This is a genomic window from Occallatibacter savannae (assembly GCF_003131205.1).
Lineage (GTDB): Bacteria > Acidobacteriota > Terriglobia > Terriglobales > Acidobacteriaceae > Telmatobacter > Telmatobacter savannae.
Genome location: NZ_QFFY01000003.1, coordinates 518,177 through 633,519 on the forward strand (window position 1 = coordinate 518,177; position 115,343 = coordinate 633,519).

General features: G+C 59.7%; 86 protein-coding genes and 1 tRNA gene. 47 read left to right on the plus strand and 40 right to left on the minus strand.

Annotated features, from left to right (window positions below):
• Window positions 1-1,308 carry a glucoamylase family protein gene (locus DHV10_RS13970; RefSeq protein ID WP_109487181.1) on the plus strand — a complete coding sequence of 436 codons (1,308 nt, stop codon included), beginning with the start codon at window positions 1-3 and terminating at the stop codon, window positions 1,306-1,308.
• 28 nt (window positions 1,309-1,336) lie between these two features.
• Window positions 1,337-2,437, plus strand: a complete 1,101-nt coding sequence (locus DHV10_RS13975; protein WP_239461651.1) for a LacI family DNA-binding transcriptional regulator — start codon at window positions 1,337-1,339, stop codon at window positions 2,435-2,437.
• 6 nt (window positions 2,438-2,443) lie between these two features.
• Here the strand turns inward: DHV10_RS13975 and DHV10_RS13980 are convergent, their stop codons facing one another.
• The 3 genes from DHV10_RS13980 to DHV10_RS13990 form a co-directional block, all read right to left on the minus strand.
• Window positions 2,444-3,238: an SDR family NAD(P)-dependent oxidoreductase gene (locus tag DHV10_RS13980; RefSeq protein ID WP_109486973.1), complete on the minus strand. Its 795-nt coding sequence runs from the start codon at window positions 3,236-3,238 to the stop codon at window positions 2,444-2,446.
• Window positions 3,239-3,241: 3 nt separating this feature from the next.
• Window positions 3,242-4,285, minus strand: coding sequence for a galactitol-1-phosphate 5-dehydrogenase (locus tag DHV10_RS13985; protein WP_109486974.1), 1,044 nt, complete (start codon window positions 4,283-4,285; stop codon window positions 3,242-3,244).
• A gap of 163 nt (window positions 4,286-4,448) precedes the next feature.
• A complete protein-coding gene (locus DHV10_RS13990; protein ID WP_109486975.1) occupies window positions 4,449-7,874 on the minus strand; it encodes a protease pro-enzyme activation domain-containing protein in 3,426 nt (1,141 codons plus the stop codon).
• Window positions 7,875-8,325: 451 nt separating this feature from the next.
• On the opposite strand from DHV10_RS13990, the gene DHV10_RS13995 reads away from it, so the two are divergent.
• The gene (locus DHV10_RS13995) at window positions 8,326-9,477 is read left to right on the plus strand and encodes an aldose 1-epimerase (protein WP_109486976.1); all 1,152 of its coding nucleotides are present in this window, start codon (window positions 8,326-8,328) and stop codon (window positions 9,475-9,477) included.
• Window positions 9,478-9,573: 96 nt separating this feature from the next.
• Here the strand turns inward: DHV10_RS13995 and DHV10_RS14000 are convergent, their stop codons facing one another.
• The 3 genes from DHV10_RS14000 to DHV10_RS14010 all read right to left on the minus strand — a co-directional run bounded on the left by DHV10_RS14000 (window position 9,574) and on the right by DHV10_RS14010 (window position 13,821).
• Complete coding sequence (locus DHV10_RS14000) at window positions 9,574-10,647, minus strand: class I SAM-dependent methyltransferase (protein WP_109486977.1); 1,074 nt, start codon at window positions 10,645-10,647, stop codon at window positions 9,574-9,576.
• A gap of 163 nt (window positions 10,648-10,810) precedes the next feature.
• Window positions 10,811-13,225, minus strand: coding sequence for a glycoside hydrolase family 2 protein (locus DHV10_RS14005; RefSeq protein ID WP_109486978.1), 2,415 nt, complete (start codon window positions 13,223-13,225; stop codon window positions 10,811-10,813).
• Window positions 13,226-13,395: 170 nt separating this feature from the next.
• A complete protein-coding gene (locus DHV10_RS14010) occupies window positions 13,396-13,821 on the minus strand; it encodes a hypothetical protein (protein ID WP_239461653.1) in 426 nt (141 codons plus the stop codon).
• Window positions 13,822-13,892: 71 nt separating this feature from the next.
• On the opposite strand from DHV10_RS14010, the gene DHV10_RS14015 reads away from it, so the two are divergent.
• Complete coding sequence (locus tag DHV10_RS14015) at window positions 13,893-14,489, plus strand: LbetaH domain-containing protein (protein ID WP_109486979.1); 597 nt, start codon at window positions 13,893-13,895, stop codon at window positions 14,487-14,489.
• A gap of 61 nt (window positions 14,490-14,550) precedes the next feature.
• On the opposite strand, the gene DHV10_RS14020 is transcribed toward DHV10_RS14015, so the two are convergent.
• The 3 genes from DHV10_RS14020 to DHV10_RS14030 are packed head-to-tail and all read right to left on the minus strand — an operon-like array spanning window position 14,551 to window position 17,079.
• On the minus strand, window positions 14,551-15,513 hold the full coding sequence (locus DHV10_RS14020; protein ID WP_109486980.1) for a DUF3106 domain-containing protein: 963 nt from the start codon (window positions 15,511-15,513) through the stop codon (window positions 14,551-14,553).
• A 42-nt stretch (window positions 15,514-15,555) separates the two neighbouring features.
• Window positions 15,556-16,095 (minus strand): anti-sigma factor family protein, encoded by a 540-nt coding sequence (locus tag DHV10_RS14025; RefSeq protein ID WP_162601527.1) that lies wholly within the window; start codon window positions 16,093-16,095, stop codon window positions 15,556-15,558.
• A 57-nt stretch (window positions 16,096-16,152) separates the two neighbouring features.
• The gene (locus tag DHV10_RS14030) at window positions 16,153-17,079 is read right to left on the minus strand and encodes an RNA polymerase sigma factor (RefSeq protein ID WP_239461655.1); all 927 of its coding nucleotides are present in this window, start codon (window positions 17,077-17,079) and stop codon (window positions 16,153-16,155) included.
• Between the two features lie 1,169 nt (window positions 17,080-18,248).
• Between DHV10_RS14030 and DHV10_RS14035 the strand changes: the two genes are divergently transcribed.
• Window positions 18,249-19,013 carry a hypothetical protein gene (locus DHV10_RS14035; RefSeq protein ID WP_109486983.1) on the plus strand — a complete coding sequence of 255 codons (765 nt, stop codon included), beginning with the start codon at window positions 18,249-18,251 and terminating at the stop codon, window positions 19,011-19,013.
• Between the two features lie 147 nt (window positions 19,014-19,160).
• Here the strand turns inward: DHV10_RS14035 and DHV10_RS14040 are convergent, their stop codons facing one another.
• Complete coding sequence (locus DHV10_RS14040; RefSeq protein WP_109486984.1) at window positions 19,161-19,481, minus strand: hypothetical protein; 321 nt, start codon at window positions 19,479-19,481, stop codon at window positions 19,161-19,163.
• Window positions 19,482-19,856: 375 nt separating this feature from the next.
• Here DHV10_RS14040 and DHV10_RS14045 point away from each other — a divergent pair, with 375 nt between their 5' ends.
• The 6 genes from DHV10_RS14045 to DHV10_RS14075 all read left to right on the plus strand — a co-directional run bounded on the left by DHV10_RS14045 (window position 19,857) and on the right by DHV10_RS14075 (window position 23,817).
• A complete protein-coding gene (locus tag DHV10_RS14045; RefSeq protein WP_109486985.1) occupies window positions 19,857-20,069 on the plus strand; it encodes a hypothetical protein in 213 nt (70 codons plus the stop codon).
• Window positions 20,062-20,595 carry a hypothetical protein gene (locus DHV10_RS14050; RefSeq protein ID WP_109486986.1) on the plus strand — a complete coding sequence of 178 codons (534 nt, stop codon included), beginning with the start codon at window positions 20,062-20,064 and terminating at the stop codon, window positions 20,593-20,595. The genes DHV10_RS14045 and DHV10_RS14050 overlap by 8 nt, the downstream gene beginning before the upstream one ends.
• Before the next feature lie 126 nt (window positions 20,596-20,721).
• Window positions 20,722-21,087, plus strand: coding sequence for a hypothetical protein (locus tag DHV10_RS14055; protein WP_109486987.1), 366 nt, complete (start codon window positions 20,722-20,724; stop codon window positions 21,085-21,087).
• A gap of 318 nt (window positions 21,088-21,405) precedes the next feature.
• The gene (locus tag DHV10_RS14060; RefSeq protein ID WP_275425924.1) at window positions 21,406-22,665 is read left to right on the plus strand and encodes a phage major capsid protein; all 1,260 of its coding nucleotides are present in this window, start codon (window positions 21,406-21,408) and stop codon (window positions 22,663-22,665) included.
• A 430-nt stretch (window positions 22,666-23,095) separates the two neighbouring features.
• Window positions 23,096-23,392 carry a hypothetical protein gene (locus DHV10_RS14070; protein ID WP_109486990.1) on the plus strand — a complete coding sequence of 99 codons (297 nt, stop codon included), beginning with the start codon at window positions 23,096-23,098 and terminating at the stop codon, window positions 23,390-23,392.
• The gene (locus DHV10_RS14075; RefSeq protein ID WP_109486991.1) at window positions 23,392-23,817 is read left to right on the plus strand and encodes a hypothetical protein; all 426 of its coding nucleotides are present in this window, start codon (window positions 23,392-23,394) and stop codon (window positions 23,815-23,817) included. The genes DHV10_RS14070 and DHV10_RS14075 overlap by 1 nt, the downstream gene beginning before the upstream one ends.
• A gap of 1,488 nt (window positions 23,818-25,305) precedes the next feature.
• On the opposite strand, the gene DHV10_RS27195 is transcribed toward DHV10_RS14075, so the two are convergent.
• Window positions 25,306-25,461, minus strand: coding sequence for a hypothetical protein (locus DHV10_RS27195; RefSeq protein WP_162601529.1), 156 nt, complete (start codon window positions 25,459-25,461; stop codon window positions 25,306-25,308).
• A gap of 243 nt (window positions 25,462-25,704) precedes the next feature.
• Between DHV10_RS27195 and DHV10_RS28285 the strand changes: the two genes are divergently transcribed.
• The 5 genes from DHV10_RS28285 to DHV10_RS27200 all read left to right on the plus strand — a co-directional run bounded on the left by DHV10_RS28285 (window position 25,705) and on the right by DHV10_RS27200 (window position 28,849).
• A complete protein-coding gene (locus DHV10_RS28285) occupies window positions 25,705-25,905 on the plus strand; it encodes a helix-turn-helix domain-containing protein (RefSeq protein ID WP_109486993.1) in 201 nt (66 codons plus the stop codon).
• Window positions 25,906-25,913: 8 nt separating this feature from the next.
• The gene (locus DHV10_RS14090; RefSeq protein WP_162601530.1) at window positions 25,914-27,056 is read left to right on the plus strand and encodes a tyrosine-type recombinase/integrase; all 1,143 of its coding nucleotides are present in this window, start codon (window positions 25,914-25,916) and stop codon (window positions 27,054-27,056) included.
• 13 nt (window positions 27,057-27,069) lie between these two features.
• Window positions 27,070-27,144: transfer RNA gene (locus DHV10_RS14095), tRNA-Val, on the plus strand.
• Window positions 27,145-27,377: 233 nt separating this feature from the next.
• Complete coding sequence (locus DHV10_RS14100; protein WP_109486995.1) at window positions 27,378-28,475, plus strand: NAD(P)-dependent alcohol dehydrogenase; 1,098 nt, start codon at window positions 27,378-27,380, stop codon at window positions 28,473-28,475.
• A gap of 194 nt (window positions 28,476-28,669) precedes the next feature.
• A complete protein-coding gene (locus DHV10_RS27200) occupies window positions 28,670-28,849 on the plus strand; it encodes a hypothetical protein (RefSeq protein ID WP_162601531.1) in 180 nt (59 codons plus the stop codon).
• A 367-nt stretch (window positions 28,850-29,216) separates the two neighbouring features.
• Here the strand turns inward: DHV10_RS27200 and DHV10_RS14105 are convergent, their stop codons facing one another.
• A complete protein-coding gene (locus tag DHV10_RS14105) occupies window positions 29,217-29,909 on the minus strand; it encodes a hypothetical protein (RefSeq protein ID WP_109486996.1) in 693 nt (230 codons plus the stop codon).
• A 249-nt stretch (window positions 29,910-30,158) separates the two neighbouring features.
• Here DHV10_RS14105 and DHV10_RS14110 point away from each other — a divergent pair, with 249 nt between their 5' ends.
• Window positions 30,159-31,175 carry a Gfo/Idh/MocA family protein gene (locus DHV10_RS14110; protein WP_109486997.1) on the plus strand — a complete coding sequence of 339 codons (1,017 nt, stop codon included), beginning with the start codon at window positions 30,159-30,161 and terminating at the stop codon, window positions 31,173-31,175.
• A gap of 14 nt (window positions 31,176-31,189) precedes the next feature.
• Here the strand turns inward: DHV10_RS14110 and DHV10_RS14115 are convergent, their stop codons facing one another.
• Both DHV10_RS14115 and DHV10_RS14120 read right to left on the minus strand, forming a co-directional pair.
• On the minus strand, window positions 31,190-34,288 hold the full coding sequence (locus DHV10_RS14115) for a VWA domain-containing protein (RefSeq protein WP_109486998.1): 3,099 nt from the start codon (window positions 34,286-34,288) through the stop codon (window positions 31,190-31,192).
• Window positions 34,289-34,614: 326 nt separating this feature from the next.
• Window positions 34,615-34,917 (minus strand): integration host factor subunit beta, encoded by a 303-nt coding sequence (locus tag DHV10_RS14120; protein WP_109486999.1) that lies wholly within the window; start codon window positions 34,915-34,917, stop codon window positions 34,615-34,617.
• Between the two features lie 215 nt (window positions 34,918-35,132).
• Here DHV10_RS14120 and DHV10_RS14125 point away from each other — a divergent pair, with 215 nt between their 5' ends.
• Window positions 35,133-35,900 (plus strand): dolichyl-phosphate beta-glucosyltransferase, encoded by a 768-nt coding sequence (locus tag DHV10_RS14125; protein ID WP_109487000.1) that lies wholly within the window; start codon window positions 35,133-35,135, stop codon window positions 35,898-35,900.
• Window positions 35,901-35,997: 97 nt separating this feature from the next.
• On the opposite strand, the gene DHV10_RS14130 is transcribed toward DHV10_RS14125, so the two are convergent.
• The gene (locus DHV10_RS14130) at window positions 35,998-37,008 is read right to left on the minus strand and encodes a YsnF/AvaK domain-containing protein (protein ID WP_162601532.1); all 1,011 of its coding nucleotides are present in this window, start codon (window positions 37,006-37,008) and stop codon (window positions 35,998-36,000) included.
• 483 nt (window positions 37,009-37,491) lie between these two features.
• Between DHV10_RS14130 and DHV10_RS14135 the strand changes: the two genes are divergently transcribed.
• Entirely contained in the window at window positions 37,492-38,292 is an 801-nt protein-coding gene (locus DHV10_RS14135) for a hypothetical protein (protein ID WP_162601533.1), read from the plus strand.
• Between the two features lie 50 nt (window positions 38,293-38,342).
• Here DHV10_RS14135 and DHV10_RS14140 read toward each other — a convergent pair whose 3' ends face one another.
• On the minus strand, window positions 38,343-40,808 hold the full coding sequence (locus tag DHV10_RS14140) for a serine/threonine-protein kinase (protein ID WP_109487003.1): 2,466 nt from the start codon (window positions 40,806-40,808) through the stop codon (window positions 38,343-38,345).
• 242 nt (window positions 40,809-41,050) lie between these two features.
• Between DHV10_RS14140 and DHV10_RS14145 the strand changes: the two genes are divergently transcribed.
• Window positions 41,051-42,955: a pyrroloquinoline quinone-dependent dehydrogenase gene (locus tag DHV10_RS14145; protein ID WP_109487004.1), complete on the plus strand. Its 1,905-nt coding sequence runs from the start codon at window positions 41,051-41,053 to the stop codon at window positions 42,953-42,955.
• 4 nt (window positions 42,956-42,959) lie between these two features.
• Here DHV10_RS14145 and DHV10_RS14150 read toward each other — a convergent pair whose 3' ends face one another.
• Together DHV10_RS14150 and DHV10_RS14155 are read right to left on the minus strand one after the other, a co-directional pair.
• Window positions 42,960-43,220, minus strand: a complete 261-nt coding sequence (locus DHV10_RS14150) for a hypothetical protein (protein WP_109487005.1) — start codon at window positions 43,218-43,220, stop codon at window positions 42,960-42,962.
• A gap of 23 nt (window positions 43,221-43,243) precedes the next feature.
• Complete coding sequence (locus DHV10_RS14155; protein ID WP_204101417.1) at window positions 43,244-45,073, minus strand: sodium:solute symporter family protein; 1,830 nt, start codon at window positions 45,071-45,073, stop codon at window positions 43,244-43,246.
• Between the two features lie 369 nt (window positions 45,074-45,442).
• Between DHV10_RS14155 and DHV10_RS14160 the strand changes: the two genes are divergently transcribed.
• The 5 genes from DHV10_RS14160 (at window position 45,443) to mscL (ending at window position 48,933) form a co-directional block, all read left to right on the plus strand.
• A complete protein-coding gene (locus tag DHV10_RS14160; RefSeq protein ID WP_109487006.1) occupies window positions 45,443-46,225 on the plus strand; it encodes a hypothetical protein in 783 nt (260 codons plus the stop codon).
• A gap of 57 nt (window positions 46,226-46,282) precedes the next feature.
• The gene (locus DHV10_RS14165; RefSeq protein ID WP_109487007.1) at window positions 46,283-46,945 is read left to right on the plus strand and encodes a DUF3267 domain-containing protein; all 663 of its coding nucleotides are present in this window, start codon (window positions 46,283-46,285) and stop codon (window positions 46,943-46,945) included.
• Window positions 46,946-47,017: 72 nt separating this feature from the next.
• Window positions 47,018-48,067, plus strand: a complete 1,050-nt coding sequence (mtnA, locus tag DHV10_RS14170) for an S-methyl-5-thioribose-1-phosphate isomerase (RefSeq protein WP_109487008.1) — start codon at window positions 47,018-47,020, stop codon at window positions 48,065-48,067.
• Between the two features lie 6 nt (window positions 48,068-48,073).
• Window positions 48,074-48,388 carry a permease gene (locus tag DHV10_RS14175; RefSeq protein WP_109487009.1) on the plus strand — a complete coding sequence of 105 codons (315 nt, stop codon included), beginning with the start codon at window positions 48,074-48,076 and terminating at the stop codon, window positions 48,386-48,388.
• A 143-nt stretch (window positions 48,389-48,531) separates the two neighbouring features.
• The gene (mscL, locus tag DHV10_RS14180; RefSeq protein ID WP_109487010.1) at window positions 48,532-48,933 is read left to right on the plus strand and encodes a large conductance mechanosensitive channel protein MscL; all 402 of its coding nucleotides are present in this window, start codon (window positions 48,532-48,534) and stop codon (window positions 48,931-48,933) included.
• 365 nt (window positions 48,934-49,298) lie between these two features.
• On the opposite strand, the gene DHV10_RS14185 is transcribed toward mscL, so the two are convergent.
• The 3 genes from DHV10_RS14185 to DHV10_RS14195 form a co-directional block, all read right to left on the minus strand.
• Window positions 49,299-50,642, minus strand: a complete 1,344-nt coding sequence (locus DHV10_RS14185; protein ID WP_109487011.1) for an MFS transporter — start codon at window positions 50,640-50,642, stop codon at window positions 49,299-49,301.
• 756 nt (window positions 50,643-51,398) lie between these two features.
• Window positions 51,399-52,028 carry an NAD(P)-dependent oxidoreductase gene (locus DHV10_RS14190; RefSeq protein WP_109487012.1) on the minus strand — a complete coding sequence of 210 codons (630 nt, stop codon included), beginning with the start codon at window positions 52,026-52,028 and terminating at the stop codon, window positions 51,399-51,401.
• A 410-nt stretch (window positions 52,029-52,438) separates the two neighbouring features.
• Window positions 52,439-56,029 (minus strand): TonB-dependent receptor, encoded by a 3,591-nt coding sequence (locus tag DHV10_RS14195; protein WP_109487013.1) that lies wholly within the window; start codon window positions 56,027-56,029, stop codon window positions 52,439-52,441.
• 341 nt (window positions 56,030-56,370) lie between these two features.
• Here DHV10_RS14195 and DHV10_RS14200 point away from each other — a divergent pair, with 341 nt between their 5' ends.
• The 11 genes from DHV10_RS14200 (at window position 56,371) to DHV10_RS14245 (ending at window position 65,248) form a co-directional block, all read left to right on the plus strand.
• A complete protein-coding gene (locus tag DHV10_RS14200; RefSeq protein WP_109487014.1) occupies window positions 56,371-58,593 on the plus strand; it encodes a M28 family metallopeptidase in 2,223 nt (740 codons plus the stop codon).
• 136 nt (window positions 58,594-58,729) lie between these two features.
• Window positions 58,730-59,272, plus strand: coding sequence for a cytochrome c maturation protein CcmE (locus tag DHV10_RS14205; protein ID WP_109487185.1), 543 nt, complete (start codon window positions 58,730-58,732; stop codon window positions 59,270-59,272).
• A gap of 99 nt (window positions 59,273-59,371) precedes the next feature.
• On the plus strand, window positions 59,372-59,959 hold the full coding sequence (locus DHV10_RS14210) for an ABC transporter ATP-binding protein (protein ID WP_239461661.1): 588 nt from the start codon (window positions 59,372-59,374) through the stop codon (window positions 59,957-59,959).
• Window positions 59,956-60,471, plus strand: coding sequence for a Cys-tRNA(Pro) deacylase (gene ybaK / locus DHV10_RS14215; RefSeq protein WP_109487016.1), 516 nt, complete (start codon window positions 59,956-59,958; stop codon window positions 60,469-60,471). Before DHV10_RS14210 ends, ybaK begins: the two co-directional genes overlap by 4 nt.
• A complete protein-coding gene (locus DHV10_RS14220; protein ID WP_109487017.1) occupies window positions 60,468-61,136 on the plus strand; it encodes a heme exporter protein CcmB in 669 nt (222 codons plus the stop codon). Before ybaK ends, DHV10_RS14220 begins: the two co-directional genes overlap by 4 nt.
• A gap of 37 nt (window positions 61,137-61,173) precedes the next feature.
• Entirely contained in the window at window positions 61,174-61,455 is a 282-nt protein-coding gene (locus tag DHV10_RS14225; protein WP_109487018.1) for a type II toxin-antitoxin system RelE/ParE family toxin, read from the plus strand.
• An 8-nt stretch (window positions 61,456-61,463) separates the two neighbouring features.
• Window positions 61,464-61,763 (plus strand): HigA family addiction module antitoxin, encoded by a 300-nt coding sequence (locus tag DHV10_RS14230; protein WP_109487019.1) that lies wholly within the window; start codon window positions 61,464-61,466, stop codon window positions 61,761-61,763.
• A 98-nt stretch (window positions 61,764-61,861) separates the two neighbouring features.
• A complete protein-coding gene (ccsA, locus tag DHV10_RS14235) occupies window positions 61,862-62,572 on the plus strand; it encodes a cytochrome c biogenesis protein CcsA (RefSeq protein ID WP_109487020.1) in 711 nt (236 codons plus the stop codon).
• A gap of 22 nt (window positions 62,573-62,594) precedes the next feature.
• On the plus strand, window positions 62,595-62,744 hold the full coding sequence (locus DHV10_RS27205) for a hypothetical protein (RefSeq protein ID WP_162601535.1): 150 nt from the start codon (window positions 62,595-62,597) through the stop codon (window positions 62,742-62,744).
• A gap of 136 nt (window positions 62,745-62,880) precedes the next feature.
• On the plus strand, window positions 62,881-63,933 hold the full coding sequence (gene aroF, locus DHV10_RS14240) for a 3-deoxy-7-phosphoheptulonate synthase (protein ID WP_109487021.1): 1,053 nt from the start codon (window positions 62,881-62,883) through the stop codon (window positions 63,931-63,933).
• A gap of 88 nt (window positions 63,934-64,021) precedes the next feature.
• On the plus strand, window positions 64,022-65,248 hold the full coding sequence (locus DHV10_RS14245) for a YncE family protein (RefSeq protein WP_239461664.1): 1,227 nt from the start codon (window positions 64,022-64,024) through the stop codon (window positions 65,246-65,248).
• A gap of 83 nt (window positions 65,249-65,331) precedes the next feature.
• Here the strand turns inward: DHV10_RS14245 and DHV10_RS14250 are convergent, their stop codons facing one another.
• The 3 genes from DHV10_RS14250 to DHV10_RS14260 all read right to left on the minus strand — a co-directional run bounded on the left by DHV10_RS14250 (window position 65,332) and on the right by DHV10_RS14260 (window position 69,877).
• Window positions 65,332-66,960, minus strand: a complete 1,629-nt coding sequence (locus DHV10_RS14250) for a tetratricopeptide repeat protein (RefSeq protein ID WP_109487022.1) — start codon at window positions 66,958-66,960, stop codon at window positions 65,332-65,334.
• Between the two features lie 83 nt (window positions 66,961-67,043).
• Window positions 67,044-68,891, minus strand: coding sequence for a vWA domain-containing protein (locus DHV10_RS14255; RefSeq protein WP_109487023.1), 1,848 nt, complete (start codon window positions 68,889-68,891; stop codon window positions 67,044-67,046).
• 56 nt (window positions 68,892-68,947) lie between these two features.
• The gene (locus DHV10_RS14260; RefSeq protein WP_162601536.1) at window positions 68,948-69,877 is read right to left on the minus strand and encodes a YihY/virulence factor BrkB family protein; all 930 of its coding nucleotides are present in this window, start codon (window positions 69,875-69,877) and stop codon (window positions 68,948-68,950) included.
• Between the two features lie 496 nt (window positions 69,878-70,373).
• Here DHV10_RS14260 and DHV10_RS14265 point away from each other — a divergent pair, with 496 nt between their 5' ends.
• From DHV10_RS14265 to DHV10_RS14280, 3 genes are all read left to right on the plus strand, one after another.
• Entirely contained in the window at window positions 70,374-70,583 is a 210-nt protein-coding gene (locus DHV10_RS14265) for a cold-shock protein (RefSeq protein WP_109487025.1), read from the plus strand.
• Window positions 70,584-70,889: 306 nt separating this feature from the next.
• Window positions 70,890-71,300 carry a VOC family protein gene (locus DHV10_RS14275; RefSeq protein WP_109487027.1) on the plus strand — a complete coding sequence of 137 codons (411 nt, stop codon included), beginning with the start codon at window positions 70,890-70,892 and terminating at the stop codon, window positions 71,298-71,300.
• Window positions 71,301-71,835: 535 nt separating this feature from the next.
• Window positions 71,836-73,761 (plus strand): energy transducer TonB family protein, encoded by a 1,926-nt coding sequence (locus tag DHV10_RS14280; protein ID WP_162601537.1) that lies wholly within the window; start codon window positions 71,836-71,838, stop codon window positions 73,759-73,761.
• Between the two features lie 241 nt (window positions 73,762-74,002).
• Here DHV10_RS14280 and DHV10_RS14285 read toward each other — a convergent pair whose 3' ends face one another.
• A complete protein-coding gene (locus DHV10_RS14285; RefSeq protein ID WP_109487029.1) occupies window positions 74,003-74,533 on the minus strand; it encodes a YciE/YciF ferroxidase family protein in 531 nt (176 codons plus the stop codon).
• 226 nt (window positions 74,534-74,759) lie between these two features.
• On the opposite strand from DHV10_RS14285, the gene DHV10_RS14290 reads away from it, so the two are divergent.
• From DHV10_RS14290 to DHV10_RS14305, 4 genes are all read left to right on the plus strand, one after another.
• Window positions 74,760-76,055 (plus strand): cation:proton antiporter, encoded by a 1,296-nt coding sequence (locus DHV10_RS14290; RefSeq protein ID WP_109487030.1) that lies wholly within the window; start codon window positions 74,760-74,762, stop codon window positions 76,053-76,055.
• Between the two features lie 127 nt (window positions 76,056-76,182).
• Window positions 76,183-76,410, plus strand: a complete 228-nt coding sequence (gene rpmE / locus DHV10_RS14295) for a 50S ribosomal protein L31 (protein WP_109487031.1) — start codon at window positions 76,183-76,185, stop codon at window positions 76,408-76,410.
• Between the two features lie 197 nt (window positions 76,411-76,607).
• Window positions 76,608-77,924, plus strand: coding sequence for a tRNA dihydrouridine synthase DusB (gene dusB / locus DHV10_RS14300; RefSeq protein WP_420818749.1), 1,317 nt, complete (start codon window positions 76,608-76,610; stop codon window positions 77,922-77,924).
• A 286-nt stretch (window positions 77,925-78,210) separates the two neighbouring features.
• Window positions 78,211-81,132: a ligand-binding sensor domain-containing diguanylate cyclase gene (locus DHV10_RS14305; RefSeq protein ID WP_162601538.1), complete on the plus strand. Its 2,922-nt coding sequence runs from the start codon at window positions 78,211-78,213 to the stop codon at window positions 81,130-81,132.
• A 6-nt stretch (window positions 81,133-81,138) separates the two neighbouring features.
• Here the strand turns inward: DHV10_RS14305 and DHV10_RS14310 are convergent, their stop codons facing one another.
• From DHV10_RS14310 to DHV10_RS14360, 11 genes are all read right to left on the minus strand, one after another.
• A complete protein-coding gene (locus DHV10_RS14310) occupies window positions 81,139-82,476 on the minus strand; it encodes a sensor histidine kinase (RefSeq protein WP_109487034.1) in 1,338 nt (445 codons plus the stop codon).
• A complete protein-coding gene (locus DHV10_RS14315; RefSeq protein ID WP_109487035.1) occupies window positions 82,466-83,839 on the minus strand; it encodes a sigma-54-dependent transcriptional regulator in 1,374 nt (457 codons plus the stop codon). The genes DHV10_RS14310 and DHV10_RS14315 overlap by 11 nt, the downstream gene beginning before the upstream one ends.
• The gene (locus DHV10_RS14320; RefSeq protein WP_239461667.1) at window positions 83,840-85,906 is read right to left on the minus strand and encodes a TolC family protein; all 2,067 of its coding nucleotides are present in this window, start codon (window positions 85,904-85,906) and stop codon (window positions 83,840-83,842) included. It abuts the gene before it with no gap.
• On the minus strand, window positions 85,903-86,607 hold the full coding sequence (locus DHV10_RS14325) for an ABC transporter ATP-binding protein (protein WP_109487036.1): 705 nt from the start codon (window positions 86,605-86,607) through the stop codon (window positions 85,903-85,905). The genes DHV10_RS14320 and DHV10_RS14325 overlap by 4 nt, the downstream gene beginning before the upstream one ends.
• A gap of 35 nt (window positions 86,608-86,642) precedes the next feature.
• Complete coding sequence (locus DHV10_RS14330) at window positions 86,643-89,165, minus strand: ABC transporter permease (RefSeq protein WP_109487037.1); 2,523 nt, start codon at window positions 89,163-89,165, stop codon at window positions 86,643-86,645.
• An 11-nt stretch (window positions 89,166-89,176) separates the two neighbouring features.
• The gene (locus DHV10_RS14335) at window positions 89,177-91,738 is read right to left on the minus strand and encodes an ABC transporter permease (protein WP_239461670.1); all 2,562 of its coding nucleotides are present in this window, start codon (window positions 91,736-91,738) and stop codon (window positions 89,177-89,179) included.
• 48 nt (window positions 91,739-91,786) lie between these two features.
• Entirely contained in the window at window positions 91,787-94,237 is a 2,451-nt protein-coding gene (locus tag DHV10_RS14340) for an ABC transporter permease (protein WP_109487038.1), read from the minus strand.
• 1 nt (window position 94,238) lies between these two features.
• Complete coding sequence (locus tag DHV10_RS14345) at window positions 94,239-94,958, minus strand: ABC transporter ATP-binding protein (protein WP_109487039.1); 720 nt, start codon at window positions 94,956-94,958, stop codon at window positions 94,239-94,241.
• 98 nt (window positions 94,959-95,056) lie between these two features.
• Window positions 95,057-96,304, minus strand: coding sequence for an efflux RND transporter periplasmic adaptor subunit (locus tag DHV10_RS14350; RefSeq protein WP_338042608.1), 1,248 nt, complete (start codon window positions 96,302-96,304; stop codon window positions 95,057-95,059).
• A gap of 217 nt (window positions 96,305-96,521) precedes the next feature.
• A complete protein-coding gene (locus tag DHV10_RS14355; RefSeq protein WP_109487041.1) occupies window positions 96,522-97,967 on the minus strand; it encodes a hypothetical protein in 1,446 nt (481 codons plus the stop codon).
• 204 nt (window positions 97,968-98,171) lie between these two features.
• Window positions 98,172-99,359, minus strand: a complete 1,188-nt coding sequence (locus tag DHV10_RS14360; RefSeq protein WP_109487042.1) for a thiolase family protein — start codon at window positions 99,357-99,359, stop codon at window positions 98,172-98,174.
• A 236-nt stretch (window positions 99,360-99,595) separates the two neighbouring features.
• On the opposite strand from DHV10_RS14360, the gene DHV10_RS14365 reads away from it, so the two are divergent.
• The gene (locus DHV10_RS14365; protein ID WP_162601539.1) at window positions 99,596-101,098 is read left to right on the plus strand and encodes a hypothetical protein; all 1,503 of its coding nucleotides are present in this window, start codon (window positions 99,596-99,598) and stop codon (window positions 101,096-101,098) included.
• A gap of 27 nt (window positions 101,099-101,125) precedes the next feature.
• Here DHV10_RS14365 and DHV10_RS14370 read toward each other — a convergent pair whose 3' ends face one another.
• The gene (locus tag DHV10_RS14370; RefSeq protein ID WP_109487044.1) at window positions 101,126-104,242 is read right to left on the minus strand and encodes a putative bifunctional diguanylate cyclase/phosphodiesterase; all 3,117 of its coding nucleotides are present in this window, start codon (window positions 104,240-104,242) and stop codon (window positions 101,126-101,128) included.
• A 585-nt stretch (window positions 104,243-104,827) separates the two neighbouring features.
• Between DHV10_RS14370 and DHV10_RS14375 the strand changes: the two genes are divergently transcribed.
• From DHV10_RS14375 to modB, 3 genes are all read left to right on the plus strand, one after another.
• On the plus strand, window positions 104,828-108,316 hold the full coding sequence (locus DHV10_RS14375) for a carboxypeptidase-like regulatory domain-containing protein (protein WP_109487045.1): 3,489 nt from the start codon (window positions 104,828-104,830) through the stop codon (window positions 108,314-108,316).
• A 211-nt stretch (window positions 108,317-108,527) separates the two neighbouring features.
• Window positions 108,528-109,199: a molybdate ABC transporter substrate-binding protein gene (gene modA, locus DHV10_RS14380; protein ID WP_204101418.1), complete on the plus strand. Its 672-nt coding sequence runs from the start codon at window positions 108,528-108,530 to the stop codon at window positions 109,197-109,199.
• 2 nt (window positions 109,200-109,201) lie between these two features.
• On the plus strand, window positions 109,202-111,016 hold the full coding sequence (gene modB / locus DHV10_RS14385) for a molybdate ABC transporter permease subunit (protein ID WP_204101419.1): 1,815 nt from the start codon (window positions 109,202-109,204) through the stop codon (window positions 111,014-111,016).
• 57 nt (window positions 111,017-111,073) lie between these two features.
• On the opposite strand, the gene DHV10_RS14390 is transcribed toward modB, so the two are convergent.
• The 3 genes from DHV10_RS14390 to DHV10_RS14400 form a co-directional block, all read right to left on the minus strand.
• Window positions 111,074-112,651 (minus strand): acido-empty-quinoprotein group A, encoded by a 1,578-nt coding sequence (locus DHV10_RS14390; RefSeq protein ID WP_109487047.1) that lies wholly within the window; start codon window positions 112,649-112,651, stop codon window positions 111,074-111,076.
• 28 nt (window positions 112,652-112,679) lie between these two features.
• Complete coding sequence (locus DHV10_RS14395) at window positions 112,680-113,762, minus strand: c-type cytochrome (protein WP_239461673.1); 1,083 nt, start codon at window positions 113,760-113,762, stop codon at window positions 112,680-112,682.
• Between the two features lie 68 nt (window positions 113,763-113,830).
• The gene (locus tag DHV10_RS14400; RefSeq protein ID WP_239461675.1) at window positions 113,831-115,240 is read right to left on the minus strand and encodes a multicopper oxidase family protein; all 1,410 of its coding nucleotides are present in this window, start codon (window positions 115,238-115,240) and stop codon (window positions 113,831-113,833) included.
• Between the last annotated feature and the right edge of the window lie 103 nt (window positions 115,241-115,343).

Below are 115,343 nucleotides of genomic sequence, written 5' to 3' on the forward strand. Positions count from 1 at the left end.
ATGAATTCCCTTTCCGACCTCTCCCCTCTCTCCCGCCGCAACCTCCTCAAATTCCTCGCCGCCGCCGGCGCATGCACCCTCCTCCCATGCTCCTCCAGTGCATCCCCCACCAAAACGTGGCGCCCCAAACCCGGTGACGAAGCCTTCCTCGACGACCTCGAACGCCAAGCCTGCCTCTTCTTCTGGGAGCAAGCCAGCGACAAAACCGGCCAGGTACTCGATCGCGCCCGCAACGACCTCAACGGCGCTCGCGATCCCCGTCGCATGGCCAGCATCGCCGCTACCGGCTTCGGCCTCACCGCCCTCTGCATCGCCGACAAACGCAAGTTCCTCCCCCACGATCAGATCGTCGATCGCGTCCGCACCACGCTCGACTGGCACCTCAACAAATTCCCCGAGGTCCACGGCTTCTACTATCACTTCACCGACATTGAAACCGGCGAGCGCGTCAAAGGCGTCGAGCTCTCCTCCATCGACACGTCGCTGCTCCTCTGCGGCGTGCTCATGGCCCGCGCATACTTTGACGACCCCAAAATCAAATCCCTCGCGAAACAAATCTACGAGCGCGTCGACTGGCCCTGGATGCTCAATGGCGGCAAGACATTCTCCATGGGCTGGCATCCGGATAAGGGCTTCCTCGATGCGCGATGGGAGCACTACTGCGAGTTGATGATGATCTACTTGCTCGCCATCGGATCTCCCACCCATCCCGTCAGCCCCGACACGTGGAAAGCCTGGACCCGCCCGGTCATTCACTACAAGGGCTTCTCCTACATCAGCGGCAACGACCCGCTCTTCACGCATCAGTATTCGCAGGCCTGGTTCGACTTCCGCAACAAACGGGACCAGTGGACGAATTATTTCGACAACTCCGTGACCGCCACCAAGGCTCACAAAGCGTTCTGCCTCTCCTATCCCAAGTGGTATAACGAGGACTACTGGGGCATCTCAGCATCGGATTACCAGGGCGGCTATACGGCGTGGGGAGGTCCACCACCGATAGGTCCACTGGACGGCACAGTTGTGCCATGCGCGCCAGCCGGATCGCTCGCCTTTGTTCCCGTTGATTGCATCTCAGTGCTTCGCGCCATGCGCGACAAATGGGGCAAGCAGGCATGGGGCCGGTATGGCTTTGTCGATGCGTTCCATCCAGCGGCAAACTGGTATGACCCAGACGTACTCGGGATCGATCAGGGCATCTCAGTGCTGATGGCAGAAAATCTTCGAACGGGTTTCGTCTGGGACGTCTTCATGCGGAACCCGGAGATGGCAACCGCAATGCAGCGCGCAGGATTTCACGCAGAGTAATCGATGTAGCCAATAGGAGCAGAGATCATTGGCAAAGGCGCCCATCAAGCCGATCACACTCAAAGAGCTCGCCGCCATGCTCGAGCTCTCGCAATCCACCGTCTCCCGCATCATCAACGGCGAAGCCACTGCGCATCGCATTGCTGAAGAGACGCAGCGCCGTGTTCTGCATGCTGCCGCGCTCAACGGCTACGTCGCAAACACCATGGCGCGCGGCCTGCGGCAGAAGCGCACGTACACCATTGGCGTCATCGTCCCCGAGATCAGCGAGGGCTACTCAACCACCGTTCTCAGCGGCATTGAAGACGAACTGCTGAAAGACGGCTTCTTCTACTTCGTCGTCAGTCATCGCCATCGTCCCGACCTGCTCGAAGGCTACCCGCGCATGATGCTCGCCCGCTCCGTCGAGGGGATCATCGCCGTCGACTCGCCCATGAGCGAAGACATGCCCGTACCTGTTGTCTCCATCTCCGGGCACGATCGCCGCGAGGGCGTCATCAACATCGAACTGGACCACGATCAGGCTGCGCAACTTGCGCTCTCACACCTCAAATCGCTTGGCCATCATCAGATCGCGTTCATCAAAGGCCAGGAGTTCAGCTCTGACACCAAGCTGCGCTGGCAGGCCATTGTAAGAGCCGCTCGTGAACTCGAGCTGCGGATCGACGATCGCCTTGTAGTCCAGTTGCAAAGCCCCGAGCCCGGATCGCTTCCCGGCCAAGAAGCTACGCGGCAGCTTTTCTATGCCAAGCACCCGTTCACCGCGATTTTCGCGTTCAACGACGTCAGCGCTATTGGCGCCATTTCCGCCATTCGCGAAGAGGGCCTGCGCATTCCTAAAGACATATCGGTGCTCGGATTCGACGACATCCACGCAGCAGCTACGCATCATCCGCCGCTCACCACCATCCATCAACCCTTGCGCAGCATGGGACAGGTGGCTGCAGCCACGCTACTTTCACTTATTCGCGACGATATCCCGCATCCGCGGCCCGAGGCCATCACGGTCTACCCCAAGCTCGTAATTCGCAAATCAACCGGTCACGTGGGCCAGCATTCAGACGTCGCACCGCGATCAGCAGAAGCTCCCGCCTCGCACGAAAACGCCGGAGCAGAAGCGCTCGGCTGATTGGCTCTATTTCCTGGCCACCGTCGCGCGTGTCGCGCCCGTCGAGATCCCGCCATCCACAAGCAGCGTCTGCCCTGTGATGTAGCGGCTCGCCTCCGAAGCGAGGAAAACGACCGCCCCATCCAGGTCGTTTGGCATACCCGGACGCTTCACCGGAATGCGGTCCGTCAAATACGCAACCCACTCCGGATCTTCGTAGAGCACTTTGTTCTGCTCCGTCTTGAACCATCCCGGCGCCAGGCAATTCACCGTCACGCCATGCTGGCCCCAGTCATCGGCGAGGCTCATCGTTAGCTGCCGAATGCCCCCGCGACTCGCGCAATATGGTCCCAGTCCCGCGAAACCGAATACGCTCGTGACCGAGCCGATATTGACGATCCGGCCATATCCGTGCTCGATCATCCCGCGGGCCACGGCCTGCGCCACGAAGAAACTGCCGCGCAGATTCGTATCAAGCACGAGGTTCCAGTCATCCCACGTCACGTCCAGCGCAGGCTTGCGAACATTGCAGCCCGCGTTATTCACCAGGACGTGAATCTGCCCGAACGCCTCCCGCGCATCGGCTGCCATCTTCTGGATGCTGTCGTAATCGCGCACATCCAGTTCAAGGGACACACTGCGGCGTCCCAGCGCGCGAACCTCATCTTCCATCTCGCGCAACGTCTCGCGATGCCGGCTTGTCAGCACCAGGTCGGCGCCTGCCCTGGCAAGGGCGCGCGCGAAGTACTGTCCCAGTCCGCGGCTGGTGCCGGTGACGACTGCCACCTGGCCTGATAGGTCAAACAGCGGCTCGCTGCTCATTCTTTAGGCCTCTTCTCCGGGCGCGAGCACCACCTTCATCAGGTTCGGCTCCTGCGCGTGCAGCCGTTCGAACCACCGCGGCCCGTCCTCCAGCGGCGCCACCGCCGTAATCAGGGGCCGCACATGAATGCGTCCTGTTGAGATGAGTTGAATAGCTTCTGGATACTCTCCCGAAGAAGCCGCGGTGCCCTGCAGCCGGATCTGTCGCGACACTACCTTTTGCAACGGCAGGCGAACTTCGGGCTCGATGTTGCCGATCAGCGTCACAGTGCCGCCCTTGCGAACGCTGTCAATCGACTCCTGCACCGTCTTCGCGCGCCCCACGGCATCGAACACCGAATCTGCGCCGACTCCGTTCGTTCGCTCCAGAATCGCCTGCGCGATCGCGCCGCCTGTACCGCGCAGCGCCTCGTCTGCTCCCAGCAGCTCGCCCAGTGTCAAGCGCGTCTCGTCGATGTCCGCAATCATCACCCGCCCCACGCCGCTGGCCTTGAGTGCCTGCATCGTCAGCAGTCCGATCATGCCTGCACCAACCACCAGCGCGGTATCGCCCTTCTTCACTCCGCTCACCTTCACCGCATGCAGCGCGACTGATGTCGCCTCCAGCATCGCGGCCTCCGGATACGACATCTTCGCCGGGAGCCGATACAGGATGCGCTCGGGAATGACGATGTACTCGGCGAAGGCTCCATTCCTCCGGTAGTCTCCGCACGAGACGCCAATCACCTCCCGGTTGTCGCACAGATTGACTTCGCCGCGCCGGCAGTAGGTGCACTTCCCGCAATACACCGTCGAGTCAAATGTCACACGATCGCCCGGCCGGTACTCCTTAACGCACGGGCCAACGGCCTCGACAACGCCGGAAGCCTCGTGCCCCATCACCAGCGGCGGAATGCGACGCCCTGATGACCCGTCATATCCGTGCACATCGCTCCCGCAGATACCGCACGCCGCCACGCGCACCAGGACCTCCTGTTCACCAGGGTTCGGCTTCGGCATGTCGGCGATGGAAAGCTTTCCGTACTCTTCCAGCAAAAGTGATTTCATGGATGATGGCCCGTTCGTAGAGATCAGCCGCTGATGACCGGCTTCCCTCAAGATTCTAGCGCGAGAGGCTGAGTGCCAAGTCCACCGCCGAACGCGTCGCAACAGAGCCAGACACACGAAAGCCCTCCGTTCGGGAGGGCTTTTCGCGCCGAATCTGAATGCGTCAGTTCACGGTAACCGTGAACGTAGTGGTTGCGGTTGTAGCGGCAGCGTCATTGCCTTTGCCTGTCACTGTGAACGTATAGGTACCCGATGTTGTCGGAGCCTTTGCGACAGTGATGCTTGCGCTGCCTGTGGCTGAGTTGAAGTTGGTGTCCCCGCTGTAGGTGACGCCAAGCGTGTCTGTTCCGACGGCAAGTTTTCCTGCGGCGATTGTGATGCTCGCCTTCCCGGTCGCATCCAGAGCAATCGCGCCCGAGTTGTAGCTGCCGCTCGACAGTGTCACACTGCCCGTCGGCGTCCCCGAGGTCCCAGCAACCGCGATTGCCACAACCACCGTGTCTGTCTCCTTGATCGTCTTACTCGCGGGTGTGACCGTCACGGTCGGCGTAGTCTTTGTGACACCTCCACCTCCGCCACCACCGCTGCTGCCGCCACCGCCTCCGCATCCGATGGCGAAGAAGCTTGCTGCCAGAACCACCAACATCATGCTGAAGATGTTGCGGTAGCGTTTCGACCATCCGGGAAGAAGGAAGAGCAGAAGCGAAGCCAGTGCGGCTCCGCCTGCTGCCTTGAACCAGCCAGTCTGATTCGAGGCCAGTTTCACCGCCGCCGCTGGAGGTGCGGTCGTGCTCACCGTGACCTGACCCTGGCCCGATGTGGTGCCAGAGCTCAGCGTCACTGTCGATTGACCGGTTGTGGGTGCGCATGTCGGCACCTCTATAGCTCCAGCAGGAGACGACGTCAGGGCACAGCTTAGCGTCACCGTTCCTGCATAGCCGTTGGTGCTGCTCACCGTGATGTTCGAAGTTGCCGTGCCACCCGCCGAGATCGAAGCCGGCGCTGAGGCGGACAATGTGAAATTCACCAGAGTCACTACTACCGTTGTCGTTCCGGTACTGGCCGCGTAGGTGGAGTCGCCGCTGTAGTTTGCCGTTACGGTATCCGTGCCGGCGACCAGCGCACCTGCCGGAACATTGAACGTCGCCGAGCCGTTGCTCAGCGCTTGTCCCGATCCGATATAGTTGCCGCTTGTCAGCGTCACCGTTCCCGTAGGCGTGCCACTGCCGCCTGCAACCGTCACCGTGACGGTAGTTCCCTGGATACTCGTGATGGCCGACGGCGATGCAGAAACCGTGACGGTTGACGCCCCTGTTCCGATCGCCGCCGCGAAGTGGTTCACCACATTCGCCACGTTCATCGATCCAAGGCCGCTGGCCAGATCGTAACCACCTGATGCATCAAACCCGGCGAGGACTCCGATCGTGTTGCCGGGCGTTGCCACAGTGCAGTCCGGCTTACCGGCCTGGCACGGCATGTTGATCGTACCGGTATCGATGTCGTTAAAGTAGCATGCGCCCGAGTTCGTCACGCTCTCCGTTTTGCAGTTTCCATAGTTCTCAGTCGCTGCCAGGGAGTACAGTTCGGAATTTGGATTGCCCTGCGGCGATCCGGCCTTCTGGTTGATGAGGGCCATGATGCCCGCCATCGCCGGAGAGGCCGCGGAAGTTCCGCCGATTTCACCCGCTGTAGGCTCGTTTGTGGTTGAAGATGTGACACAACCCGAACCGCCTGCGCTCGTGACCCAATCTGACACGCAAATCAGATACGCGCTGCTGAGGAAGCCGTTGCCCGCAAAGAATGACACGTCCGGAAGATCGCGTTTCCCGTCGGAAGGAATCCCGCTCACTCCGGTTTGCCAACTCGGTTTCGAGTAGCCACCCGTGCAGCTTGAGGTCTGGGCGCCATCGTTCGTGGTGCAATTGCTCTTGCCCCCGCCGCCGCCTACCGTATTCACCAGGTCGAGAACACCCTGTTCATTCGTGGTGGAAGCGATCACGTGATTCGCGATCTTATTGCAGATCGTACTCGCCGAATCGTTCGTGCCCTTCGCCTGGTTGATATATGCGACTTCCAAAGGATTGGTGCAGGTGTCATTCCACGGAACCTCAGGGATGTAACCCTTCGCGGTCGCGCCGTGCGAGTCGCTGGTGGAGTTCCAGTATGTGGAAGCCGTAGTCCAGTTCAGGTCCGTTCCGCCCACGGCAGTGTTGTGCACCGTCGAAGCGATGCCATTCACGGAGAGACCAAATTGAGCTCCATAGGGCCCTTGAGCAGCTTGCCCCTGGTCGCATGCGGGCGCACCCGAGTCGCCTGTCGCCACAAATACCGATATGCCCGAGCTCTCCGCAAGTTGCCACAGATTGTTGTACAGCGTGTTCCCGCTTGTGCCCATCCCGAGTTCGCACAGACCATAGCTCACATTGATGATGCGAGCCTTCAGGGTCGGGAGGTTATTGATGATGTAGTTTGCAGACTCATAGATGGCGTCATTGGTGTTGGTCTGATTTGTGACCACCAGGTCAACGGTCGCCTTTGGGGCAGTCGCACCAGCCCATTCCACGTCCAGGGCATTTTCGATCTGATCGTCCAGGGTGCAGTTCCCGGTCGTGCCGGTGCAGAAGCCCGGATTGACTGTGCCGTTCTGAATCAGGTTGAACGATCCGCCGGTCAGTCCGAACGCACTGCGGAAGCTGCTCACGTCCGAAGCACGAACATTGCTTCGCCCAGCGATTGCAATAGTCTGTCCGGTTCCGTCGGTCCCGGCCGTCCACAACGGGGTCAGGTTGTAGATCGTGGCGAAGTCATAGGGAGTCAAGTCTTCTACCTGGCAACCGCTGCCGCAGTTCAGCACAATATCGCTGCCCGGACCATTTAACGCGGCATCCGCCTTCGGAACTGCCGCGCGTGCAGCAGCAGGCTCAGCGGTCCGCTGCCACTTTCCGGCTTGCTGATTGAGAACCGCCTTGCCTCCGGTCCGATGCAGCGGGCGAGGCACGAAGTTATGCAGAGCCTTCGGTCCAAGCACCACAGGCTCCAGCGCCATCGGGATCTGCGGATCCGTCATGTTCGAGAAGTGCGGCTCGCCCTTCACCGTGAGGTTGTGCAGCTCGGTGTGGAACGCAGTCTCCACCTGACCCGCTGTGCCGCTGAACCGGACCGTCATCCGGTCCTTCGAAACGCCATCCACCGACAACCCATGACCCGATAGCCAAGCGCTCACCGTCGCGATGTCTGCGAGCGCCGGCCCGAATTTCTCGCCTACCTGCTCCGGCGTTAACCACCGGTGGAAGTTCGGCGAAGTGGGATCGTACTGGCTCTCCACAAGAGCATCGAACGCCGCCTGCATCTCGGGGCTGCGGCGCAGCACCAAGATCAGATCGGTCATCGGCATATTCCCACTGACCCTGCCCAGATCGTTCTGCGCATTCGCCGCCGGAGGCGTATTCCCTCTCAGCATCGTCAACTGGTTGTCGTCCACCTTATCGCGGATGAGCGCTTTCGAAACGGGACCTTGTGCAACCGCTGAGGTGGCAGCGAGTGACGTCAGGGCAAGTAGGCCAAGGAAGAGCTTATGGACGGGACGCATCTACCTTACCGGGAACCTTTCTCGGGGAAGGTCCCCGAAGAGGCGAATCGTTAACGTTGAGTGGAGCAGCAGCTTGCGACCGCTCTTTTTCGGAGTGATTTCGCTCGAATTGTACCCTTTACCGTACTTCCCGCAATATCACCAATTAGGATCATCGGCCGTTACCTTCGTCGGATGAAAACCGATGAGCGGCCGGAAAAGCTGATGCGGTGTTCTGAGTTTGACCAGAGTTCCTGAACGGATAGACGTTTGCGAAGAACTCACGTTGTCATTGCTTTGTCATTTCCTCGGAAGAAGCCTTTGAAGCACCGGCCTGCGATGGCGCTTCTCACGCCGACCGCACGTTGTAGAATCAGTTGGCTTCCGGAATACGCTTTCCCGAGCGCGTCAAAGCACCGCCCGCTGCGTAACTTCCGGGAAATCCGAACGCCGTTTACAGGGATGGACCGCCATGAAGCTTTCTTTTCGCAACTGCCTTCTCACCGCCGTCCTGCCGGTCGTTATGGCAAGCTGTGGAGTGATGAATACTGAGGCTCAAAACGTGACTGAAATCGGTGGACAGAAGATCGTCACCGTTACCCGCGCCGCCACAAGCAAAACCAAGCCCGAATTTACCAGCGTTACCGTCCTGCCCGGCCGCGGAATGGAAGTCTTCCAGATCACCGCCAACTTCCCTGGCAAGGGCAACGTCGACGTCCTTGCATCGCCCAGCCTGGCCGAAGCAAAGAAGATGCTCGACGAGCAGGACACGCCCAACGGCGACCTCGGCTATCGCCTCGGCTCGGCGTTCCTGTTTCCCTACCCCAATCGCATTCGCGGCAAGCTTTCGGCTGACGGCAAAACCCTCACCACTGAGTGGCAGGGCAAGACCATCACCCTCCCCGCCAACAACATGGGGAAGGAAGCTACCGCCGAGCGCCACGCCATGCACGGCCTCATCCTGAAATCCAGAACCGACGACGTCAAAGAGAAGACCATTCCGGGTGGCAAAGAAATTTCAGGGACCATTCACGGGGGCGACTTCAACGGCCATTGGCTTTCCAAGTCTGACCTTGTCATCACCATCACCCTCACCGCTGACGCGGTTGATGCGACGGTGGTTGCGAAGAACGTCGGCAAGGAAGCCGAACCTGTCTCCATCGGCTGGCATCCTTACTTCAACTTCCCCTCCGGCGATCGCACCCAGGTTCGTCTGCAGATTCCGGCTGACATGGTCGCTAAAGTCGACAATTACGACAACGTCTTCCCTACCGGCCAACTCGTGCCTGTTTCAGGTCAATTCGATCTGCGCAAAGGCCAGCCTCTCTACAAAAACTTTTATGACGACAACTGGAGCAAGCTGAATTGGGAAGACGGCGCGGTCACCGTCAACATCCTCGACGAAGCTGCGAAATATGGCGTTCGCATCCAGGGGCTCTCGCCTGAAATCAAGACCATCCAGGCCTACGCGCCGCCTGCCAAGAACTTCGTCGCGGTCGAGCACCAGTTCAACTTCGCCGACCCGTTCGGCAAAGAATGGAACGGCATGGACACCGGCATGATCACCCTCAAGCCAGGCGACAGCACCAAGTGGCACGTTCGGCTGAAGCTCTTCGTCCCGTAAACATCTTGGCATCACAGACAAAGGCCCGGCTCTCTGTGGATCCGGGCCTTTCGCCTTCTGCGGCACCTCGCCTGCGCGAGTAAAAAGCTTGTTGTTCTACGGCCTCGCCTCATACACCAGATTGAACGGCGTCTGCGCAGCCCTCCGGAACTGCTTGAACCCCGCCGTCGTTACGACATCCTTGATCCGTTCTTCTCCCGCCTGCGCCCCTAGGGCCGCGCCCACCTCCTGCGCCAGCGACGCCGGCGTACACAGCATCGTCGAAGCGGAATAGAAAATCCGTCCCACCGGGTTGTGGTTCTGCTCCGGCATATCGCCTGCAAACGGCTCCACGATCATCCACGTTCCATCCGGCACCAGCGTCGACAGGACATGTTTCGCCGCTCCCACCGGATCACCCATGTCGTGCAGACAATCGAAGAACGTCACCAGGTCGTATCCGCCATTCGCCGGATAGCTCTTCGCGCTCGCCACTTCAAAGCTGATCTGGTCCAGCAATCCATCGCGCCCCGCAACATGTCGCGCATATTCGATCGACCCGCTGTGATAGTCGAACCCGCTGATCCGCGACTTCGGGAACGCTTTCGCCATCAGCATGGTTGAAGAGCCGTGCCCGCACCCCACATCGGCAACCGAGGCACCCTTTGCCAGCTTGTCCGTTACACCGTCCAGCGCCGGCAGCCACGCGCTCAACAAATTCTGCTCATAATTCGGCCGGAAGAACCGCTCCGTCCCGAAGAACAGATTCGCATCATGCTCGTGCCAGCCCACGCCATCGCCCGTGCGAAACGCCTGCGTGATCTTCGGCTCATCCTTGAAGCACGCCGAAACAATATGGAACGCACCTGGCAGATCGATGGCCGTCAGCGCCATCGCCTGCTCTGGCGGTAGCTCATACGTCTTCGCCGTCGCGTCGTACGTGATGTATCCGCTCGCCGCGTTCGCATTGAGCCACTCACGGACGTAGCGTTCCGTTGTTTTCGTCTTCGCGGCAAGTTCTGTCGGCGTCATGGGCCCCGCGCCGGCCATCGCCTTGAATAGTCCGAGCTTATCTCCAATGACGATCAGCGCCGCATGAAGCGCCGCGCCCAGATCGGTTACAGCCTTCCCCATGAAGGCATCCAGTTTTGCAGGATCGAAAGCAGGAGCAGCAGCAGTCGCAACCGCCATAGTGACCTCCGAGATCATCAAGGTCCCAGGGAAGGAAGCGATCCTACTCCGCAAAAATCAGCAGTGTCAAAGAGAATTTCTGTATCTGCTCCCACTGTTTGATTCAAGGTGACTTCCAATGAACACTCATGAATCGCAGTTGGCGCCCACGTTACCGTACGCTTCAGACCTTCTCTTCCGGCGCCGCTGTTAGTCGCAATGAAACCGTCTGCTCCCCGAGCCGAGCGTGTTTCGCGGTCAGCCGAACGATACCGGGCTGCTCACCTGCCCGTACCCAGACAGCCAGCACCCCGCCCACCAGCGAGAGAGGGTTGTCGCCGATCAACTTGGCCGGACCATTCAACGTGAAAGCGATCGGATCGTCCGCGTAGGTGCGAACGGCGCCATACTGATCCGTCACGCGAACCACGACGCGTGTCGTGTCGGCGCCGTCGGCCACCAGGGTGTCGTCATCAGCGGCAACAACGAGTCTGCGGTTGTCTCCGCGCCCAGACATCTTCTTCTCAATGGCGACCTTGCCATTAATGTAGCCCTCGATGCGCAAGTCGCCCCAGCCAAATGGAAGTTTCTTTCCGTTCAGTTTGAAAAGCTCCAGCTCAAACGGAGCGTATTTCAAATGCTCGAAATCCTTGCGATTGGGATCGAGTTCCGCAAGCAGTACCCAATCAGCCTTTTCGTCGGTGTCGGGCCGCCCGTAAATCTTCAGGTGTTCGCAGTTCGAACAGAAAACAGCCTTGGTGAACCCCACTGACTCATCGCTGCGCGCCCAGTGAAATGCTGGTTCGAGCACAACCTCTTCGGCGGGATCGCACTGCGACTTGTAGAAGCCCGCTGCAGGCTTTGGCTCCCGGAAGATATCTGTTACGCCGTGGTAGCAGATGCGATCGCCCGCGCCAAAGTTCGAGTGCGTGTTGTAATCAAACGCGCACCAGCCGATGCCGCCCGCGTACTGCGGGTTAGAGGCTAGCTGATTGTGAATCCTGGCATGCCGGAGGGTGTGCTCGCGCTGGCGCTCGTCATCATCTGTTGTCTTGGTCGGGAACGTATGACCCACAAACTCCGTGTTCAGGTAGCGCGGATGATTCGGCGCCTTCAGCGGGAAACCGAAGTCGTTCATTGTGAACACGTCTTCGAGGAACTCCGACTCCTGGAAGTACCGTATACCGCCCGTCTGCCGGGTCTGGTCCAGCGCATGTGCAAACGCGTTTGTGCGCTGGTAGAAATTGTGGTTATCGCGCGATTCATTGATCCGCACGCCCCATAAAACAATGGACGGATGGTTCCAGTCGCGCCTGATCATGCGGCCCACATTATCGATTGCAAGCTTCTGCCAGTTCTCGTCTCCGATATGTTGCCAGCCCGGAATCTCTTCCAGAACGAGCAGTCCGATCTGATCGCACCGATCGAGAAAATGCCGCGACTGCGGGTAGTGCGAGGTGCGCACGATATTGCAGTGCAGTTCCTTGCGCAGGATGTCCGCATCTCGCCTCTGCGCCCGGGCGGGCATGGCCTGTCCGGCAAACGGAAAAGTCTGGTGACGATCGAGACCACGTAGCTTGATGACCTTTCCGTTCAATGAGAAGCCATGATCGGTGAAGGTCGCCTCGCGGAAGCCAATCTGGCGCGAATCCTCGTCGATCACCTTGCCGCCGCTGAACAATTTCACAGAGATGCGATAGAGCTTCGGCTTGTCAAGATCCCATAGCTGAATGCCCTTGAGACCTGTAATGGAAATCGTATGGCGCGAAGGATCGTTGACCGTTTCTGTGCTCGAATACGCTGGTGCATCGTTGTAGGGATCGAGTGCGGCGTCCGCATCGGCGCCGGCCTTTGGCGTGCGCTCGATCGTCCCGATGCCTTTACCGATCACCGTCTCACCATCAAGCAGTTCCGCCTGCAGAGACAGCTTGCCCGATCCGGCCCCTTCGCCTGCCAGGAAGCAATGCACATCCAACGAAGGAGCGTCGAGCACGTTCTTCGGCTGCGCAAAGATGTTGTCGATATACGTATGCGGCACGATCCGCAAACTGACCTCGCGATAAATCCCGCCGAAGGTCAGATAGTCGATCTCGTAACCGAATGGCGGAATGTCCGCACGCTCCGTCGAGTCCACCTGCACAACCAACACATTGTCGCCATCTTTGCGCAGGTGTTTCGTAAGTTCGAACGAGAATGGCGTAAACCCGCCGCGATACTCCCCAAGACGCTCACCGTTGATCCACACGGTCGAGGCCGTCATTGCCCCCTCGAAGTCGACGAAGACCCGCTTGCCTTCTGCCTCCTTGGGAAACTTGAAGCGGCGGCGATACGTGGAGACAAACTCGTACTCGCGATCGTCGAAGTTGTGCCAGGGCAGTTCGATGTTCGTGTGCGGAATAACAACACGATCGAACTTCCCGTCATCGAACTGGGGCGACTCGGCTCCCTCCACTTTGGCCGGAGAGTAGCGCCAGTTTCGATTGATCGAAAGAAGAGCGCGGCCGGCGGTCTCCCTCTCCTGACCAATGACGTCAACCGTCGGCATCATCGCGGAAGCAGTTGCCGTGCCCACTACTTTGAGAAAATCGCGTCGCTTCATCCTGTCCTCGTGCCGAGCCAATCGAGTTCAGATCAGCAATCTAGAATTCTGCGTCAGGCAGAAATTGCTGCGATCCCCGATGAGATCCTGATTGGCTAGGAACATCTGAAATGGAGACAAAGTGCAGAGCGGAATTGTAAACGATTCCAAGTAGCTCAAAGAAGGCCTCATCAACAGATCTGCCGCGTGCGCAGCCACCCTCCCAGCCACGACTGCGGCAGCGCCACCAAGATCAGCGCCACCGGATACCAGTGCGGTCCATATGCCGGCCCCGCATTCCACGTTGCAATCGCCCCCGCCAGGCTCGCAACAAACCCGAACGCCCCGCCAACCATCGCATGCGCAATGGGCCGGTACGGCGCCAGATAAGCCGTCAAGTAACTCGCCGCAATCCCATAAACCACCCGGTACGCCGTCACCCACGCCAGCACTCGATCCGGCACGCGTTCGCCCAGCGGAGGCAGCACGCCCGCCTTGCGCAGCAGAATATCCGTGATCAGCGTGACAGCGATTCCTACAGCCATACCCGCGAGCACAGCCAGGATGCTGCGGCCCAGCTGCCGCTGCGAAACTACTTGAGATGAGACTGGACTCACGACCTTCAGACCTCCAGCACGCGGATTCCCGCCATCATACGACAACTGATCCGCTGATAAACTCACCTCAGATGCCCCGCGAGATCCATTACAACGCGGCGGAGCACATATCCGCCGCCACCGCTGAAGATCCCTACCTCCGCCCCGCCTTCTCGCTAGGCAATCGCGTAGCGCGTCTGACCTGGAATGTCTGCTGGGCCATTCTCTATCGACTTTCTCCACGTCCCTTCCACCCGTGGCGATCGATGCTCCTCCGCCTGTTCGGCGCAAAGATGGGACCGAACTGCCACTTTTATCCAGGCTCGCGAGTCTGGGCTCCCTGGAACCTCATCTGCGAAGACCAGGTCACCGCCGGTGATGGCACAGAAATCTACAATCCTGCCCCCATCCGCCTGGGATCCCACGCCATCCTCTCGCAGAACTCGTACCTCTGCGGAGCTACGCACGACTTCGACGATCCGGCGTTTCCCCTCCTCGCATACGCGATGGAGGTCGGTCCCTACGCATGGGTCTGCGCCCGCGCCTGTGTAGCACCCGGCGTTAGAGTCGGCGAAGGCGCCGTACTCGGACTTGCCTCCGTTGCTACCCGCGACCTCGAACCCTGGACCGTCTACGCAGGCGCCCCTGCCGTAAAAGTAAAAGAGCGGCAACGCTTCCACCAAAAGTAAAAACCCGCCGATCTCCTCGGCGGGTCATTAGTCCTACGTCCCTAGTCCCTATGTCTCTGCCTCACTGCGGCGCATACGGCTCCACCCGCAGCATGTCCGAAAGAATGCCACGTTCCTGCGGGCTGAACTGTCCCTGATAACGACTGGAGTTCAGCACAATGCCTCGCTGGTCCGGCGGCACCGCCTTCAAATCGCGAAACGCATTTCGCATCATCGACTGTCGATCCTGCGGCAGGGCGCGCCACTCACGCGACGACTGCGCTACGCGCGCCCGCTCCTCCGGCGATAGGCGCTCCAAGTTCTCCGCGCGCGCCAGGCGCCGTTCGCGCTGCGCATCGGGCAGCCGATTCACCTGGTTCAGCTGGTTAATCACCCTCTGCTGCTCGCCCTGGGGCAATCTGCGAAAGCTCGGATCGCTGCGCAGCATCTGCTGCTGTTGCGGCACCGGAGTCGTGCGGTGATTGTTCAGCCAAGATCCCAAATGTCCCGGAGGTGCGTAAAGCTGTTCTGCCGTCCCTGGAATGCGCTGCCGTCCGGCACTGGGAACGTTGTACTGCGGAGTCGCCTGAGGCCCGCGCTCTCCCGTCTGCGCCGGGGCGCCTCCTGCAGGAGCATACGGATTCTGCGGCGGACGCTGAAATTGCGGCCGCACTTCCGATGGAGGCCGGTACTGCGGCTGCGCTCCCCGGTTCGGATTCTGGTTCTGATATTGGCTCGGATATGGCTGCTGGTAGTTCTGCGTACGCGGCGCATACTGCGGTGCCGGGCGCCCCTGATAGGGAGACTGATACGGCGATCCCTGCCGTCCCTGGTACTGCGGAGCTGAGCGCGGCGACTCCGGCCGAGTCTGCTGGCCGAAGCGCGACGGCGGCGCCGAGTAGCGCGGCGAGGTTGCCGGCCGCGACTGCTCCCGCTTTTGGGCGATCAGCAGAGACGAAGGCAGGCACAGCACAACCGCTGCCATCGCGGCTACCACCGCACGGCGCGTCGCACCCACTCCGCCCTTGTACTGAGCCCCATTCATCTTCGGCCCCCGCCTCGGTCCTCTTGCCTTTCCTCGCTTCAATTATTGCGCCGTCGGATCGTCCGAGTTTGGATCGTTCGTGATCGCATCATCCGGATTATCCGAGATCGCCTCCAACTGATCCAGCACCTGCTTGTTGCTGTCGAGTGTCTGCAGATCGCGCACCACCGCTGCTTCCGCGCTCGTCTGCTGCACCGGCTGCTCCACATTTGTCACGCCCAGATAAGCCCCGCCACCAATCAACAGCATCACTGTAAGCGCCGTCGCGGCCAGCGGCCCCGCATGCATCTGCGGACCGTACACAAATCTATCGCGCATGCGCGCGAACCAGCCGAGCCGCGGAGCCTCGCGTTCCTCGCGCATCCGCGCATTCAACCGCGTCATGAAGTAAGGGCTCGGCTCCGGAGCGGTCCACGTATCCATCAGGCCCATCGTCGCGCGCAGTTCTTCCAGTTCCTTCCGGCACGACGCACACTCCGCAACATGAGTCTTAACCTTGGCATCCGCAGCCAACTCGTCGAGCAGCATATCGGTCAGCTTCGTCTCATCCATCGCCGCGCATTTGTTCAGCGTTTTCATCATCTCAACCACCCCAAATTCCTCGCCGGTCCTGTCCCGACTTGCCCCACAACCAAGTGCCTAAACGAAATTCTTCAGCTTCTCTCGCAGAGTCTGGTACGCCCTGAATAAGAGCGACTTCGTCGCGCTCTCACTCAGTTTCAACACATCGCCAATCTGCCTGTAGTCCATCCCCTGGTACTTGTGCATCAGCACTGCCATCCGCTGCCTTTCCGGCAACTCCATCACGTGCGCCCGGATCGCAGCCATACGCTCATCGCGCAGCATCGTCTGTTCAATCGTCGGCGTGGCATCCGCCACATCCGGCGTCGTACCCGACTCCTCGTCCGGGGCGTCCAGATATACATTCTGCGCCGAGCGCTCGTGTTTTGTATCCCTCGCGTGATTTACCGCAAGATTCGTCGCGATCCGATACAGCCAAGTGGTAAACTTCGCCTCTGCCCGGTAGCTCTCGCGCGAGCGATATACCCGCAGGAAAACCTCCTGCGCCAACTCCTCGGCAACCGCCTGATTGTGCACCATCCGGAAGAGAAAGCTGATCATCGCACGGTGATACTTGCCGACGAGGTAATTGAACCCCGCTTCATCGCCCGCCGCCACGCGCAGCATCACTGCCGCATCGCTGCTCTCGTCCTCGGCATAGTTCACCCGAGGCACGTCCGGGGTTTGCCCCTTTGCCGGATTCAGCCCCGGCCCCAGTCCCGACTTGTCCAGTACCAGGGTTGCCATATCCTCTTCGACCCCATCATCGGCCGAATGTTGCGCAAACCCTTCATTTTCCGCATCCGAATCGGGATCCTGATCCGTCTCCGCCTCGGGTTCGGCTCCTCCGCCGTACCCTGCTGCGGAGCTCCTGGCCGCGCCTGCCCCGGAGCCCTTCACACCGCGAGACTTAGGGTCGTCCGCCCGCCGCGCGATCGCCAACCCCGCCACACCGACGCCGCCATCTCCCCAGCCCCCAAGAGCCAAGGCCGTGTAACAGGGCACAACTGTCGTCGTGCCAAAAAGCCGCCCGAAAGAGGAACGTGCCTTAGCCCCGTAAAGGACATTCAAGGTGGCGATCAGCCGCCCAAACAGACCTTTCTCCATCTCCCCGGGAGCGGACTCACAAATCTTTCGGATTGACCGTACTCGCCAGCGCATCAGTCACTTGGAGCGTTTCCGCCTCCGCCGCTCCCCACGCACACCTCGGGTTTTGCGGCCCAGCGTCGCTGGTGTTACTCTACCCCATGGGAGGCCCCTCTGGCCTCTCCCACAGGGCGCTTAACTCAGCGGTAGAGTGTCACCTTCACACTCTGCACCAACCACGGAACTAAACGGGTTATCCGGTGATGATGGGAGCGGAAACGCGCATTTGGAGCAGGCGGGTACTGGCTCCGTTCCCAGATTCGTTCCCACAATTGAGTCCGCGCATCAAATCTCCGGTGGAGGATGCCTGAGGGCAAGCATCCCGCCATTCTGTTCCCCGTGCCCGGAGGTCACGCGTCCAGCATGAAGCCAGATATGACCTTTCCGCTACTTACCCTTGCGAGTAGGACGGATTGGCCAAGCCTTCAGACCGTAGTCTTCCGCATACAGCCGGACACCATTTCTGGTGATCCATTTGCGGAAAATACAGCCGGAAGGCCGTTTGTTCGCCATAGTAGTGGGTATCTCCACTTAAGCCAGGCCGTCAACTCCTAGCCGGACCCTCCCGAACAGGAGCTAGCGACCTTTTAGAGTCCGCCCGAAGGCGGGTCTCGGGTCCGTTGCAGCGGACCTTCGACAAAGGCAATGATAAGGCGAACAAAGTTTAAGAGATGTGGAAAGTGTGGAACTATTGGTGCATTTTGGGTAGTTCGAGTGGTTACGTATGGGGTGTTGACACCCGGCGGCGGTCAGGATTTAAATTGGGGTCACCATAGTAGAGGATGTCTTTGCTGAGCGCTCCCCAACCCGGACGCTATTCAGTCTAAGAAGGCTAACCGCTCATCAAAGCCCTTCGGAGAGTCACAGGCTTGCAGGCTTGTGGCTCTCTTCGTTTATGGGAAGGAGGCTGATTGATACTCAAGTTGTTGTCCTCATCGGCCGTTCTTGCGTGCGCTTCTCTTGCATGCGTCTGCCCGTCACACTGTCAATCAGCTCAGCCAACGACGACAGCCCTTTTCAGAACTTTCATGATTCACACGGCAACAGAGAGTGGCACCACCTTCTCGGTTGATATCGATAGTCGTGAATACTGGATCACCGCAAAACACCTATTCACTGGTATCAAGTCTGGCCCGCAAGGAGAATTTAAGCAGAAACAAGTTGTCGCGGCAGTTCTCGCCCAGACAGTGGGATCTGAAGGACAGGATCAACAGTGGGTCACACGTACGTTCTCTGTGCTGGACCCCGGTAAAGATATTGATATTTTGGTTCTCGCCGCTCCAGAGCCGTTACTCCCCGCTGAGCGTTCATTAGATCCGAATACTAAGGGCATCGGCCTAGGTGCGGATTGCGAGTTCTTAGGGTTTCCTTACGGAGAAGGCTGGAAAGCGCATATGGATACAGGAGCTACCATTTGGCTGCCATATGCAAAGCACTGTACAACTTCAGCCATCATCAACGCCGCCGGGGACATTAAGTTCTGGGTATTGGACGGGATCAACAACGAAGGCTTCTCGGGCGGGCCGGTTTTGTTTGGCACTGGCACCGAACAGAAAGTCTTTGCGGTCATATCTGGATTCCATCAGGAGCTGTTGGATGTGCTCCCAAAGCCCGATTCGGGATCGATGCAGCAACCTCCTCCGCCTCCAGCACTCGAAGGTGAGAAGCCGAAGGCGCTGGTGGTAAAAACCAATAGCGGGTTTATCGTCGCATTCGATATAGCTGCGGCTGTCGAAGCTATACAGAAAAATCCAATAGGCCCCAAACGCGAAGCAAAGAAAATTGAGAAATGAGAACCGCTCAACGCACGGCTAGGCGGGATATAACACGCTTATGGCAAACCAACCAGCGGGTGTTTGAGAAGGAGCGGGGCGTCCATCGTCCCGGGACAGCGTGAGCATCCCGGCAATCTCCTGAACGGTGTAGACCGGCGGCCCCGTCTATTGCTCCGCTATGCCAACAACGTTGAGTGATTCCGTGCTCTCCCGGCCCTTCTTGTCCGTCACGCGGAGCTTGACTTGCTTGTCCGTGGCCTTCAAGACTTCGTAGTCCTGGCCAACCTGAAAGTTATATGTGCCCCAAGTGGCGAGTTGCTCAAGCGTGTATTGCTTGCCATCTAGGGTGCCAGTGATGAAGTTCTGATTGAAGGACGTCTTGTATGTCTTCTCCGCTTCAGTGGCCCGCCGCACGCCCGTGATGTGCATCGTTTCAACGTGAGCAACCGCTACCATAAGAAGCGCGAATAGTACGGTCTTCACCATAGCCGCCCCCTCCGTGCTGCCAGATTGTACTCCCGGGAATCCCGCACCGGGAACTGGAGAAGTACGCCCATTGAGGGCTTTGGAGGCCGCCGCTTTGCCTCCCACTCACGCTCTTCCGCCTCCAACTGTGCTTCTGTGACGCGTCTGTATGACATTCAACCGCTCCTTTCGGGCTGCTTGCTGAAGTCCACTGTGCAGGAAACGGCAGTTTCTAACCATCCCTAAAAGGTGTCAAGTCATTTAGCAACATAGAGTTGCGCCACTCAAGGCCGCCATTTAAGGCCGCCGCACCGCCTCAGAAAATATTCTTGTTTAAGACGTTAGTCTCTATCCCGAGATTGTGCTAATCTCGGGATAACGTTAGGACGGTGACTGATGGAGATCAAGCAAATCGCCAACAAGCTGCAAATGTCAGAAGCGGCGGTGGAGATGATATTGAGCCGGGCGCGGAGGAAGATCGTAGCGGCGGGAGAGGCTAAGAACTTCGTGGCGCTAGTCCTTGCAACACAGTTGAAGAGCGGGGAGCAGTCCCGCGTACGCTGTGGAAGTATTGAATGCCGCCCGGAGAAATGGATCTACTATGCTTGAGCAAATGACGAAGCCTGAGAATCTGATGGCGGCAACCTGGACCCAAGCTGCGCTAGTGCGGCGGGCGTTCAATGCCGGACCGAAGCGCAAATCAGACCGCAAGTTTGACGATTTGGAAGAGGCTGTCCTAGCGGCATATTCGTCATTCCTGGATCTTCGCAAAGAGATGCTAGGCGCGGGTCTTTCTAGCAAAGACGTTCGGGCCGCTTTGGTGCTGATGACCGCCATCTACGACGGGCCGCCAATCAATGCCGGGGCGCTATCACTGCTGACGGTTCCAGACACGATCAAAGAGCTTCCCGAACTTCTCCGCACTGTGGAGCGACGGGCTAAGAACGGGGATATGGCTCCGCTCGGTGTTGCGTTTTGGCAGCGGGACCGCGACCCGGCGGCAAAAGCTGAGAAGGCCGTATGGGTTCAGTCGTGGTTGGTAGGAGACCGGGCAACAAGGGCCGTTGTTGGAGCGCGGGAAGCCTTCCGGGACTCAGACGGTAGAGAGACGGACGGCCAATTCGAAGAGAAATAGCAGGACCAAGGTGTTACGAATGGGCGCATTTTCGGCTATCGTGACAATCGACACGCACGAATTCAGTAGGGCGTCCCGCAAGGGGCGCTTTTCTTTGCGCCAAAATTCGCAGCACTGGAGAAGAAGATGAACTATCGTGAGAAGTCCACTCAGTTGGCCCTGGACTCAAGCGTTGCAGTCTACGTCCTTGCTAACGCGGATTGCACAGACGTGGAGCTTCTCCAGTTGAAGCCCCGCACCATGAGCGCACACGAAGCGGAAGCGTTACGGGACCGCTGGCACGGGCGCGGTCTTGATTCCGTTGGCGTGATGGGGCTGGTGGGCACGTCGCCACGTTGCGCACTGAAGGAGCCGCTCGGGCCGGAGCGTGAATCCCTTCTGATGTCCGCCTTCCTGGAATACCTCCACGGCCTTTTCTGCGATTCCTACGCGGAAGAGAAGCAAGACTCACTTCATCGCTGGCATTCATTGCCAGATATGCGTACGCACTAGAAAGCGACACCGCAAAAAGTTTAGGCCGCCCGCGTAAAAAGGCGCGGGCCATCCGTGACGGCTACCGGAGTACCCGGACGTGAGGCACGGTTGTGCACCAATGGCGCAAGCATTGGCCGGGCGGTGCGATTGGGGAGAGCTGTGCCTTCAACCCATCCAGGCATAAGCAATCTGGATGGCCGCAAGAGCCGCACCAATCAGAGGGTGCGCGTGACTTCGGATGCAGGACCGGGTACGCCCGGAATTTCATCCAAAGGATTTTTCAACATGAGTCAGCTACGTGAAAACATGCAGGAATTCAAAGCAATTCGCGGTGAGATGGCGGCCCTGAGAGCTAGGGCAGCGTCCGAGAATCGCGACATGCGCCCAGATGAAAACGCGGCATACAACGCGAAGGCGGGCAGAGCCGTTCTCCTTGAGGAGATCATTGCTGAAGCGGAGGGCAAGCAGCGTGCACCCGGGACGTTGTTCCACGCGGTCAATGGTGACTTTAGCAAGGTGCTCCTTGGCGGCAACGCTGGAGGCGCGGTACCAAGCCGCAATCAGAAGCAGATGTCACATGAGTACGCGGAGTCTTTCCTCGCTTTCATTCGCTCGGGCGGCAAGCACGCGGCCAGCGCATTGGGTGAGGGCTTCGACCCGCTCTTCGGCGGCTTCGCATTGCCCGCACTTCCGGGCGTGTCAGCCGCGTCCTATGAAGGAAGCAACAGCGGCGGAGGCTACGCAGTCTCCGTGCCTACGGATCAGAACATCGTCACGTTGGGTGTGCCGGACATTGGCGTCAGAAGCATTGCCCGCGTCATTCCCACTCAGAACGATGTGAAGATCCCGAGGGGCACGGCATTCCCAACGGCCGCAATCAAGGGTGAGGGTGACGGCACTGGCGTCAACATCTTCACAAGCAGCTCTTCAACGCTGGATCAATTCACGCTCTCAGCCTTCATGATGGGCGTTGCAAATCCCGTCTCTTGGGAGCTGATGCAGGACGTCCAGACCTTCCAGGAATTCGCCATCACGGATCTAATCCGCTCCGTGAACATTCTGGAGGAAGGCTACTTCGTCACGGGCAGCGGAAGCGGCCAGCCTCAGGGCTTGGTTGGCAACGTTGGCACCGGCACCGGAGCGGCAACCGCTGTTGAAAGCACCGGAGCTTACTTGCTCCAGTCCACTTTTGACGTGGTTGGCGCGTTGAAGTCCGTCTACCATCCCACGGCCGGATGGTTGATGAACCGCAAGACCGGGGCGGCCATCAGGAAGGCACAGACTCAGGCCAATCTCTTCGCGCCGATTTGGACGCGTGAGAACGGCCGGGACTTGCTCCACGGATACCCCGTGACGTTCTCCCAGAACGTGCCGGACCTGCCCACCGCGACAACCGCCGGTGTGACGCCAATTCTCTTTGGCTCATTCTCGGACGGCTACGTCGTGGGCGACAGAGGAGGAAGCGGAGTTTTTGTCAAAATCCTGGATCAGCCGAAGGCGCTGGAGGGCTTGACCGTTCTGCTTTGCTACCGCAGGGTAGACGGCCGCGTCCGCCGCTCGGAAGCCATCCAGGCCGTCTCTATCAGTCACTCGTAACAGCATCGGGCGCGTTGACTTCAACCCAGGCCCGATGGGCCTACACACTCACGCGCCACCCTCCAAAGGGGCCTCATTTCGGGTGTGCAGGGAAGGCGGGACCGGCCTCTAGTGCGCCGGTTCAGAAAGTCGCTAGAGCAAGAGGGGCCGTCCGTGCGGGGAGCGTGGGCGGCCATCTCTGAAAAGTTTGTCGGACCCTAGTAAGCGTTCATGAACAGCCGGAATTCATCGGCATGGTTCTCTGAACAGAAGGAGCCAAGGATGTGGACGCGGACGGCTTGCTCCTTCGGGAATTCCGTGCCGCACTCACGGCAAATGCGCGTGGGGCCGAACCAAAAAGGCGCAAACCAAGTGAGCAGCGTCTTCAAGCTGTTCGGTGCGGGAGGCATGAGCTGATATTACCCGCAATATCGACAAGACTGGAGGAAAAATGGAGACGGATGCGCAGACAACATTTGAGGAATACACGAAGGACTTCTCAGAGGCCGATTGGGACTACGCCGAAGCACTCGCATACTTGGCACACGCGCTCTGCCGGGGCTTAAGCGAGGACGACGAATTTGAATTCGTGCGGGCCGGGCTGGACAGGAAGCGGGCGCATCCCATCCCGGACCCTCCTGCTTTTGAGATACTCAACGCCGGACTTATTGCGATAGGCAAGCCGCCAATCACACGCACAACTAAGCGAAGGAAGGCCCGGGGTAAGCTTTCCGGCACGGGTGCGTGATGGCCGATACCTGGACGCTCACGCTTGATGAGCCGGATAGGTACGGACGTGAGCAAGTCCGCACCGTCAACTTGACGATTGACATTCGGGACTTCAAGGACAAGGCAGGATTTGCTTGGTTGGTGTTAGCCGCCAATCCACACTTGAGCGTCCGCGATATTCAAGCGGTGTTGGCTGGCGTTGGTGAGCAGCATGAGCGTCCCGCCGGATGGATCAGCCGCCGGAGATGGCTGTTTCACGGCACTGGCAAGCCCGGGAGGAAGAGCAACGCGGACGGCCTGGATGAGAAGGCCCGGAGGATTATGGATGAGAATCCGAATCTATCAAACCGGCAAATGGTACACGTCCTGCGGGAACATGGCATCCGCCGGAGCAGAGAATCCGTCAGAAAGAACAGAGTGAGTGGCAACAAATGTTCCATGTAAGAGAGAGCTGGTAAATCAGCGTCTCGCTGTCGCTCAACACTGCTTTCCCATCTCTCATAGATAAAAGAGACGGAACGTTAGGGGTATAAAGGGTGCCGCACGGTTGGTTGCGCAGCTATGAGATTGCCTTGACTATCATTGCCGCTGTTGGGTGGGGTCTGATTATTTCGAAGCCGTCCAAGAAACTATGGAGAAGGGTTCGGGATTGGTTTCGGTGACAACAAATGTTCCATGTAAGAGGGAGCTGGTAAATCCAGCGCTCGCTCACGCTCGATCTGTCTTTCCCATCTCAATGGATTGTGAAGACGGAGCATTAATCAAATGCCGCCGAAGTAGTCTCAAAAGCCCATCGGTTTTGCGGATTGCTCGTTGCGAACGACGGATGGCAGAAACCGTTTGGATCAATTGGCAAGCCGTGTGAGCCACTAAGGCGTTTGCCCGTTCCTTGGATCTCTGCGCTAGGAAGCAGGGGCTTTCGTAGGGAGGATTTGCGGAGTCCTGTTCGTCGTACCTCATGACATCAACAGATTTTCACGAGGGCGTTTTTTTTTAAGCTGGGAAAATCCCTAGATGGACCGTGGAGGAGAAGAGCGCAAAGAGCCAAATCCCGCAACGGCTCGGTCACACTGGGCTATGAGTTCTTCGCTCTTGATGATTCTGTCTTGCGTTGAATTGATCCGCTCCCGCTCCACACCTCGGTTTGCGGCAAAATCGGCAAGTCGCTCACGCGAGGAACGAACGAGAGCTGCCGATTTGAGAAGAGCGCGTTCGCTGAAATCAATCACGAAAGGATTGTAAGTCAAATCTCATAGTGTCGCCCGATGCCGCCCGCCGGAGGGGCGGACTAAGCACAAAAAGCCCCCGCACCTGGCTTTCTGCGTCAGGTACGAGGGTAGGAGTATCAAACGCAGGCGCTTGGACGGCGCCCCACATTGTGATTGCCGGAATTATTGCGCGGGCACCTTGATTCGGGCAAGTGCGGCCGATAGCTGCCCGGCGGCACGCCCGCTAGGTGGGTTGCTGTGGCGGTCTCCGGAGGCTGCGAAGTTGAAAAAGAAAAATCCCGGCGAGCTTTGGGATGGGCAAGCCGGGTGAAGAAGGTGTTTAACCTTGATGCGTTCAACTAAAGGTCGCATGGAAACGGGCACGGCGGTGTGATCTGGCACCCAACGCGGCGGGCCAGCACGCCTAAACGCGGATGCAACGGGGCTAGTGCGGGAGCATCTTGGTCGCTTCTGCGAGGAACTCAAGTCTCCAGCCAGCCTCCGGACAGCACGTATGTCTTTGCTCTGGAATGTGAAGGTCCTCCTCATATGAGGCTGAGGCGATAGTGGCAAAGCACCGAAGGCAAATGGATTCAACCATATCGTTTTCACTACTGATGCGGTGTGTGAAAGCAGTTGGGTCCATAGCAGTCTCTTTCTGGGGGGAGATGGAAAGGATAGTAGCACCGGAAGTGTGAGGCCGTAACTAGGTCTTTGCCTAGCGCTATCGGCTCCAGTACGTGCGGGGCCGGAAGGTGTAGGCGGCGGCCATAACGGTGCCCCAAGCGAGCGTCATCAGCCAATTCACCGGCCGTCCGAAGGCTACGTGGGCTTGCATCTGCACCAGAAGCATCGTCCCGGTCCAGATTAGAAGCTGCAAGACCAAGAGCTTCGGTTTGGAGCGGAACAGGCAGTCAGGCGCGCGCATACACATTACTTGAACCACCTTACCGGCAAAAGGTTGCGGAGGCGTTAACGATGGGCAGGGGTGGGGGTAAATGTTGAAAGCAAAGCCTTTGGAGAGCGCCGCAACAGTTTTTTGTACATAGATGAACAATTCTCAAAAATATGATTTTTTGTATATTTAGGCCATTTCCGAGCGTTCGGGAACGAAGGGAGCCGCATGGCATTTGAACCGCTGTTGAGTGACGTTGAGGCCGCCTTGTTCCTGGGCGGCTTGCACCCAAAGACCGTGCAACGGATGGCCCGCCGTGGCCAGCTCCCCGCCTATCGTATCGGCCGATACTGGCGCTTTCGCGCAAGTGAACTGGATGAGTGGCTCCGTGTACAATCGCGGTGCCAGTCAGACCCGCCTGCTCAATGAAAGGAACCATGATGAGCAGACGGTATCAAGACGGCTGTCTGTACCGTGAGAAGCGAAAGGCGGGGCCGGACGTTTGGGTGTTCCGTTATCGTGACGGGCAGCACAACCGCAAACAGCAGTTAGGCACTGTGGACCACTTGCCAACCAAGTCCGAAGCGCTAAGGGCTTGCCAGCAACTCCGCAGCAACATCAACCGGGAAGTCAGATCCACGCGCACGTTTGGGGAGTTGGCGGACCACTACACCGCGCATGAGCTGCCAAAAAAGACCCCGTATTACGGTGAAGTCTGCGAGTGGTATCTCAAAGCATGGATTCGGCCCAAGTGGGAAGGACTTTCCCTTTCCGATGTGAAAGCCGTAGCGGTTGAGTCATGGCTTGGCTCAATCAATCTGGCACCAGGAACCAAGGCGAAGATGCGGAACCTCATGCACGCAATCTATCAACACGCGATGCGTTGGGAGTTTGCGAACAGCAACCCCATCTCCCTAGTCCGTCAGTCCGCCAAGAGGACGCGTGTCCCCGAAGTGCTGACGGTGAGTGAGATTGAGGCTTTGCTGGCACAGCTCGGGGAGCCGTGGCGTACGGCGGTGTACGTTGCGCTCACAACCGGCCTCCGCGTATCTGAATTGCTCGCCTTGAAATGGGAGGACGTAGACTTCGGGGCGGCGGAGATTCGGCTGTCACGCGGAGTCGTACGTCAGCACATCGGGAACATGAAGACGGAAGCCAGCCGGAGGCCCTTGCCGCTAGATGAAGGGCTTGCCGAAGTGCTCATCCGTTGGCGTGGATGCTGCCCGTACAACCAGGACGGAGACTACATCTTCGCAAGTCCAGACAGGAAAGGAACACAGCCGTACTGGCCAACCGCTGGAATGGAGGATCACATCCGGCCCGCCGCACAACGGGCGGGAATCCAGAAGCGGGTAGGCTGGCACATGCTCCGGCATACGTTCGGCACGCTCATCAAGAGCCAAGGCGCGGACGTGGCCACTACACAGGCGCTATTGCGTCACGCAAACGTCAGTATCACGATGGACCGTTACGTCCAGGCGGTGACACCGGCCAAGCGGGAAGCCCAATCGCGCATTGTGAAAGTGCTTCCGTTCCCCAAGTGTTCCCACGCGGCTGACGGACGTGGCTGCAACTGCTAGAATGTAAACAATTGGGCGCTTAACTCAGCGGTAGAGTGTCACCTTCACACGGTGGAAGTCGTAGGTTCGAATCCTACAGCGCCCACCAAACTTCGTCCAAGAAGACGAAGTTTGTCGTCTCGAAGCCTGCCGAAGCCGGACCGCACATCCTCCAGTTCAGTCATCAACCTCATAGTGTCACTCCGAATCCGGCTGCCCCAAACCTAGCTTTCGAGGCGCGAGACCGTCCCATTCTCCCGTCCAACCAAATCCCACGATCCTCCCCGCATCCAAGCCGAAGCTCGCACACCGCGGGACTTCCCCCAAGGAATAAACGGATTCATGATCAAAGCCGTCGGCTATGCAGCCAACCACTCTTTCAGCAGTCTCAAACCCCACCCCTTTGAACGCGAAGATCCCAAGCCCAACGAAGTCGAAATCGAAGTCCGCTTCTGCGGCGTCTGCCATTCCGACATTCACCAGGTAAAAAACGAGTGGGGCAACACCGTCTATCCCTGCATGCCTGGGCACGAGATCGTCGGTCGCGTCAGGTCCATCGGGTCGGACGTCACCCGACACAAGGTCGGCGACATCGTCGGCGTCGGCTGCATGATCGACAGCTGCCACCAGTGCGAGCCCTGCACCTCCGGCGAAGAGAACTACTGCGAAGGCCCCAACAGCTGGCTCGCCACCTACAACGGGCCCATGATCCCTGCCAAAAAATCTCCCGATGGCCGGAACCACTACGGCCGCGACAACACATTCGGCGGCTACTCCAATGTCGTAGTCGTTCCTGAAGACTTCGTCCTCAAGATCCCTTCTTCGCTCCCTGAGGAGAAAGCCGCGCCTATTCTCTGCGCCGGCGTGACCACCTTTTCCCCGCTCCGCCACTGGGGAGTGAAGGCCGGAAGCAAAGTCGGCATCCTCGGTTTCGGCGGCCTCGGCGATATGGCCGCCAAGCTAGCCAAGGCCATGGGCGCCGAAGTCGTCCTCTTCACCACCACCGAAGAAAAAGTGCAGGAAGCCGCGCGCCTCGACGTTCAAGCCGTCTTCGCCTACGACGAGAGAGGGCTCGAGCAGCACAAATCGAGCTTCGACTTCATCCTCAGCACCATCCCTGAGAAGAGTGACCTCAGCCCCTTCATCCCCCTGCTTAAGCGCAACGCCCCCATGATCATTGTCGGTGCGCTTGAAAAGCTCGAACCCTTCAACAATATGGAACTCGCCTCCCGACGCAACACCGTCGGCGGATCGCTCATCGGCAGCATCCGCGAAACGCAGGAGGTCCTCGACTTCTGCGCCGAGCACAACATCACGCCCGACATCGAACTCATTCCGATACAGGACATCAACGATGCCTACAAAAAAGTCGAAGACGGCGAAGTCCGCTTCCGCTACGTCATCGACATGAAATCCCTCGACAGTGAGTTCATCAAATAGCTCTGCGCGTGGACTCGCCAGCCATTCGGGTGTCCCATGTCCACCCGCAGACGGGGATGTGGGATACGCACCCCCGCTCATTTAGCAGCCCCACGGCTGAGCGAGTGGGTCGCTGCAAACGAGCGGACCCTGAGCCCGAACCCTAAGAAGCTAAACTACTCCTGACTTCCAATCTCCTGCGGAGACCACAAACCTTGAAGAGCATAAAACTGTTTATGCCCAACGGCGAGGAAAAGGACTACCCCATCGTCCTCACACATAACACCGAAAACGGGCTGCTGGCCTTCCGGTACGAACAGGTCCCCGGCGACCGAACCACCATCAAGAAGGTCATCACCAACCTTCCTTTCCTGATGGACGACGACACCGTGTAGGGATCACGGGGCCAGCCTCTCCACTACGAGTGCCCTATTTCCGTCGCTCGACCTTGCAGTCTATTTCTCGCAAATGTGCATACTGAAATTGGGGACTGACTCGCCGGGATGGGTCTTGAACCCCCCTGATGCAAGATCGTGAGAACTCGATTCGCCGGGGCGGCAGACAGAAACTGGCGATTGACTCTTTGGTTGCGCGACCTTACATGCTAAGAAGCGTGGATTTACTTGGCACGTCACTTTGCCGTAAATCTACTCAAAGAATCAGCCCACGAGGGGGTGAATCACCGGTCTCGCACCGCGAGACTAGGCACCACCGCCATTCCGCCGCAAACGCCTGATTTACAGATTCAAACCCGGACTGCGCTCATCGCACATGCGGGACATCGTCGTTCAGGGAGAACACCTCTTTGGGATCGGGCTCGTAAGGAAAAACGTGGATCATCCAGGTGAACATGGTGGGCATGAACGTGCCATGCTCCGCGTCGCATGCCGCCTTGGTATGGATTGAGCCGAACATGCCGAACTTCGGATGAGCTCCGTGATATTCCGCCGTCTTGTCGGCGGGAGCGCCGCAGAAATTGATGTGCTTGTGCCAGTGCGCAATGCTCAGCGGAATGCGCTCGTTCAGTTCATTTTCGGTCGCGTTCGGCGCGGCCGTGAACATCACGCCTTCGAGCTTGAACCTCTCCGTAGGAGTGTCGATGTAAAGGAGCGATGTGGGCTTAGTCGGGTCGAACCTGGTGTCAGCTTCGCGTGCGTAAGCCTCATTGTTGAAGTGGTACTGCGGCTGCTTCACCTTGGGATTCGCCTGCACATAACCATCCGCGATTGCCTTACGGTAGTCCTTGTACTTCTCGATCGTTGCCTTCACCGCCTCGACGACGGCTTTTGCCTTCCCCTCGTCACCCGGCTGCTTCGCCCGCAGGGGCGTGACATACATATGGCAGGCCATCGCCTCCATGCTTGGCCCCATAGCGCTCATCGGCACGCCGTTCATGTCGGCCATGCAGCTCATGTCCATCTCGTGCTTCTTGTCGCTCTCCACTGCGGAGCCCATCGGCGCTTTCGCGATAGCGGTAAGAGCAAGAGAAGCGACTGCGATTGGAATTAGTGGAAGGAGGGAGAAAGATGTCCGCACAGGGAAGCTCATGAAGAACTCGATTCTAATCGGGTGATAATCTGTGCCTCACAAGCATGTTGCTCTTCGGGCCAACCGCACATCAAAACGGAACTCGCAGCCCTCGAGCCGGAACGGCTGAAAGCCGACGGCTGCTAGCTCAAGGCTCTACGGGCTAGAATTCTCAGCATGTCTGAGAAGCTTCGCTGGGGAGTTCTAAGCACCGCCAACATTGGCCTTAAGAAAGTGCTGCCCGCCATGCAGCAAGGCCGTTTCACTACAGTCACGGCGATCGCCTCGCGCGATCTGAAGAAGGCGAAAGAGGCTGCGACCGCGCTCAACATCCCCAAGGCTTACGGCTCATACGAAGAACTCCTCGCCGATCCCGAAGTCGACGCAATCTACAATCCGCTGCCCAATCAGTTCCACGTTCCCTGGACCGCGAAGGCAGCGGAAGCCGGCAAACACGTACTCTGCGAAAAGCCGATCAGCCTTACCGTCGCCGAAGCCAAAACGCTGCTCGAAGTCCGCAAACGGACGGGCGTAAAAATCGGCGAAGCCTTCATGATTCGCAGCTTTACGCAATGGCTTCACGTTCAGGAACTCTTGCGCTCCGGACGCATCGGCCAGCTCCGCTCCGTCGCCGGATTCTTCAGCTACTACAACGACGATCCAAAGAACATTCGCAACCAGGTCGAGTGCGGCGGCGGCGCCCTGCTCGACATTGGCTGCTACTGCATCCAGGCAGCGCGCTACGGCTTTGGCCGGGAACCGAAACGCGTCATCGGCCTTGTCGACCGCGACCCAGCCTTCAAAACCGATCGCCTCACTTCGGCCCTGCTCGACTTCGGCAGCGGCCAGGCGATCTTCACCTGCAGTACGCAGCTCGTGCCCTACCAGCGCGTGCAGTTCTTCGGCACCAAAGGCCGGGTTGAAATCGAGATTCCATTCAACGCGCCCAAAGACCGCCCGACGCGCATCTTTGTCGACGAGACCGGTGAACTCTTTGGCAGTGGCATCAAGACCGAAGTCTTCCCTACTGCCGATCAGTACACAATGCAGGGAGATGCTTTCGCACGCGCAGTCCTTGACGACACCGAAGTGCCTGTCCCACTGGAAGAAGCAATCGCGAATATGGCCGTGATTGAAGCCATCTTCCGCTCGGCAGAGACGAACAGGTGGGAGAAGCCTGACCCGCAAGCCTGAAATCCTGCACCGCTTCAACGGTGCTTGGCGAATGCCGAAGCGGGCACCGTCAACGTTCCAATGCGGCCCGTGTTCTCGTCAACGACAACCACGCGAAGGGCGCCGGTACCCGGCAGAGATTTGACGGGCTGATCGAGACTAATTCCTTCCTTGAGGACGCGCTCATAGGTGGCAGGCTGAAGACGAAGACCAAGGGTCTTGCCCTCCAGCTTTGCGTGGAACATGGCGTCGTCACGCTGCACAAGGAAGATGTCGAGCTTGTCCATCCAGAATCCCGCCTGCTGTGAGAGAGAAAGATCGGTGGCTGCAATGTTGAGGTTGAGCGATGCGGTATTACCGTCGCTCAAGGGTGTTGCGGTGAGGGCGATCTCGCTCTGGTCCGCGGGACGCCAGATCGCGTTCTGGAAGCGCTCTTTAAGCGTTGCCGGTTCCTTCTCGTACAGGTAGCCGGTGCGATAGCGCAGTGTCACATCTCGCCGGCTGACGGGCTTGACAGTGAGGTGATGGTAAGCTCCATCGGCGGGTGTGTCAGGAGTGAAGCCAAGCGTGTAAGCTGCTCGGCCATCATTCACGATCGAGTCAAGCTCTGCCGCGATGTCGCTCGCCCGCCGAAGAGCGCGCCCTCCGGTTGCCTCGGCCAGTTCGCGGAATGTGCCCTGGATTGGATGTGCGTCCTGCTGCATCTGCGCTGTCAGGCGACCGGGATTGATGTCTCTTTGTGCCTGCTTCATTGCCTGCAAATCTTCCCGATTGGCTGTGCTTCCCGGCGTCAACGTGGACGAAGAAGGTGAAATCTCCTGCGCTGCCGTCGCGGTAGGGTTCACCTGCACGTTGGCGTGCTGAAGATCGGCTCCGACTACGCCTCCCGTCAGCTGTGAGCTATCGAGCGGGTAGATGCTCACCTGGGCTTCGTTGAGTGCCTCGCGGGCGTGCAGTGAGAGCGGTTCGAGATACTTGTCTCCTTTCTCGTCCTGAGGCGCCTTTTCGCTGAAGTCGGCAAGCACATTGTCGCTGGCGACCCAGATCAGGTTTTTGTGCCCTCTGAACGCGGCAACGTGGCGCGCAACCCAGATGAGGTATTGCAACGCGTTCTGCTCCGGTGTGTCGCCCAGAGCCCGTCTTTGCATGTCTGGGGCGGACGTGACGTCATCGGAGCCTGTCGGTGTTTTGCCGTTGACTGCCAGCATGTCGTGGCTATCGCGCACGTATTCCATGCTCTGGCGATTCCGCATCTCCTCATTCGCAGCCTGCGCGAGATCCTGCGCGCTGGGCATCCAGTTGCGAAGGGTGAGGGCAAGCTGGTCGTGATCCGTCGTTGGTTCGCGAAGCACCTCGAAGCCATACTTCCTCAGCACGTACAAGGCTACGGGCTCATCGGCTGGCACCGTCTTGAGAAAGCGGAGCATTTCGTTGCGGGCATGCGTTAGGTCGGCAAAAGCCACATGGCTCGCGTCGATCAGGAACATCGTGGTGTTGGTGCTGACGTGCCCAGGTGCTGTCGATGTCTCAATCGCTCGATTCGTGAACGCCGGCTCTGCAACTCCAGCCGTAGCCCGATTCGGAACGGGTTGAGAATCAGCCTGCGGCGGACCCTGCGATAAAGAGCTCACACTCTGTTTGCGGCCGTTGTCGTAGATCTCGAAATCGGACGGCTTCAGGTCAGTGATTGGACGGCCCTTCTTATCGAAAGCCACCATCGTCACCTCGACGAGCCGGGTCGTTGTGCGCAGCCGATAGCCTGTGCCGTTCGCGCCGGGACCGGAGTTGGAAGGAATGTCTGGAAGAGACGTGGCTTCAGCGGTCGCGATCTCGGGCGTCGCCGGCGCTTCGAGTTTTGACGCGGGTGCAGCAGGTATGGCAGCTGCAGCAGCACGCTCCGGAGCCGCTTCGGGGACGGGTGCGGGTAGAGGGCCCGGAGATGGGGAGGGTTCGGCAGCTGCGGGCGGGACCGGCTTCCCGACTGCGCTCGCCACAGAAGGAGTATTCGCATTCGCCTGTTGTACGAGGTCCGCCTCTTCAGGCGTAAGCACGCGCATGTCCGACCGGAACATGTGGTAGTTGGTGAATGCAACTTCGTTGAGCGATGTCTTGAGTGGCTGGAGTTGATTTGCCAGCGCGTACTTGTAGACGGGGTCGACCTGCACGATCTCAGCTGTCGTCGTGGATAGACTGCGAGTGGGGCAGGTATAAGTTTTCCCGCCGATCTCGACCGGACCGTAGTCGACAAGGATCGCGGCTTTGGCCACCGGATCTGACCCTTTGAGCTCTGCTTCGAGAATCAGACGCACAATGGTGCCGGTAGTGGGATCAACCGTCATGGAACCGTGGTAGGGAACTATTCGCTGAAACGGGCGGACGTTGGCTGCAATACTCGCCGCCTGGCTGGCAACGCAACAGTAGTTAATCTCGTAGTGCGACTTGTCTTGAGGCACGTGATATTCAAAGACCGCAACCGGCCCTGCAGACCCTCGCTCCCAATGACTCCACGCGAGCTGACTTCTGGCGGCGTCCACAAGAACAGTGCCGAGAATGGGCCCGAAAACTCCCCATGTGGTGAGCCCTTCCTTCATGGTCTTCGGCTTGTCGCCGCGATCGATCACCTCGCGGCCGTTCTGATAGAAGACGGATGCTTCAGAACGTAAGACGAAGTGCAGAGGCTGATAAGGCCCGCGATGAAGCAGGGGCGTGTCTTCAAAATGATCGGTGCTGCGGGTTGCAAAGAAGTTCGGCAACTGCGGAATCGTCTTTTCGACGTACGTAGCGACGAGGCCCATGATGCGGCGTTGTTCGGGAATCGCGGGCGCCGGCTCAGAGGGAAGCTCAGAGGCGACAGGGCGGAGAAATTGCGATCGATCAGCAATCGCGCGAAGTGCCTGCCGGGACTTTTCTCCAGGCAGGACCTGCGTGAGAGCTGGAAGACTCTGCGCGCTCAGGCGCTCAGTGAGTTGCAGATCGGAGAGGCGCTGGAAACCCTCGGAATCGGGACTGTTTCTGAGTCCCGCAACAGTCTGCTCAAGTTGCTCAACTGAAATGCGTTTTTCCGCGATGGCCGTGGATACCAGACCGGCGATCAGGAGGGCGATCGAGAGGGTGAGTCGAAAGCAACTTGTCATCAGCAACTCCGGCTTACTTCGCGGTCTTTGTGCGAGTCGTGGGTTGCGGCTCTAATGGTGCTCACCGTCCATTTGACGGATCAAGGACGCACATAGTTCCTTCTGCGACAGATTACGCTCGGCTATCGATGATCGCCGTCACAGCAGGATGGATGTAAGGGGACAAACCGTATCGGGGAGTTAGTCCAGCGCGTGCACCCAAACAGAAGTTTGGGCGTGCGCAATCGTGACAGGCAAGAAAGTGGAGGGACGGCAGTGCTGGCCGTTTGAAATGCCGCTGCTGCTCGCGCGAGGAAGGCCGGAGCGCAGCGGCGCTCTCGACTAGATTAGCCCTGAGCTTCCTGACCGGCTTCACCGGGGTTGACCAGATCGCGAAGCTCTTTAGAAGGCTTGAAGTACGGAACGCGCTTGGCCGGGACCTCAACCCGTTCACCGGTTTTCGGATTTCTGCCAATGCGGGGATTGCGCTGGCGGATGCGGAAAGAACCGAAACCTCGGATTTCAATTTTGTCGCCGCTTTGCAGGGCGGAGATCACCGAATCGAAAACCGTCTCCACGATTACTTCGCCGTCGCGCCGTGTGAGGTCTCCCAGCCGGGTGACCTTTTCCACCAGATCTGCCTTCGTCATGTCCTCTGGCCTCCGCACAACAGGATAAACGCATTTGGTACATGAGGTTAAGAAAAAACCTGGATCAATGCCGAATCGGCCCGGGGAGATAACCGGGCGGATACTCGGTGAAGGGTGCAAGTACACTTTGGCCCCGTCCCGGGGAAAGTGAGGCATTATATGATGACTGAGTCTTCACTTGACTTAAGGTCATCAAGCTGGAAGTGGATAGTCCCGTGCAGTTTCCCAAGTACAGCATCATCATCCCGGCATACAACGAGAGCGCGCGCATTCCCGCGACGCTGGAGGCGGTCGTTGCCTGCATACGGGACAAGGGCTGGCCAGCCGAAGTCGTCGTCGTGAACGACGGTTCGACAGACTCTACAGCACAGTTGGTAAAGGACTTCGCGCTCCGCGCACCGGAGGTTCGGTTGCTTGAGAATCCCGGAAACCGAGGCAAGGGTTTCAGCGTTCGGGCTGGGATCCTCCAAGCGCAGGGGGAGATCGTGATGTTTACCGACTCGGACCTGTCAGCGCCTATCGAGGAGGCGGAGCTCCTTTTCTCGGCAATCGCCAATGGAGCAGACATCGCTATCGGTTCGCGTTGGCTGGAGAGCGGACGGCAAACGCACCGGCAACCGCTGTACAGGCAGTTTTTTGGGCGCTGCTTCAACATGGTCTGCCGAATGGTGATGAACCTTCCTTTTGCCGACACCCAATGCGGGTTCAAGGCGTTTACGCGGGGTGCGGCACAGACGGTATTTCAACTGCAAACGATCGAGCGCTGGGGATTCGATCCCGAGATCCTGTTCATTGCGCTCAAGCGCGGCTTCCGCATCGTCGAGGTGCCGGTGAGCTGGGCGCACGACGAACGCACACGCATGAGCTACCTCAAAGACGGCCTGCAAATGCTCAAAGAGTTGGCAATCGTTCGTTGGAACGCGCTGACCGGGCGATATAGCAAGCGCATTGAGGCGATTCTACGGACAGGGGAAAGCAGATAACCAGACTGAGCTTAGAAGAGTTGGAGAGCTTGCGAGGTCTTTGCCCTCGCGAGCTCTCCAACTGAATCCACAATCACTCTAGGCAGCCCGGCAGGTTTTACGCTGAGCGCTTGCGCTGAGTTGAATCGTCCACCACGAGTTCCTCGTGCCGGACTTCCCCTGTGAGATCGCGAACTTCTTCGACCGGCTTCTTCGAAACGTTTACCTCTTCCCGCACGACTGTGGATTTATCGAGCGTGGCACGTTCTTCGCTCAGGGGAACGCGGATCTCTTCTTCGCCCAGTGTACCGGTTGCTGGGCGCCCGTCGGTTACAGGTCGACGCTCGACGACGAGTTCTTCGCGCTGAACTGGAACCTGTATGTTCTGGTTTTCCGTCACTACCTCTTTACGGATCCGAACCTCTCCGCGGTTTACGCGGTCCTTGTGGACGCGGAGTACTTCACCGAGGAGTTGGACGTTGCTGGCTCTATCCCTCACGTCTGTGTTCCGGTTCGTATCGATCGAATCTGTGCTTGCCGTTGCAGAACGCCGATCGGAACGATCGCGACCGTCGTACTGGTAAGCACCGGCTTCTGATGAATAGTCGTAGCTGCCCGCATTTTCGCCAAAATCAGCGTTGTACTTGTTCAGGATGGATTCGGCCTCGGCTTTGCGATCGCCCGCCTGAACTGTAACTACAGCGCCATGCGTGCCGCGACTGAAACGGTGTGAGAAGTAGCGCGCCCGCTCCGTCGGGATGTTCATCGCAGTGAAAGAGCCGTGCAGGTCCGAGGTGTCGTCGTAACCCTCGTCGTACCGCTCCGCAGGTGGTACGACCTCTTGCTGAGCCGGATCGCGCTGAAGGCGTTCGTCTGCATACGGCTCTGCCTCCTCACCGCTAAACCATGACTTGATCTTGTCCCAAGTTGAAGGACCGTTTTCCGTTGTCTCGTGGACGGTTGAATTGCCAACCGTACTATCGCTCCCAGTGTAGGAACCCCTATGTGCAATTCCCAGATGCGCTGAGGTGAAGCCGGCGTCCTGGAGTGCATCCACTGCTTTACGCGCGTCGCTTGAGTCATCGAAATATGCGGCGATCGTATCTGTATAGACCTGTGTCTGAGCCATAAACATCTCCGTGGTTGAATACGTAAGAACGTAGAGATCTCTTGGGCGTCTTTCCACATAACGCCCTGCAGCTGATTGCGAATTTCGCGGGTTTTGCGTCGTTCTGCAGTCTTAGGATGCAGACCCATTGAGATGGTTTTCCGCGCCACGGAATCGAAGTATGAAAGACCAGGTTGCTCGAAGGTGCTTCAACTTTGCCGTCTAGTTGCTGCTCTCTGGATGTGGACTGAAGCGTATGTCAAGGCAACTCACGCCGAGGTGTGATCTAGTTCACAGATTGCTTGCGGGCGAGGGCGAATGCTTACAGTGATGCCTGATTCGCGCCGAAAATTCCTGCAAACAGGCGCCGCGGTAGCGGCGGGTCTGATTGGAACGCAGCTGGTTCGCTCAGAAGCATCCCGTCAGCAAAGTGAGACCAACAATCCTGGTGCTCAGGCCAGTTCACTCCAGCAAGGACCTGCCGCACCCGTGCAGGTACCCCGAATGAAGTTCGGAAGCGTGGAGATCAGTCGCCTCGTGCTAGGCGTGAATCCGATGTACGGATTCGCTCATTTCAACGAGAACTACTCGCGAACAATGGCCGAGTGGTACACGCAGGAACGTGTCTGCGAAGTGCTCCATCATGCCAATAGCTTCGGGATAAACGCGTTCAACTACGTGACATGGAAGCGATCGCGTGAGGATCTGACGCGCTTCATAGGCGAGGGCGGGCAAATGCATCTGATTGCGCAAGTCACCGCGAGAGACGATGTCGCCGAGCTGATTCGAGATCTGAAGCCTTTAGCAGTGCACCGCCAGGGCGAGGTGGTGGATGTCGCCTTCCGCGAAGGCAAGATGAATGCAGTGCGGGAGTGGTGCAAGCGCGTACGCGACCTGGGAGTGATGGTCGGAGTGGGAACGCACAAGCCGGAGGTCATTGCGCTGGTCGAAGAACAGGGCTGGGACGTGGATTTCTACGCAGGGTGTGTCTACAACCGAACCCGAACAGTGGACGAATGGAAGAAAGTCCTCGGCGGTGAAGACTTGGAGATGCCGCGAGAGATCTACCTACGGAGCGATCCCGCGCGGATGTACGCGGTCATGCGACAGACCAGCAAACCTTGTTTCGCGTTCAAAATTCTTGCGGCTGGGCGATTGGAGAATCGGGGAGTGGAGTACGCTTTCCGGACAGCTTTCCAGAGCATCAAATCGAGCGATGGGGTGTTCGTGGGGATGTTTCCGCGTTTCAAAGACGAAGTAAAAGAGAACGCAGAAATCGTACAACGCATTCTCAAGCAGGGTTAATGTGTTCGATTCCCCTTCGAGACCAGGGCTTTAGAGCTGCTTTTGCAGGACTATTCTGCATCGCGAGGTAACTGCTCGAGGAGGCGCTTCCAGGTTTTCTGGTTGCGGCGAAAGCCTTTCTTGAGGTCTTCAAGGATGCGATCGAAGTCGGAATTGGTGCGGAGGTTGTTCCACCCAGGATTCTTCGAGAACCAGGGATAGTTCTCGTTCCCGAGATAGATGGCGCGGCGTAGCCAATGGAGGGCTTCGCTCGAATCGCCTTCTACGGCGAAGTACGTCGCAAGACGGTAGGCCATCTCACTGTCAGCCTCGGCGGCGGCGAGAGTTTCGTCTTTCAGCAGCGCAGCCGCGCGATCGCGTTCCCCGGTCTGTACGTAGCACATCGCGAGTGTAGGGACAGCGATGCGAAGCGATGCATCATCCCGGATCACGCCCTCAAGGATGTTGATGGCTTCAGGCAGATTACCGACTCGCATTTGCTGGTAGCCAGATGAGGTGCGTAGCAACGGGTGACGCGGCTCTAGCGCAAGGCCCTTCTCAAGTTCGTCCCCTGCGAGTTCGAGGAGATTCTGATAGTGGTAGACGCGTGCGCGGTGGTTATAGAGAATCGCAGCGTTCGCCGGGTTAAGTTTCAGAGCCCGATTGAACTGCACCAGAGCTTCGTCGTACATGCCGTCGCCGCGGAGGGCGATGCCGGCAACCATGTGAACATTCCAGTCGTTTGCGGCCGTCGAGAGCAGATTGGCAATGCCATGGCGGGCAGACTCCTTCTCGCCGCGCGACAGCAGCATGTAAATGCGATAGAGGTTGGCTTCAGGGGCGGCGGGATCGAGACGGAGTGCCTCGTCGAAGGAACGACGGGCATGCATGACGTGAATCTGGCCGCCGAAGCCGTGGCGAACATACTGGAGTTCAGCGATACCGAGGCCGGTCCAGCCTGAGGGAAACTCCGGATCCTTCTGCGTAACGCTTGTGAATAGGGAGTGAGCCCGGTCGAGGTCGGCTTTGGAGCCGGTGCGGACCATGAACGAGCTGAGTAGCGCTCGCGCCTGGAGGTACTGTTCGCTGACCGGGCCCGGAAGAGAGCCGTCGCGGGCTGGTGTGCGCGGCGCATCCGATTGTTCGGCCGCTCCCAGGCCGTGAAGCGCAGCAAAGACCTCGTTGGAGATCTCGCTCTGTACAGCGATGAGATCAAGTGAAGCGACGCTGATGGATCCGCCCGAGCGAACACTTTGAGAACTGACATCAAGTAGCTGCCAGTTGAGATCGAAGCCGGATTCGGAGCGAAGGAAATTGCCCGCAAGAACATACGAGACGAGGAGGCGCTGACCGATCGAGAGAGGATCCATTTGTGCGATCGGGAGCGACATGAGCGTGCTCGAGGGACGAACGACCAGCGCGGGAATCCGCGCGAGGCGCGCAGCGATGGCGTCGGCCAATGCATAGCCATAAAGCGGAGCGACATCTTTGGGTCCGAGATTGGCGAACGGAAGAACAACGATGGAATTTTGTGTTGCGCGATCACCGTTCGACTCACGAAAGCGCTCGGCGAGCATCGATAGGAATCCGGTCGCGCGCTTCTCTGCTTCCGCTTCGGTAGTAGGGAGGTTCGCAGCAGCGTCGCCGGGGATAATACCCGTCTCGATCTGCAGCGCCTTCATGATGGTCTTGAGCGCTTCGCGTACCTCCGCGGCGGAAGCGTAGCGGCTCGCGGGATTCTTTTCAAGGCAGGTTGCGATGACGCTCTTCAGTTCGGTGGAGATCTCGGGGACGATTTCGGTCAGGTCCACCGGATCGGAGAATTGAATGGACCGGATTGCGGCGAAATCTTCCGCGTCGGGCCGTGAAAAGGGATGTCGACCGCTGACGAGTTCATAGAGAATGACGCCGAGCGCCCAGATATCGGATTGCACGCTGGACTGTCCGGTGACGAACTGCTCAGGAGCCATGTATCGGATCGTCCCTCCGCGAGCGGTATAGGTGGCGGCAACCGATGCGTCTTTGGCCATGGCGGGCTTAGACGGATCGAAGCTGGCGTCTTCAGGGCGAAGGCGTCTGGCGAGGCCGAAGTCGAGAATCTTGACCAGGCCTCCGTCCGTCAGCATGACGTTCTGCGGCTTGAGGTCACGATGAAAGATGCCAAGCCCGTGAGCGGCCTGCAGTCCGTCTGCAATCTGGATTCCAACCGAGAGAACGAGTTGCGGAGTCGCAGGACCGCGGGCGATGAGTTGGTCGAGCGACTGCCCTGGGACGTATTGCATGACGATGTAGCCCTCGTCGTCTGCCTCGCCCACCTCATAGATGGCGCAAACATTCGGGTGCTCGATCGCGGAGGCCAGACGAGCTTCCCGAAGCACAGTCGTGCGTAGTTGCTGCGCTGAGAGGAGACCTGTGCGAAGGATCTTAAGAACCACCGGGCGCTGAAGCAGGGTGTCGTTAGCGAGGTAGACAACACCGCTGCCGCCCGCGCCGAGTCGGCGGATGATCTCGTAATGCTCGATGTTCTTGCGCTTCATCGTTAATACAAGTGTAGAAGCGCGGGCATAAGGAGCACGTTATGAGAAGTAGGCTGCAAACGAATGAAGCGAGACGGCACTGTTGAGATTAGGTTTAGCGAGTCGCGACCGTGGCTGGTTTGCTCTAGAGTGATCGATCTCGGGACAGCCATTCACAAACTTGAAACGTTCTTTGCCTTGTTTATGGCTAACTGTCACGTTGCGATGGGCTGCAGCAGGATCTGGAGTGTATGGTGGCGTAGATGAAAAAACCGGCTTCCCAAGTACTTCTCTGCCCTTTCTTTCTTGCCTTCTGCTTCACACTCGCTTGCGGCTCTGCTCAGTCACAGCGCGAGTCAGAGTGGCCCGCATACGGAAACGATGCCGGAGGCATGCGCTATTCTCCGGACGCGCATATCACAGCAGGCAATGTCAGCGCACTCAAGGTCGCGTGGACCTATCGCACCGGTGCGAATGACACGCGAACGGAGCTCAAGCGCAAAGCAGCATTCGAGGCGACGCCGGTTCTGGTGGACGGTAAGTTGTTTCTCAGTACTCCATACGATCACGTAATCGCACTTGATCCGGGGAGCGGGACAAAGCTCTGGGAGTACGACCCGGGCGTAAACCTAGATCGAAACTATTCCGAGGTGACGTCGCGCGGGGTCTCTGCATGGCATGACGGAAGCAAGAAGGCCGGCGAGCAATGCAGGCTCCGCATTTTTATTGGAACGATCGATGCACGGCTGATTGCGCTGGATGGCGAGACCGGTAAGGTGTGCGTGGACTTCGGCGCCAGTGGAATCGTTGACCTGAATAAAGATGCGGCCACGCAGATCGAGTGGACGGGAGGCTACCAGGTGACGTCGCCGCCGGCGATCGCTGGCGGACTGGTGATCGTAGGATCTTCGATCGCGGATAACTGGCGCGTGGATACAGGACGCGGCATTGTGCGTGCCTTCGATGCGCATACAGGCAAGCTGAAGTGGACGTGGAATCCGATACCGTGGGCCGAGAAGACGACGCCAAGAACGGGCGCAGGTAACGCGTGGTCCTTGATGTCTGTGGACACGAAGCACGATCTGGTGCTGATTCCAACGGGAAGCGCGGCCCCAGACTACTTTGGCGGGATTCGCAAAGGCGATGGTAAGTGGGCGAACTCCGTGGTTGCGCTGCGCGCATCGACAGGCAAGTTCATCTGGGGATTTCAGGTGGTGCACCACGACCTGTGGGACTACGATGTGGCGGCGCAACCGACGCTTATCGACTGGAAAGATGGCACTCCTGCAGTCGTGATCAACACGAAGATGGGGCACGTATTCGTGCTGAACCGGCTGACGGGAAAGCCGCTGCTGCCGGTTGAAGAACGGAAGGTTCCGCAATCGGACATTGAGGGCGAGGAGAGTTCGCCGACACAGCCGTTCTCGACGATTTCGCTGGTGCCGGAGAAGTTCACTGCAGCAAACGCGTGGGGACCGAAGCCGGAGGACGTGAAATGGTGCCAGGACAAACTCGGGGGCTTGCGGAATGAAGGCGTGTTTACGCCGCCGAGTCTGAAAGGCACGGTGCAGACGCCGAGCAATGTTGGAGGCGTGAACTGGGGCGGCGCGGCTTACGATCCGCAACACCACTTGATGATCGCGAATACAAACCGACTGGTGGCGTGGATGAAGCTGATTCCGCGTGCATACTATGATGCCGAGAAACAGAAGGATCAGGACAACCGCATTCATGGCGAGTTCGGCGATCAAGCTCCTTCGCCTTATGGAATGTACCGCTCGTTTCTCTTCTCGCCGAGCGGCGCGCCCTGCAACCGGCCGCCGTGGGGAACGACGGAGGCTGTGGATCTATTTACCGGCAAGATCGCGTGGGATGTTCCGCTCGGAACACTGGTGCCCGGGAAACAAACGGGATCGATCAACCTGGGAGGGCCGATCGTGACAGCAGGCGGACTGGTTTTTACTTCGGGGACGATTGATCCGCACCTCCACGCATTCGACTCGCAAACCGGAAAAGAACTGTGGAGCTACGATCTGCCTGCTGCGGCCAATGCCACCCCAATGACCTATACCTGGAAGGGTAAGCAGTACCTGGTGATCTGCGCAGGAGGACACGGCAAGCTGGACTCCAAGCAGGGCGATTACGTACTGGCATTTGCCTTGCCTTAAATTCTCAGTGGCCGTGGCCGCGGCGGCGTTCAGTGCCGTCGCTCTCTGGCGGCGGCTCCTCTTCTAGCTTGTGCTGACGGCGCTCGCCCAGGAAAAACATGATCAACCCAAAGATGAGAAGGACGATTCCCCACCACAAGTTGGCATTGATGCCGAGGCTCTTTGCGTAGATCGCATCGCCGTTCGTTTTGAGACCCCATGCGACCAGGATCGCGCCGGTAATCGAGAACATCAGCCCCATGGGAGTGCGGAGGTCGAGTTGCATCGTGAGTCCTTTCTCTCAGGGTCTTATGCGAAGAAGATGTTCAGTGCGACGGCGCCAAGGAGAACAGCAATGCCGAGAGCCTCGGGGCGCTTCCACCAGGTGAGGTGCGATGTCTCAGGCTTCGGGGTGAGGGAGCGAACGAGGCCGACGAGCTCGGACTCAGGCTTTGGTTTGGTGAACAAGCTGATGATGATGGTGATGATGAAGTTCGAGGAGAAGGCCCAGATGGCGCCGTAGAAGTTCTGTGCCATGTCGCTCGGGTAGCGGTGAAGAACGGCAAGCCAGCCTCCATGGATCCCGGGTACCGCTTCCATGGGAAGCGTGAGGCCATGATGAAGCATTGCCGCAACCGTTCCGGTGATGAGTCCTGTGAAGGCGGCATGGCCCGTGGTGCGCTTCCAGAACATGCCCAGCAGGAACGTGGCGAAGAGCGGCGCGTTCACGAAGCTGAAGACAAGCTGCAACGTGTCCATGATGTTGTTGAAGCTGATGGCGGCGTAGGCGGTGCAGATGGAGAGTAGAATGCCGCCGACCGTTGCCCATCTGCCGACTGCGAGGTAATGGCGATCGGGCGCGCCCTTGTGGATGTAGGACTGATAGAGGTCGTAGGTGAAGACGGTGTTGAATGCAGTGACGTTGCCGGCCATGCCGCTCATAAAGCTGGCGAGGAGCGCGGTGAGTCCGAGACCGAGAATGCCGGTCGGGAAGTAGTGGAGAAGCATGTTCGGTGTGGCCATGTCGTAGTCGAGCAGCGGCTTTCCGCTCGCGTCGAGCATGGCTTTACCGGTGACTGGGTTGATCTTGGCAGGGACGATTCCACGGCCCTCAGCGGCGATCTCGGGCACGACGTTGGTCTCGTGAATGATGGCGCCGTTCTGCTGCGTGACGGTGGTGGTGGTGCGTGGAGTGGGGAGCGCGATGGCAATCAGGCCAGGCAGAATTACCAGGAACGGGAAGATCATCTTAGGCACGGCGGCGATCAGGGGAACGCGGCGGGCCGAGTCCATGTTGTGGGAGGCCATTGCGGTCTGGATGACGAGGAAGTCGGTGCACCAGTAGCCGGAGCCGAGGACGAAGCCGAGACCCATGCCGATGCCGATGATCTCGATGCCCATGGGGTTGGTGCTGGGATGGAGGACGCCTCTCCACTCATGCATCATGCGGGGATCGACGGCGGAGACTGCGGCGCTGAGGCCATGCCAGCCTCCCAGGTTTTTGAGTCCGAGAAGGACAAGGGGCAGGAAGCCGGCGATGATGAGGAAGAACTGGAGAACTTCGTTGTAGATCGCGCTGGTGAGGCCGCCGAGGAAGATGTAGAGCAGAACGATGATGGCGGAGAGAATGATGGAGAAGGTGAAGATGCCTTCGGGCGCCCAGCCGAGCGCGCGGAAGAGGCCGTCGAAGACGTGAAGCGCCTGGATGAGGCGGGCCATCGCATACATCGAGATGCCGGAGCTGAACACGGTCATCACGGCAAATGAACAGGCGTTGAGGGCGCGCGTCTTTTCGTCGAAGCGGAGACGGAGGAACTCGGGGACCGAACGCGCTTTGGAGCCGTAGTAGAAGGGCATCATGAAGATGCCGACGAACACCATGGCGGGAATCGCACCGATGCCGTAGAAGTGGCAGGTTTCCAGGCCGTACTTAGCGCCGGAAGCGCCCATGCCGATGACTTCCTGCGCGCCGAGGTTGGCGCTGATGAAGGCAAGTCCGCAGATCCACGCGGGAAGGGCACGGCCGGCCTGGAAGAAGTCTTTGCTGGTTTTCATGTAGCGCTTGAGGGCAAAGCCGATGCCCAGCACGAACACGAAGTACAGCAGCATGATCAGCCAATCGACGAAGGTGAGTTGCAAGACAGCTCCTTACTTTGACGACACACCACGCGTGAGTCGCGAATGCGTTGGAATGCAGCGGCTGACGGATGGGGCTCCGGTGGTACGCAGACCAATGTACGCAGGCAGAGTGGCTGCAGTCCAGCCCAAAATGCAAACGTTTTCAGAGTCGGGCCGCCGGCGTGCGCCGCCTCGAGCGGGGAGACTCTTGGAAGGCTTTGCGATTGGGCTATAACGGATCGTTCAGAGTTTTGAATTCGTAAATGATTGACGGAAATTCACCAAGAGCAAGCTGGTCATTTGGCCTGCCATGTGTGGAAAATGTGCTGTGCCTCGATCAGGCCTTGGAAATCGGATCGACGCAACTGATAACGGCAGGAGTCGCTCGATATGACGCTGCAGCTTCTCGATCAAACCCGCAGATGGCTTAATCTCCTTCTGGCCGTTGCTCAGATTGCGGTGACTGTATTCTGCTTTTCGTTCGGCACGTCTTTCGACGATGCCGCGGGCTCGCCTTCAGCCGATCCGCCAATTGTTCCCGCCGGCTACGCGTTCATCATCTGGTCGGTCATCTACGCCGGATGCCTTGCGTACGGGATCTACCAGTTTTCAGGATCGCGCCTGGATGATCCACTGCTTCGCCGCATTGGATTCTTTACCGCTTCGGGCTTCCTAGGATGCTGCATTTGGCTTTTGTGCGTGCGTTTCGGACAGCTGCAATGGACCGTGCCCTGCATTCTCTGGATGGCAATCTCGCTGTTTGGAGCGTTCGCTGCTCTCTGGCGCGTGGAGAGTCCTTCGTGGCTGCTGCGGCTCTGTGTGATCTCGCCGCTGAGTATCTACTCCGGCTGGCTGAGCGTGGCGATCTTCGCAAACACGGCTTCCGTTGCGAAGTCGTTCGGCTGGCGGCCTGCGGTGCTGGGCGAGAGCGCGGGATCCGTCGCACTTCTGGTTGCTGCGGCGGCGTTAGCCACCTTCCTACTCTGGCAATCACATTGGAACCTATGGTACGGAGGAACGATCCTGTGGGCACTCGTCGGCATCGGAGTGCGGAATCAATTCGATTTGCGTAACGCTCAGGTGGCAACAACGGCATGGTTACTGCTGGCCTCATTCGGGCTGTTTGCGCTTTCCAATCCCCTACTGACAACGTTGCGAACTCTTCGCCGATGATGAAGCTGCGCATCATGCATTCCATCCAGTTTTGCCTGAGTTGAGACAGTACTGGCAATGAAATCCGGATTGCAAGTGAAAGACAGGACTGTCGCGGGCGCCAAACCGGGCACCGCCGCATTGCACGATCCGGCACGCTTCGAGGTGATCGCGGATGTTGCCCATGGCGATGTGATTTCGTTCGTGCAGCCCTTCATTTTTCAGCTTTCAAGAATCCCTGTTCTCTACTGGCTGCTGAACACTGCTTTGCTTGGCTTCCTCGTCTGGGAGTGGCGAAGGACCAGTGTGCCTGTGCTGGAGGCGTTCTCGACGGTATGTCTTGGCATGGTGCTCGGTTTCGTGGTCTTGCTGCCGATCCATGAGCACATACACGGACTCGCTTACCGATTGTGCGGAGCCAATGTGGTTCGAGTGAAATACAACCTGAGGCGAATAACTGCCCTGTGCGAGGCGCCTGGAGCGGTAGTCAGCGGAGGGCATTTTGTCTTCGTGTGTCTGGCTCCGCTCTTTGTACTCAACCCGCTGCTGGCTCTTCCCTTGTTGTTCCTCGTCAAGTGGAAGGCAATTGCCCTTGTTGGCGGAGCATTGCTGCTGCACACAGGTGCATGCAGCGGAGACATCGGGCTGGTGAACTTCGTTTGGCAGCACCGCGGTCAGCGCCTGTTCACCTACGACGATGGAGAACTTCAGAGGGCCTTCTTCTTCAAAGAACGTCCCTGAATTGTTGAGCCTGCACTGATTTCTGAAGGTGGTAAAAGACGCGGACCTTGGTCGCATTTACACTAGAAGAGCATGATTCCTACGCTTGCCTGGACCCCTGAAGGCGTCCGTTTCATCGATCAGACGAAGCTTCCTCTCGAGGAGAGCTATGTGCTCGCCACCGATTTTGAACAGGTGGCGGATGTGATTGTGACCATGGTAGTGCGCGGCGCTCCGGCGATCGGAGTAAGTGCCGCTTACGGCGTGGCGCTCGGTGCAATTCGCAGTTCGGCAAAGACCGTTGATGAGTTTGCGCCGGAGTTTGAGAAGATCTGCGCTCGCCTGGCGGGAACGCGACCGACTGCGGTGAACCTGTTCTGGGCGATCGACCGGATGAAGAAAGTATTCGCCGGGTTGCGGGCCAGCGGCGCGACGATGAAGCAGGTACAGGAGAAACTCCTGGCTGAGGCACACGCGATGTATGACGAAGACATCGCGGCGTGCAAGGCGATGGGTGCACACGGCGGAGCGCTGCTGCCCGATGAGGGGGGAGTGCTGACGCACTGCAATGCCGGCGCTCTGGCCACTTGCGGCTACGGAACTGCACTGGGCGTGATTCGCTCCGCAGTGGAGATGGGCAAGAAGATCAGTGTGTACGCGGATGAGACACGGCCTTTTCTCCAAGGCGCGCGGCTTACGGCGTGGGAGTTGATGGAAGACGGCATTCCGACGACAGTGATCTGCGACAACATGGCTGCAAGCCTGATGCGCGCGGGCAAAATCAAGGCCGTTGTTGTAGGTGCGGATCGCATCGCTGCCAATGGCGATTTCGCAAACAAAATTGGGACGTACAACGTAGCGATCCTGGCGAAGGAGCATGGGATTCCGTTCTACTGTGCTGCGCCGTGGTCGACAATCGACATGGAGACTCCGACGGGCGATGCGATTCCGATTGAGGAGCGCTCGGCGAAGGAAGTGACTCACCACGGTGGCAAGCAGTTGACGCCGCATAACGTGGGGATCTGCAATCCGGCGTTTGATGTCACTCCGGCGAAGTACACGACGGCGATCATCACCGAGCGCGGCGTGTTGCGAGCTCCCTTCACCGAGTCGCTGAAAGAGATGGAACTCGTTGCAGGGTAGGTCAAGTTGTCTACAGTTGTAGAGGTCGTGATTCCTCATTCCCCGATTTTCCGGTTGCGCGAGAAGTCGCTTGTGCGCGGAATTGCGCTTTCGCTGGCGGCGTTTATCGCGAGCCTGCTGCTGGCGGGGTTTCCGCATATCGAGAATCTGCACGGGTCCTCGTGGCAGGTGCTGGCACTGCTTGCAGGCGCTTGGGGAATGGCGGAGACGGGACGCTGTATGAGAAAGAAGTGGAGCATGTATTCGGCCGGCGTGCTGATCCTGCTCTACTCGGACCTCGTGATCCTGATGCTGATCGTGTTCCTCGTCGCTTACCGGTGAGATGAAATTCTCGTCATTGCGAGAATTCCCTGTTCCAAATTCCTTTTGTTTGTGTAGGATGGGCCAAAGCGCCGCCCAGGCTGATTGCTCGCATTCGTCTCCTGACGGGCAATGGCGGAAGTGCAACAGCAACAGGAGGAAACATGCTTAAGGGATTTCGCGATTTCGTTCTTCGTGGGAACGTGATTGATCTGGCTATAGCGGTCATCATTGGCGCGGCTTTTACCGCGGTGATCAATTCGCTGGTTGGCGATGTTCTGAACCCGCTGATCGCAGCGGTGGTGGGCAAGCCCGATTTCAGCGCCATTGTTGTACACGTTGGAACAGGCGTGATCAAGATTGGAAACTTCTTCAATGCTGTGATCTCTTTTCTGATCGTGGCGTTTGTTGTGTATTTCTTCCTGGTGGTGCCGACGTCGAAGCTGATGGCACGGTTCAAGCCGCCGGTGGTGGAGCCGCCCTCGACGAAGAAGTGCCCGCAGTGCAAGAGCGATATTCCGATCGACGCGACGCGGTGCGCGCATTGCACGCAGCCTGTGGTGTAAGACCAGTGATCAGTCATCAGTGATCAGTTTCCTCGCGGGCTGAAGCCCGCGAGGACCTTCATAAAGATTCTCGTCCGGCACGACTGAACAGGTTGCTGAAAAATGCGCCAATCTTGCCAGGACTCATCGAAACCGTCCCGCAGCGGCTAAAGCCGCGCTCTCTTTGCACCTTTATCGGCACAGATGGATCTGTGCCCTTTCAAAACCCAGCCGTCTCGGACTTTTGCAGCAAGCTGTGAAGTCGTGCCCTGACGCTTCTTGCTTCGGTACTGTTCGTAGCTAAACGCGCTCGTGAGCGCATCATGGCGTCGGGTTGTTACTTACTACTTAACTACTTACGATTCACTCTCTTCCTGTTCTCTCGTTCAGTCGAAGTTGCGGAGCGGTTCGGAGAAGGCGTAGAAGGCGACGAAAGAGAGCAGCGAGACTCCGGCCATTGCGGCCAAAGCGTGGCCGGTTGGAATGTGGCGAGAGAGTTCGCCGGCGAGGAGGCTGCCGATGGGCGGCAGGCCCAGGAAGCTGGTGGCGTAGATACTCATGATGCGGCCGCGCATCTCGTCCGATGACAAGTGCTGGATCGAGACGTTGAAGCAGGAGATCATGAGGATTCCGGAGAAGCCTTCACAGAAGGCCAATCCAGCAGACAGAGCGAAGCTGTGCGAATAGCTGAAGCCGATGATTGCAGCGAAGAACGCTACGCCAAAGGCGGTGAGGATTCGTCCGCGATGGCGAATGTTGCCGGTGATTGCAACGGTGAGAGCGCCGAGAACAGAGCCGAATCCTGAGCAGGCCATCAGCCAGCCCAGGCCCGCTTCGCTCAGCCCGAGCTGCACCTTGGCGAAGTAAGGGATGAACGTGATGAACGGAAAGCCAAAGAAGCTGGCGAAGGCCGTCATCCAGATGAGGACATACATTTCGCGATGGCTGCGCAGGTAGGCGAAGCCGCTGCGCAGGCTTTCGATGAGGCTCTGATGGCGGTTGAGGTTTTCTTCCGGGTACTCGATGCGGAGGAGAGCCCAGATGACGGCGAGAAAGCTGAGTCCGTTGAGAAAGAAGTTGCCGGCCATGCCGAAGATGGCCATGGCGTACCCACCCAGGGTAGGGCCCAGGATGCGCGAAGTGTTGAACTGCGCGGAGTTGAGGGCGATGGCGTTGGTGAGGTCTTCACGCTTGACGAGCTTGGGTACGAGCGCCTGGTAGCTGGGCGCGTTCATGGCCATGGCGACGCCACCGCCGAAGGCGAGGAGCGCGACTCCCCAAACAGCGATGTGGTGGAAGAAGGTGAAGCCCGCGAGGATGAAGGCGAGCAGCATCATCGCGGTCTGCGTGACGAGGAGCAGGCGGCGCTTGTTGACGCGGTCGGCGATGACTCCGCCGTAGAGCGTGACGACGAGGAACGGGATCTGTCCGGCGAAGCCGACGACGCCGAGCCAGAAGGCGGAGTTGGTGAGCGTGAGGACAAGCCAGCCCTGAGCGACGTTCTGCATCCAGGTGCCGACGTTGGAGGTGAAGTTTCCGGCCCAGAAGAGACGGAAGTTTGGGTTGCGCAGGGAGCGAATGACCTGCGGCAGGTCGGCCGGCTCCGGTTCAGGAGGAGCCTGCGCGAGGCTTGAGGCTTCGTCGCATGCGGCGGCGAGGTTCTCCTCGTTGAGTTTGGGACGGGTAGGCAGGGGGAGTGCTCCGATGGCTAGTGTAGCTGGTATGGTCAGCTTTCAGCTCTCAGCTGTCAGCGATCTGGCCGGTGCGCACCACATGGGCCCCCCGCCCCCCTCCCCTACTGTTTGTGAACAAGTCTCCTCGTTTCATCAGCTTACGGCACGGAGGGGTTGCCTAACTATGTCATTCCATTGCACTTACTCACAAGCTGATTGATAACAAAGAAGTTAGAAGGCAGGGGACAAGGCAACGGACAGGTAAGCGTGGGCGTCCCATTCGCTGATCTTTGGCTTTGAGTGCTGAACGTCTTCTCTGCAGTCATAGCTCTAGTATGACGAAATCGTCGAATCAGACTGCAAACGGACGAGGAGTCTTTTTCTGTTTAGAATGAGGGGCTTAGGCGAGCGTTGGCTTGGGGGCCTCTTGACGACTGTGTGAGGTGCACCCCTCAAGTGAGACAGCCGGTTTCTCCGCGGCTGAAGCCGCTGTGTGTCTTCCGAGCAGCATTCGGCAGCATGAAGGCTGCCGCTCCCTCCGGTTTGCGTGAGCATATCGGGTTTGCTCGGAGTGTGGTTGAGTCGAAGGGCCTGGAAGAAGCACAGGGGCTGAAGCCCGGGCTTTCATATTGCAGCGCTGATGGCACGGCTGAAAGCCGTGCCCTGACGCTTCCTGCTAGACGAGCGTTTAGAGACGGTGTGTTTTCTGGAAATCGGGATCTGTCGTTTCCCACCTTTGCTGCGCAAGGATGGGGCACCGGCCTTTCTCGAAACCATGCTGGACGGAGGTTTCTCAGAAAGCTTTGAAGCCGTTCAATAGGTGAGCAATACGGTGCGGCGGGATAGGTCGCTTTTGTTCAGCAGGCCGACGGTGAAGGCGGCGGTGTCGGCGCGGGAGATTTTGGCGGCAGTAACTCCGTTGAGGTCAGAGAGGACGCGATAGGAGCCGGAGCCTCGCGGTGCTCCGTTGGTGAGCTTGGCGGGACGCACGATGGTCCAGTCGAGACCGCTGTCTCGTACGACCTGCTCCTGGCGGGTTTTGTCCTTATAGACATCGTTGAGCAGGAACGGCTGGATGAGGTTGTCGTAGAGGAAGCCGCCATGTCCCTGGCTGTCGCCAGCACCGATTCCGGTGATGCAGATGAAGCGATCCACATTCGCGTCGCGCATGGCACGGGCGAGATTCCGTGTTCCCTCAGAGAGGATGGTCATGCGCTTGAAGGTGATCTTCGATCCGAGAGAGGAGATGACTGCGTCCTGCCCGGCGACGGCTTGTGCGAGGGTTTCCGGCTGGAGTACGTCGCCCCGGACGGTGCGCACACCTTGCGAAAACTGGGCCTGCGAGGAGCGGATCATGGCGGTGACGGCGTGGCCGGCCTTTTGCGCTTCTTTCACGATTGCGAGGCCGAGGGGGCCTGTGGCTCCGACGACGAGTACGTTCATGGATTGATCCTCTTCGAGGAGTTGGTGAGTCGATCATATCCGGCGCGGGTGAAGGCGTGGCGATCAAGAGTCAGCCGCAGAGGCTGAAGCACGGTGGATATCATCGCAGCTGTTCGGCACGACTGAAGTGCCCTGATACAAATTCAGCGCAGTTGGGTGTTTCTGCAGGCACCGAATTCATGCTTTGCAAGATGCGAAAAGCAGATCCTTCGCTTACCACCCCCACGCTGAAGAATACGCGTGGGGCCCCGTGCGCTCAGGATGACAGTACGTTCATGGGTCGATCCTCTTGGAGGAGTTACTTTGTTCGGCACGACTGAAGTGGTGCCCTGATACAAGAACCGGGGATATCGGCAAAAAAGATCGGCGTGGAGTGCGAGTCCACGCCGATGGAGGATAAGGGAGGTTGGCTAGAACTCGAGGCGTGCGGAGATCTGGCCGGTGCGGGCGCCGCCGAAGTCGCCGCCGATGGTTCCGTTGACGATGCCGAAGCTCGATGAGCTGAGGTTGACGTTGGGATCGCCGAGGTTGGTGTGGTTGAGGACGTTGGTGAACGTGCCTTCCGCTTTCAGGTGCACGCGCTCGGTGATGGTGAAGGTCTTGTTCAGGCCGGTGGAGAGGTTGAAGAGACCGGGGCCCTCGACCGCGCCGACGGGAGCATTGCCGAACCGGCCGATGGGAAGCGGATGGTTTCCAATTGCATTGCCGTCCGAGTCGAAGCCGGCTCCGGTCTGGCAGGCGTGGCCTACGGTCCAGGTATTGTCGCCGGGGCAGGTGAATGCGCCGGCGTTGACCCACTTCAGGCGGTTCTTGCCCTGGGGATTGAGGCTGGCTCCGCTGACGCGGTCAGCATGCTGGTTGCGGTGGCTTGGATCCCATCCTGCCGCGGTGGAGGTGAGGCCCGAGCCGGTGCCGGAGGGATCGCCCTGTCCGCTGGGGAAGTAGGGCGTGACGTAAGCGCCGGTCTGCGTGGTGAGGATGGCGGAGAGACGCCAGCCGCCGATGATGGAGTCTTCAAGCCGATTCATGGAGCCACCGAGCATCCTGCCCCGGCCAACCGGCAGATCGAAGAGGCCGGTTGTATTCCAGCGGAGGCGGCGCGTTCCGTAGACGCGACCATAGTCGGCATGTCGGTCGAGGATGGAGGTGGCACGCTGACCACCGCCTTCGCCACCGAAGCCGCTGTTGGCAGGGCCCTGGTTGTCGGCGTTGGCGTCTCCGTATGTGAAGGTGGAGTGGAATTCGACGCCATTGACCATGCGACGCATGCCCTCAAGCTGGAACGACTCGTACGTGGAGTTGGCGCCGGTTGCGCGCGTGTTAATACGTCCCCAGTTGGGGAAGAGACGCGCGGAGAAGGGCTGGTTGTAGGCGGAGACGGTGGATGAGAACGGAAGCGTGTTTTCGTCCGGAGCCCACACAAGCTGACGCGTGGCGGAACCGATGTAGGATGCGCGCATGCCGTAGCCCGAGCCGAAGTCGTGATCGAGCGAGAGCGACCACTGCTGCGTGTAGGGATCCTTCCAGTTCACGCTGTTGGCTGTGCCGAAGTAGTCCTGCCCGTAGTTGGTGGTGCCGCCGGAGTCGCCGGAGCCGCCGTAGATCTGCGGCCACTGGAAGCCGATGGCGTGCGTGGCTGGGTTGTAGCTGTTGGTGTAGGCAGTGGTCTGCGCCTGCACGGTGCCGGTGAGCGAGTAGAAGCTGGAGCCGAGCATCGTGATCTGGTAGATGCCGAAGCCTCCGCGGACGGCCCACTTATCGTTCGCAGTGGGACGCCATGCGAAGCCGACCCGCGGCATGAAGCGAAGATGCGGAACCTTCTTGAGGCCGCTGGGGAAGCCTGCATCGGAGTTGCCGAGCACAGGCATGCAGGGCGCGCCATTGACGGTAGCGGAGTTGGTCTTGTTGACGCCGTCTGCGTCGCAGGCATTGGCGCTGGCGAGAAAGCTCTGCGCGAGAAGAGCCTGCTTGCCCTGCGGGTAGATCACACGGCCAGACTTGGCGACGGTGGGATCGAAGTTGCCGATGTCGCCATAGCGATCGTAGTAGCCAGGATGGAGTTCGTAACGGAGTCCGTAGGAAAGCGTGAGCCGCGGGCTGACGTGCCATTCATCCTGACCGAAGAAGTGGTAGTGGCCGGAGACGCCGTCGTTGTCCTGCCGGACGACGTCGTAGAAGCTAGCGTTGGGCAAGCCGAGGAGGAAGTCGGCGAAGTCAACGCCGGTGAACATGCCGGTGCTGGCGTTGGTGTTGAAGTAGTAGGTGCCGTAGTTGTCGGAGCCGTTGAAACCGAGCGGGGTGATGGCTTCGAGCGTCTGGATATCGAGACCGAACTTGAATGTGTGGCTTCCCTTGTTCCAGATCACCGTGTCGGTGTACTGGTCAGTGAGCGACTTGTTGAGACCGGTGAGGCGATCGGCGCTGAGGCCCTGGATGTTGTTGAAGTTCATCTCAGGGATGCCGTTGTAGAAGAGGTTCTGCAAGCCCTGCCAGCCCTGCTTTTGGGTCCATGCCTTTCCGTCGAAGCTGTCGGTCGAGCCTGATGTGAAGTGCGTGAAGCCGAAGCTAAATTCGTTGATCAGATTCGGGCGGATGCTCCAGTTGGCGTCGATCTTGAAGGAGCGGTTCTTGTTGGTGTTCTGCTGTGACGGAACAAGCAGGATTTCGGGGCTGTTGATGGGGAAGTTCTTCCATGTGAATTTGCCCCAGACGAGGAACTTCTGATTGCTGCCGAAGTACTGATCGCCGCGGACGTCGAACTGGTCGGAGTGACCGCTGGCGTCGACGTTGGCCTGGTAGTTGGGCTCGCCGTCATCGACGAACGCGGATGTGTTTCCGGTGTTCGGATCGGGATAGAACTGCTTGAGCGTGCTCTGCGCGATGGTGCTGATGCCGGAGGTGATTTTGTTGCCGGCGTACGGGAGGCCGGTGAAGGGATTCATCAGCGTTTTGAATCCAGCGGAGCTATAGCTTGAGAAGTCTCCGGTCTTCATCGCGGCAGTGGGAACCACTTCGAAGATGGTGGCCTGCGCGGGGTGACGCCAGCCTTCGTACGCGCCGAAGAAGAAGCTGCGGTTGTGGCCGTTGTAGACGCCCGGAATGAAGACGGGGCCGCCCGCGGAGGTTCCAAAAGTCTTGCCGGTTACGCTGGCTTTCTTCTTCGTTGTGGGATAGGTGTACGGAATGGCATCGAAGGCGGAGTCCTGGTAGTAGAAGAAGCCGGATCCGTGCAGCGTGTTGCCGCCGCCCTTGGTGGTTACGACGATCTGCGCGGGGTTGCCGAATTCGGCGTTGGCAAGAGCGCCGTCGGCGCGGACTTCGGAGATGGACTCAGTCGAAGGGAATGCGTCGAAGAGGAAGTTGCCGCCGGTGGCATCTTTGCTGGTGACGCCGTCGACGGTGACGTCGAGTTCGAAGGGGAGCGCGCCCTGAAGCGAGAAGCCGTGAGAATCGGATGAGTCGGCCTGCACGCCGGGCAGTGTGCCGAAGATAGCAGCGGGGCTGGTGCCGGAGAAGCTGGCGCGGGTGTTGACGGGGAGGCTGTTGACGTCGGCCGCGGTAAAGCTGTCGCTGATGGTGGGGGTCTCGGTCTGGATGGTGCTGACCTCGTCGCCTTCGACTTTGATTTCGCTTTGCACGGTGCTTAGCCCGAGGGCGGCGTCAACGCGGAGTTCCTGGCGAACGGCGAGGGCGGCCCCGGTGAGGGTCCACTTTGCGAAGCCGGGGGCCGAGACAGAAACGGTGTAGTGACCTGCTTTGACGTCGAGGAAGCGGTAGTCGCCGAGTGCGTTGGTATCGGTGGTTCTGACGGTGCCCTCTTCAACGCTTGTGAGTGTGACGGATGCCTTCGGCACGACAGCGCCGGAGAGGTCTTTCACGCTGCCGATGATGGAGCCCTGGGTAGCTTGCGCATTTCCTGGCGAGGGTACGGTAAGAGAAAGCAAGAAGAACAATCCGATGAGCACGCGGGCGCGCACTGACACGGCGTGGTGCAACTTCATCACTACCTCCATAGATCTGGTGGTCATTTTTGTTCTGGTGCGAGTAAGGGTGAAGACACGATTGGCAGAGGCTTGCCGACAGGTCCGGTGACCTGCGCGGAGACACGCTTGCTGAGCTGGCCGAGAGCCGTAGTTGGGTTCAGAGTAGGGAGTTCACGTTACGAATCTGAGTAGATCTGGTGAATGCAGCTTTAAAAGCGAAGGTTTGAGGAAGAGGTTTGGAGTGAAGTAAAACAGACAGCGCGATGCGTTGACCGGGCGGAATCCGGTCGCGGCAGGGCGCTCGCAAAGTACACTGTTGCTCTGTGTTTTCCTGCTACCCAAGCACAAAGGATGAATGGATGATTCTGCGCGTCGCTGTCGCGGTTGTGGCGGTCTGTTGTGTTGTGATTCCGAATGCTGTGGAGGCGCAGAGTGTGAACCCCGCCCAAGCAGAGCTTGAACGGGGCGCCCAGCTTGGACGGGGCACCCAGCTTGAACGGGGAACCCAGATTGCACGGGACACCCAGACGGCGGGGGCGAAGAGTTCCGTGTTCGGGTATCGGGATTTCAGCCAAGAGGCGGGGATCGAGCAGAAGTTTCTGGCGGTGCCGAGCGCGAAGCTGGCGGGTGAGGAGTTGAAGACGCTGACGGCGGAGCCGCATATGGCGGCGACTCCCGAGGACAAGAAGACGGCGGATTATGTTGCGCAGAAGTTCAAGGCGGCGGGGCTGGAAACTGAGATTGTGCCGTATAAGGTTCTGCTGAACCAGCCGAAGGTCGTAAAGGTGGAGGCGTTCGATGCCGCCGGCAAGCAGTTGATGTCGGGCCCAACCAGGGAGCGTGTGCAGGGCGATCCGTTCGATGACAATCCGCGGGTGGTGATGCCGTTCAACGGGTCGTCGGGTTCGGGCGATGTGACGGGCGAGGTTGTGTACGCGAACTACGGGCGGCTGGAGGACTTTGACGAGCTCGAGAAACAGCACATCGACCTGCACGGGAAGATTGTCATCGTGCGCTATGGCGCGAACTTCCGCGGGGTGAAGGTGTATATCGCGGAGAAGCGCGGGGCTGCGGGAGTGCTGATCTACAGCGATCCGCAGGATGATGGGTTCTTCAAGGGCGACCCTTATCCGATGGGGCCCTGGAGGCCGGAGAGCGGTGTGCAGCGCGGGTCGGTGCAGTACTTGTTCAAGTATCCGGGCGATCCGGAGACGCCGGGGGTGGCGTCGACGGCGGATCTGCCGGATTCGGCGCGGGTGAATCCCGAGGGGAACCAGCCGCACATCATCTCGATTCCGCTGAGCTATGAGGATGCGGCTCCGATATTGAAGGCCATGAAGGGGCCGAGCGTGCCGCAGGGCTGGCAAGGGTCACTTCCCTTCCGTTATCACCTGGGGCCGGGTGGGGTGAAGGTGCACCTTGCGTCGCAGCAGGACTACCAGCGGCGGACGATCTGGGATGTGGTGGGCAAGATCAAGGGCACCGAGGATCCGGATAACTGGGTGGTGGTTGGGAACCATCGCGACGCGTGGGTGTATGGCGCGGTGGATCCGAATAGCGGGACGGCGGCGTTGCTGGAGGCGGTGCATGGGGTTGGGGCGCTGATTCACGAGGGATGGAAGCCAAAGAGAACGATCATCTTCGGAAGCTGGGACGCCGAAGAAGAGGGCCTGATCGGGTCGACGGAGTGGGTGGAGCAGCACGCGGATCAGTTGAAGAATGCGGTGGCGTATTTCAATACAGACGTGGCGGTGAGCGGGCCGGATTTTGGCGCGTCGGCGGTGCCGTCGCTGAAGAACTTCATGCGCGAGGTAACGAAGGCGGTTCCGAGCCCGATGGGCGATACCGTCTACCAGGAGTGGCGCGCGAACCGGCATGGGTCGAATGAGCACCGGGCGAGCAATGCTCCGCCGCAGCCCGGGGATGAGGTGCACGTGAGCGACCTGGGGTCGGGGTCGGACTTTACGCCGTTTCTGCAGCATGTAGGAGTGCCTTCGACGGATGTGGGGTCGGGCGGGCCGTACGGGGTGTACCATTCTGTGTTTGATAACTATGCGTGGTTCACGCTAAATGCCGATCCTCACTTTGTGTATCTGCAGCAGATGGCGCGGGTGCTGGGGGTTGAGACGCTGCGGATGGCAGATACGGACGTGCTGCCGTATGACTACGAGGCTTATGCGCATGAGGTGAAGGCGTATATCGAGTCGGCGAAACGGAAGGCGGAGGACGCTAAGTTGACCGGGTTGGATTTTGGCCCCGCGCTGGCGGCGGATGCGAAGTTTGTGGCGGCGGCGGAGCATGGGCACAAGCTGCAGGCGAACGCGACGGGAGATGTGGCTCGGTTGAATTCGACTCTAAGGGCGACGGAGACGGCGCTGGTGTCTCAGGCGGGACTGCCGAACCGGCCCTGGTATAAGCACACGATCTACGCTCCGGGGGAATATACGGGCTATGCGGCGGTTGTTATCCCGGGGGTGAACGAGGCGATCGAGGCGAAGGACGCCAGGACGGCTGCGGCACAGCTGGGAGTGCTGACGGAATGTCTGAACCGGGCCGCGCAAACGCTTGAATCTGCTCACTGAGAGAGCGGGCTGAGCGTCTTACAAAGTGGGGCGAAAAGCGGGCGTCAAAATGTGATTCAGATCACGGATGTTGGGCCTCAGGGGCTCAGGACCATTGATTTGTCTCATGGGCGCTCGTATCGTTAAGGCTAGCGATATGAAGAAGTCTTCCAATTCGGTGCGGATCGGGCTGGCGGTGACGGTCATTTTGGGGACGATCGGCTGGCTCGCGTTTACGTCGTACGGCGCGAACAAGAGCTACTACGTGACGGTGCCGGAGCTCGTGAAGATGGGCGACAAGGCATACACGAGCAATTTGCGCGTGGAAGGCTTTGTGGAACCGGGGTCGATTCAGACCGAGGGGCCGCATGTCACGTTCGTTCTGAACGAGTTTGAAAGCCACAACGCGAGTGCGCCGAAGGGGCGGAAGCTGACGGTGGTTTACAAGGGACAGGAGCCGCCGCCGGACACCTTCAAAGATGATGCGCAGGCGCTGGCGATGGGGACGATCGGGCGGGATGGAGTCTTCCACGCAACGGCGCTGCAGGCAAAGTGCGCCAGCAAGTATGCGCCGGCTCAGCCGGGTGGCAAGCCAGGAATGACGCCGGAGAAGCAGGCGAAGCCGGCTGCAGGGAATTCGCAGGCGAGCGTTGCGCCGGCCGAGGCTGCCGGCAAGGAGACGGCTGGGGCAGCCAATTAACGAATGACCGCGCAAGGTACGGAGGCCGACCGTTCTACCATTTGCGCCCGGGTCGAAAATGTTTCCAAGCTATTTGGGTCGTTTGCTGCGCTGAGGCAGGTGTCTGTCGATCTGGAGCGCGGGAAGTGCTACGTCCTGATCGGGGAAAACGGCGCGGGCAAGTCGACGCTGCTGCGGGTTCTGGCTGGGTTATTGCGGCCGACGAGCGGCAAGGTGACGGTGTTCGGCGAGGGCGAGCCGCACGATGTGCGGGACCGTATCGGGTACATGAGCCATGCGCCGATGCTGTATGACGAGTTCACCGGGCAGGAGAATCTCCGATATTTTGCGAGTCTCTATCCGGGGCAGAAGTGCCTGGAGCCTGCGGAGGCGCTGCGGCAGGTTGGGCTTGATCCGAATTTGAGCCGGCCGTTGGGGCAGTATTCGCAGGGGATGCGGCAGAGGACTTCCCTGGCCCGCGTGCTGATGCCGGTGCCGGAACTGCTGCTGCTGGATGAGCCATTCTCGAACATGGACATCGAGTCGACGCGGCAGATGGTGGAGCTGCTGGCAGGGTTTCGGCACTCGAGCCGGACGATTGTAATTACGACGCATCAGCGGGAACATGCGGCTCCGATCGCTGACTGGGTGCTGCGTCTGAAGGGCGGGCGCGTGGCGGAATGCGTGCCGGGGAGCCCAACGCTATGAAGACGAATGGCGCGCGGTTTCTGGAGTCGCTGGGGATTGCGTTCGAGCTGCGGGAGTATGAGGTCGATCCCGAGGACTTGTCGGCAATCTCGGTGGCGAAGAAGGTAGGGATGCCGCCGGAGCAGGTGTTCAAGACTCTGCTGACCACCGGCGGGCCGGGAACGTTTGTGTTTGCGGTGATCCCGGGGGATGCGGAGCTCGATTTCAAGAAACTGGCGCGGACGGCGGGATTGCGCAAGGCGGAGATGGTTCCGCTGAAAGAAGTGCAGCCGCTGACGGGGTACGTTCGCGGGGGCGTGACGGTATTTGGCGCGAAGAAGGCTTACCCGGTGTACGTGGATGAGACGGTGATTTTGTTCGACCAGATCAGCGTATCGGCGGGGACGCGCGGGACGCAGCTGATTCTGAAGCCGGAGGATTATCTCAAGGCTGCAGAGGCGCTCGATGTTCCGGTGGGGACGGCGGATCTGACGAAGGACGGCGCGCGGTTGACGGAGGGAGAGCAGGGATGAACTCCGTTTTCTGGACGCATCTGGTCAAGGATCTGCGCATCGAGTGGCGATCGCTGGATGCGATTGTCTCGATGCTGTTCTTTGCGGGGCTGGTGGTGGTGCTGTTTTCCCTGGCGTTTGATCCGCGGGGCGCGGTTTCGCAGGGAATTGCTGGCGGGGTGCTATGCGTAGCGACGATGTTTGCTTCGGTGTCGGCGCTGAACCAGGCGTGGGCGCGGGAGATTCGGCACCAGGTAATGGATGCGCAGCGGATGACGCCGAGCTCTGGGGCGCAGCTTTACTTCGCGAAGGTGCTGGTGAACTTCATCTTCGTGACGGTTGTGCAGGTGGCGCTGGCTCCGTTCTTTTTCGTCATGTACAACCTGCACATCGCGGGGCAGGCGTGGGTGCTGGCGCTGATTCTGCCGCTGGGGACGTGGGCGCTGGTGTGCAACGGCGTGTTCTTTGCGGCGCTGTCAATCCGGAGCAGGAATCGGGAACTGCTGCTGTCGCTGATTCTGTTTCCGATTTTCATCCCGGCGCTGCTGGGGATGGTGCAGGCGACGACGGCGGTGCTGACGGGCGACAACGATCCGTGGCTGTGGATCAAGATGCTGACGGGGTACGACATTATTTTCACGACGGTGAGTTTGTTGCTGTTTGATGTGGTGTTCCATGCGGAGTGATAACGGTTGACGTTAATAACGTTTATCGTTAATAATAATGATCAAGAGCTTCAGCGATCGAGATACACAGGAATTGTGGGAGACAGGCAAAAGTCGTCGGATTCCGGCAACTATTCGGATTACGGCACTCAAGAAGCTCGCGATTCTGAACTGGGCAACGGATCTGAACGATTTGGCCGTTCCAGCAGGCAATCGGCTCGAAGCACTGCAGGCTGATCGTAAGGGGCAGCACAGTATCCGGATCAATGATCGCTATCGGTTGTGCTTTGTCTGGCGGAACGGTGATGCGTTCGACGTTGAGATCGTCGATTACCACTAGGAGGCGAGATGGATAAGATCCCCTATGCATTCTCGATACATCCCGGAGAAATTCTTCAGACCGAGTTCATGGAGCCGCTGGGGCTTACGGCTTACCGGCTGGCTAAGGATCTGCATATATCGATTCCGCGGGTGAATGATCTCGTACGCGGGAAGCGTGGGATAACCGCCGATACGGCACTTCGTCTGAGCAGATATTTCGGCAATTCCGCTCAGTTCTGGATTGGGCTGCAGAGCGGACACGATCTCTGGGTCGCCTCCAAGTCCAAGGCGTGGAACAAAGTAAAACCGCGTGAGAAAGCGGCGTGATCTATGATGCTTCGATTTGCGGAAGTCCGGTCCATCCTAAGATGGAGACTCACGATTTGTCGGGAGCGTAGACTGAAGAGACCCGCACAGGAATTGCTATGAAGAAGGCTGCATTTACACTCTTCCCCGTCATCACGATTCTGCTGATGATCTGGGGGTTCTACCAGGCGATCTATGTGGCGCCGGATGATGCGCTGCAGGGATATGTGTTTCGGATCATCTACTACCACGTGCCTTCGGCATCGGTGGCGTTCTGCTTTTTTGCGGTGAGTCTGCTGGGGTCGATCGGGTACCTGGCGTTTCGGCGGAGCAATCCTGACAGGGCGCAAATTGCGGACGCGTGGGCCCTGGCGGGGGCTGAGGTGGGCGTCATCTTCTGCACGGTGGTGCTGACGACCGGGCCGCTCTGGGGCCGGCGTGCATGGGGTATCTGGTGGACGTGGGATGCCCGGCTGACGACGACGCTGGTGCTGTGGCTGATCTATATGAGCTATTTGCTGCTGCGGCGATTCGCGGCGGGGCCGCAGATGCAGACGCTGGCGGCGGTGCTGGGGATCTTCGGTGCCCTTGACGTGCCCATCGTGTACATGTCGAACCGGTGGTGGCGGACGCAGCATCCCGCGCCGGTGTTTGGAGGAGATGAAGGCTCGGGCATGAAGGATCCCACGATGGTGCATGCGCTCTTGTGGAACATGCTGGCGTGGTTCTGCTGGGGAGTGCTGGTGCTGCTGCTGAGGTACCGAGTCGAGCGGAAGCATCAGGAGTATGCAGCGCTCGAGGCGGAAGAGGCACTGGCAAGCGCGGACTGAGCGCGTTCAACTAGGAGAGGTTATGGACCAGAGGGATATTCTCGATCATCAGTTTGTGACCGCGGCGTATATCGTGACGTGGACGATTCAGCTTGCGTATCTGGCGTGGCTGGGGTGGAAGTGGCGGAGCGAGAAGAGGAATGCGGAGCGGAGATCGCGGGAAACGAGATAGACGACGGTAATGCCGCCGGCGTTTTCGTTTCCCACCCTAAATCGGTCTGAACGACCGATTTAGAATGGGGCACCCAGTTGGTGAGCCAAATCGGACAGTTCTATTGTTGCCGTAAACTTTAGATGAGGATCCAGCGATGCTAGTCGTGATGAAGGCGCAGGCCACGGAAGAACAGATCAAGGCTGTCTGCGACCATATTGAGTTTCTGGGATACAGGCCACATCCAATGCCGGGTGCGCAACGGACGGCGATCGGAATCACAGGGAATCAGGGCGAGGCGAACCGCGGCAATCTGGAAGAGATGGCCGGCGTGGCCGAGGTCATCAAGGTTTCAAAGCCATATAAGCTGGCCAGCCGCGACGTGAAGGAAGAGGACACGGTCATTCGCTTCGCGGGAACGGATGCGACGATTGGCGGCGGGAGTCTGGCGGTGGTTGCCGGTCCGTGTTCGATTGAGAGCCGCGAGCAGGCGTTTGCGATTGCGGAGCAGGTGGCGGCGGCGGGTGCGCAGTTCTTCCGTGGCGGCGCCTACAAGCCGCGAACTTCGCCGTATGCATTCCAGGGGCTGGGTGTTGATGCACTGAAGATCATGGCGGAGATTCGCGACCGCTTCGGGCTGCGGATCATCACAGAGGCGATCGACAACGAGACGCTGGATCTGGTTGCGGAGTGGGCCGATGTGGTGCAGATCGGCGCGCGCAACATGCAGAATTTCTCGCTGCTGAAACATGCCGGGCGGCTGCGGATGCCGGTGCTGCTGAAGCGCGGGATGAGCGCGACTCTGGATGAGTTTCTGATGGCGGCTGAATACATCATGAGCGAGGGCAACTACGAGGTGATCCTGTGCGAGCGCGGCGTGAGGACGTTTGCCGATCACACGCGCAATACGCTCGACCTGAGTATTGTGCCGGCGGTTCAGAAGCTGAGTCACTTGCCGATTCTTGTCGATCCAAGTCACGGAACCGGCAAGCGCGACAAGGTGCTGCCGATGGCGCGCGGCGCCGTTGCGGTGGGCGCGGATGGAGTTCTGGTTGAGGTGCATCACCAGCCGGAGAAGGCACTCTCGGACGGGCCGCAGTCGATTTATCCGGAGCAGTTTGCGCAAATGGTGAATGAGATCGAACAGATTGCGCCGATTGTGAACAAGAAGCTGCAGCGCGGGATCCGGGTGGAGACCGCGGCGAAATAGGATGACGCTTGGTCGCGAAGCAGGTGCAGAGTTGGTTTCCCGGTCCCCAAAAGCGAGGGACCGGGGGCACCCGGCATCTTTGTATCCCATGTCTCAGAATCGAGACCTGGGGCACCCGATCTCCTTCCCAGGTCCGAACACACGGACCTGGGGCACCCGCATTGTTGCGATGGGCTGCGCATTGATAGCGCTGGGCGGGTGCAGGGCGCACGACTTTCCGCAATATGACGCGAACTATCGCGAGTATGCCTATGTGACGAACTCGGGCAGCGGCACCGTGTCGGTGTACGACGTGGTGAATGTGCGCGTGGATCGCGAGATTCAGGTGGGACAGAATCCGACTGCGGTGGCGGCGAATCCGGCGCGCAATGAAGTGTACGTGGTGAATACGGGAACGCCGAACGGGCAGGGCTCTGTTGCCGTGATCAATGCGGAGAACAACTCTGTTGCGGGGACGATCGCGGTGCACAAGATGCCGGTGGCGATTGCGCTCGATCCGGATGGGAACACCGCGTACGTGGTGAATTCGGGATCGAACACGGTTTCAGTGCTCGACTTGAAAGCGCATCGCGAGGTAGGGCAGATCGGCGTGGGCGAGGATCCAGCAGATGCGCGCGTCTCGCCGGATGGCAAGACTCTGGTGGTAGCGAACCGCGGGGGTAATTCAGCGACGATTGTGGATACAGGAACGCGCAAGGTGCGCGCTGTGTTTGCGGGCTGCCCCGGCGCATCGGACGTGGTGATTCTTCCGGATTCGTCGAAGGCATTTGCGGCATGCGGCGGCGGGCACCAGGTGATGGCGATGCAGTTGGCGCACGAGGCGAGGAGCGATGGACGGCCGGCCACGACGGATCGGCTGGAGTCGCTGCTGGATGTGGGACGCGCGCCGATTCATCTTGCGCTGAAGCCGGATGGCGGCGAGTTGTTTGTATCGAACTCGCTATCGAATTCGATTTCGGAAGTGGTGACCAGCACGGACGATGTGGGCGGCGCGTACCTGATGGGCGCGGGGCCGGTGCGCGGGTTGGTGTCGGCTGACAATTCCCTGCTCTACGTTGTGAACTCGCGGTCGCAGGAAGTGACGGTGTTCGACATAGGGGACGGCAGGCGTTTAGGTGGTCCCGGAATTCATGTGGGCGACGGACCGTCTGCGCTGGCGTTCTCGACTGCGGGGCATCTGTTGTTCGTGGTGGATGCGCGGTCGGGTGATGTGGCGGTGGTGAGGACGCAGAGCAAGAATCCGGCGATGTTTACGATGTTGCCTGCGGGACGCGGACCGAATGCGATTGCGGTGAAGTCGTTTAAGGTTTCGTAGATCTCAGAAGCTAAGTTCCCCGGTCCCCAAAAGCAAGGGACCGGGGGCACCCAGCGAGATAAAGCCACCAATCCCTTTCGGACTCACAGGTCTTCTACACGCAATGTGACGTCGGCGCCTCGCCAGGCGGTGTCGAATTGCTGCTTGATCCAGGAGGCTTCGTAGGCGCGGTTCTGGTGCGTGAGCGACTCGGCCAGGCCAAAAAGTGAGCGGGGATTGCGGGGGTTGCGTTCGAGGTCATCGCGGAAGACTTGCTCTGCGGCTTTGGGGTCGCCGGATTTCAGGAGCATACCGCCGAGGGATTCGCGGACGGGGTAGTACCAATCGGCGGGCTCGTTATAGAGAAGCTGATCCTGATTGGCGACGGCATCCCGGAGAAGTGCGATCGCTGCGGGTTTGTCTCCCTTTGCGGACGCGATGCGGGCGGCGAGGATGTCACCTGCGAGGTGAAAGATCTGCGCGGTGTGGTTCTGCACCGGCGGCATAAAGATGTCGTCTTTCGGTGTTGCGGCTTCAATCGCGGCAAGCTGCTTGCGAGCAGATTCGGCTTCGGCGAGTCTGCCGCGCGCGGCGAGGGCGAGGCCGCGGCTGTAGAGCCAATAGGCTTTCAGCGCGTTTGTTTGTGAGGCTGGTTCGGTCATCGCGAGAAGTTCGTCCCACCGGGCGCAGCGGGCGGCGATTGCATATTGCATACCGATGAAGGGCTCGACCATGCCGGCCATGCTTTTGTCGCTGGCCATGGGGCGGAGGTTGTCGGCGAGGCGGTCGGCTTGCGATTTCGCTTCGGCGCAGCGGCCCTGCATGCTGGCGGAGACAGCGCCGAAGTGCAGATTATGCGAGTAGTACATCATCATGTACATGCCCTGCGAGCCTGAGGCAGCGGCATAGGCTTCGTCGGCTTTGGCGGCTGCGACGTTCTGCGCGCGTGCGCCGTCGAAGTTGCCGGTGCGCTCGTAGATGTGCGCAGGCATGTGGACGAGGTGGCCGGCGGCGGGAGCGAGCGTTGGGATGCGCTCGGCGTAAGGCAGGGCGCGCTCGGGATTCGGAGAGGCCTCGACAGCGTGGATGTAGAGGTGCATCGCGCCGATGTGGTTGGGATCGCGGCGGAGAACGCTTTCGAGCGTGGAGACGATCTGGCTGGTTCCCTCGGCGGGAGTGCCGTCGGCATTCCAGAGTTGCCAGGGGCGCAGGTTCATCAGGCTGTCGGCGTAGAGGGTGGCGGCATCAAGGTCGTCGGGATAGCGATGCGTGAGGCCGGCCATCGCTTTTGAGTAGTTGATGTCGAGCTGGTGGTAGTCCGGCTTGGGGTCGGCGGAGAAGCGTTCGCACATCGCATTGATGTAATCGCGCTCGATCGGCGTTGCGCTGGAAGCTAGAGCGCGAGCTTTTTTGCAGGCCTCGACGGCGAGTTTTTCATGCTCGGGGTCGACGGGCAGGTTGTAGTTGGGGCCGACCGCGAGGGCGACTCCCCACCAGGCCATGGAGAATTTGGGATCGAGTTCGGCGGCGCGATGAAAAGAGCGGGCTGCCTCTTCGTGGTTGAAGGCGTAGACGAGGCGGAGGCCCTGGTCGAAGAACTTCTGCGCTTCGGCATTCTCGGTGGAGACGGGATGATGCAGGTTGCTGAGGCCGTCCATCAGGTAGGCGGGCTTTTGCTGGGCTGCGGCGATGGATGCAAGACACAGGGCTACAGCGAGGACGAGGTTCTTCACTGGGACCTCCGCGGAAGATGGGGGAATCGGGTCACAGGATACTACTGCATGAATGCGGGTGGGAACGTCCTCGATGGAGCTGGTCAGGGAGTTATGGTCAGTTCGCTGCGGATGGCGATGGTGTGCCTGGACCCGTCGTCTGCTTTCGCTTCCAAGGCAACTTCGATGGGATGAACGCCGGGCTGCAGGTTGAGTTGCTGAAGATTGAGAGGCGCGGTGATGACAAGGCCGCGGATATTCGCGCTGGCGATTGGAACGGGTACGCGCGGTTCGTCGCCGACAGATATGTAGGCTTTCCACTGCTTCAGAACTGTGTTGCGGAGCTTGGGGTCGATTGTGTAGAGCCGGAGCACGAGTGTAGGGGTCTGCGCAGGGGAGAAGCTGGCGGATGCGGATGGCGCGAGAAGACAGCCGTTCAGCAAAACGGGATCGAGGAGGTTGGTCCTTCCCTGCACTTCTTCGGCGGCGAGGCAGCGGTCAGCAAGGATGATCTCGCTCAGGCGGAAGTTCGCGATGGCTGATGGGTAGACCGCGAACGAGAACTCGCGTGTTCCGACCCCGCCTGTGACGGCGTCGAGGGCGACAACTCGCAGCGAGTAACGACCGGGATAGAGTGGGGTTTCGCGCTGCCAGTGGATGGTGTGCGCTTCGGAAGCGTTCTGCTTCCACGGTTGTTCGTTGAGCCACGCGCCGACGAGCTGGCCTCTGCTTTCGCTCACGAGTTGGGCGTAGATCTGGAGCTTGCGATCGGAGGGTGGTGCGCCGGCCGCTGGAGGCCACGAGAAATCGGCGGCCATGAGCGCGGTGTGAACGCCTCCGGAGTCGGGGAAAAGCCAGGCGTGGGCGGCTGCATCGAGGCGCGGCGCGGACATGTTTTCGAGAGCAGCGAGCATGGTTGACTGCATCTTCTGCTGGTTCTCGGAGATGGGCGCGAGATAGTAGCGGGGACCGCGGAGGCGCACGTTTCGGCGCGGAACAGAAACGGAGATGGGGTGCCAGGCGCCGTCGGTGTCCTGCAGATTGGGGACGAAGGTGATCTGGTAGTATCCGGCCGCATCAGCGGCGACGTCGGAGAGGGCTTCCTGAATGTCGGAGGCCGCGAGACCGCCGGTTTCGTTTGCGCCGGAGAGGAAATCGCCGCGAGTCTGGAAGGCTTGGACCATGTCGATCACCATGGCATCTGCGACCTGTTGACCGGAGATCGAAGATCTTTCCGCGATGTCGTCAGCGGCTCCGCCAAAGGGTATGGTGACGTGGGGTCCGGACGCTTCGACGGTATACATGGCCGCCTGCGCGCGGATAGCGTCGGAGGTGAAATCGGAGGGCCCGTAGCGCACGAGTCGGGGGTCCGGGTCCTCTCGGACGTTTAGCTCGAAATCATTGGCGAATACGATTGCGTGTCTGCCGATGCGGACAGCGAGTTGCTGCACGGCCCGGCTTGCCTCTGTGGGCCACGATTCGCCGAAGAACTGGGGAGGACTCACTTCGTGTGCGAGCTGCTGAAGACGAGCTCGCAGAACAGCGGGATCGTGCGCGAAGGGTGTGTAGTGGCCAGTGTCGTCGATGAGGGCGAGCGTCCAGCTGGGTGGGATCGGCGAGTCGAGATATTTGAGCAGACCTTTGATCGCCGCGTTGCGGCCGGGCGCGGATGCGGGAGCGATAACCAGCAGGACGGAGGTTTGCGAAGATCCGTTGTTGGAACTCTGGTTCAAGCTTCGGACATTGAGAACGCGATCGCGGATACCGCCTTCAGTGAGAGTGAAGTCGTCTGAGCCGAGACCTGCGAGCGGGTGGCCTTCTTTGTCGCGAACGAGCACCTGAACGGTTGCGGTCCAGCGGGGGTCTGAGCTTTGAGGAACGGGGACCTGTGAATGCAGGTGATTCGGGAGGAGGAGCAGGCAGACAAACAACGTGCTGGAGCGAGGACCCATAGGAGAGACGCCCGATCGTCCGCAGCATACACCGGTGAGCGGCGGAGATGTTGTGATCAGTCTCTTGCCGGCTTTTCCAGTCTTGGAACGGCGCTGAACTGGGCTCCGGCGAAGAGAATGAGGCCGGAGATGTAGGCCCAGAACAAAAGTCCGACGGAGACGAAGAAGGGGCCGTATAGGGCTTTCAGATCCATGTGCGGAAGGATGGCGACGTAGGCTTCTTTGGCGGCGAGCCAGATGATGCCGGTGACGATGGACGTTCGGATGACCTGGCGGGCGGGGATGCGGCGATTGGGCAGGAGCCAGTAGATCGAGAAGAAGAAGAGGATCGAGGCCATGCCGGTGGTGATGGCGAGCCAGACGTAGCTGATGCCTTCGAAGACCATGTTGTCGGTGTGGTGGAAGAAGACGAAGCCGAGCAGCTGGCGCTGCCATGTGCTGAGGAAGACGCTGCCCATAGCGAGGAAGACCATGAGGATGGCGAGCCCGAAGGCGACTGTCTGGTTGAGCAGGTAGTTGCGGCTCTTCGTGACACCCCAAGCCTGATTGAGGGCAACTTCGAGGGGCAGGAAGATGCCGGTGCAGGAGATGAGGATCATGACGACCGAGAGAGCCTGCACGCCGTGGCGCGAGGCGAGGGCGGCGGCATTCTCAAGGCGGTAGGTGAGGAAGCCCTGGGAGGCCGTGGTGGGCAGGAACTGCTCGACTAGTTTGGTGACGACGTTGGACATCTCCTGTGAGTGGAAGACGGAGAGCGCCATGGTGTAGAGCAGGACGATGAGCGGGATGAAGGAGATGATGGCGTTGGCGGCGACGCTGAAGGCGTAGGTGTGGACCTCGGCGTCGAGCAGGTATTCGATGATGGGCGCGCAGCGCTTGCGCCAGCGGAACCACTTGGAGGTCTGAGCGGGCTGGGTCTGATCGAAACCGCGGGCAGCGGGAACAGGTTCAGCGACGGCGGCTCCGGATTGTGAGGCGGTTTCCAACAGTGCTCTCCAAGACAAAAGGGTACGAAATGAAAGCTCTTGCGGCTTGTGCGCTCTCTCACGGAGCTTGTCTGCTCTTGCGAAATCGATTTCGCAAATCGGAGCCGGCATCGCGACGGCTCTACTTCCCGGTTTGGGGGATGGAATCTGCAGGTATTTTTTCATAAGCTGCGGGGACCGGGTTGTTACCGAAGAGAGTGGGGAAATTTTTCTTGCTTTTGAGGTACATACCTGCCATAACTTGAGCACGGCGCGCGGGAGACACGCCGTTTTTCAGGAAGGCCATTGCAGTGGATGTTCTGGTGTTTGGAAAGCACAACCCCAATCCAGCGATGAAATGAGCTGCCAAGCGCTTTCAAGGAAGCGTGCCGGCGGCTCTTGGCGTTTATGGACTGGGATTACCTGGCGAGAAGCGAATCCTGCGACAGAAGTAGACAGGAGCGCCAACGCGAGGTTTCCCCAATTGTGCTAACCGCAAAAAAGAAGGAGAAGGTGAATGAAGGAGCAGGGCGTAGTGAAGTGGTTCAACGGGGCAAAGGGATACGGATTCATTCAACGCTCGAGCGGTGAAGACGTGTTCGTGCATTTCTCAGCCATCCAGGAAAGCGGCTACAAGACGCTGAATGAAGGCGACTCGGTCGAATTTGAGTGCCAGCAGGGACCCAAAGGACTGAGCGCAGCCAACGTCAGCCGCGTAGTGGGTTAGTTTTGCTTTTCGGGGCCGGGGACGTAGGTCACGTTGTTGTTTTTGCTGAATTGCCTTAGGTGCTGTAACTTCCCGGGGTCAACTCGAACAATTTGAAGAATGCCGACGGCGGATCGGGTGCAGCCGTGCGCGCTGGGGCTTGCTTTCTTATCGGATCAGAATGCCGATGAGCCGACTGCCTCATGCCTGCAGAGTGCTGTGCCGGTCCGCTTCCGCGTTTCAGGCGCAATCGCGGCTGCGTTCGTCACGAAACGATTCTCCGCGTTGGGTTTCGTGATTCAATGCCGTTGAGGTCACCGATTCGCAGTGCTGAATTCGATCACACCTTTCTTCATTGTTGACGATCTCGAAGCGACGATCCGGTTCTACGAAATCCAACTCGGTTTCGAAGTTCGTTACAAGGGCGGCGGCGATGGTGAGGTCGGCGACTACTGGGCGTTCGTCGGGCGCGATCACGTGATGATCATGCTGAAGGCGATTGCGCCGGATGTGCATCCCCTACCCAATGCCTCACGGCATGCGTGGGCGAGGTGGGATGCTTACGTGAATGTCGATGATCCTGATGCGCTGTATGCGGAGTTGGCGGACAGGGGCGTGAGAATTCATCAGGATGTTGGTGACACTGCGGACGGCCTGCGGGCGTTCGAGGTGATGGACAACAACGGGTACGTGATCTGCTTCGGTCGGCCTCTCAGGAACAGGTCGGGTTGTGCTTGAAGGCCAGATGCTGTTCGGTCTGAACAGGGGGTACCCTACCCTATACATCTTGTGGCCAAGTTCCCTTGTTTCTTCGGTTTAGGCCAGGCAGAGCGTTGCAAGCGTGTCATACCATTGGAATTACTCACAAGGTGTTTCATCACAAAGGGTTTAACTGCCGAAAGCAGCACGAATCGCGACAAGGTCCGCGAAATGCGGAGCCTTGCGCGCGGCGACGGATGGCTTTTCAAGTGTGTATCTCCAGTATGACAAAAAGCGCGAAATAGACTGCAAAGCGCGCGGAGCTTTTTGAGTTGCGAGGCGCTGTGGGCTGGATTCCCACTCATTGCGCCGAATCTGCGCGATGAATGGGGCACAGCTGCTGGGGATGAATGGGGAGTGGCTGAGATGACGTTCGTCAGGGTTCAAGACACCTGCCGCAGTGATGTGTCTTGCAAGCTGGGCTAAACTGGCGCTTCCGATCAGAGAGATATGGCTCCGCGAATCGCGTGTCCGTTGTCGGCGTGTTCGTGCTGAGGTCGATGAGGAGAGCACGGTGACGAGGTCGAGTCGCGCTGGAATGCCGGTGGTCCGCGATGTGTGCCTGAGGCGGAAAGACCTGCTCGTTGCGGTCGCAGCGGTTTGCGCGGTGCTGATTGTCCTTGCTCCGCGTGTCCAGGCCCAAGCCAGCGCAGAGGAAGTGGCTGCCAAGTGCAAGCTCGACGCGTCAGAACCGAAGGGCTTGCCGTTTGGCGCTGATGGGCGGATGAAACTGCTCAGCACCGGCCCTCTGAAGGCGGGAGAACCGAACGAGATTTCGATCGCTCTCACCGGCCCTCCGGTGAACTGCATCTTTATCGACGCCGTGGAGCTTGCTGAGCTTCATCACCGCGCGAACGGGACTTCGTACGTAGTGGTCACGCCGACAGAGATGGGGAAAGTTCCTCTGGTGCTGATGGCGTTCTTCTCTGACGGAGGGTTTGGGACTCTTCAAACTGAGATGGAAGTTGTTCCTTCCGACCGCACTCCAACTGCATTGATCCTGCAAGGGAGCGGTGAGCCGGGCAGCGATACAGCTCTCGTCCGACTGAGCCTCAAAGACAGCCGGTGGAATCAGGATCCCGCCTACTGGGAACATGTTTATGCAGCTGCCTTCTATCCGGACTCGAAGAAGCCCGTTGAGATTGCGCCTGAGTTTCTGAAATTTGCTTTCAAGCAGTCACGGGAAAAGCCGGTTCTGGAAATTGCGAAGGACGGCGGATTCAAGCCGCTGCGAACGGGCGATGCCCTGCTGAGCGTGACGTTTGGCAACACGACACGGGAGACCTGCATTCAGGTGCGGGATGACGTGTTTTGGGGCGACAACACGCGGTGCGATCAGCTTCGTTCTCCGCGGGCTGAGGCACCGCTGGACACGGTGTGGACGGTGAACCCGGATGGGCTGGGAAGTTCGATCAGCCATTCGGACTTTTTTGTCTCGCGCATTGCAGTGAAGCCGCCGGACCATCCGGTGGCTTTGGCGCAGCCTGTGAGGATTCCGCTGACGATAACGGGAGGCACGATTCGCCGGATCACGTATGAGCAGAAACGTGCGGGGAGCAACGCTACGCTTTCGTTCGATCCGCTCATACCGGGTCCGAAGAGACCGGTCATGAATTCAGACACGGAAGATGGGCGCTTTCTGGATGGGCCTGATGGGACCAAAATCTTTGAGCTGATCCCGGTGGAGCTGGGTGATGAAACAGTTCGCATCACGGCGCGGTTCGAGGATGGTGGATTCGATGAGAGATTCTTTCATCTGCGAACTGAACCAACGGACCAGAACCTTGATCGTATTGACATCGATTATCGGATTTATCCTCTCGGTCATCCGCACATCGATGTCGGTCTCAAGTACAAGCATCTGCAGAATCCGATCATGCTGCACACGCTCGATCGCGTGAAGTTCGCAGTGACGCCGACGGATGTTGTTCGTTGCGACTCGGACGGGACAGCACACGAGTTGAAAAACGGTACGGCGATGGTATCGGCGCGACTCGGCAGCGTCCAGAGCACTCGAAGCATTCGCGTTGATTTGGCTGAGTCGAATCCGAAGCCGCTGGATCGGGTGACGGGAGAGGCTGCACTTGCTGACGATGGGGACGGATCGCCTCAGATCGGGATCATCGGAATCTCCGACACACATGGGGTGGACTTCAGAACTTACCTCGGCCGGTCGAAGAGGGTCCTGAAGGCGAAGTGGATGGAGCTCTTTGGAAGAACGTTCAGCGGTTCGCAGCAGCCGCCGGGGGATGTTGCGATTCGCTTCAAGCTTCTGCCGAACGGATACATCGTGAACGGCAGTATGATCCTCGATCGGTCTTCCGGGCACACATCCCTGGATCGCGCGGCGTGGGTGACGATCTCGAATACGCGTTTCGGTCCGTTGCCGGGCGGATTTCAGGGGACTGTGCAATTGCGTGTGGAGTTCAGAACCTACTAAGTTCCTGCCGGCTTTGGTTGGTCGTTTCCACCTCGATCCAACTGACGGCGGATTGAGAATGGGGCACCCGCTATTTCTGAATTTGAAAACAAGAACGCCCACTCCTGTTGGGGTGGGCGTTCGGATCTCGTTCGTGTGTGTGACTATTCGCATGATTCCCACTCATCGCGCGCAATAAGCCTGCGCGATGAATGGGGCTCAGCTTGTCGATCAATGGGGCACTGCCTGTGCCTTAGATCTTCTAAGCGGCGGCAGTGGTTTTGGATTCGCGCTGGGCTTTGGGGTTGGCGCGGTGCGAGATTTCGGTCAGCAGGCGGTCGGCGTGCTTTTCTTCGTCGAGGGTCTGCTGCAGGATCTGCGCGTGTTCGGCGAGACCCAGGGTCTCCGCCCAGTCACGGGCGCTGCCGTAGGAAGCGATCTCGTAGTGCTCGACCTTTTGCGCGGTGGCGATGAGACCGGCATCGCGGACTGAACCGGGATCTGTTTCTTTGGTGATGTTTTCGCCGGAGCCGACGATCGCGGTCAGGATTGGATCTTTCTTGTCATCCGCGTCTCCCTTCACGTCGGTCAGCAGGCGCTGAATGCGCTGAACGTGAACGCGTGTTTCCTGAAGGTGCGACTGGAACGCCTGCTTGAGTTGAGGCTCCTCGGCGTGATCAATCATCTTGGGAAGTCCATCGACGATCTGGTTCTCGGTCGAGAGTAGATAGCGGAGTTGTGCAGTGTAGAGTTCGCGAAGACTCTGAAAGTCGTTGGGTGTAATCAGTCCCATAGATTTACCTCTAATCAATTTGCGTGCGCTCGTTCCCTGCACTTGGAGGTAAGGACCTAAGTACACGTTGTCCCCGCGGGATGGGTTGTAGTGGAAATCGAGAGTGGATGAAGAAGGTCTGGATGGGGGGCGGGGGTCGCGAGTGGCGGGAAATTTGCGCAACTCGAAGGATGGAGGGCAGTAAGAACTCAGGCCGCTGCATCTCACTTATTCAGGTGCCTTCTCCGTGTCCAACAATTCTTTGACCTCGGTTCTCTTTGTCCTTTTATTGCTCGTGGGCCTGGCGCAGCTGCTTGGCGCTCTCTTCGTGAAGATGCGGCAGCCCAAGGTGATCGGCGAGATCCTGGCCGGAGTGGTGCTGGGGCCGGCTCTGCTGGGTCGCTTCCCTGCTCTGGCCGGACTGACGCAGGGCGCGCTGCACAAGAGCGACGTGCTGGAGTTCATCTACTGGCTGGGTCTGCTGCTGCTGATGTTTCTGAGCGGAGCCGAGACGCAGCAGCTGTTCACGCGCGAAGAACGGCGCGAGGTGGGCTGGCTGACGGTGGTGGGAACGGGGCTGCCCTTTGCGCTGGGACTGGTGCTGGCGCCCATGCTGATCCGGCCGTCGCTGGAGGGTCCGAACGGGAACCGGCTGTCGATGATCATCATTCTCGCTGTGGGCGTGGCGGTGACGTCGGTGCCTGTGGTGTCGAAGATCTTCACCGATTTGAAGATTCTGCATACGCGGTTTGCACGGCTGGTGTTGGGCGTGGCGGTGCTGGAAGACATCGTGTTGTGGCTGGCCCTGGCCATCGCCACGGCGGCGGCAGGCAAGCAGGCGCTCGATCCGCGGAAGATGACGATGCATCTGGGACTGACGCTGGCGTTCTTCGCGCTGGGATTGACGATTGTGCCGCGGATCGTGAAGCGGATCAACAAGGCCGAATTCAACGTGATGGCGAAGACGAGCCCGGTGGGATACGCCATTGCGGTGCTGCTGGCCTACTGCGCGGTGGCGGGAGCGCTGGACGTGAGCCTGGTGTTCGCGGCGTTTCTGGCGGGGTTTGCCGTGGTGCACAAGAAGCGGAGGCTCTTCGCGGACGCGCTGGACTCGATCGGCAAGGTGGCGTTCGCGGTATTCGTGCCGGTGTACTTCGCGATTGTGGGTTTGAAGCTGGACCTGGCTCGCGGGGTGTCGTGGGGCATGATTGCGGCGTTCGTTCTGGGCACGTGCGCGGTGAAGATTGCGTCGGTTTCGCTGGCGGGGCGGATTGCGGGATTTCGCGGGCTGGACCTGCTGAATCTGGCGATTACGACGAACGCGCGGGGCGGGCCGGGGATTGTGCTGGCCAGCGTGGCGTTCGACGCGGGGATCATCAGTTCGCAGTTCTATACTACCCTGGTGATCGCGGCGGTGGTGACGTCGCAGATAGCCGGGGCGTGGCTGGACTTTGTGCTACGCAAGGGCTGGCCGCTGTTGACGCCGGTTGAGGGCGGGCTGAAGGTTGGGCGGACAGGAGATAGCCCGTCCATCGCAGCGTAGGGCGCCCGTGTAGGTCGACTTGAGGCGGGCTCGGGGCGGGTTGGATATGGCGGGTTGAACCGTTTGCGCCCTCCTGCGAATCTCAATACAATAGGTAAGGAAGATTGCAGGAAAGGTCTGTCTCTCGATGGCTAAGGAAAAGATTCACCCCAACTACAACGCGGTGCGCGTGCTTTGTGCCTGCGGAAACAACTTTGAGACCCGGTCGACCCACAAAGGCGACATCCACGTAGAAATCTGCTCGAACTGCCACCCGTTCTTCACCGGCAAGCAGCGCCTGGTGGACACGGCAGGACGCGTGGAGCGGTTCCGCCGGAAGTACGCGAAGGCGGAAAAGGCAGCTCCGGCGAAGTAAAGCAGGAGGAGTTGCTGACATATCAGGCCTCCGCCAAGCGCGGAGGCCTTGTTCGTTTAGAGCAGTCATCAGTGGTCAGTTTTCAGTTGTCAGTCGGTGCCTTCCAACAGAGGCGTTCCGCGAACAGCTGTTGCTGAGAACTGATGACTGAGAACTGAGAGCTGGAAACTGGTTCTATGGCGGGCAAGGGATTCACGGTGAAGAAGAACTGGGACAATCCCATTGAGCATGCGATGCCCGAGGGGGTTCGTGTGCCTGCCGAGATGCGGATAGGGCCGGTGGTGGTGGCGCCAGCCACGGTGCTGGCGCCGATGGCGGGCGTGACGGATACCGTGTTTCGGCGGTTTATCCGGCATGCCAGCGTTTTTACCAGTGGTCAGGGGTCAGTGGTCAGTGATCAGAGATCAGAGATCAGTGATCCAAGATCAGAGGTCAGTGATCAGGGGTCAGAGATCAGAGATCAGAGAACAAAGATCAGAGATCAAGGGTCGGATGCCAGGGACCAGGGTGAGGATGTTGCGGCGGTTGAGGCTGAGGTGACGAACTCGCAGTCGGGGTGCGGGCTGCTAATGACGGAGTTTACGTCGGCGGACGGTCTGTCGCGGATGCGGGAGTCGAAGCGGCGGCGGTACCTGACGTTCTATGACGATGAGCACCCGATCGGGGCGCAGCTGTTCGGGTCAAACGCGGAGACGCTGGCGGAGGCTGCGCGGATCGTGGAGGACACGGGGTTCGACACGGTTGACCTGAATCTGGGGTGCCCGGCGAAGCGCGTGGTGGGCTGCAATGGCGGTTCGGGGCTGCTGCGGGATTTGCCGAAGATCGGCGAGATCTTCAGGGCGGTGCGCAAGGCGGTGACGATTCCCTTCACCGTGAAGTTCAGGCTGGGGTGGAATGACGCCCAGATTGTGTGCGTGGAGCTGGCACGGATGGCGGAGGAAGAGGGGCTCTGCGCCGTTGCGCTGCATGCACGGACGCGCGAGCAGGGGTATAGCGGGCAGGCGCGCTGGGAGTGGATTGCGGCGGTGAAGCAGGCGGTGCGGATTCCGGTGATTGGGAACGGAGACATCCGTACGCCGGAGGATGCCGCCGCGATGGTGGCGCAGACGGGGTGCGATGCGGTGATGATTGGGCGGGCGGCCGCGGCTAATCCGTGGATCTTCAGGCAGATCGCGCAGTATACGGCGTCGGGAAGCTACGATAGACCGACCTTTGCGGACCGTCACCACATGATTCGGGCATACTTTGAGATGCTGCTGGCCGAGGCCGAGGCATCGAAAGAGCTGCCGCGCGATGGGCGCATGGGCGAGACCGCGGGGAAGATGAAGCAGTTCGCGACCTGGTTTACGCACGGGGTGCCTGGCGGGGCCAAGCTGCGCAAGGCCATCTACACGGCGAAGACGGGTGCCGAGGTTCTGGATCAGGTGAATGCCTTTTTCGCCGATCCGCCTGCCGGTGCGGAGGCAGAAATCGCTCCGGTTGCGTTCCCGGATTCAGAGCTGGTGTGCGACTAGGCGCGTGACATCACGGGTGAAATCAAATAGATAGAATCGGCTCTCGATTCGACATCTCCTGAACCGCAGGTAACGTACCCCAAATTACCTCCGCACCTTTGTCTGACAACAACTTAGACCAAAGTGGCATGTCCTGCGACGAAACACGTGGCTATAGTTGGGTTACTGAAGATCACGAGGTCCGGCGCATGGAATGGGGTCGGGGATTCCGGCGGTGGGTGGGGTTTTAGGAGTCCGGAATAAGGGACCGATCCTCGTGCAGTCGTCCTTCGAGAGAGATGGCGCGTTGCAGAATCGAAGACCCAATTCGGTCAGGTTTTTTGCGGCAGCAGCACTGGCGGTGGCGATGCTGGGCTCTGTGTGCGCGCGAGTTTCGGCACAGCGATACAGCTTCCGCCAGTACACGCAGGGGCTGGGCAATCTCAATATCACGGCGATTCAGCAGGACCGCACCGGGTATCTGTGGGTGGGTACGCAGAACGGGCTTTATCGCTACGATGGCAGCCAGTTTCAGCGATTCGGCGCAAGCCAGGGTATGCCGGATCGCATCATCGACAATCTTTACGTAAGCCAGGATGGGACGCTATGGGTGGGAACGACCGCGGGCGTCTATTTCGAGCGCAAGGACGGACAGTTTGCGCAGGTGAAGCTGCCGGTCCCGCTGAATGAATTCACTCATCCGACGGGCACGACATTTGCTTCGGGCAAGAACGACGAGGTGGTGACGGTTTCGACCAGCCACGGAGTCGTGCTGAGGAAGCGCGGGCCGGATGATTGGACCGCGGAACCATTGAATCTGCAGGGTGCGTTTATCTGGAGCGTGCTGTACGGGCCGGATGGATCGCTCTGGTATGGATGCGACAAGGAACTGTGCAGACTGAAGGACGGGCATACGACGCTAATGCGCACGGTGCTCGGACTGCCGGAAGAGCAGTGGCTGACGATGATGGTTGCGCGGGACGGAAACATCTGGATGCGCAGCAATCAGCATATCCTGGAGCTGTCTCCAGATGGAAGCCGCGCGGATATGCGCGACCTGCCGGGGAAGCCGGTGGCCGAATCTTATCCGCTGCTGGCAGAGGATTCGCAGGGGAGAATCCTCACTTCGCAGCTCTCGTCGATTGCGCTGTGGGAGAAGGATCACTGGCGGTTCGTTACCGAGCGGAACGGGATCTCGTCTTTCGAGGTGCAGGGGCTGTTTGTCGACCGCGAAGGCTCGATCTGGATGGGTGTGGTGGGCCATGGGCTGGAGCGCTGGGTGGGCGAGGACAGCTGGGAGGCGTATACCGAGGCTGACGGGCTGCAGGACAACCTGATATGGTCGTCGATTCGCGACAACCAGGGGCGCTTGTGGATCGGCACGGAGACGGGACTGAGCTTTATTCCTGCCGGATCGAACACGGCGAAGGCCTGGCATTTGCCGGGCACGCAGATTTCACGCGCCGGTTCGCTGGAGCTTGGGCCTGACGGAGCTATCTGGCTGGGAAGCATGGCGGGAAGCCTGACGCGCATCGATGCGAAGAATTTGAGCGGAAGAATGATGAAGATGCCGGCGGTTTATGGACTGCTGGCGGACGGCCCAAACCGGATGTGGATTGCGACGGTGACAGGTCTGTACGCGATTGATCCTTCCGATGCGAATGCAAGACCAGAGCCGGTTGTGTCGTCGGCTTTCCCAAAAGGCTCGATGCGGTTCACGAGCATGAGCAAGGATTTGAAGGGACAGCTCTGGGCCACTTCGGATCACGGTATCTTCAAGCTCGACACCACGGGCTGGCACGCAATTGATGCGGGCGGGTTCGGAACCAGGCCGGACATTATCGCTGCTGACTGGAAGGGCAACCTATGGGTTGCTGGTCCTTCGCAGGATCTAATGAAGCTGCGCGTTGATGGGACGAAGGTGGTGTCTGCCGAACACATCGGGCATCCGCCGCTGATGTCAGAAGGAATTGTGGCGCTCCGGGTGGATCGCCGCGGACGGCTGTGGGTGGGCGAGGACGCTGGTGTGACCGTCTACGACGGCCAGATGTGGCGCAGTTTCACGCAGGACGATGGCCTGATCTGGAACGACACGGACAGCTTTGCCATCTACGAAGATCGCGACGGGAGCATGTGGATCGGGACATCAGCGGGTCTGAGCCACCTGATCAAGCCGGAAAATGCGCTGGCCGGATCGCCGCCTCCGCCGGCCATTTCGCAGGTATCGTTCGGATTGACGGAAGTGACGGACGGCGGCTCCGTGAAGTGGAGTTCGAACGCGCCGCTGACTGTCTCAATGGCGCTGCTTTCGTTCAAGGACACGCAGGACATCGGGATTCGCTACCGGCTCGTGGGAGAGCAGGATTCGGCGTGGGAGAACACGCGCGAACTGACGGTGCACTTCCGGCATTTGCTCCCCGGGAACTATCGTTTTGAGGTGGAAGCGGTGAATGCGGCCGGCAGCTCAGTTTCTCCGCGGGCTTCGTTCTCGTTCAGAATCGCTCCGCTGTGGTGGCAGAATGTCTATCTGCAGCGCGGGCTGGGTGTACTGTGCCTAGTGCTGGCTGTGTGGGCGTGGCGACGCCGTGTGGGTCAGCTGATGCGCCAGAAGCGGCAGCTGGAAGAAGCAGTTCGGGATCGCACGAAGGACCTGGAGAAAGAGAAGACGGAGCTGGTCCGCACGCGCGAACAGATGCGGCACTTCGCGGAGCATGATGGGCTGACCGGACTGTGGAATCACCGCATTATCGTGGAGCGCCTACGCGGAGAGGTCGACCGGTCGATGCGCGACGGCAGCCCCCTGGCGGTGATCCTGGCCGATCTCGATTACTTCAAGCAGATCAACGATGCCATGGGCCACGTGTATGGCGACATGACGCTGCGCGAAACGGCGGCGCTCTTCCAGAAGGTTGTGCGCAGCTATGACTGGGTGGGGCGATACGGCGGCGAGGAGTTTCTGCTGATTCTGCCGGGGTCGAGCATCGATGCGGCGCGCGATCGGGCTGAGCAGCTGCGCAAGATTCTGGAGAACGCCGTGATCGGCGAGGGCGACAGGAAGTTTTCTGTCACGGCGAGCTTCGGCGTGGCCGCGGGGTTCCCGACGAACTACGAAGAGATGATTCAGATCGCGGATGCCGCCCTGTATCGCGCAAAGAACAGCGGACGCAACCGTGTTGTGGCGACAGAGATCAAGCCGAACGTGATCTCGATTTCGCAAGCTGCCGGATAGCGTCGATTACGGCAGAGGTAGATGAATGATGGCCCGGGCACCGGGCGCATCTTCGCGATTGACAAGCCGAATTTCACCCCCGTGGGCACGCGCGATCTGCTGCGCGAGAGCCAGGCCCACGCCGCTTCCTTTTGGCTTGGTGGTGTAGAACGGCACGAACAGGTTTTCGGCGTTCGCGATTCCCATTCCGCTATCTTCGATTCCGACTACAAGATCCGACTCCGCGATGCGCCAGCCGACTCGCACGGGCTTTGCTCCGTTGGCAAGCGAAGCGTCAACGGCGTTAGTGAGCAGGTTGATGAACATCTGCTCGAGCTGATCGGGGTCGGCGTTAAGGATGACCGCAGGCCCCGCATCGACCTGAACGGGCACACGCTGCTCGAGGAGTGCGACGCGTTCGAGAAGAGGGCCGGCTTGAATCTGCTTCAGATGCGGAGGCGGAAGCTGCGCGAGAAGGCGATAGGACTGAACAAAACGATGCAGCGCATCGGCGCGACTTTCGACGACGCCCAGACCGCGGCGGAAATCCCGAACGACATTCTCATCTGTGGAGATGCCTTCAGCGCGGGCAAGCAGGCTGCCAGCGATGGACTTGATGGGAGCGAGCGAGTTAGAGAGCTCGTGGCCGAGAACGCGAATGAGGCGCTTCCACGCGATCTGCTCTTCTTCCTGCAGCGGCTGGCTGACGTCGGCAAGCAGGAGGAGTGTGTGCGGAGCACCCTCCTGCCGGAAGAGAGCCTTGCGCAGCAGCCAGCGTGAGGGCTTGGCACCGAAGGAGTGGATGGACTGGTCGGCGGATGCGAGAAGCGTATCGAGACCGAGTTCGCGCGCGCTGTGACCGAAGCAGCGCGACAGCGGACGACCAAGCAGCTGCGCGCCGGCGTTATTGACGAGTTGAAGGGAGTTGTCGCGGTCAAACGCAAACAGCGGTGCGTGCATGACCTCGAGGATGCGCGCGAGAAGCGCGGTGGCCTCGAGCGAGCGGACGCGCTGCTTCTGGAGGAGGTCGGCGAGCGCGTTGATCTCGCCGGCGAGTTCGCCGAAGGCATCGGGCGTGCCGGCTCCGCGCGCGCGGAAGGAGTAGTCACCTTCGCGCAGGGAGGAGACCACGTTGGAGAGGGTTTGCAGCGGCCGCATCAGGCCTTCGACGAGCGATGCGGCGATCAGCAGGAGGTAGACGAGAAGGCAGAAGAGGAGAAGCAGGGTAGGCGCGGTGGTGACGTGCTGCTGCCAGAGCAGGATTCCCGCGAATAGGAACGTGGGCAGCGAGAGCAGAAAGCAAAAGAGCCACGCCCGGCGAATGGCCGAGGGGTTGCGTTTCCGCGCGCGCTTGTCATAGGCCATACTTTTCGATACGACGATACAGCGCGGCACGGCTCAAGCCAAGAGCTTCAGCAGCCTGCGAGATGTTGCCATCGCATCGGCGGAGGACTTTCCGTATGAGCAAAGCCTCTACCTCATCGATACTCATGTTCTCGAAATTAGGCGAGGAGGATTTCGCAGTGGCGATGGCCAGGTTGGCTGGCTCGATCTCTTCACCGCGGCAGAGGAGAACCGCTCGCTCCACGGTGTGTTCGAGCTCGCGAACATTGCCGGGCCAGGGGTACTGCATCATCTGCTGCATCGCCGCGGGCGAGAAGCCAGTGACCTGCTTGCGATAGCGCGAGCGATTGCGATTGAGAAAGTGCATCGCAAGGAGCGGGATGTCTTCGCGGCGCTCGCGGAGGGCGGGCAGATGAATTTCGACCGTGTTGATGCGGAAGAGCAGATCTTCGCGGAAGTTTCCCGCTTTGGATTCTTCGGGGAGGTTGGCGTTCGTTGCAGAGAGGACACGGACATCGACGCGGCGCGTTTGCGAAGAGCCGACGCGCTCGAGCTCGCCAGTCTCAAGGACGCGGAGGAGCTTGGCCTGCTGGCGCAGCGGGACGTTGGCGATTTCGTCGAGGAATAGCGTGCCGCCGTTGGCGAGTTCGAAGCGGCCGACGCGATCGGCGCGGGCATCGGTGAATGCGCCTTTGACGTGGCCGAAGATTTCGCTCTCGAATGTGCCTTCCGGGAGACCGCCGGCGTTGACGGCGACGAGCGGCATGCGCGCGCGCGGCGATGCCGCGTGGAGGAGCTTGGAGACGATCTCTTTACCGGTGCCGTGTTCGCCGGTGATGAGCACGTTGGCGTCGGATGGACCGACCTGGCTGATGAGTTCGAGCACCGGCTGCATGGATGGAGCTCCGGCGACGAAGTCTGGCATGCCTTCGGCGCGTAGGAGGCGGTTTTCAAGCTCGAGCTGGCGAGCGCGCCGCAGAGCCTGATGGAGCTCGGCGTGTACGCGGATGAGAGAGATGAGGCGCTCGTTTTCCCAGGGCTTCTGGATGAAGTCGCGAGCGCCGCGCTTGATGCTTTCGACGGCGAGGTCGATGTTGCCCCACGCCGTCATGACGATTACGGGCAGGCGAGGGTCGATTTCCTGAAGGCGCGCGAGCAGGTCGAGGCCTTCCTGCCCTGAGGTGGTGTCGCGCGTGTAGTTGAGATCGATAAGCAGGACGTCGTAGTCGCTCTGGCCGAGGGCTTCGAGGAGCAGCTGAGGAGAGCGTACGCACTCGACGTGAATGCCCTGCGGCGAGAGCAGAAGCTCCACGGCCTCGAGAATGTGTGGTTGATCGTCGGCGACTAGGACCCGAATTCGTTCTTTCTTCCGAGGCTCTGGCATTTAGTGATTGTCCGCCTCCACTACGCCGGACTTTGCATCTGCGATTGAGATTCCGTAGGACTCGAGCACGGAGCCTGTGGCCTGCTTGAGCTGAATGCGAGCCTTTTCGTAGGCGGTCTGCGCAGTAACAAGCGCGGACTCGGCGACGGACAGGTCGTGTTCAGAAGAGAGCGTCTGCTGATTTGAGCCTGCTCCGAGCTTCTGCTCCTTCTGCATGATATCGAGTGTGCGCTGGGCGAGGTCGCGCGCCTGCTTTGCTGCGGCGACGCGGCTGGCGCCCTGCTCGACTGCGTATCGGGCGTTGCGCACTTCGATGACGATGTTCTTTTTCAATTCTTCAGCGTACACCTGTGACTGGCGGTACTCGAGTTCGGTACGGTACTGGTCGGCCTTGGCCTGGCGGTTGCGAAGAGGCATCTGAAGCTGGAAGCCGACCTGGTACTCGGGAGACGAGGCATTGAGCGCGTTCTGAATGGTGCCGCCGTAGCCGCCGGGAGCAGAGGTGGATCCGCCGAACGCCGCGTTGGGAACGCCGCCGAATCCAGTACCGGAGTAGAAGCCGTAGACGTTCAGCTGCGGGAGCAGCGCGTTGCGTGCGGTTTTGCGGCTGAGTTCGCGGTTGCTGAGGTCAAGGGCCGATTCCTGAAGCTCGGTGCGGTTTTTCAGCGCATCTGTAATGCTCTGCTGAACGGGAACCGTTTCGGGTTGAATCTGCGCGGCGAGATGGTCGGTGGGAACAACAGGCATTTCCTGAAGGACGGGATCATCGAAGGATCGCGTGATCGCGTTCTTCATGTAGAGTTCCTGGAGCTCAAGATTGGTGCGGGCGACGGTGAGGTCCTGCTGGCGTGTTGCTAGTTCGCTCTCTGCCTTGAGGACGTCCATCTCGGGTATGGCCTGGAGTTCGAGCTGCTTGCGCGAGGTGTCGAGCGTTTCGGTTGCGAATGCGACGGAGCGCTCCCCGACCTGCTCGGTGTCGTAGGCGTTGACGAGATCCCAATAGATGTTGCAGATCTGCGAGACGGTGGCGATGATCTGCGCACGGAACGCGATGTTGCCGATTTTCTCGTTCGTCTTGGCGATCTTGAGGAAGCGGAGGTTCGGGCCGGTGCCGAAGCCGGCAAGCAATTGCTGGCTGAGGATGATTTGCAGGTTCGAGTAGAGCTGCGGATTCAGCGTGTTGTTGGGGCTGTTCGAAGTCTGGCGGTTGTTGTTGAAGTCAGTCTCGAAGTAGGTGCCGGTGGGAAAGAATTGCTGATAGCTGATGTTGGCGAGATTTTCGTTTTGTTTGTACGACGAGACTCCGTAAAGAGTCCGGTTTGTCAGTTGCTGCGAGTTGTGGTCGTTGTAGATCTTTCCCTGAATGAAGGGATCGAAGCTGGAGACCGCAGTACCAACGCCGAGGGCGGATTGCACAATACCGCCGGTCCCAGCGCCTGCGCCGCCCGTTCCGGTGCTGGTGCCGCCGGCGCCGCTGCCCGCGCCTGTACCGCTGGTGGCGCCGCCAGGAGTTCCGGAGACGACGCCTGTGTTGACGCCGCGCGCAAAGCCGCCGGCCTTGGTGCGGAGGATGTCCATCTGGGCGATGGGGAGGTTATAGCGCGCGATGACGAGGTCGAGGTTGTTTTCGAGCGCGAGGTCGATGGCGTCGCGCAGAGAAAGGTAGAGCTTGCCGTCGCGGGTGAGGGAGCCAAGGCGCGGTGAGTTGGCGAGGCTGGGAGGCGCGACGATTTTGCCGCGGTAGGCGTCGAAGGGGTTGTACGACGTGCGCAGCATGGCGTCGAAAGGAACCTGCGCGCCGGTCTGCAAGGTTCCTGCGGCTTGGGCCGGCGTGGCTTGCTGCTGCGGAGTCGTGTCAGGCTGCGAGGGCGTGCTCGGGCTTTGCTCCGGCTGTGGGGCGGGAGTTGTCTGTTGCTGCGCGGCAGGCGCTTGTGGTGCTGGAGCTGCGGGCTCCTGAGCGACGGCCATATTGAAGTTGAGCAGCACGACGGCTGCGCCCGCGACGAGGCGAGTGCGCATGGGGGTGGCCGGGATTTCGGTTGATGCTTTCACCTGGGTGTCCTTCACTGTGCAGCAACCTCCGTGGGCAGCGGCTGCGGAGCTTCGTCGCGCGTTACCCAGCCGTCGCGGAGCTCGATGACGCGCTTGGAGTAGCGGGCGTTTTCTTCTGAGTGCGTGACCTGCACGATGGTGGTGCCGGCCTTGTTGAGCTCGACGAAGAGGTCCATGATTTCGCGGGCCTGGGTTGAGTGCAGATTGCCGGTGGGCTCGTCTGCAAGAAGCAGCGAGGGCGCGTGAACGACGGCGCGCGCGATGCCAACGAGCTGCTGCTGGCCGCCGGAGAGCTGGTTCGGGAAGAGGTCTTTCTTGGCGACGATCTGAAAGCGATCGAGGATGTCCGCGACCATGCCGCCGCGATCCTTCGACGGAAGGTTCTTGTAGGAGAGTGGGAGGTCGATGTTCTCTGCCACGGTGAGATCGTCGAGCAGGTGATAGCTCTGGAAGACCATGCCGATGCGCTGGCGCGCGAGGTCGGCGCGCTGTTTGCGATTGAGCGAGTGCACGGGCGTGGAGGCGAACCAGTACTCGCCGACCCAACTGTCGTCGAGCAGAGCGAGGACGTTGAGGAGGGAGGACTTCCCTGCTCCGGACGGGCCCATGATGGTGACGAACTCGCCCTCGCGAATGGTGAGATTGATGCGGCGCAGCACCCAGGTTTCGGTGTGGCCGGTCTTGTAGCTGCGTTCTACATTCTTCAGATCAATCATGCTGTTATTACTCCGATCTCAAAAGGCAACGACTTCTATTCGGTTCTCAAGGCCTGCATGGGTTCAACGGCTGCGGCGCGGCGCGCGGGCATAGCGGCCGCAATGGAGAGCATCAGGATGGTCAAGAAAACTGCCGCCACCAGCGTGAGCGGATCGAAGGTGGTGACGCCGAACAACTGCGACTGGAAGAGGCGCGCCAGCGCGACGACGGCAGGAAGCGCGATAACAGAAGCAATGCCGGCAATCAGGGCCATCTCGCGGACGACGAGCATCACGATGACCGAACGCGGCGAGCCGAGGGCAAGGCGAACGCCGATCTCGCGCGTGCGCTGTTCGGTGGAGTAGGCGAGCACACCGTAGAGGCCGACAGCAGCAAGAATCAGAGCGAGAGAGGCGAATCCGATGGCGAGAAATGCGAGCGCACGCTCGTCGGATGTGCTGTTGTCGATCTGAGCTTCCATGGTGCGCAGGTTGTCGACGACGAGCGTGGAGTCGAGCTGGCGCATGGTCTGGCGAATGGCCGGCTGGATGGTTTCTGGAGCCCGGGCAGTGCGCAGATAGATCATGAGACCGGTGGGATGCTTCTGCTGCAGATAAGGCATATAGACCGCGGGGCCCAGCTTGGTGCGGAGGTCGGTGTGCTTGGTATCGCCCACGACACCGACGACCGTGATGTCGTACTTGATGTCGTTGCCCGATCCCTCTGCGATCTGGCGGCCGATGGCGTTCTGCGGAGTGCCGAAGAAGCGCTTCACGAACGCCATGTTGACGACGGCGACTTTGGGCTGGCCTTTGGTGTCAGCGGGCGTGAATTCGCGACCGGCTAGAAGAGGTTGTCCGATGGTGGCGAAGTAAGCCGGCGTGATGCGCGGCTCTTCGAAGTTCATCTTCTCGTCTTCAGCAGCCTTGTAGCCCTGGATGGAGTAGTTGGAGGTTTCGGAGTCGCCGACGAGCTCGGGGTCGTTGTTGCCGGCCACTGAGGTGACGCCGGGAATCTGGCTCAGGGCCGCGATGGAGGTCTTTACGATCTCGACGGAGCGATCTTCTCCATAACCGGAGTCGCTGGGGCTGAGCTGGAATTCGACAAGATGGTCGGTGCGGAAGCCGACTTGTTCGTGACGGAGGTTGTTGAGGGTTCGCACGAAAAGTCCGGCGCCGCCGAGGAGCAGGACGCTGAGCGCGATTTGCGCGCCGACGGCGAGCTTGCGGAAACGCTGCGAGTCTTTGGAGAGCGTTCCGCTGTTCTGGCGGAGCGAGTTCGTCAGATCGGGCTTGAGGAAATGGAATACCGGGGCAATGCTGAAGAAGAGTGTGGCGACGACTGAGATGCCCAGCGTGAAGAGGAGGACGCGGGTGTCGACAGAAGCGGAGTAGGGTTCGGCGCCGGGATCGGAGTTCGTGATGATGCGGACGAGGACGCGCGCGACGACCGGAGCGAGGAAGAGACCTGCGACGGAGCCGAGCAGACCGAGGAGGCCGCCCTCGATCATGAGCTGCGAGATGATGCGGCCGCGGCGCGCGCCCAGAGCGTAGCGCATGGACATCTCGCGCGCACGGTTGGCGGCGCGCAGCAGCAGGAGCGTCGCGACATTCACTGCGCAGAGCAGGACGAGCATGCCGGCCATGCCCATGAGGATGGCGAGGGGTTTCTGCAGGTTGAGGCGGTCGGGATTGAAGCCGCGCGAGTCGTCGATAACCTTGAGGCGCGACGTGTCGAGGAAGTTATGTTTGAAGCGCTCGGAGTGGTTCTTGTAAAGCGTGAGTTCGTAGGCACGCAAAGAGTGCCAGAGCGGCTGGAGGCTTGCCTCGGCAGCAGGCATCGTGACTCCGGGCTTGAGGCGAGCGACGAGCGTGAGAAATGCGGACTGGTGATTGTTGAGGTCGTCGAGCGGCGTACGCCAGGGTATGGCAACGGAGACCATGCTGACTGGGATGAAGAGGTTGGGCTTGTAACCGCCGATCGCGGAGTCGAAGTTGGCCGGCGCGACTCCGAGGATGGTGAGGGTCTGCCCGTTGACGAGGATGGTTTGCCCGACGATATCGCGGGCTGAGCCGAGGTGAGTACGCCAGAAGTTGTAGCTGACGACGGTGACGGGGTTCGCGTTCTTCTGCGTGTCGTCCTGCGAGGTGAAGAGGCGGCCAAGTGCGGGCTGAAGGCCGAGCACCTGGAAGTAGTTGCCGCTTACGATTTCAGCCTCGTCGTTTTCAGCCTGATTGTGCCAGGAGATGCCGACCTGTGCTTTATCTGCCGCGAGTACGCCATCGAAGACCTGGTTGTGATCGCGCAGCTCTTTGTATGCAGGATAAGAGAAGTAGTTGTCGGAGTCTCCGCCGAAGCTGCTCATGGAACCGGAGAAGCCGCCGGTCCACTGGAAGCGGACCAGGCTCTCAGGCTGGCGCACGGGGAGCATGCGGAGGAGCACCTGGTCGAACATGGTGAACACGGCCGCATTGGCGCCGATGCCCAGCGCGAGAGTGAGGATCACGGTGAGCGTAAAGCCAGGCGACTTGCGCAGCTGGCGCAGTGCGTAGCGAAGATCCTGGGACAACGAATTCATCTCGACCTCTCCTACTCGATTCGCAATGCGCGCATCGGTTCAATGGTGGCAGCCCGGCGAGCGGGAACGAGCACAGCAACCGCAGCACACAGGGCAAGGACCAGCGATGCCGCGCTGATGGAGAGCGGATCGTACGCGCCGACTCCATAGAGCTGGCTGGCCATGAGGTGTCCTGCAAGCAAAGCGGCGGGGATGCCGAGCGCGAATCCGACGATGACCTGAACGAGCGCGCTGCGAAAGACCATGGCAACCACGCTGGTTCGCGTTGCGCCGAGCGCCATGCGGACTCCGATCTCGCTGGTGCGGCGAGCGACGAAGTACGACATGACACCGTAGAGCCCGACGGAAGCGAGGATCAATGCGATGACGCCGAACAGGGTGGTGAGCCGGGAGAGCAGGCGATCCTGCGTGAAGTTGTCGGCGACCTGTGCGTCGAATGTGCCGACGCGCGTGATGGTCAGGTTGGGATCGATGGAGCGCAGGGTGCGTCTTGCGAGCTCTTCGATTTGCTGCTGCGGGTGGTTGAAGCTCAGGATGATGGAATCGGGATACATGGATCGCGATTCGCCGGTGATGATCTGCTTTTCTTTGAAGCCGTTGAACTGCTGCGTCATGGGACGCAGGAAGACGCGGCGCGGGACTTCGCGCGGGCTGTTGATCTTGAAATCGGCGAAGACGCCGACGATTTCGAATGCGCCGCCGTATTCAACGGAGCCGACGCCGAAGTGCTTGCCGATGGGGTCCTCGTTGGGGAAGAAGCGCTTGACGAACGCCTGGTTGACGATTGCGATGGGCTGAGTGGCGGCGGTGTCCTGATCGCTGATGTTGCGTCCGTGCACCACGGAGACGCCGATCGCATCTAGGAACCCGGGAGTGACGCGATCCCACGTGGACCAGCTTGCGTCATTGGGTTTCGGTGCGGCATGGCCCTGAACGAAGACTCCCTCACTCCAGTTGTTGCCGTCGAGCGGCGGATAGAGCGCGAGGGCCACGTGCGTAACGCCAGGAAGAGCCGAGAAGCGATTCTGGATCTCTCGATTCATCTCGGGGAGGCGCGGAATGGTGTACCCCGCACCAGCGGGATCGAAGTGGACCACGTAGCGATTCGCGGTCTGGACGCCAAAGTTCTGGTGCTCGAGATTGCCAAGACTGCGCGTCATCAGGATTGCGGCGGAGATGAGAACGACGGAGAGCATGGCCTGGACGACCACGAGGGCCTTTTGAGGCAGGCTGGAGCTGTCGCGGGTTGATCGATTGACTCCGCGCAACGCCTCCGCCGGCTGCGCGTGGGACGACATCCACGCGGGGGCGATTGCGAAGAGCAGTCCAGTGATCAAAGAGACAGTGAACGCGAAGGCGAGAACGATGAAAGACGGGGTGGCATCGATCGCCATGTGCTCTGAAGCCGGGAAGGCGAGCGAGAGGATCATGCGAGAACCGAGATAGGCGACAGCAATGCCGGCGAGACCTCCGCAGCATGCGAGAAGTACGCTCTCGGTGATCATCTGCGAAACGAGCCGGGTGCGGGCCGCGCCCATGGACATGCGGATGGCGATTTCGCCGCGACGTGTGGTGGTGCGCGCGAGAAGCAGATTTGCGATGTTGGCGCAGGCGATGAGGAGCACGACTGTGGCCAGGATCATGAGCATGCGGATGCCGCGGCCGGTTTCGATCTGCAGGTTCTGGATGCCGCCGCCTGCGGGCGAGAGCACGACGTGCTGCTTGGCAATCTCAGACTGCGCGCCGAATGCGACGTAGATGGGCCGCGTATTGAGGAACTGGCGAAGGCTCGTGGACAGTTTGGAAGTGAGGGCAGGAATGCTGGTTCCGGGACGAACGCGGCCGATGGGATAGAGCCAGTTCTGATCGCCGTTGTGCAGGATGGAGTTCGCGCCTTCGACGAGCGGCTCGTTGTTGATGGGGATCCAAATCGCGGGGGGATTGTTGGAGACGCGATCACCGAAGAAGCCGGGCGGCGCTATGCCGGCGACTGTGAATGGATGAGTTTGAATGAAGACGGTTGAACCGACGACACTGGGGTCGCCGCCGAAGTCTCCCTGCCAGGACGCATAGCTTAGGACAAGTACCGGTGCTGCGCCGGGCTGATCGTCTGCCGCGGAGAAGACGCGGCCCATGTACGGGCCGATGCCGAAGGTGGTGAAGAAATTGCCGGTGACATACTCGGTGCGCAGATTTTTGGTGTCCTGCTCGCCGCGGCGAACGTAGGCGGAATTCTGTCCAGACTGGACTGCGGCGAGTTGTTCGAACTCAGGCGCCGTGTCGCGCAGCTGGCGATAGAGATCGTAAGAGAAGATGGCGAAGTCGCCGTTGTCGTTCTGGAATCCGCCATCGACGCAGCAGTCGTCTGTGTCGCCGATGCGGTAGAGCTGCCTGGGATCGTTGACGGGGAGGCGGCGGAGAAGGATTTGCTGCACCAGCGTGAAGATGGCGGTATTGGCGCCTATGCCGAGGGCTAACGTGACGATCGCGGTGAAGGTGAAGCCTGGGGATTTGCGCAACTGGCGCAGCGCGTAGCGAACGTCCTGCAGCGTGTTGTGGATGAAACGACTCATTCCGATTCAACTCCGGGGAAGATTGGCCTGGATCGATCGCGTGCAAAACTACTCGGTTCGCAATGCCTGCATTGGCTCGATGCCGGCTGCACGCCGCGCGGGTGCGACGCCGGCCAGCAGGACGGTAAGGATCAGCGCAACTGCCGCAAGAGAAAAGCTGATGGGATCAAATGGAGCAACGTTGAAGAGCATGGAGCGCAAGAGGCGCACTCCGGCGATGGATCCTGCGCCGCCGACGATGAGGCCGACGAGAATGACGCTCGCGGAGCCTTGCAGAACCAGGCGGAAGATCCCGCTGCGCGAAGAGCCCAGCGCCATGCGGACAGCGAACTCGCGATTGCGTTCAATAACGGAGTAGGCCATTACGGCGTAGAGGCCCATCATCGCGACGAGAACGCTGCAGAGGGCGTAGACGCCGAGCAGTTCGGCGGGGATGCGGGAGATCTGATATTGCTGGCCGGTGACGTCGTCGAGGGTGCGGAGTTGCTCGATGGGAAGGAACGGATCGAGCGCTGCGACAGTTCGGCGAAGCTGGCCTGGGAGTCCGGCGGCGGCATTCTGCGCGTGGACTGCGACGATGGCGTAGCCGTATCCCGATTTGCCCTGCAGCATGGGAAGAAAGACGAGAGGATCGTGATCGGTGTTGTCAGGGCTGTGATAGGCAAACTCGGGCGCGATGCCGATGATCTGGCGGGGGAGCTTGTCGATCACGATGGTGCTGCCGATCGCGTTGCCTCTGGGCCAGTAGCGCTGGGCCATCACGGTGTTCACGATCGCGACCTTGGGAGAATTCTCGTTATCGGAAGCGGCGAAATCGCGTCCTTGCTGAAGCACTATGCCCATGGTCCGGAAGAAATCCGGACCGTCGAAGTCCGCTACCACCTGAGTATCTTCGCCCTTAGCGGGAACGTGGCCCGGCACGCTGAAATCACGCGTGTTGCCGGAGCCCCAGTCTCCCATGGGCAGGTGCGAGGCCACCGTGGCCGATGTGACGCCCGGCGACGTGCGAAGACGGTCGAGAAGAGTCGTCAAGAAGATGCGAGCGCGGTTGTCATCGTACCCGGAACGAGAGAGATCGACGATTGCCGTAATGGTATTGCTGCGGTCGAATCCCACCGGGCGATTGAAAATGTTGAGTGCCGTACGCGTCAGCAATCCGCAGCAGGCGAGGACAATAAAGCAAACCCCAAGCTGAATGCCCAGCAGGATGCGCTGTCCGTAACGCTTGCGGCTCGCTCCAGCAACCGATGTGGCACCCTCGTGCAGGGCCTCGCGCTGCGAGACACGCAACGACTGGCGGATGGGATACATGCCACAGACGAGCGTGATGACGATCGCGAGTGAGGCGACGAAGAGCGTGATGCGGTAGTCGCTGTGCAGATTGAAGGCAAGCGAGAAACCAAGATTCGGCAGGAGAGCGTAAACCGAGCGGGAAATGACGATGCTTGCGGCCCATCCGGCCAGAGCGCCGGTGAGGGCGAGCAGGCCCGTTTCAACGAGCACCTGGCGGGCGATGCGGGCGGGCTTCGCGCCGAGAGCGGTGCGGATCGCAACTTCGCGGCGGCGACGGGCAGCATGCTGGCCGAGGAGCGACGCGATGTTGATGCAGACCAGAAGCATCAGAAGACATGAGGCGCCGAACAGAACGGGCAGCTCATAGCCGACGACGCCAAAAAAGCCCTTCTGCATATGCGACGAGTCGTCGAGGTTCAAATCCCAGCTGTTGTACTGATCGTTGTGCTGGGCAAGCGCAAAGGAACGGGCGAGCGTATGCAGTTCCGCTTCGGCGCTCTTGTCGCTTACGCCTGGGCGCACGCGTACGACGACCTGGAGTCCCTGATGCAGGAGCGGATCTGCAGGAGCATCGGCCGAGAGATCGCGTCCGGCTGAGAGCGGGACCCAGGCTTGCTCGGCGATGCCGCCATAGATACCGGCGAATTCGCGCGGCGCTACACCGACAACGGTGAATGCGTGTTTGTTGATGGAGATGACGCGACCGGCAAGCGAGGGGTCTGCGTTGAACCGGTCGCGCCACAAGCCGTCAGAGAGGACAATCGCGTCCATCGAGCCATACGCGCGGTCGTTCGCGTTGGGAGCGAAGAACGTTCCAATCTCAGGCTTGAGTCCGAGGAGCTGGAAGTAGTTCGCCGAGACGATTCCGCCGTTGATCGCCTGCGGCTGGGTGTTGGGGAGGGCCAGGTTGAGTGTTGTGAACTCGAAGGCAGCCGCTTCGCTGAAGGAGCGCGACTGCTGACGAATGAACTGCAGCTGGTCGTAGTGGACGGAGTATCCATTGCTGCCTAGCACCGTGGCGGAGATGAAGCGCAGTGATCGCGCATCCCTGACCTGCGGCCAAGGATTGAACAGGACTGCATTGGTCCACGTGGCAACCGTGGTGAGGCCGCCGATGCCCAGCGCAAGCGTGAGCACCGCCGTAAGCGTGAAGCCAGGCGACATGCGCAGCTGGCGTACCGCATAACGCAAGTCCTGGCCGAACACTTTACGCCTCCACTTCTGCAGTGAGCTTCTTCAGCTCGTCCTCAGAGACGACCTTGCCGTCGAACAGGTGCACCTCGCGCTCGGCATGCTTGGCGAAACGCGGATCATGCGTCACCATGCAGATGGTGGAGCCTTCGCGGTGCAGGTCGGCGAGCAGATGCATCACGGCTTCGCCGTTTTTCGAATCGAGGTTTCCGGTAGGCTCATCGGCCAGCAGGATCGAGGGCGAACCGGCGAGCGCGCGGGCCACGGCGACGCGCTGCTGCTGACCGCCGGAGAGCTGCGCGGGATAGTGCCGCATGCGGTGCGCCATGTTGACCCGCTCGAGCGCTTCCTTGACGCGCTTCTTGCGCTCCGCGGAGGGCATGCCGGCGCGATAGGTGAGGGGCAGCTCGACATTCTCTTCGACCGTGAGATCGCCGATCAGGTTGAAGCTCTGGAAGATGAACCCGATCTCCTGGTTGCGAATGCGCGAGCGTTCGCCGAAGCTGAGATTCTCGACAGGCTTGTTGTTGAGCAGGTATTTTCCGCCGGTCGGTGTATCGAGCAGACCGAGGATCGACAGCAGCGTCGATTTGCCGCAGCCCGACGGGCCTGACATGGCCACGTACTCTCCACGCGAAATGGTGAGGTGAATACCGGAGAGCGCGTGGGTCTCCACTTCATCGGTGTAGAAGACCTTGGTGAGATCTTCAATTTCAATCAGCTTATCGTTTGCCATCCAATCCCCCTCGTGTGTGAGTTGTCAGTGATCAGTTTTCAGTGATCAGAAGACGTACGTGCCTGATTGCTGAACTGTTCCTGAAATCGATTCGCCTGTTACTCGAGGCGAATGCGATCGACGTTGTCGTAGCGCGACATGTCAGAAAGGATGACGGTGTCGCCTTCATTCAGTCCTTCAATTACTTGGATCTCGTTTACCGATGCGCGGCCCACCTTTACCTGAACGCGAACGGCGCCTTTGTGGTCAGGCGATTCCTTGAAGAGGCTCAGAGTTGAGTTCTCATTGCCCAGCGCCGGACGACCTACCTTGAGAACGTCATGCAGTTTCTCGAGATCGATCGTGCCGTCCACACTCAGGTTCGGAACCGCTCCCGGTGGAAGAGCTCCATCCAGTTGTACGTCAACGGTACGCGTTCCGTTCACAACTGCCGGATCGATTCGAGTGACGTGGCCCGGAATGACGCCGTTGTGCGTGTCGACTGAGGCAGGAAGACCGACGGAGATATCGCGCGCCTGGGTTTCAGCGATTTGCAGTGCGGCCTTGAGCTTGTCCTGCTGAATGACTTCGGCAACTGAGGTTCCGGCGAGGACGTGCTGGCCCACCTGAACGGGCGTGGCCAGAGGAGCAACGACACCGGCGATTCCGGCTTTGACCTGGAGAGCGCCGGACTGCTTCTGATAGAGGGCGAGCAGTGCCTTGGCCTGATCGATTTTGGTTTGCGCGGAGGAAAGCTGGACCTCGATGTTCTTCTCGTTGAGCTCGAGATTCTGCAGACTGAGCTTGTGCTGCGCGCCAAGCTGATCGGCGGTGCTCTTCGACTTCTCGTAGGCGACGCCTGAGATCACGCCGAGCTTGTTGAGCTGCTCGTCGATCTTGGCCTGACGCTCGTCGGTGCTGGCGTCAGTGGCCACCTGCGCGGCCGCGATCTTCTTCTCCATCAGGGTGCTTTGGAGGGTGGCCTGCTTGTCCTTGTAGTCGGCCTCGGCGGCTTTGACCTGAAGTTGAGCGTCTTGAAGCTTCTGCTCGACTTCGGGAGCGACCATGTCCATGAGGATGGTGTCGGGCTTGACGATCGTTCCGGGAAGGACGCGGATGCGGACGACTGTGGCGTCGGTGAGAGCAGGAATGAGTTCGATAGAGTCTTCACGCGGCACCAGGAGGCCGGTGGAGCCGCGGACCTGGCGGATCATGTCGCCGCGCTTTACGGTGTCTGGCCATACGGTTGAAGCATCGACGACGGGAGCCGCCGGCTTGAGCCGGGAAACCAGAACCACCGCGACCGTAAGAACCACCACCCCGATGCCGGCCCAAACGATGAGGCGGCGCTGCTTTTGCTTCTTCAAATCTGGCCGTGCGATATCCATCACGGGGAGGAGATTGCACTTGCCGTGCCAAAACGAAGGCTCGTTGGGACACTCGAAACAAAAGGCTTATGAGGGGTAAGGCTTTGATGAAAAGGGGCTTGATGTGACCGGTGAGTGACCGCACTGTTCGATATCGGACAGTGAAAGACGGGAAGGATGCGGCCGTCCGGGGGAAGACGGCCGCAGGCGACGCCTGTTATTTGACGGTGATGTCGCGGGTGGCTGTCACCTTGGTTCCCGCTGTATTGCGCGCGACAAAGGTGAGGTGATAGGAGCCGGCTGCGAGCGAAACGGACTGATTCATGACGCCGCTGTTGTCCACACTGGCCAGCTTGGTGCTGCCCGACCACAGTTCGAAGCGGTAGACTCCGCCGCTTACCGTTGCCGCTGCATTGACCTGCACCGGGGAGGAGACGCTGGCGTTTTCTGCAGGCGAGCAGACGTTGACGCCATTGCCGGAAGGGGCTGAACACGACGTTGAGGTACGGCTGACAACGATCATGTTGAGGGGATTCGTGATGGAGTACGAGGAGTTCTGGGTGACGGACGTTGAGGTCACCGTGAAGACGTAGATCTTATTCAAAGAGCGGGAGATTGCATAGAGGTGGTTGCTGCTGTCCCAGGCTGCATCGTCAATCGGCGTACCCGTGAGAATCTTCTTAAAGAGGGTCAGAGGAGAGGCGCCGTTGAAGTTGTATATCTCGATCCCGTTTCCTGCGCCACCAACCCCGTCCCCCGCATTCGCATAGAGCGCAAACATTTTTCCATCCTTAGAAAAGGTGGAGAAGGGTCCGGAAAGCGCTGACGTCGGCATGTTGCTGGAGGTGTTGGTTGTAGAAAGATTTCCGTTCGAATCGACTGTGTAGCTTCCTAGTTGAGGCGGATTGGAATCGTTGGGATAGAGCTGAAGGACGACGTAGTTTCCGGTCGGAGAAGCGTCAGGATGGCGCGCCGTATACTGACCAGCACCACCATCGAGGGTAGGGAAATTCTGCCCCAGGTTACTCAGGGTCTGAAGAGTGCCCGAACTCTCACGCATGAAGCCGATCGTTGAGTTGTTATGGCCCGAGAACTCGTCGGCATAGGCAAACGTGTCGGTTCCGAGGATCGATGGACTGGTCGTACCGGCTCCACTCCCGACGCTAACTTCGGTGTCGCCTACGAATGTGAGAGTACCGCCGCTGTTGGCCTTGTAGGTCTGATACGCCGTGCAGGTGCCATCGCCGCCGTTCCATAACAGGACATAGACGTACTGCCCACTATGGTCGAGAACGCCGCCATTCAGACCACTCGTTCCGTATCCGCAAAAGCCACCCGCATAGTTGAATAGCGGGATCTGCGATACCTGCGCACCGATGGCTCCGTTTGATCCGACGGCATAGGCGTGAAGTGTGGTCTTGCCGAGCGTGAAGAACTGCGACTTGTTGCTGCCGATGATTGCGGTGCCGGGCTTGAAGGGCGAGCCTGAAATTGCGGTGAGCTGGCCGCTGGATGAGGCGCTGTAGCCATAGACGGGTCCGTTCGATGCAGTCGATTGCACATAGATATAGGCCGACTGAGCCTGGGTTGGGGGAGCGGCGAGGAGCGCTGAGACGAGCACAAAGGAACTGGCAACGCCGAGATTCCTGACCGATGGCATCATGGAGAGTCTCCTGTATGTATTGGCCGCTTTTCAGGGTCTTCTGGGGAAGGAGGTGCACGAGTAAAAGGGGCCAACCTGGCCTACCGGCGAGCGGACGTACACCCGGAGAAGCTGAACTACTTAGAACCGGAACGTGGTTGGGCCGTTGTCCTCGGCTGTGGGGTTACTCCATGACAATTCGGTAATGTCGCAGGCTTTACTCCGCTAGGGGAGTTCCACGGCCAGCGCCACTGCGCTCCCACCGCCGAGGCAGAGCGACGCAATTCCTCGTTTTGCGCCGCGGTCTGCCATGGCATAGATGAGCTTGACGAGGACTGCGGCGCCGCTGGCGCCTATGGGATGTCCCATGGCGACGGCACCGCCGTAGACATTGACCTTCCCCTGATCGAGGCCGAGATCGTGGATGACAGCGAGCGCCTGAACGCTGAAGGCCTCGTTCAATTCGAACAGGTCGATGGAAGCGAGAGACCATCCGGCCTTCGCGACGACTTTGCGAATGGCGTCGATCGGCGCGAGAGAAAACCACTCGGGCTCGCGACCGGCGCCGGCCTGCGCACGGATCACTACAAGGGGCTGGCGGCCCAGTTCCCTTGCCTTCTCGGCGGTGGTGACGACGAGGGCGGCGGCGCCATCGCTGATGCCTGGGGCGTTACCGGCTGTTATCGTGCCACCCTGCTTGAATGCGGGCTTGAGTTTGGCGAGCACCTGAACGGTGGTGTCGGGGCGAATGGCTTCGTCGGAATCGAAGGCGCGGGGGGCTTCGCCTTTCTTTGCGGGAGGCACCTCGACGGGCAGGATCTGCGCGCGGAAGCGGGCCTCGGCAGTGGCTGCTGCCGCACGGCGATGCGACTCTGCGGCGAAGGCGTCCTGCTCTTCGCGGCTGATGTTGTACTTCTCCGCGACCATCTCAGCGGCTCCGCCCATGTGGAACTGGTTGTAGACGTCCCAAAGGCCGTCATGGATCATGACGTCGATGAGGTTGCCGTTGCCCATGCGATAGCCGGAGCGCGCCTGCTGGAGGAGGTAAGGCGCGTTAGACATGGACTCCATGCCGCCGGCGACGACGATTTCAGAATCGCCGGTCTGAATGGCCTGTGCTGCGAGGGAGACGGCGCGGAGTCCGGAGCCGCAGACCTGATTGACGGTGAGGGCTCCGACGCTGGGCGGGAGACCTCCGCGGATAACGGCCTGGCGCGCGGGGCTCTGGCCGAGCCCGGCCTGCAGGACACAGCCCATGATGCAGTCGTCCACACTGGCGGGGTCCACACCGGCACGCTTTACCGCTTCGCTGACCACCAGCGCCCCGAGTTGGGGCGAGGTGTAGGACTGCAGAGAGCCCTGAAATTTGCCGATTGGCGTGCGAACTGCCGATAGGATGACTGCCTCTGTCATTTGAAGCTCCCGTGACATAAGAAATCATACGTGGTTCGTCATCTGATCGGATTCCAGCGAGGGTGAAGCGGCTGCCTGTTAAGGAGCTGCGTAAACGGTACCAACGTGGGGACGGCGAGCGTTTATTGCGGGCCTTTGGCTGATTGCGACCCATAGAATATGGGGCATCCGGAACGTCAATTTCATCGTCGGAAAAGGCTTTGCCACAATCAATCTCACTGGAAACACCAGCCACCGTGCGCCGGAGCCACCGATGGGCTCAAGCGCTGCTGCTCGCGTTTGTTTATGCGACGCCGCTTTTCTTCGTGCTAAGAATGGACCAGGTCACGGACACGGATATCTGGTGGCACCTTCGCATCGGCGAGTGGATCTGCGAGCACAGGGCCATTCCGCATACGGAGCTTTTTTCGACATCGGCAGCGGGGCAGCCGTGGGCGGCGTATAGCTGGTTGTTCGAGGTGCTGACGTTCGGACTGTTTCACAAGTTCGGGCTGGTTGGGATCGTTTTTTATACCTCGGGGACAGTCGTTGCGATCGCTGCGGCGGTTCATCATCTGCTGAGACGGTTGAGCAGCGACTTCACATTTGGCGTTCTGCTGACCTTTTTCGCCATGTGCACCATGGCCCGCGATTACACGCCACGGCCGTGGCTGCTCACCATCTTGTTTTTCACGCTGGAACTTAACATCCTGCTCCAGGCGCGCAAGACCGGCAGCGTTCGTGAATTTCTTTGGCTTCCGCCGATCTTCGTTCTCTGGACAAACATTCACATCCAGTTTGTCGACGGACTGATTCTGCTGGCCATGGCATCGATGGAGCCGATGCTCGCGAAGAGATGGCCGGCGATTCAGACGAAGCTGTCCGTTAAGAAGATGGCGGGAGTCTCCGTCGCATGCCTAATTGCGACTCTGGTGAATCCCTACGGTGCGGGCATCTACAAGGTTGCGTACGACCTGGTGGCGCAGGCAGCATCGCTCGATCAGATTATTGAGCTGGCAGCGATTCCGTTCCGCCACCTGGATGACTGGTGCCTGTTGTTCATCGCACTCGCGGCCGTTTTCGTGCTTGCCCGGGTAAAGCGGCCGGGATTCTTCGAAACCGCGTTGCTGGCGTTCTCGATCCTGGTTTCGTTCCGCATGCAACGGGATGTATGGGTGCTGACGATTGTAGGTTGCGCAATTGTGATTTCATATTTCTCGCGCAAGGATAGCGACCAGTTTCAAGTGCAGGTCGGCGACGTTCCCGTGGTCGCCTTTGCGACTGGTGTGTTCGCAGCGCTGGCGTTCATGATCATGGGCGTGAGCAACGGACGCCTGCAGGCCAAGTTGGAGAACAACCTGCCGATGCAGGCGGTGAATACGATTCGCAAGCAGAACTGGGATGGGCCGATCTTCAATACCTACAACTGGGGCGGGTTCCTCATCTGGACGATGCATCGGCCGGTGAGCATGTATGGCCGGAACACGGACTATGGAGTCGAGAAGGTACTGCGGACGATGGAGACGTGGGACGGCGAGAGCGGGTGGGACGCGGATCCGGACCTGGTTCGAGCAAACCTGGTGATCGCTCCCGCGCAACAACCGCTGGTGCAGCTGCTTCGGCTTCAGCCGTGCATGGAGCAGACGTACTCGGATGATATTGCGGTACTGTTTGTCGGGCGGGACAAAGCGAGCGAGGGCCTTCAACACGCGGATAATACCTTCTGCAGGAATCGCTTGGAGCTTCGCGCAAGGCGTTAACTCGCACGGTGTTCGGCGAGGAAGCAGCTAGTCGGCTGCACCCATCGAAAGAATCTCGAAGAGCGCGGAAGATTTGCGATTGGAGAAGTCCATCTGATCGGGACGCAGGGGCTTGCTGAAGAGGAAGCCCTGTACGTCGTCGCAGCCGTGGGCACGAAGAATGCGGAGTTGCGATTCGTTTTCTACGCCTTCCGCGGTGACTTTGAGGCGGAGGCACTTGGCCATCTGAATGATGGCGGCGGTGATGGCCTCGTCGTTGGGGTTGTGCTGAATGTCGCTGACGAAACTGCGGTCGATCTTGAGCTTGCTGACGGGGAGCTGCTTGAGGTAGCTGAGGCTGGAGAAGCCCGTGCCGAAGTCATCGATGGCGAGTTTGACGCCAAGGTTCTTGAGACGGTTGAGGACCTCGAAGCGCATGTCCTCGGTGGCGAGAAGCAGGCTCTCGGTGATTTCGAGTTCGAGAAATTCCGGGTCAAGGCCGGACTGGTCGAGGACGTCCTTCACGAGATCGCAGAAACCTGCCTGTCGGAACTGAACGGCGGAGACATTGACGGCCACCGGGATGGGGTTGCCGCGGTCGTGCCATGAGCGTGCGTGCAGACATGCGGTCCGCAGGACCCATTCGCCAATAGGAACGATCATGCCGTTGGTCTCGGCAACGTGGATGAACTTGTCCGGCGAGATGAGGCCGAGGTCGGGATGCTTCCAGCGAATGAGGGCCTCCCAGCAGGAGACCTTGCCGGTGCTGAGGTCGAATTCGGGCTGGAAGACGAGGAAGAATTCGTTGCGGTCGAGGGCCGGCCGCATGCTGTTGCCGAGTTGCAGACGTTCGATCGCCTGGGTGGTCATCTCTTCGGAGAAGAAGCTGAAGGTGTTTCTTCCCCGGTTCTTTGAGGCATACATTGCCGCATCGGCGTTCTTGATCAGGGTCTCGACGTTCTCTCCGTGGTCGGGATAGATGCTGATGCCGATGCTGGAGGTGACGGTGAGGGAGTGGCCATGCAGGTTGAAGGCAGGTGCAAGATCGCGCGCTATCCGTTCTGCGACGACGGCCACGTCGGAATACGTGTCGATGGGGCCGAGCGCGATGAGGAATTCGTCTCCGCCGAGTCGGGCTATGGTGTCTTCCTCGCGCGCGCAGAGGCGGAGGCGATTGGCGATCTGCTGCAGAAGTTCGTCGCCGATGGAGTGGCCGAGGCAATCGTTGATGATCTTGAACCCGTCGATGTCGAGGTAGAGGAGCCCCATTCTTTCGCGATGGCGCTTGGCGCTGGCGAGGCTCTGCGTGAGCCGGTCTTTGGCGAGGGTGCGATTGGGGAGCCCGGTGAGGGAGTCGAAGTAGGCGAGAGTCTGGATCTGTTCCTCCGCGCGCTTTCGTTCGGTGATATCGATGAGGGAACCCTCGAAGACCTGTGCGCCGTCTTCTCCCAGGCCGGTGGGCCGGATGCTGCACAGAGCCCAACGCTCGGTACCGTCGGCGGAGTCGAATTTCTCTTCGGTTCCAACGGTGAAGGACTTTTCGGAGGAGTTGGCGTGAAGCTTGCGGATGATCTCCTCTGCTCGCTCACGATTGTCGAGGAGTTGTCGACGGCTGTCGAAGCCGAGGATGCGGGCGCAGGCATCATTGCAGTCGAGGATCTCGCCTGTCTTGGACGCAACGTAGAGGCCAGTGAGATTGCGTTCGAAGATGGTGCGGTACTTCTCTTCGAGAGCCATCTCGTTTTTCAGTTTGCGGGTGATGACCTCCGTCTGCTGGCGGATGCGGCGGCGCAGGACGAAGACCCAGGCGATTCCGGCGATCGACGCGAGGATGAGCGCGGAAACCACGTAGGCTGCGCGCTGGCTGGTGAACCAGGAGGGACGGGCAAGCACGCGAACGTCTGCCGGAGTGCGGAGGACGAGTTGGAAGTCGAGTGGGTTTCCGTTGTCGTCTGCGCGGATTGAGCAGATGCCGGTCAAGGTGATGCGGCTTCCGGGCTCGAGGTCGATGGGCGCCTGCGGCTGTCGGGCGAATTTTGCCTCGAAGGTGACATGGTCGGGGGACTCGACGACAAGCACGCGGCGTGCGGCGGGATCGCGATAGTACCGGAAGGTTCCGTCGATGCGGACAAGCTGCGCGTCGAGGCCGCCCTTCATGGCCGTTTTTCCAGTGACGGCCGAGATGGTCGGTTCGGAATGTTTATGCGCGGGACGGATGCGAGCCGACTTGAGCACAGGGCTGAAGCTGCCCGCCGCCGGGAAGCCGATGACCTCCACCTGATCGCCTTCGACCATGGGCGTTCCGTCCTGGCTCTCGGCGAAGAGGCCTCCGGTAGAGTCGGTGAGGTAAATTCCGTGTCCCGGGAAGATGGCGGTGACGGTACCGACCACTTTGATCCGGTGCTCGTCGGTGAGATCGGCGGAGAACTTGTGGATGTCCCCGATCGCGGTGGCAGGCGCAGCGAACTGATCCTGTGGAGCGGGCTCGAGCACCTCGAGATTCTTGAGCGACGGCATCATCAGATGGAAAGAGACGAACTGCTTGCGCGCGTTGAACGAAGCTCCGCATACGCCATCGAAACGAACTTTGGCGTCGACCAGTTCCATGGGAAACGGGCCGTGGTAATCGGGCACTCGTACCTTGAACGAGCCGGTGGGGGTCGCGACGTCGATGACGAGGACGCTGCCCTCCGCCTGCTGGACGAATGAACGTACCACTCCTTCGAGTTGGACCCACTGGCTGTCCCAGGCGCCGGAAGCTGCGTCGTCGTAGGTGAGGCGGGCGGGTCGGGGTAGCGCCGCTTTTTGAACGACAGCCCAGTGCGGTTTGGCGATGTAGGGGCTGAAACCCGCGCCAACAGTTCCGTGGATGTCGAGGAGGTCGCCGGGGGCTGGAGGCGTCTCTTTGATCCCGCGGAGGTCGACCCAGATGCCCCCGGTGTCGTCCTGGACGAAGAGGTTCGGGGCAACGGTGTCGTAGTAGGTGGCTACGCCGTGAATGTGCACCGGCACTTCGCCGACCAGAGGCTGTTTGAGATGGCGGACAGCGCGAACGTTGGTCAGTTCAGCGACGGCAGTGAGATGTTGGGCGACCGCGCCGAGCGAGAGGCCAAGGAGAGCGACCGGCGCGAGCAGTCTTGGGACACAGGTGCAGGGTCTGCCCAAATGCCTCGGATGTACTGCCCGGCTATGCATCGCAACTCCCGGAAACCGATCGCCCCACTTGAGTTATCGGCGTGCGGGGGCGGATGAACAGCTTAATTTGAAGGTGAAGTCAGGCTAGCACGACCCAGCACCCCGGTAACTTCCTCTTTTTGGGCAGTTTAGTTACGTTCGGGTTACGGGAAAACCCTTCTCGCCCGCTGACTCGAACCTGTGATCCGTTTGACCCGTTCGTGATCTGCCCGGGACAGGGGCAGAAGACCCTGTTCGTTTTCAGCTCTTCATCTGTGTTGGAGTTTCGGATCGTGGTAACGGCTGGTGTGCATCTGGGGGCGAGCAAGCAACCATAAAACCTCGCTCATACTCCAAGGTATCCGCGAGCTGGGTCCACCCGCCGCGGCACTTAAAAAACTCATTGATAAATCGGTTTTGGTAATTTGCTCGGTGTCTCCGGACCAGGTTGAGTTTGGACCACCGAGGGTATTCGGCTTCATTTACCGCTTGGAAGCAGCCATACCTGTTCCGGCCGGATAGTCAGGACCGGGATAGACCAAAACAACGTACGGTTCAACTTTTCTGGAGGCAGACATGCAATTGCTCAAGAGCAAAGCGCTCTTGCTGGCATTTCTGCTGTTCGCATTTGTCCGGCTTTATGCGCAGCAGAATTCAGACATCACCGGTATCGTCACCGACCCTTCGGGCAACGTCATTCCCAACGCCCAGGTGACCATCACCGAACAAAGCACCGGCTTCACCCGAACAGTCACGACCGACAACGCCGGGCTTTTCAACTTCCCAAACCTCAACATCGGAACCTATTCCCTGCAGGCGACGGCCTCGGGATTCCAGAACTATAGCGCCAAGAACATCGTGCTGAACGTCTCCCGCACACTGCGGAACGACGTGCAGATGAAGGTGGGAACTGCGGCAGAGACAGTGACGGTGCAGGCCGACGCGCTGACGGTTCAGACCGACTCCAACGTCGTGAGCAGCCTGATCAGTTCCGAACAGATCACGCACATCGCAACGGAGAACCGGAATTTCGCAGCGCTGGCGGCCCTAGGTATGGGCGTGAGCTCGGCGCTGCCGGACAACAACACGCCGACTTCGGTGGCGGCGAACTTCACCATCAGCATCAACGGCCTGAGGCAGAGCCACAACATCTGGCTGATCGACGGCACGGAAGCGGACGACCGCGGCGGCGCGGGCGGCATGGATATCATGCCGTCGCAGGACGCGATCGCCGAGTTCCAGACGCTGACCAGCAATTACCCGCCGGACTACGGTATCTCTTCGGGAGCGACGATCACTCTCGCGTTCAAGAGCGGCACGCAGCACTATCACGGTGAGCTTTTCGAGTTCAACCGCAACACCGTGTTCGACGCGAACAACTGGTTCAACAAAAATGTGAAGGCCGGGGACAAGGTGACGCCTCGGCAGAAGCTGAACTACAACATCTTCGGCGGCAACATTGGCGGTCCGATTCTTCCGTGGCAGAAACCGAGGAGGACGTTCTTCTTCTGGAATGAAGAGTGGCGCAAGCTGATCCAGGGGAGCACGCCAACGCTGGTCAATACGCTTCCTGCGGCGGACTTTCCGACAGCGGGACAGAACCTGCACTACGTTGCGCCGGCGTTTGCGAGCAGTACAACGCTTCGGGTGCCGAAGGTTACCGATCCTGCGTTCAACGCGAAACTTGCGTCGCTCGGCCTGGTCCCGGGCGGTTCGTTCCCTGGGAATGTGATTCCGGCGGCTCTGTTCGATCCGAATTCGGTGCTTTATTTCGGCACGGGGGTGATTCCGCATCCGGGCAACTCGAATGACCAGGTCGTGTCGCAGGCGGAGACGCCGATCAATGTTCGCGACGACATTGTTCGCATCGATCACCAGATATCGCCCAAGTGGCAGATCATGGGGCACTACGAGCACAACTCGGTGATGCAGGGTAATGCAGCTCCCATGCTGGGCTGGCTCTGGGCGAGCTACAACACGGTCACCAGTACGCTGGCAAACCCCGCGAACTCGGCCGCGATCAAGATCAGCGGAACCATCAACCCGAATCTGCTGGTGGAAGCCAGCATGAACTACGACGGCAACACGATCGACATCACGAACAGCAAGAATTCGCTGCTGCCGAGCGGATGGGCAGTCAACGGCTTCTTCAAGAACGGGTCAGGATCGCTGCCCGGCATCACGGGGTTCGGCAATCCCTACAACACCGCAGAAGATATGGGTTCGGCGCCGTGGCACAACGCAGCGCAGGACTACGATCCGAAGGTCGACATTTCGTGGACACGCGGGGTGCACGCGTTCAAGTTCGGCTTCGGCTACAACCGCTATACGAAGAACCAGCAGTTGTTTGGAGATCCGGAAGGCAACTTCAGCTTTGGCAATCTCTCGGGCGACGGCATGATGGACTTCCTGATGGGCCTTGCGAGCAGCTATTCGCAGTTCCAGCAGTTGCCGACCCGCCACTACGTCAACCAGACTTATTCGTTCTATGCGAACGACAACTGGCACGTGAGCAAGAATCTCAGCTTGCAACTGGGGTTCCGCTACGATGCCCTGCCGCACGCATGGGAACGCAGCAACGACGTAGCCAACTTCAACCCAAGCGCGTACTCTGCAGCGGCCGCGCCAGTGTGGGACTGCACTACCGGTACCGTGGTTACGCCCTGCGCGGGAGCTGCTTCCAACGGCATCCTCGATCCGAACGGGCCGGGGTTCGCACAGGTGAACAACACGCCGTTCTACTTGAACGGCATTCAGCTTGCCAACCAGGGTGGGACTCCTCGCGGCCTGGTGAAGAACGACTTCATGACGTGGCAGCCGCGCGTTGGGTTCTCGTGGGATATTCACGGGAACGGGACCACGGTGCTGCGCGGTGGCGCTGGCACGTTCTATGAGCGCATGCAGGGTAACGACATCTACAACGCCGCTACCAACCCGCCGTTTGCCTATAACCCGAAGGCATCGAACGTGTATGTCTCCGATCCGCATACAAGCTGGGTGACGGGCGCGGCTGCCAGCACCCCGTTCTTCCCCACTTCGATCACGAACCTCGATCCGTACTACCCGGCGCCGGCCGTTGCACAGTACAGCCTGGGACTGCAGAAGCAGCTTGCTCCTTCTGTGATCTGGGTGGTGCAGTACGTCGGCAATACGGCGTGGCACCAGAACATCGAGCGGCCGATCAACAACTATCCTTTGACGACACCTTTAAACATCCGTGCAAACGCGGGTGATCCCAACAACAACAGCGGCACGAATCCCGGCGGAACGAACCTTTCCAACCCGGACTTCTACCGCACGTTCCAGGGGTACTCGTCGATCACTCAGGAAGAGAACACCACGAACGGCAACTACAACGGCTTCCAGACTGGTCTTCGCGCTCAGGGCAAACACGGACTGACGGGCGAGATCGATTACACCTGGTCACACGAGATCGACATCACGACCTACGATCTGAACACCGTGAGCAATCCGTTCGACCTGAAGTACGACAGGGGTTCGGGCGCGCTCGATCGGCGGCATATCCTCAGTGCCAACTACGTGTACCTGCTGCCGATCTTCGCGCACAGCAAGGGCTTCGTCGGCTCGGTGCTCGGCGGATGGCAGATTGCAGGCGTGGCAACGGCTGAGTCGGGGACCATCATTGCTAACCAAGGTCCCGGACTGGCAATCAACTACGACCCGATCGGGCTGGGTGGCGGCTACACCAACCGTCCGAATGTCAACGGACACCCCAAATACCTGAAGAAGTCGACGCAGTGGTTCGATACGTCGGCCTTCTCCGCTCCGATACCTGTGTGGGCGGGCGGCCCGAACAACGGCTTTGGCAACGCGCGCAAGGACATTGTGCTCGGGCCGGGACGCTTCAACTTCGACACCTCGCTTTACAAGACGTTCAAAATTCACGAGAGCACGAATTTTGAATTCCGCGCGGAGTCGTTCAACACGTTCAACCACACGGAGTTCAACAACGTTGGCTCGAGCTTCGGCAACAGCACCTTTGGACAGCCCACAACGACGTGGGATCCGCGCGTGCTGCAGTTTGGAGCAAAACTGAACTTCTAAATCTTTGAGGAAGTCTTGGGGCGCGGCGGAGTTTTCCGTTGCGCCCTTGTTTTTGGGGCGCAACGTTTTCTGATGGAGGGGGAGATGGTGCCGGCGCATGAGTTTGCACATTCGAGGCAAGGACAGGACTCAGCGATGGATCGTGCTCCTGTGTCTGGGCCTGTCACTCGGCGGATGCCGGCGTCAACCTCGCACGACAATGACGCTATCCGTGGCAGCGAGCCTGCAGGATTCGATTACAGAGGTGGAGGCCGCGTACAAGCGTGATCATGCTGTGGAGTTCCGAAATAACTTCGGGGCTTCAGGGACGCTGGCGCGGGAGATCGAGGAGGGCGCGCCGGTTGATGCATTGATCTCTGCCGGAGCGAAGCCGATGGACCAGCTTGAGCGGGAGGGATTGCTGGTGCAGGGTTCGCGAGCGGATCTGCTGCGCAATGCTCTGGTATTGATTGCTCCGGGCGGATTGGGCGGTTCTGACCTGAAGGGGTTTCATTGGCTCGCCGGCAAGTCGGTGCGTACGGTTGCGCTGGGCGATCCGGAAAGCGTGCCGGCGGGGCAGTATGCAAAGCAGACGCTTGTATCTCTTCACCTGTATGACGCACTCCAGTCGAAGATTGTGCTTGGCAAGGATGTGCGCCAGGTGCTCACGTACGTTGAAACCGGCGATGCCGATGCGGGGCTGGTGTACGCAACAGATGCGGAGATTTCGAAGAAGGTGCGGATTGTGGCTATCGCGCCTGACGGCTCGCACGATCCGATCGTGTATCCAGTGGCCCAGATCAGGAAGTCGAACGAAGATGCTGCAGTGCGGGAGTTCATCGCGTTTCTGCGATCTCCGGCGGCAAAGGCGATCTTCGAACGGCACGGATTTAGAATGGCGTAACCGTGCCGCTGGCGTTCGACCCATCTCCGCTGCTTATCTCGACTGCGACTACGTGCACGGCAACGGTGGCTACCTTTTTTCTGGGATTGTTTGCGGCGCGCGCGATGACGGAGGTGCGCGGGCCGGTGCGGGCTTGGATCGACGGCGTATTAACGCTGCCTCTGGTTCTGCCGCCGACCGTGGTCGGATTTTTTCTGCTGCTGGTTTTCGGCCGCCGAAGCTTCACCGGACAGATGCTCGAGAAGGTTGGAATGACGATTGTCTTCTCGTGGCCGGCGACGGTGATCGCGGCGACTGTGGTTGCGTTTCCGTTGATGTATCGGACGTCGCTGGGAGCGCTCGAACAGGTGAATCCGACACTGCTGCAGGCTGCACGCACGCTGGGAGCTTCAGAGTCGTTGGTCTTCCGCCGTGTTCAGTTGCCGCTTGCAGCACCGGGGGTACTCGCGGGGACGGTGCTGGCGTTCGCGCGGGCCATGGGCGAGTTCGGCGCAACACTGATGCTGGCGGGCAATATACCCGGCCGCACGCAGACGATGCCGATCGCGATTTTTTCTGCCGCGGAGAGCGGGGATATGCGCGGCGCACTGCTCTGGGTTGGTCTCATTGTTGTGCTTTCACTGGCGATTATTCGGCTGCTGCATTACGAGCGAAAACGAAAGCCGGCGGACCCGACGAACGCTGTTGCGGCAGAAGCAGCTAAAGGCATCGTGATTCCACCAGCGCGACCGGCCGGCGAGGGAGGCAATGCAGGTGGCCTTCAGGTGGAGGTGGAGCGGCGTCTCGAGAACTTCAGCCTGAACGTTTCGCTGCGAGCGGCACAGAGGGCGGTGGGGCTTCTAGGCCCGTCTGGCGCGGGAAAGTCGATGACACTGCGCATGATTGCGGGGTTGACGGCGCCCGATCGCGGCCGCATTGTGCTGAACGATCGTGTTCTGTTTGATAGAGACAGGAAAGAGAACGTGCCGGCTGCGCGCAGGCGCATCGGAGTCGTGTTTCAGGATTACGCGCTGTTCCCTCACCTGACGGTGGCGGAAAATGTCGGGTTCGGCGTTCGCGGGCTGCCGGAAGACGAACGTAGAAGACGCGTCGACCGGCAGCTTGCATCGCTGCAGATCAGCGAACTGGCGAATCGCTATCCACGCGAAATCTCCGGAGGACAGAGGCAGCGAGTGGCGATTGCGCGCTGCATGGCGACAGAGCCTGACGCGCTACTGCTGGATGAACCCTTTGCCGCGCTCGATCCGCACCTGCGGAGACAGACGGAGGAGCAGCTGCGGCTCGCTCTCGCTGAATTTCGAGGTCCGGTGGTGTTTGTTACGCACGATATGGAGGAGGCATTTCGGTTTTGCTCGGAGCTGCTGGTTCTGGATGGGGGCAGTGTCATTGCGAGCGGGCCGAAACATCGGCTCTTTGAGGATCCCGGGACGGTAGCGGCGGCACGGCTCACTGGTTGCAAGAACATCGTGGCGGCGGTTGCGATCGGGGCGAACAAGATTTCTGTTCCGGGGTGGAACTGCGAACTGGCTACCGCACGAACGGTGGATGCCTCGGTGAGCCACGTTGGATTGCGCTCGCACCAGATCCGGTTTGTCGATGGTGGACCGGGAGAGAACATCTTTCCGTGCTGGCTTGTGAGCACAAGCGAAGCGCCGCACGAGATGACGCTGTATCTTCGAATACACTCGTCTGCCGGGCCGGGCGATACCGCGCACCTGCAGGCCGACGTGCCGAAAGAACTATGGCGGGAGCTTAGTTCGAAGCCGCAACCGTGGAAGATCCAGCTGACGCCCGAACGATTGTTGATGCTTCGCTAGCATTGCGACCGGAGCACCAGACAGATACGAGAGACATCCCGGGTCATCTGGGGCCGGTCAGCGCCGCAGCGGCTGAACCGAGTTTGCGGGCAGAGCCCACGCGAAGAGGAGTCCGCCGCTGCTGGTGACGATGTATTGACGGCCGTCTAGCTCATAACTGATGGGCGAGCTCTGAATCGGCGAGCCGGTTCCCGCATGCCATAGGGTCTTTCCGTTGCTTGTGTTGAGGATGAGCATGTTGCCGTGCGCGTCGCCGGTGACTGTGAGGCCTGAGTCGGTGGTCATTACGCCTGCGCCGGACCCGCCGTCGCCGAGTTCATGGCTCCAGCGAATTTTGCCGGTCTGGTAATCGATGGCTTCGAGGACGCCCTTGCCCCACAAGCCGTAGTCCGCGCCGGCCCAGCCGTAAGCGCCGTCGGATGGCTTCGCGAAGTAGATGCTCCAGCTGGGGTGCGCGCTCACGATGAAGAGGCCGGCTTTGGGATCGAAGCTGGGCGCGCGGTAGTTGGTCAGGCCACCTTCATCGGGAGCGATGAGGCGGCCATCGGGCGCGGGTTCCTTCTGCGGGTTCGGAATCGGATGGCCTTCCTTGTCGATGCCGGTGGTCCAGTTCACAGGGCCATAAGGAAGCGTAAGCAGGCTCTTGCCGTCGGTGCGATCGAGGACGAAGAAGTAGCCGTTGCGCGAGGTCTGCATGAGCATCTTGCGCGGCTTGCCGTGGAAGGTACCGTCGACGAGAACCGGCGTTTCAACAGCGTCCCAATCGTGCGTGTCGTGCGGAGAGACGGAGAAGCCCCACGCGAGCTTGCCTGTGTCGGGATTGAGGGCGACGATGCTGCAGGTGTAAAGGTTGACGCCGGGGCGCGTCTGGCCGTTCAGCACTGGGGTGGGGTTGCCGGTACCCCAGTAAAGAAGGTTCAGCTCAGGATCGTAGGTTCCGGTCATCCACGTCATGCCGCCGGTTGTCGCGTTCGGAGTTCCCGCGGGAGGCGTCGCATTCCACTGCCACTGAATAGCGCCGGATTCGGGATCGAAAGAGCGCAGGTAGCCGGTGAGGTTGTCGAAGTCGCCGGAGACGCCGGTGATGACGTGTCCCTTCACTACGAGGGGCGCCATCGTGGTCCAGTAGCCCTTGTCGACATCGGCGATCAGCTTGTCCCAGCGCACGCTCCCGTCTTTGGCATTGAGCGAGATCAGGTGGCAGTCGGGCGTAGTGAAGTAGAGCCAGCCTTTGTACATCGCCACGCCGCGATGCCCGATGTGATCGCCCTTGGGCGAAGGACGATGATAGTGCCAGATCATGTGGCCGGAGCGCGCGTCGACAGCCCAGATGTTCTCCGGCACGGTGAAGTAGAGAACGCCATCCACGAGAAGAGGCGAAGACTTGATCTGAGCCTGCTGATTGGTCTGGAAGACCCAGGCAAGCGAGAGAGCGTGCACGTTCTGCGGATTGATTTGCGTAAAGCTGACGTGCCGCCGGCCGGAGTAGTCGCCGTGATACATGGGCCACGAGTCGGCCTTTGGATGCAGGAGTTGTGCGTCCTCCAGATCCTGAGCGCTCGTCCTGGCAACCGGAGCAAAACAGACGAGAAGCAACGCTAGCAGCAAACGGAATAGATGGTTCACGGACTTCATCAATCAAAACCTCTAGAGCAACAGCGCATCAGCGCAGAGTCTGCAGATAAGCCATCAGGTTGTGGACATCGTCGTCTGTGTATTTGGGGAAGAGGTCGACGTGGGCTTCGACGGGCGCATCCACCTTGTATCGCACGCGATCGGCAGGCCATGAACGATAGACTCCGTTCGCGTCTTTCAGCGCAATGGTGAACTCGTCGCGATAGGCCAGGACACCCGAGACGTTTTCGCCAGACTGCAGCGTGACAGTGACTTTGCTTTTCGCGTTCCGCGGATAGAGCATGCGCTGTTCGAGGTCGAGTCCCTCGTGACGCGATGCAATGCCGGCCAGATCGCCCGTGGGCGAATGGCACTTTGCGCAGCCGCCTGCGCCTTCGAAGTAGCGCTTCCCTTCCGCAGCATTTCCGGTTTGGAGGTCGGCAACCGAGACGCCGCGACGGCCGCCAGGGTGAGCAACGGCCTCAGCCTCGCGCTCGCGAATGAAGGCGATGATGCTGCGCGTCTCTTGATCGGAGAAGTTGAAGGCGGGCATCTTGTTGTCGGGGCGACCCTCGTGGATGACCTTGCTGATTTCATCGCCGGTGCGATCTTTGCGGACGAGTTTCGATTGGGTCAGATCCGGACCGGTCTCTCCGCCCATGGCATCGCGGCCATGGCAGAAAGCGCAGTTCTGCTGAAAGAGCTGCGCGCCGGCCTTGGAGAGCGCTCCGCCTGTACCGGCGACTCCAGCAGCGGATGGCGCCGACTCACCTGTGGAGAGAAAGTGCAGAAGCGAGGTTAGCTCGGCGTCCTTGACGCTGGGGAACGCCGGCATGCGCCCCTTCCCTGCGTGGATCAAGTCTGTGATTTTGTCGTTCGACATGCGATGCGCTATGCCGAGCAGCGGGGGAAAGCCGGGCAGATTGCCCTCGCGCTGATCGCCGTGGCAGATAGCGCAGTGCTTTGCGTACACCTCCGCGCCGGGCTCTTTCACTACAGGTGCGTCAGTGTGCGATTGCGCTGCAGCGGGTCCGGCTGACCCGGCGCTCGTCGCAAAAACCGATCCGATCGATATGCCCGCAATCACCGCGGTAAACGAAAGAGCGGCTCGAACCGCTTTCAATTTGTCCAATGCTGAAACCCCTTGGAGTTTGAACTGTTCTGGTTGCTTTCAGGACGGCGGCTGTCTGCGGCGCGTACTTAAGTCGCGTACTTGATCAATTGCATGAATCCGTAATCCATGTGCAGCTGCTGATGGCAGTGCCAGAGCGTGTCGCCAGGATTGTCGGCAATGAAGTCCACTTCGACAGTGTCGAGCGGCATGACGTTGATGACGTCTTTCCTGAGCCCGCTGAGATGCTTGTCGCCGATCTTCGTGACTTCGAACGTATGGCGATGAAGGTGAATCGGATGCTGATCGCCGCTGCCGTTGCGGAAAATGAGCCGGTAGCGCTTGCCTGCGTGGACGGTAAGCGGTTCGACATCTGGCCACGACTTGTTGTTGATGGTCCAGGTGTCGAACTGCGAGCCCTTTTGGGGACCGATGTCGCGAAACGTGAGTACAAATTTCTCGTCCGGCTCGGGCGCGGTAGCCGTGTTCGCAAATTGGGTGTAATCCCATTCTGCGGGCGCGGGGTCTTTCCACACCGGCGAGCCGGATTGGCCGGCGTACTCGATCACAACGCCCAGGCCCATCTTGCGGGATTTCTCGATAGTGGAGCCGAGTATCCACACTCCGGGGGTGTTCATCTCCACGATGGCGTCGACACGCTCGGCGACTGCGAGCGAGAGCACCTCAACGCTTGCGGGCTTCGGAACGGGGTTCCCGTCCATGGCGATGATGGTGAAGCGATGACCCGGAAGTGCAAGAACCACATTCTCAGTGGCGCTAGCGTTGAGCAGACGCATAAGCACGCGATGCCCCTTCTTCACTCGAATGGGCTCGCCGGCGCCGAGCATGCGGTCGTTGATGGTCGCGTATTTGTAGCCGACGTCGGAGCCGCTGGTCAAAGGCACGTTGGCGGACTCGGCGCGCATGTTCTCAACCATGGGCACAAACGACGGCTCCCAGTGATGGATCGCGAGATTCACTTCAAGATCGTGCTGGGGCATCGACTGGCTGCCCTCGATGAGCAAAAATCCGAACTGACCGGTGTAGGTGCCCATGGCCAGATTGCCGTATGCGCCGGCATGCGTGTGATACCAGCGCGTGCCTGCGGGCTTCGGCCTGAAGGAGTAGCGATGCGTCTGCCCGGCGGCGATCATCGGCGAGCCTTCTTCCATGGCGCCGTCATTGAGCGAATCGATGGCGAGGCCGTGCCAGTGAGTGATGTCCGCCGCGTTCGCCGCATTTGTCACGTCGATGGTGACGGGCACGCCTTCTCGCAGCCTGAGAAGCGGCCCCGGCACCTGGCCGTTATAGGCGAGCGTTTTGACGGAGATGTTGGGAGCAATCTCCAGATTGCAGGGCTCGATGCGAAGCGTGTGATCGGCTTTGCCGGCCGGGGTTGCCTGGGCTTTCAGCATGCGAGGGAGCGCGTTGCTTGCAGCGAGCATTCCGGCTGAAGCGAGAAAATCTCTGCGGCTGATTTGAAGAAGGGAAGATTTCAAGGTGTTTTCCGGTTCGGGTTCTGCCGTGCCGCTTCAACCCGGCACAGAGCGGCACGACCACCATTCTCTTAGGACGAAGGCGCAGATGTAAACGTCTCCGTCC

What these genes read in the sequence shown, in the direction of transcription:
- DHV10_RS13970 (WP_109487181.1), top strand. Translation starts at nt 1, where the DNA reads ATGAATTCCCTTTCCGACCTCTCCCCTCTCTCCCGCCGCAACCTCCTC.
- DHV10_RS13980 (WP_109486973.1), bottom strand. Translation starts at nt 3,238, where the DNA reads ATGAGCAGCGAGCCGCTGTTTGACCTATCAGGCCAGGTGGCAGTCGTC.
- DHV10_RS13985 (WP_109486974.1), bottom strand. Translation starts at nt 4,285, where the DNA reads ATGAAATCACTTTTGCTGGAAGAGTACGGAAAGCTTTCCATCGCCGAC.
- DHV10_RS13990 (WP_109486975.1), bottom strand. Translation starts at nt 7,874, where the DNA reads ATGCGTCCCGTCCATAAGCTCTTCCTTGGCCTACTTGCCCTGACGTCA.
- DHV10_RS13995 (WP_109486976.1), top strand. Translation starts at nt 8,326, where the DNA reads ATGAAGCTTTCTTTTCGCAACTGCCTTCTCACCGCCGTCCTGCCGGTC.
- DHV10_RS14000 (WP_109486977.1), bottom strand. Translation starts at nt 10,647, where the DNA reads ATGGCGGTTGCGACTGCTGCTGCTCCTGCTTTCGATCCTGCAAAACTG.
- DHV10_RS14005 (WP_109486978.1), bottom strand. Translation starts at nt 13,225, where the DNA reads ATGAAGCGACGCGATTTTCTCAAAGTAGTGGGCACGGCAACTGCTTCC.
- DHV10_RS14015 (WP_109486979.1), top strand. Translation starts at nt 13,893, where the DNA reads ATGCCCCGCGAGATCCATTACAACGCGGCGGAGCACATATCCGCCGCC.
- DHV10_RS14020 (WP_109486980.1), bottom strand. Translation starts at nt 15,513, where the DNA reads ATGAATGGGGCTCAGTACAAGGGCGGAGTGGGTGCGACGCGCCGTGCG.
- DHV10_RS14025 (WP_162601527.1), bottom strand. Translation starts at nt 16,095, where the DNA reads ATGATGAAAACGCTGAACAAATGCGCGGCGATGGATGAGACGAAGCTG.
- DHV10_RS14035 (WP_109486983.1), top strand. Translation starts at nt 18,249, where the DNA reads ATGATTCACACGGCAACAGAGAGTGGCACCACCTTCTCGGTTGATATC.
- DHV10_RS14040 (WP_109486984.1), bottom strand. Translation starts at nt 19,481, where the DNA reads ATGGTGAAGACCGTACTATTCGCGCTTCTTATGGTAGCGGTTGCTCAC.
- DHV10_RS14045 (WP_109486985.1), top strand. Translation starts at nt 19,857, where the DNA reads ATGGAGATCAAGCAAATCGCCAACAAGCTGCAAATGTCAGAAGCGGCG.
- DHV10_RS14050 (WP_109486986.1), top strand. Translation starts at nt 20,062, where the DNA reads ATGCTTGAGCAAATGACGAAGCCTGAGAATCTGATGGCGGCAACCTGG.
- DHV10_RS14055 (WP_109486987.1), top strand. Translation starts at nt 20,722, where the DNA reads ATGAACTATCGTGAGAAGTCCACTCAGTTGGCCCTGGACTCAAGCGTT.
- DHV10_RS14060 (WP_275425924.1), top strand. Translation starts at nt 21,406, where the DNA reads ATGGCGGCCCTGAGAGCTAGGGCAGCGTCCGAGAATCGCGACATGCGC.
- DHV10_RS14070 (WP_109486990.1), top strand. Translation starts at nt 23,096, where the DNA reads ATGGAGACGGATGCGCAGACAACATTTGAGGAATACACGAAGGACTTC.
- DHV10_RS14075 (WP_109486991.1), top strand. Translation starts at nt 23,392, where the DNA reads ATGGCCGATACCTGGACGCTCACGCTTGATGAGCCGGATAGGTACGGA.
- DHV10_RS28285 (WP_109486993.1), top strand. Translation starts at nt 25,705, where the DNA reads ATGGCATTTGAACCGCTGTTGAGTGACGTTGAGGCCGCCTTGTTCCTG.
- DHV10_RS14090 (WP_162601530.1), top strand. Translation starts at nt 25,914, where the DNA reads ATGATGAGCAGACGGTATCAAGACGGCTGTCTGTACCGTGAGAAGCGA.
- DHV10_RS14100 (WP_109486995.1), top strand. Translation starts at nt 27,378, where the DNA reads ATGATCAAAGCCGTCGGCTATGCAGCCAACCACTCTTTCAGCAGTCTC.
- DHV10_RS14105 (WP_109486996.1), bottom strand. Translation starts at nt 29,909, where the DNA reads ATGGGCTCCGCAGTGGAGAGCGACAAGAAGCACGAGATGGACATGAGC.
- DHV10_RS14110 (WP_109486997.1), top strand. Translation starts at nt 30,159, where the DNA reads ATGTCTGAGAAGCTTCGCTGGGGAGTTCTAAGCACCGCCAACATTGGC.
- DHV10_RS14115 (WP_109486998.1), bottom strand. Translation starts at nt 34,288, where the DNA reads ATGACAAGTTGCTTTCGACTCACCCTCTCGATCGCCCTCCTGATCGCC.
- DHV10_RS14120 (WP_109486999.1), bottom strand. Translation starts at nt 34,917, where the DNA reads ATGACGAAGGCAGATCTGGTGGAAAAGGTCACCCGGCTGGGAGACCTC.
- DHV10_RS14130 (WP_162601532.1), bottom strand. Translation starts at nt 37,008, where the DNA reads ATGGCTCAGACACAGGTCTATACAGATACGATCGCCGCATATTTCGAT.
- DHV10_RS14135 (WP_162601533.1), top strand. Translation starts at nt 37,492, where the DNA reads ATGAAGTTCGGAAGCGTGGAGATCAGTCGCCTCGTGCTAGGCGTGAAT.
- DHV10_RS14140 (WP_109487003.1), bottom strand. Translation starts at nt 40,808, where the DNA reads ATGAAGCGCAAGAACATCGAGCATTACGAGATCATCCGCCGACTCGGC.
- DHV10_RS14145 (WP_109487004.1), top strand. Translation starts at nt 41,051, where the DNA reads ATGAAAAAACCGGCTTCCCAAGTACTTCTCTGCCCTTTCTTTCTTGCC.
- DHV10_RS14150 (WP_109487005.1), bottom strand. Translation starts at nt 43,220, where the DNA reads ATGCAACTCGACCTCCGCACTCCCATGGGGCTGATGTTCTCGATTACC.
- DHV10_RS14160 (WP_109487006.1), top strand. Translation starts at nt 45,443, where the DNA reads ATGACGCTGCAGCTTCTCGATCAAACCCGCAGATGGCTTAATCTCCTT.
- DHV10_RS14165 (WP_109487007.1), top strand. Translation starts at nt 46,283, where the DNA reads ATGAAATCCGGATTGCAAGTGAAAGACAGGACTGTCGCGGGCGCCAAA.
- mtnA (WP_109487008.1), top strand. Translation starts at nt 47,018, where the DNA reads ATGATTCCTACGCTTGCCTGGACCCCTGAAGGCGTCCGTTTCATCGAT.
- mscL (WP_109487010.1), top strand. Translation starts at nt 48,532, where the DNA reads ATGCTTAAGGGATTTCGCGATTTCGTTCTTCGTGGGAACGTGATTGAT.
- DHV10_RS14190 (WP_109487012.1), bottom strand. Translation starts at nt 52,028, where the DNA reads ATGAACGTACTCGTCGTCGGAGCCACAGGCCCCCTCGGCCTCGCAATC.
- DHV10_RS14195 (WP_109487013.1), bottom strand. Translation starts at nt 56,029, where the DNA reads ATGAAGTTGCACCACGCCGTGTCAGTGCGCGCCCGCGTGCTCATCGGA.
- DHV10_RS14200 (WP_109487014.1), top strand. Translation starts at nt 56,371, where the DNA reads ATGATTCTGCGCGTCGCTGTCGCGGTTGTGGCGGTCTGTTGTGTTGTG.
- DHV10_RS14205 (WP_109487185.1), top strand. Translation starts at nt 58,730, where the DNA reads ATGAAGAAGTCTTCCAATTCGGTGCGGATCGGGCTGGCGGTGACGGTC.
- ybaK (WP_109487016.1), top strand. Translation starts at nt 59,956, where the DNA reads ATGAAGACGAATGGCGCGCGGTTTCTGGAGTCGCTGGGGATTGCGTTC.
- DHV10_RS14220 (WP_109487017.1), top strand. Translation starts at nt 60,468, where the DNA reads ATGAACTCCGTTTTCTGGACGCATCTGGTCAAGGATCTGCGCATCGAG.
- DHV10_RS14225 (WP_109487018.1), top strand. Translation starts at nt 61,174, where the DNA reads ATGATCAAGAGCTTCAGCGATCGAGATACACAGGAATTGTGGGAGACA.
- DHV10_RS14230 (WP_109487019.1), top strand. Translation starts at nt 61,464, where the DNA reads ATGGATAAGATCCCCTATGCATTCTCGATACATCCCGGAGAAATTCTT.
- ccsA (WP_109487020.1), top strand. Translation starts at nt 61,862, where the DNA reads ATGAAGAAGGCTGCATTTACACTCTTCCCCGTCATCACGATTCTGCTG.
- DHV10_RS27205 (WP_162601535.1), top strand. Translation starts at nt 62,595, where the DNA reads ATGGACCAGAGGGATATTCTCGATCATCAGTTTGTGACCGCGGCGTAT.
- aroF (WP_109487021.1), top strand. Translation starts at nt 62,881, where the DNA reads ATGCTAGTCGTGATGAAGGCGCAGGCCACGGAAGAACAGATCAAGGCT.
- DHV10_RS14245 (WP_239461664.1), top strand. Translation starts at nt 64,022, where the DNA reads ATGTCTCAGAATCGAGACCTGGGGCACCCGATCTCCTTCCCAGGTCCG.
- DHV10_RS14255 (WP_109487023.1), bottom strand. Translation starts at nt 68,891, where the DNA reads ATGGGTCCTCGCTCCAGCACGTTGTTTGTCTGCCTGCTCCTCCTCCCG.
- DHV10_RS14265 (WP_109487025.1), top strand. Translation starts at nt 70,374, where the DNA reads ATGAAGGAGCAGGGCGTAGTGAAGTGGTTCAACGGGGCAAAGGGATAC.
- DHV10_RS14285 (WP_109487029.1), bottom strand. Translation starts at nt 74,533, where the DNA reads ATGGGACTGATTACACCCAACGACTTTCAGAGTCTTCGCGAACTCTAC.
- rpmE (WP_109487031.1), top strand. Translation starts at nt 76,183, where the DNA reads ATGGCTAAGGAAAAGATTCACCCCAACTACAACGCGGTGCGCGTGCTT.
- DHV10_RS14310 (WP_109487034.1), bottom strand. Translation starts at nt 82,476, where the DNA reads ATGGCCTATGACAAGCGCGCGCGGAAACGCAACCCCTCGGCCATTCGC.
- DHV10_RS14315 (WP_109487035.1), bottom strand. Translation starts at nt 83,839, where the DNA reads ATGCCAGAGCCTCGGAAGAAAGAACGAATTCGGGTCCTAGTCGCCGAC.
- DHV10_RS14325 (WP_109487036.1), bottom strand. Translation starts at nt 86,607, where the DNA reads ATGATTGATCTGAAGAATGTAGAACGCAGCTACAAGACCGGCCACACC.
- DHV10_RS14330 (WP_109487037.1), bottom strand. Translation starts at nt 89,165, where the DNA reads ATGAATTCGTTGTCCCAGGATCTTCGCTACGCACTGCGCCAGCTGCGC.
- DHV10_RS14335 (WP_239461670.1), bottom strand. Translation starts at nt 91,738, where the DNA reads ATGAGTCGTTTCATCCACAACACGCTGCAGGACGTTCGCTACGCGCTG.
- DHV10_RS14345 (WP_109487039.1), bottom strand. Translation starts at nt 94,958, where the DNA reads ATGGCAAACGATAAGCTGATTGAAATTGAAGATCTCACCAAGGTCTTC.
- DHV10_RS14355 (WP_109487041.1), bottom strand. Translation starts at nt 97,967, where the DNA reads ATGATGCCATCGGTCAGGAATCTCGGCGTTGCCAGTTCCTTTGTGCTC.
- DHV10_RS14360 (WP_109487042.1), bottom strand. Translation starts at nt 99,359, where the DNA reads ATGACAGAGGCAGTCATCCTATCGGCAGTTCGCACGCCAATCGGCAAA.
- DHV10_RS14375 (WP_109487045.1), top strand. Translation starts at nt 104,828, where the DNA reads ATGCAATTGCTCAAGAGCAAAGCGCTCTTGCTGGCATTTCTGCTGTTC.
- DHV10_RS14390 (WP_109487047.1), bottom strand. Translation starts at nt 112,651, where the DNA reads ATGAAGTCCGTGAACCATCTATTCCGTTTGCTGCTAGCGTTGCTTCTC.